Genomic DNA, 115,343 nt, shown 5'->3' with positions numbered 1-115,343 from the left:
GCGATGGAGGCAAAGCGATTTACAGACACTCGGGATCGAACATACTATTATGAATTTGGTTTTTCAAAAATGGACCATGGTTTCATTCTGTATTTTATCATCCTGCTGTTGGCCGGCTTTTACCTATCGATTCAATTCCCGTTAGTATCCATTTAATTTTATGAGATTGTAACTTTACTAGTTAGGGGTTCTTAGTATGAATGCACATGAATTGCATATTATTTCTACTGGGAAACAGCCAATTGAAAAGTTTGTGGAAATCGCCTCAAACATTCAGGAACATGTTGATTTCTTTTATCTAAGGGAAAAGCATATGAGTGCATCGGAACTCTATCGAGCAGTGACCCTATTACATGATAAAAAGATTCCGCTGTCTAAGATCATCATTAATGACAGGGTGGATGTAGCCTGGGTACACAAAGTATTTGGTGTTCAATTGGCTTTTCATAGTTTAGATGCGGGAGTCGTAAAAGGAGTTATTCCAGGGTTGAATGTTGGCTGTTCGATCCATTCCATGGATGAAGCGAAAGCCGCATTCAGCAAAGGGGCCAATTACGCGATTTATGGACATGTTTTTGAAACGGATTCAAAAATCGGCCTTCCTCCTAAGGGAGTTGAGGAGCTTCATGCAATCACAAGAAATATCAATCTACCAATAATTGCCATAGGTGGAATAACACCTTTCAATTGCCAAGTCGTGCTGGATGCGGGGGCACGTGGAATTGCCGTCATGTCAGGGGTGCTTGAAGCTAAAAATCCGATTAGAGCCGTTAAAGAATATTCGAAGGCTTTGGGAAAGGAGACATAAGATGAATTCCATATATGATGCAATCATTGTTGGGGGAGGAGTAATCGGTGGATCCATTGCTTTTCAATTAGCCAAACGAGGTAAAAAGGTCCTTTTATTGGAAAAAGATAGACTTGCCAGTAAAGCATCCAGTGCTGCAGCCGGGATGTTAGGGGCACAAGCCGAGTTAGATGCTGATAACCCGCTTTTTACATTGGCAAGCCGAAGCAGGGGGATGTTTCCTGCACTGTCGGAAGAATTAAAAGACATAAGTGGAATAGATATCGAATTAGTGAACAAGGGCATGTTTAAGGTGGCGCTAACGAATGATCAGGTAGCCGAGTTAAAGAACTTGACCAGAGTCCAGCAAGATGCGGGACTTGAGGCCGAATGGCTATCGACCGCCGAAATAAGGAAAACGGAACCGCTTCTATCGGATGAGATTAAGGGAGCCATGTACATTCCGAAGGATGGACAAGTTTCAGCCACTAGGCTGTCGCTCGCTTTTACTGAATCTGCAGCTGCCCTTGGTGTAGATATAAAGGAATTTGTTCATGTCTCCGATTTAGTTATGGAAAACGGATGTGTAACGGGAGTGCTTACGAACATAGGTAGATTTTCAAGTGAAAATGTCATCGTAGCAGGTGGGGCTTGGAGTACTTTCCTCCTTGAAAAATCAGGGATTAGACTCGACAGTTATCCTGTAAAGGGAGAGTGCTTTTCCGTCCTGACCGATCGTCCTTTGCTTGAAAAGACAATCTTCTCACATGGATGCTATCTTGTGCCCAAAGTTGGCGGAAGAATCATTGTCGGGGCAACGGTTAAAGCGAACACTTTCGATCAAAAGGTAAGTCTTGAAGGGATTTCTACGTTAATACAAAAGGCAACGCAATTGCTTCCGGCGATTAAAGGAACCGAATTGGAAAAGACATGGGCAGGTATACGCCCCCAAACTGGGGACGGCTTGCCGTACTTTGGTGAACATCCAGCATGCAAAGGACTTTTCATTGCAACGGGGCACTTCAGGAATGGCATCCTGCTTTCTCCGATTACAGGTGTACTTATAGCGGATATTGTAGAACGGAAGACAAATCCCGAATGGTCAGCTTTTCGGTTGGATCGTTCGATACAGACCCTTTTTTCTTAATGGAGGTGGATGAATTGGAATTGATTATTAACGGGGAAAAAATACAGATTCCTGCTGATGAATCAACAGTTACAGGGCTTTTGCAACACTTTAATTTACATCAAAAAGTAGTGATTGTTGAATTGAATGATGAAATATTAGCAAAAGAAAGTCTAAGTGAAACACTTTTGTCTAATGGAGACAAGGTAGAGATTGTACATTTTGTAGGAGGCGGATGATATGTTAAAGATTGGTTCTTATGAATTTTCTTCAAGATTATTATTAGGTACTGGAAAATATCCAAACTTCGATGTTCAGAAGCAATCAGTGGAGGTTTCGGAGACGGAAATATTAACATTTGCGGTCCGGAGAATGAACATTTTTGAAGCCAGTCAGCCCAATTTTTTAGAAAAGCTTGATTTGAAAAAATACACGCTCCTTCCCAATACAGCAGGAGCTAAAACAGCCAAAGAAGCAGTCCGCATAGCCCATCTTGCAAAGGCATCTGGCTTATGTGACATGATTAAGGTAGAAGTCATTGGCTGTCAAAAAACACTGCTGCCTGATCCGATTGAAACATTGAAGGCTGCTGAAGAATTAGTGAAACTGGGATTCACCGTATTACCCTATACTTCGGATGATGTGTTGCTCGCTAAACGCCTGGAAGAAGTGGGGTGCCATGCAATCATGCCTGGAGCTTCACCAATTGGCTCTGGTCAAGGCATTATAAACCCACTGAACTTACGATTCATCATGGAACAATCAGAGGTTCCAGTAATTGTTGATGCAGGGATTGGAACGCCCTCTGATGCGGCAATCGCCATGGAATTAGGGGCGGATGGCGTATTGCTTAACACTGCTGTTTCCGGAGCAAAAGACCCAGTCAAAATGGCGAGAGCAATGAAACTTGCCATTGAGGCAGGTCGATTAGGGTATGAAGCAGGGAGAATCGAAAAAAATGATTACGCGATAGCAAGCAGCCCAGTTGAAGGATTGAGCATTGGATGAATGAACGTTATTCACGTCAAGAACTTTTTGGCCCTATAGGGGAAGAAGGGCAATTGAAAATTCGCAAAAAACACGTTTTGGTGATTGGAGCGGGTGCTCTTGGTACGGGAAGTGCTGAAGGCCTTGTACGAGCAGGAATTGGGAAACTCACCATTGTGGACAGAGATTATGTAGAGTGGAGCAACCTTCAAAGACAACAACTGTATTGTGAAGAAGATGCACTAAAAAGAATACCGAAAGCAGTGGCAGCTAAGAATCGTTTGAATGCGCTAAATTCGGACGTTATCGTAAAATCGCATGTGGCGGATGTTTCGGTTGATGAACTGGCAAAGCTAGTTGAAGGCGTGGATTTAATATTGGATGCCACTGATAATTTCGATACCAGGATGCTTATTAATGATACTGCGCAAAAATATAAAATACCCTGGATTTACGGGGCCTGTGTTGGGAGTTATGGGATAAGTTACACGGTGATCCCAGAGGTGACCCCATGTTTGAATTGTTTGCTGGAAACAGTTCCAATGGGTGGACTGACATGTGATACGGCGGGAATCATCAGCCCTGCTGTTCAAACGGTCGTTGCCCATCAAATGGCGGAAGCATTAAAAATTCTTGTAGAAGATTATGAATCATTAAGAAACAAAATCGTTTCATTTGATCTTTGGAAAAATGAACATTCATCGATAAATGTAGCTCAATTAAAAAAAGATACTTGTTTGTCATGTGGGTCAAATCGAACGTATCCCCACCTCTCCTATTCAAATCGAACAAAGACAGCCGTTTTATGCGGAAGGGATTCTGTCCAGATTCGGCCGGCGTGGAATCTTGAAAGAGACTTAGCGGAGCTCGAAAACAATCTTCTCTCACAAGGTGGTAAGGTTGTTAGGAATCCTTATTTACTTTCATTTACTATCGGAACCCATCGGTTGGTCGTTTTTAAAGATGGGCGGGCGTTGATTCATGGAACAAAGGATATTGCAGAAGCAAAAACGTTATATCATCGATATTTTGGCTGAACTGTATTGAAAAATGGAATGGCACGGACTTGAAATGTTTAAACTCGTGAAAGAAGTGCCAAAAAAGATGCCCATATAATAGGAAGGTATCTAACATTCTTCATGTGACTTATTTGCTTTACAAATAAAAAACGAAAGCGGTGTCTGCCTTTTCAGGGCGGCACCGCTTTGTTGTGGAACGATTATTTAAGCAGCTTACATATCATGACTGCTATTATGCTTCTGACGGGAGTGCTGTCTGTTTTTCACCTTATGAGAACCGCTTAACGGTGCAGGTTGACCTGGATTATTTCCTTTAGGAGCATTTTTTCGAATATCTTTACCATCGTTTTTGTTCATGTGCGATCCCTCCTATCTCTTAAGATAATCAGTCCGTGAAATTTTATTCACATACATATATTTGCAAACCTCGTACATCCTATGGATGGACACTAATTAAGGAGCTGAACCCAAATGCAGGATAAACAAGATAAGCGAAGGACTTTCCAGGAAGCCCAGCAAAGTTATCAACAGGTATTTGATGTATACTCATCCATTGAAAAGAACGCACCGGATTACGGAACGGAATTGAAACATGTGAAGCAGGAAGTGAACGAGGCCTATCAGCAAATACAATCTGCTTTAATCACCGCTTCCGAACATCAGAAAGAACAATTGAAAAAATTCGAACAGGATATTCAGGCAATCGTCAATGAGGTCAATTCAGAGGACTATTGAGTGACAGTTCTATCGTGAATTCATGCGCTTTACTCGTGAGTTTTGCCCGTTTTACTTGTGCGTTCCTGATTTTAGAATGGAATAGGCTTTTTGAAAAATGCAGTACAACTGCCATTTCAAAAAGCCTATCCTATTTAACGCCTAGAAATGAGGGAAATCATTGGTTTTTCTTTCTTTTTTTATTATTTTGCCTTTGCATTTCAGATAATGGCGGCTCATTTCCCAGTTCATCATTGTAACCAGCTCCATTACCTTGCGCTTTTGCAGCATTCATACCTGGTATAACATGATTTGCCTTTTGTTTTGTCATTTCGACACCTCCACCCATAGAATGCGATAATGTCGAATGATTATGTATGAAGTACTAATATGTTTTGCTGGAATAATTTATCAGGCCGCAAATAGGGGTATTTTCAATAAAATGCATATCAGCAAGGCTTCCTAAATGCACTTTAATATGTGGGGATTTTTTTCTATAAGAGAAACTTATCAAAAACAATAACTTTCTTGTTATTTACTTATACTCATTTCTATATTAGTATTAAGTTGAAGGAAGAGTTAGGGTGGGAGAAGAGAGAGAAAATTCGACAAACTAACTTTTTTACTTATATTTATGGTAAACATGGTTTCAGTGAACCAGGTTTTACTTTTATGTGCAGAATATGTTCTGACAGTTTAATAGGGGGTAATATTCATGACGAAAAATGACGTATACCAAGCGCGTAAGTCCTTTGAAATTGAAGGGAAACGCTACAACTACTACAGCCTAGACGCTATTGAAAAAGCAGGGGACGGCCAAGTATCACGCCTTCCATATTCCATTAAAGTATTACTTGAAGCGGTACTTCGCCAAGTAGACGGAAGAGTCATCACAAAAGAACACGTTGCGAACCTTGCTAAATGGGGAACAAGCGAGCAACAAGATATAGATGTTCCGTTCAAGCCATCTCGTGTAATCCTACAAGATTTCACTGGTGTTCCAGTTGTTGTTGATTTAGCTTCTTTACGTAATGCTTTCGCAGCACTTGGTGGAGATCCTGACAAAATCAACCCGGAAATCCCGGTTGACCTTGTAATTGACCACTCTGTACAAGTTGATAAGGCAGGTACAATGGATTCCCTTGATGCCAATATGGATCTTGAATTCGAACGTAATGCAGAGCGTTACCAGTTCCTAAGCTGGGCTCAAAAATCATTCAACAACTATCGTGCAGTTCCACCGGCAACTGGTATCGTTCACCAAGTTAACCTAGAGTACCTTGCGAACGTGGTTCATGCAGTTGAAACTCCAAACGGCGACTTCGAAGTATTCCCTGATTCTGTTTTCGGTACAGATTCACATACTACAATGATCAACGGTATTGGTGTTCTTGGTTGGGGTGTCGGCGGTATCGAAGCAGAAGCAGGCATGCTTGGACAGCCTTCTTACTTCCCGGTTCCAAAAGTGGTTGGTGTTAAACTGACTGGCCAACTTCCTAAAGGTACAACAGCTACTGACCTTGCATTGAAAGTTACACAAGTTCTTCGTGCACACGGCGTAGTTGGAAAATTTGTTGAGTTCTACGGCCCAGGAGTAGGATACCTTCCACTTGCTGACCGTGCAACAATCGCTAACATGGCTCCTGAATACGGTGCTACAGTTGGTTTCTTCCCTGTTGATGCAGAAGCGATCGATTACATGCGCTTAACAGGCCGTGATGAAAATCAAATTAAAGTGGTTGAATCATACTGTAAAGAAAATGGACTGTTCTACTCTCCTGAAAACGAAGATCCAGCATACAATGATGTTGTGGAAATCGACCTTTCAGCAATTGAACCAAACCTTTCAGGCCCTAAACGCCCGCAAGATTTGATTCCACTTTCTCAAATGAAACAATCTTTCCATGATGCTATCAATGCACCTATGGGCAACCAAGGTTTTGGCATGGACAATTCTGAATTGGATAAAGAAGTAACTGTTAAATTTGCTGATGGTAAAGAAACGGTAATGAAAACAGGTGCGATTGCAATTGCTGCAATCACAAGCTGTACGAACACTTCTAACCCGTACGTAATGCTTGGAGCAGGTCTTATTGCTAAAAAAGCAGTTGAAAAAGGCTTGACTGTTCCGGATTATGTAAAAACATCATTGGCACCAGGTTCTAAAGTTGTTACTGGTTACCTTCGTGATGCAGGTCTTCAACCATACCTTGATCAATTAGGATTCAACGTAGTTGGTTACGGCTGTACAACATGTATCGGTAACTCAGGTCCATTAGCGGACGAAATCGAAGCAGCAGTTGCTGAAGCGGATCTTCTAGTAACTTCAGTACTTTCTGGTAACCGAAACTTTGAAGGTCGTATTCATCCACTAGTGAAAGCAAACTATCTTGCTTCTCCAACTTTGGTTGTTGCATATGCACTTGCTGGTACTGTGGACTTCGATCTTAACAATGATTCACTTGGTAAAGACAAAGATGGTAACGATGTATATCTTGCTGATATCTGGCCATCACAAGAAGAAGTTAACGCTGCTGTTAAAGCAACAGTTACACCGGAATTATTCCGTAAAGAATACGAAACAGTATTCAACGATAACAAACGTTGGAATGAAATCCAAACAAGCAACGAAGCAATTTATGCTTTCGATTCAAAATCAACATATATTCAAAATCCTCCATTCTTTGAAGGATTATCACCAGAACCAGGTTCAGTTAACCCACTTTCTGGTTTGCGCGTAGTAGGTAAATTCGGTGACTCAGTAACAACTGACCACATTTCTCCTGCAGGTGCAATCGGTAAAGATACACCAGCTGGTATCTACCTTCGTGAAAACGGTGTGAAACCGCGTGACTTTAACTCTTACGGTTCTCGTCGTGGTAACCATGAAGCCATGATGCGCGGAACGTTCGCAAACATCCGTATCCGTAACCAAGTTGCTCCAGGTACAGAAGGTGGATACACAACTTACTGGCCAACAGGCGATGTAATGGCTATCTATGATGCTTGTATGAAATACAAAGCTGATGGAACAGGTCTTGCAGTCATCGCTGGTAAAGACTATGGTATGGGAAGCTCTCGTGACTGGGCTGCAAAAGGTACTAACCTTCTTGGCATCAAAACAGTCATCGCTGAAAGCTTTGAACGTATTCACCGTTCTAACCTTGCATTAATGGGTGTTCTTCCACTTCAATTCAAAGAAGGCGAAAACGCTGAAACACTTGGATTGACTGGTAAAGAAGCGATCGCAGTTAAAATCGACGAAACAGTTAAACCGCGTGATATCGTAACAGTTACAGCTACTGACGAAGCTGGAAACGTAAAAGAATTTGATGTACTTGTTCGTTTCGATTCAGAAATCGAAATCGACTACTACCGTCACGGTGGTATCCTTCAAATGGTATTACGTAATAAATTAAAAGGCTAATTTCAGCTTTTAGGAAGCGGTAAACCTACTTGTCAGGTTTACCGCTTTTTTTTGTGTCAAGTTTATGAAACAAAGTGATATCATGATATGATTTAAAGGAAATACACTTTTCCGGAGGTCCTTTTATTGTTAAGATGGAATAGGGAAGTTGTTCTATTTCTGGAAATGGACTAATATTTTTATTGTAATGGGACTAGGAGGACGAGTATGCTTAAAAAAATTATTGCTTCGGTGGCCTTACTGTCACTTATTACAGTAGCGATCGTGCAGGCTATGGATAATGAATCAAAGAAAAATGACGAAAAAGATGCTTTAGGCGGATTGAAAATTGGAGCTAAAGCACCGAATTTCTCCCTGAAAACTTTGGATGGGAAACAAGTTGAATTATCTGATTATAAGGGTAAAAAGGTAATGCTGAATTTTTGGGCAACATGGTGTCCGCCTTGCAAGAAGGAAATGCCGGATATGGAAAAATATACACAGCAAGCGGGTGATGATGTCGTCGTACTTGCTGTCAATATTGACCCGGAAAATGATGTACAATCCTTTGTAGACGATAATGGAATTACTTTTACCATTCCGCTGGACAGTCAAAGTGCAGAAAATCCAGTGAATGAGCGCTACAAGATTCTTAGCATACCAACAACTTACTTCATTGACAAAGAAGGCATTATCAGGAATAAGGTAATTTCAGCCATGCAACTAAAAGATATGGAACGAAATATAAATAGTATGCAGTAGGGGAACCTTTATGAAGTTTCATCGGTATTGAAGAAATTCGCGACACTCCTGCCGAATAACTGGCTAGTCGAGACCCCGGAGACGCTTGCTTTGATGCGGCTTGGCAGACAGTCGGCGGAAAGGGAGTGGAGTTCTGAAAACAAACGGGAACGTATTTTTAGAACAAAAATTGTAGGTAAATTGACTTTTCTCCGAAATTTGACTACAGTCTGACGGAACCTTCATAAGGTTCCGTTTTATTGTATGTTAACAAAGTTGTCATAATTTAATGGAAAAATCAAAAAATTTAAAAAATTATGGTTAATGTTAATGAAAAAAGGGTTAAAGTATAGAGAGTGGAGTAATGTAATTTTATCAGGTTAAAAATCTGATAATTATGACAATTTTAGGAATGAACACCATATAGTCATAATTTTACGTTAATTTGGCAATACTGAATAGTATATTAAAAATAAGTAGGTGAAAAGCATGAAAAAAAGAAAAAGGACATTTGAAGAATTAATTAAAGAAAACAAAAAGGAATTATTGATGGACGTTAAACAAATGGAAAGACTTGAGGAACGTCTTGAAAAAAAACATATGCAAAAGGCTGAATAGGTTTTGCAAAGGATTTTTTCAAAAGAGCCAGTGCCATGAAGGTTCCTTCAAAGCGCTGGCTCTTTTTTCATGACTTTTTTCAAAAACTGGCATTCATGAATTTCGTCTTTTTTATCCATGATAAGAGGAGGAGGCGATAGAATGGGTAATCCCAAAAAAGATTCCAAACACTTTAGACCGAGCCATATAGGGACACAACCAATAGCAGCGGGTGGCAATAACGGGAAGAAAATGCAGGACAAATCAGGGAAACATCCTCAAGTCATTCAAACTAAAGGTGAGTAATCAAGGGATTTAATTAAGAAATCGTAATAATATTATGTAAACAAAATAACATGAGGTGAAATTAATGGGCTCATATAAACACAATCAGGATAACCGTTTGGATAATGTTGAAAAAATTCAGGATGCAATTCAAAATACAGAAGAAAACATAATCGCGGCAAATGAAACGTTATCATTCTCTTCAGGGGCGGAAAAAGAGGCAATTAAGGCCAAAAATGACCGAAGAAGAAAGAGCATTGATGGAATGAAGGAAGAAATGCAAGATGAGCAAGAAGCACGGGAAAGCGGTTATAGTAACGATAATATTTAACCAACTAGGTAAAGGGGAGAAAGAGGCGAGAAACTCTTTCTCCTTTTTTTTAGGGATCATGGCAGGGAAGCAGTCAATTAAGACAGCTTAAAGGAAATTTGCACAATTGATATGGTAAAATGTTTAATGCAATAGAAATGAAAGTGGGGAAACAAAATGTTCATAGCTGAAAATGAAATTGAAGTGCGGTATGCAGAGACAGATCAAATGGGAGTTGTATACCATGCGAATTATTTTATATGGATGGAACTAGGCAGGACAAAATTGATAAATGATTTAGGATTTTATTATGCGGATATGGAAGCGGATGGCATCCTTTCACCTGTTATGGATATTCAGGCTTCGTATAAAACCCCTGTTAGATATGGTGATAAGGTAAAAGTTAAAACCTGGATTGAAAAATATGACGGCTTACGGGTCGTTTATGGGTATGAAATCGTTAATGGAAAAAATGAAGTGGCGGCTACAGGTCATTCTTCCCACGTTTGCGTTAAAAAGGAGAGCTTCCGCCCGATATCCATTAAACGGATGTATCCTGAATGGCATGAGGCCTATGAGAAAAATAAAAAGCAGGATGAATTGGTTTAATTACAATCATTGAGGTGAATAAGAAATGGCTTTTGGTATTAAACGGCTAGACTTAGTAGCCTGGAAGCAGAAAATCGATCAAGGCCAAATAGCTTTTTTAACTCATTATTGGCTGGATGACCGATTTCCCGGTTGCAAGACGGTTACAAAAGTGGGGTGTAATGATTTACGGCGTTTATCGGAGTGGGGTAAGAAATACGGGCTTAAAAAAGAGTGGATTCATCACAGGAAGGATGGCTATTCTCATTTCGATCTTTTAGGGGATAAGCAAGCGGAAATTCTTAGGGCGGAAGATATTAAAGAGCGCCTGCTCGATTGAACAAGAAAAAACAGCAGTTTACACCGCTGCTGCATGGGTCAAGCACTCTTTTCGTAGTGAAATTCAGGTTCAGTCAGTTTTTCATTAAAAGTAATAAGTAAATCGTGACCATCAAAGTACCATAAATCCTTTTCTTCTACATAAAAAGTAATCTCATTCATAGTGGTTATGGCTGCTGCAGTTTCAGGTTCTTCTTGCATGATACCTAATGAAAAGCCGCTTTGGACGGTACTATGCCCGCCATATCTTACGTAAAAGCGCAAATGAGTGCCTTCTTGAAGCCCCAGCTCATCAATATACCACTTAGCTGCTTGATCGGAAATGGTCAGTTTCATACTAATGCTCCTTCCTAAAGGTTCGTTATTTAAGTATAAAGTAATTATGAAGTAGATGCGAATAATGTGCGTTTAAGAAAGGAAACAACCATGGATATTATATATAATATTTGTTTCATAACCCGAAAAAAATCCAACGAAAATGAAGTGTTGATGCTATTTCGCCAAAAGAATCCCAATAGGCATAAATGGAATGGAATAGGCGGGAAAATAGAACAAGGTGAAACCATCGATGAATCGATGGAACGCGAAAATATGGAAGAAACTGGATTGAAGGTAAAGGGGTTGGCCTTTCGAGGGATTGTGACATGGAATCAAACGGGTGGAAGGAATGTATGTTTACCGAGCTGAAGATGCAGGTGGCGTGCTTTCTTCCTGTGATGAAGGGGAACTTGCCTGGAAGCCATATCAATGGGTTATGGAGGCAAATGAAGTTGTGTCCAACATAAAGTATTATCTAAAAGATATATTACAGGATGAACCACCACTGGAATTTGCCTGTACCTATGAAAATGAACGTTTAATATCAGTCAAAAAGAAGCCGTTGCCTGATTTTGCAAAAGAATTGACTTTCACCAATTGAAAACCGCCCATGTGCGGTTTTTTTGCCTATTTTGATTCCTAAGCTAAATATTACAAAGCGGTAAAGAATATTCGGAATATTGGTACTTGATGGGGTAGGCAAGATTCTGAAAAATTATATATTATGATGATAAAACGAAATGCCATCTTATTTATTTCCTTAAAGAGGGGGATGCTGATTTGCGGAAAACGGAGCTGTTAAAAGGGAGTACGGAATGGTGTTGCTTTCATTATTGGCTCAAAAGGATAGGTATGGGTATGAGATGATCGAACGCTCAAACAGTTAAGTGATGGTTATTTACAAAGAAGGCATGTTATATCCAGCTTTAAAAAGGCTGGAAGAGAAAGAGTATTTAAATAGTTACTGGCAGGATTCCATAGAAGGGCCGAAAAGAAAATATTATTATGCGATAAAAGTGGGTATTGCTCAGTTTCAAGATCAATGGGAAGAATGGAACGCCTTTCAAGACGTAATCCGTAAGGTCGTTTCGCACACATATGAGCAAAAATAGCTGCAGATTCCTGCAGCTATTTTGTATTTTCTTTTTCTTTTGCTTCAGCCTCGGCAAGCTTTCTCAGCAAGACGGGTGTAGGCATATGCATGATTTGCTCTAAAGGCAAGTTTAGTGACTTGGATAACTTTAATGCGGTTTCCGGTGATATTTGCAATGGCTTCATGGAACTATCTCCTATCGATATTTAATAGCTAGTTCCAGTGTAGCCTCTGTACTCCAATTATTCAATCCTTACTTGACCATTTCTCCATTAAACTAAACCCATAATTTTCTTTTGAGTGGAAGGTAATGTAGATAGACATATTCTAGCGCCTTTTACCTTTACAAAAGAATTGCAATGAGGCCAAAATAAAAAATGATTAGTTCAAAAGAATCGTTTATTTTATATGGGGTCCGTATTATTTTCATAAATGGATATAAAGACTCATGACGAATTGATGGAATATCTTGGGTTCGTATTATCGTGAATACAAAATCAGGGAGAGTGGGAAATGGGGATTTTCATAAAAGCGAAGCAGGAAAAAGCAATCTGGTTACAAAAAGCAAATGAAACAGATGGCATATTGGATGTAAGCAGTGAACAGGTGAAACTTCAGGTGAATATCATCGATTTAACCGAATCGATGATTTAAAGATGATTCATGCTTTTAGAGAGGCTATCGAGCCTCAGGTACAATTCTGCAGGTTCCTGAATTGAAAGGGATAATCACGGAGCACAGCACAGTGGGAAAATTGAGGAAAACGTTAATTACTCATATGCTATCTTTATTCAATGGAGTGATTGACGATGATTTAGTTGAATTGCGGACGAAGGTGGCGAAGACTCATTATCGAATTGGATTTTACAGCCCTGGTGGTATTCATCCGGTTTTCATAATGTAGAGAATTACTTGCAAAGAATTGTCTTTGAACAAAGCAGGATCAAGAAGAGCAGAGGGCATTAATATCAGCGATAGGAAAAATACTCAATCTCGAACAGTTGTTAGTCCTTGAGGCATATGAATTGGAAAATTTAAAAGCTAGGGAAAATCATTATAAGGAAATAAAAGAGGAAGTGAGAAGGAAAATCTCGTTAATTAGTGAAGAATTCCTGAAATAAAGTGAAGAAACGGAGGCTTCCGTTAAGCAAATTATAGAATACGGGCAATATGTCAACACGCAGATCGCAACGCGCGCTGAACAATCACTTCGTTCAAAAACATTGGCTGAAGAGGGGCAGAATCTTATGCAAATCTTAACGGAAAAGATACAAAACCTTGTTATTTTCATGAAAAATGTTGATGAAAAGATTGTTTTATTAAAACCAATCCTTCTTTAGCATTACCGAGTTTGTTAAGCTTGTACAGGGAATAGCCGACCAGACAAAGTTACTATCATTGAACTCAGCCATCGATGCAGCACGTGCAGTGAACATGGTAATGGATTTGCGGTTGTTTCGAATGAGGTCAGGAAACTTGCTGAATAGACTAAAAAGTCGATAGCTGAAATGGATGCAATCGTGCAAACATCAAATGAATATATGAAAGATGTGGTTGATTCTGTCCTAAGGGTCAAGGAAGTGGTTCCAGCTGGCGAGAAAGAATCGGAGTTAACAGAAAACTCCTTTAATGGAATAATCAAAGTTATCAAAGGGAATATAACGGATTCTACAGAAATGGAAATGACAATTCAGGGATTAGTGTCAATCATCCAGGAAATCGGAGACGCTCCGAAAAGGTTTCGAGGCATGCAGGTATCCTGAATAACTCGGCAAATGAATTGTAGAATGGAAAAATAGGCCCATGCATTCGGGCCTACTTTCACTTGGATATGCGCATGTTCTTACAACCACTTTACTTTCGGTTCAGTTTTATCGATAATCCGCTTGATGTTTGCGCGATGCCGGTAAAAAATGAAGATAGTTAATATACCGATTACAATAATGAGCGGCAAATCACCAGTATGAAACACTAAACTATAGATGAGAGCAAGTAGACAAGCAATCATGGAAGAAAGCGAGACATATTTGGATATGTATAAGGATATGAAGAATATGATAACGGCAAAAACAAAAAATAATGGTTCATATGCAAGAATGACACCAGCAGAAGTTGCCACAGCTTTACCGCCCCGAAAGTTTGCGAAAATGGGAAACATATGACCGATGACCGCAAAAACTCCGGCTAGCAATAAATGCATTTCCACGCCTAGCATATACGGCAGAAAAGTTGCTAGGGTACCCTTAAGTATATCCATGATAGTAACGGTAAGCCCTGCCTTGACACCAAGTGTCCTGAAGGTATTTGTCCCGCCTAGGTTTTTACTGCCATGCTCCCGGATGTCGATTTTGTAAAAGGTTTTACCAATTATTAAACCGGAAGGAATCGAACCGATCAGGTAGGCAGCCAGTATAGTGATAAATGTAAGCATTCTATTACCCTTTCTTTAAAGAAAAATCTTTTTTTTTAACACGTTTAAGGGGCGATTGTTCCCTTTTTCAAAAATAAACGTGTAGAAATAGCTAAAAACAGCCTTAAAATACCTGTTTTGTTTCTCTTATTGTAACATTTTCGTGACAAAATGGTACGGCTGTCCAAAAAAAATCCACTGAAAAAATGAATTTTCCTTGATGAACTTGCATCTTTTGATATACGTTAAGTTCATGAAGGGTGAAAGGTTTAGGCTTCTTTATTTTCGTAAATATAAATGAAGGATGCCTCCTTGTATAAATTGTTCCAATACGTGGTAGTCTGTATGAACATAAAGGCAGTTAAGTGAGTCAGCCTTTTCGAAACTTATTCTTTCTTGTATAATGGTTTTTCTTAATCATGGTAATAAACAGCTATTCTCTGTAAAATACCCTTGTTAAGGAATACTCTTTATTCAAATATTACATTTTATTATAAAGGGGATTGAAAAGCATGATAGAAAATCCAACCAGAGAAGAAATGGGAAAGATGTTGAAAAAATCGAAGCGCATCGCTGTCGTTGGTTTATCTAATAACCCTGAACGCACTTCTTATATGGTATCTAAGGCCATGCAGGAAAGCGGTTATGAAATCATCCCGGTAAACCCTGCTGTATCTGAAGTGCTGGGTGTCAAGGCAGTTAAAGCCCTGAAAGATATTGAAGGGCACGTCGATATCGTCAATGTTTTCCGCCGTTCAGAGTTCCTTCCGGAGATAGCCAAGGAATTTGCAGAAATCGATGCAGATATCTTTTGGGCGCAGCTAGGGGTGGAAAATGAAGAAGCCTATAATTTTTTGAAAGAAAAAGGATATACTGTCATCATGAATCGATGCATAAAAGTCGAACACGCCCTTACTAAGTAAAATGAAGAGCGGAACTTCCGCTCTTTTTTTTAGGTATCGCTGTATCTCAACCCGGAGAAAAACTAAAATGCAGCCATAGCGGGGATTGAGCGGTCGGGCAAATTTAAGCCATTAAGGCATAATTTGATTAAAATAATAAAAGTATATTTGCCAAATGAAAATTTACCGCTACAATTAGAATGGTAGCTATGATACGTTTTCATGTTCCAATCAAAGGTGCTAACGCTAATAAAAGGGACGAAAAAAATAGAACACTTGTTCTTTGTTCGTGAAAGTATTATACTTTTTATATGATATTAACGTATGAATGTATTTGTTAAGCTAGTGAGTCATTTCATTGCAGTATGATTTGGCCCGGAAATTGTGTTTAGTAAGGAAAGGGGAATTTCTGTGGCAAAGAAAGTAAAAACAATCGAGTACAATGATGATGCAATTCAGGTACTGGAAGGACTCGAAGCGGTCAGAAAACGTCCCGGTATGTATATCGGCAGTACTGATGCACGCGGACTTCATCATTTAGTGTACGAGATTGTAGATAACTCCGTAGATGAGGCTTTGGCTGGATATGGAGACCAAATTAGTGTGAAAATACATAAAGATAACAGTGTAAGTGTGTCAGATAAAGGGCGTGGAATGCCTATTGGCATGCATAAATTGGGTAAACCGACGCCTGAAGTCATTTTGACGATTCTTCATGCTGGAGGTAAATTTGGACAAGGCGGATATAAAACGAGTGGAGGACTTCATGGAGTCGGTGCTTCGGTCGTTAACGCATTGTCTGAATGGCTTGTCGTGACGATAAAAAGGGACGGATTCATTTACGAACAACGTTTTTTCAATGGCGGAAAGCCAGAAACCACTCTGGAGAAAATCGGTAAAACCAATCAAGCTGGGACCAAAATCCACTTCAAGCCGGATCCGAAAATATTTTCGGTGACGACTTTTAATTATGATATCCTATGTGAGCGTCTTCGCGAATCAGCTTTTCTTTTAAAAGGCATGAAGATAGAATTGACGGATGAACGTAACGACCATAACGAAACTTTTCACTATGAAAATGGAATTGAAGCGTTTGTGGATTACTTGAATGAAGAAAAAGAGACCCTTCATAGTGTAGTCAGCTTGGAAGGGGAACAAAATGGGATAGAAGTAGATCTCGCCTTTCAATTCAATGATGGTTATTCAGAAAATATTTTAAGCTTTGTAAATAACGTTAGAACGAAAGACGGAGGCACCCATGAGATTGGCGCAAAAACGGCCATGACAAGGGCATTTAATGATTATGCCAGAAAAATGGGGCTATTGAAGGAAAAAGATAAAAACCTCGAAGGTACCGATATACGTGAAGGCTTGTCTTCAATCATTTCTGTACGTATCCCTGAAGAACTTCTTCAATTCGAAGGACAAACCAAGAGCAAGCTTGGAACCAGTGAAGCCCGTTCTGCAGTCGATTCCATCGTATCAGAGCACTTAGCCTACTTTTTTGAAGAAGACCCGACCACGAGTACGCTATTGGTTAAAAAAGCGATTAAAGCTTTCCAAGCAAGGGAAGCGGCGCGCAAAGCGCGTGAAGACGCAAGGAGCGGGAAGAAACGGAAAAAATCCGATGCCATACTTTCTGGGAAATTAACACCGGCTCAATCGAAAAATCCCGAACGGAATGAATTGTATCTTGTAGAAGGGGACTCTGCTGGGGGATCCGCTAAACAAGGGCGCGATCGCCGTTTCCAAGCAGTACTGCCATTACGGGGTAAAGTTATCAATACGGAAAAGGCAAAACTAGCGGATATTTTTAAAAACGAGGAAATAAATACGATCATCCATGCCATCGGCGGAGGTGTCGGGGCGGAGTTCAATACGCCGGACACAAACTATGATAAAGTGATTATCATGACAGATGCCGATACGGATGGGGCCCATATCCAAGTGCTGCTGCTGACTTTCTTTTATCGCTACATGAAGCCGTTAATAGAGTCAGGAAAGGTTTACATTGCCTTGCCCCCTTTATATAAAGTGAGTAAAGGGACCGGAAAGAAAGAAGTCATTGAATATGCTTGGAGCGACGAGGAACTTCAGGGAGCGATAGACAAGGTGGGGAAAGGCTATATGATTCAGCGCTATAAAGGGCTGGGTGAGATGAATGCCGATCAATTATGGGATACCACCATGAACCCGGAAACAAGGACATTGATACGTGTGAAGATCGATGACGGTGCCCGTGCGGAAAGACGTGTGACAACGTTGATGGGAGATAAGGTTGAACCACGTCGTAAGTGGATTGAAGCCAATGTCGCTTTTGGTCTCGAAGAGGAATCGAATATTTTAGATAATGAAAATATGTCGATTGAAGAGGAGGTCAATAACGATGGTATTTGAAGAAACATTTCGAGATTTGCCGCTTGAAGAGGTAATTGGTGACCGTTTCGGGCGTTATAGTAAATATATTATCCAAGATCGGGCACTACCCGATGCAAGGGACGGTTTAAAACCGGTACAGCGCAGGATATTGTATGCGATGCATGTCGAAGGAAATACTCAGGAAAAAGGATTTAGGAAATCCGCTAAAACTGTCGGTAATGTAATTGGTAACTATCACCCTCACGGAGATTCATCCGTTTATGAGGCAATGGTTCGGATGAGCCAAGACTGGAAACTGCGGAAGGTCATGGTCCAAATGCACGGAAACAATGGTAGTATTGATGGTGATCCGCCTGCTGCGATGCGTTATACGGAAGCAAGGCTTTCATCGATCGCCTCGGAGATGCTGAGGGATATTGAAAAAAGGACGGTCGATTTTGTACCGAACTTTGATGATACGTCAGAAGAACCCATTGTATTGCCTGCAATGTTCCCTAACCTGCTTGTAAACGGCTCTACAGGAATTTCAGCCGGCTATGCCACTGAGATCCCGCCACATCAACTAGGTGAAGTCATTGATGCTGCCATTATGCGAATCGATAAGCCGGAATCGTCAGTCGCTGATTTAATGACGGTCATTAAAGGGCCGGACTTTCCTACTGGCGGTATCATTCAAGGAATTGAAGGCATTCGTAAGGCCTATGAAACAGGTAAAGGGAAAATAATCATTCGCGGGTTGGCGGAAGTGGAAACGATTCGGGGCGGCAAACAGCAAATCGTCATCACTGAAATCCCATATGAAGTCAATAAAGCAAACCTTGTTAAGAAAATGGATGAGTTCCGCCTTGACCGGAAAGTGGAAGGTATCGCCGAAGTAAGGGATGAAACCGACCGGACAGGACTGCGCATTGTCATTGAACTGAAAAAAGAAGCAGATGCAAATGGAGTCCTGCATTATTTATACAAAAATTCCGATCTTCAAATTGCATACAATTTCAATATGGTCGCGATTTATAAAAAACGGCCAACATTGATGAGCCTGCCAAAAATGCTCGATGCATATATCGAACACCGTAAAGAGGTAATCGTGAACCGTTCACGTTATGAGCTGCAAAAAGCTCATGACAGGGCACATATCGTCGATGGTTTAGTGAAGGCTTTGTCCATATTAGATGAAGTCATCGCTGTCATCCGGGCATCTAAAGACAAACGGAATGCTAAAGATAACCTCATTGCTAATTTCGCTTTTACAGAAGCGCAAGCTGAAGCCATTGTCTCCTTGCAGTTATATAGGCTGACAAATACGGATATTACGGCACTTGAAGCAGAGGCAGCGGAATTGAAGAACAAAATTGAGGAATTGACAAAGATTCTTGGCAGTGAAAAAGTTCTTCTTCAAGTCATTAAAAAAGAACTTCGATTCATTAAAAAGGGCTTTGATGACGGACGCCGTTCCAAAATTGAAAAAGAAATTGAAGAAATCAAAATCAATCTTGAAGTCTTGATTGCGAGTGAAGATGTGATGGTGACCGTGACGAAAGAAGGCTATGTCAAACGGACATCGTTACGATCTTATGCTGCATCAGGCGGTCTTGATTTTGGCATGAAGGATTCCGATCGCCTGCTCCAGAGGCTGGAGATGAATACAACAGATGTCCTGTTGCTGTTCACATCCAAAGGGAACTACCTCTATTGTCCAGTTCATCAGCTTCCTGATATTCGCTGGAAGGAAACCGGTCAGCATATCGCGAACATCATTCCAATCGACAGGGAAGAACAAATCATAAAAGCGATTCCAATCAAAGATTTTACCATGCCTGAATTCTTAGTGTTCATCACGAAAAATGGTATGGTGAAAAAGACAGAATTAGCTTCCTATAAAGCCCAGCGTCATTCAAAACCGCTGGTTGGTGTAAATTTAAAAGGTGACGATGAACTGGTCGATGTCCATCAAACCGATGGACAGGTTGACCTTTTCCTAGTCACTCATAATGGATATGGTTTATGGTTTGATGAAGAAGAAGTAAGTGTTGTCGGTGTCCGGGCAGCAGGAGTCAAAGGGATTAATTTGAAAGAAGATGACTATGTCATTGGCGGAAAGGTTTTGGCCAAGGATAGTAAGGAGTCGATCTTTATCGTTACACAGCGCGGGGCCATAAAGAAAATGAAATTAACCGAGTTTGAAAAAACAAGCCGGGCAAAACGCGGTGTCGTGGTCTTGAGGGAATTGAAATCGAATCCTCATAGGGTCATTGGTTTCGATATTATTAACAAAACCGACAGTTTATTCATTCTTTCTGAAAAGGGAACCATTGAAACGATTCATGCCGCTTCATTAAAAAATCATGATCGATATACGAATGGATCATTTGTTTTTGATGAAACGGTTAGTGGAAAAGCGAAAGAATTATGGAAAATATCATTGGAAGATGACTCCGCCATAGAGCAGTGAATCATTTTTTGAACGGGATGCTGATCTTGATCAGCATCCCGTTTTATTTTTCTATAAATGACCAGTTATATCCTTCAAGAAAATAATCCCCACATGCCTCGAGCTACAAGTTGAGTCGTTTTACAAAAGCAATCTCTCAATTCAAAAATGACTTATTGAGTCAAATTTAAATCCTAGTATTATGAACCTAATATTATTAAGAGTACAGCAAATAATTCAATTTTGAATTTTACCATTAATTGAATCAACGTAATATAACGATTTATTTTTGGCACACTCCTTGCATATTGTTAGTATGACTTCTTTATTTTTTTGAATGAAGAAAGGGGAGGACCAATGGATAGACCTTGGAAAAAGCATATCCCGAAAGGAAATCCAATAGAGATTGATATTCCTGAAATGTCTTTGACAGAACTATTTTATCAATCAGTCGAACAATATTCGGATAAAACAGCGGTTACGTTCATGGAGCAAAGGTATACATATTCAGAGTTGGGGAAGTTAGTGAAAAGATGTGCCCGCTTGCTTGCTGATGAAGGTATCAGAAAGGGAGATCGTGTGGCTCTTATGCTTCCTAATTGTCCCCAATATCCAATTGGGTTTTTTGGAACTCTTTTGAATGGGGCCATTGTTGTTCAAATCAATCCAATGTATAAGGCGAACGAATTAATACATGTCCTGAAAGATTCAGGTGCAAGGCACATCATTGTGCTAGACGATTTATTGCCAATAGTCGAAGCCGTTATAGCTGAAACCGATGTTGAAAAGGTGTTGGGCGTGTCGCTGGAAAAGGGCAAATGTGAAATGACAAAAAAGCTGCTATCAGTAACAGAGGGAGATTTCACAGTGGAGATTGAACCTGCCGAAGATGTCGCCGTCCTCCAATATACAGGAGGAACGACAGGGCGTTCTAAAGGGGCGATGCTAACCCATCGTAATATCGTAGCCAATACGCTGCAAAGTGCAGCCACTTCAAGAATCAATACTCAAAAGGGGAAGGAAAGGGTACTTGGCGTTTCCCCATTATTTCATGTTTACGGCATGACTTCAGGGATGAACCTGACGTTTTATAATGGCGGGGAATTAATTCTTGTATCCCGGTTTGAAGTGACGGAGATCGTCGATTTAATCAATGATATTAAACCGACTATTTTTCCGGGGGTCCCGACGATGTATATTGCTTTATTACAATATTACCAGTCCCATCCATTTGATTTGCATACATTGAAATCTTGCGTTTCGGGTTCGTCACCATTGCCATTGAATGTATTGTCAAGGTTTAACGAATTGAGTGGAACAAAGATTGCAGAGGGCTATGGTCTGTCCGAGGCGTCACCAGTCACGCATCGGAATCCAGTTAGCGGCCTTCAAAAACCAGGAAGTATCGGTATTCCTATACAAAATACCGATGCCGCCATAATTGACAGTATTACAGGAGAGCCAGCCCTCTTGGTTGATACACCTGGTGAATTGGTCATAAAGGGTCCACAGGTAATGAAAGGTTATTGGGGCATGCCTGAAGAGACGCGGCAGACGATTCAAAACGGATGGCTGCATACCGGTGATATTGCCATGATGGATGAAGATGGCTTCTTTTACATTGTGGGACGGAAGAAAGAGATGATCATCGCAGGCGGATTCAATATTTATCCAATTGAAATTGAAGATATTCTATATAGCCATCCTAAGGTTCTGGAAGCTGCCGTCTTTGGCGTTCCCGATCATTATCGCGGAGAAACGGTACATGCAGCGGTAGTTCTAAAACCAAGTCAAAGGATAACTGAAAGCGAGTTGAAGGATTATTGCCGAAAGCAGCTTTCTGCCTTTAAAGTTCCAAAAGCAATCACATTTGAAAGTGAACTTCCGAAGACCGCGGTCGGTAAAATCTTAAAACGCAAGCTTCAAGAAAAACATATCGCTTATTCGGATAAAATATGAAAGCGTTAACAACCAATTCGCAGATAAAGGGGAATACAAATGGACTTTCGCTTAGATGAAGACATCCTGCTATTAAAAGAAAATATACGCCAGTTTATCGAAGAGCAAATCGATCCATTTTCCATGCAGATAGAGGATGAAGATCAAATCCCGGAATCCATTATAAATTTGTCGAAGGAAATCGGGCTATTCGGACTTAGTATCCCGGAAAGGTATGGCGGGCTCGGAATCGGGATGGTGGGAAAATGTGCTTTATATGAGGAAATCGGCAAAACACATAATGGATATACCACTCTGATTGGTGCTCACACCGGTATAGGGACGGTAGGGATAGTTGAAATGGGCAATGAAATGCAAAAGGAAAAGTATCTACCAGATATGGCAAGCGGTAATAGAATTGGCGCTTTTGCTTTAACTGAACCTGCAGCGGAGTCCCATGCTACGAATCTCAAAATGACGGCTGTGAAAAATGGCGATAAATATATTCTAAATGGGACTAAGCATTATATAACGAATGCAGATGTAGCAGATATTTTTACAGTTATGGCCGTAACGGACAAAGATAAAGGGGCGAAAGGAATCACCTCATTCATAGTAGAAAAGGATTTTCCGGGTTTTAAAGTTGGTAGCCTGGAAAGGAAAATGGGTCTTCGAGGCTCACATTCGGCCGAATTGGTTTTTGAAGATTGCGAAGTTCCGGCTGAAAATGTACTGGGGGACGTCGGCCAAGGGTATGTAAATGCTTTGAAGATACTTGCAAATGGCCGGGCAGGCCTTGCTGCACGTAATTTGGGGTCCTGTCAATATCTGCTCGAACTATCTACTAAATATGCCACAGAACGTGAACAATTCAATGTCCCGATCATTGATCATCAAGCCGTATCCCATATGATTGCCGAGATGGCAATGGAAATAGAAGCACTTCGTTCATTCACATACCGGGTTGCATGGATGGTCGATCAGAAAGAAAAAATCATTAAAGAAGCGGCAATGCTTAAGTTGTATGGTTCGGAAGTATATAATCGTGTCGCTGATAAGGCCGTTCAGATTCATGGCGGGATGGGATACATGAAGGATTATCCAGTTGAACGTTTCTATCGGGATGCCCGAATCACTAGAATATATGAAGGCACGTCAGAAATCCAAAAAAATATCATTACCGGACAATTGAAGAGAAAATATCAAAACTAGTCTAATTGGAAAGCGGAGGGGTTAAAATGGATTTACGACTATCAGATGAACAAAAAATGGTACAAAAAACAATACGCAAATTCGTGGAAAATGAATTGATTCCCTTGGAAAATGAAGTGCTTCGCAATGAAATGGAAGGAAAACCCAGTTTACCAGAGGGGACATTGAAAGATTTACAGGAAAAAGCAAAAAATGCTGGGTTTTGGGGCATCAATACTCCGGAGGAATTTGGCGGGGCAGACTTAGGGCAGCTTATGATGGCAATTGTCTTGATGGAAGTATCAAAAACGTTTGTACCTTTCAGCTTTGGAGGTTCGGCTGATAACATACTTTATTATGCAAATGAAGAACAGAAACAGAAATATCTGATCCCTACGATTAATGGTGAGAAAAAGTCCTGTTTTGCCATGACGGAGCCGGGGGCTGGGTCCGATACGAGAAATATTAAAATGACGGCAGTAAAAGAAGGAAACGAATGGGTGCTTAACGGTGAAAAAACTTTCATTACAGGAGGAAATGATGCCGATTTCGTCATGGTCATTGCTGTAACCGACAAAGAACGTCATCAAGCAACCGGAACGGAAGGGGTAACCTGTTTCATTGTCGACCGTGATATGGGCTGGAGATCAGAGTATATCAATACGATGGGAGAATGGGGACCGGCCGGTTTAGTTTTTGATAATGTCAGGGTACACGAAGAAAACATCTTAGGGGAAGTGCATGGCGGTTATAAACTAGGCTTGGAATGGATTGGTTTTGCAAGATGGATCGTGGGCGCACGCGCTGTCGGTTCTGCAGAAAGATTGCTGCAAATGGCTATAGAATACGCTAAAGAACGAGTCACATTCGGTAAACCGATCGCTGAGCGCCAGGCCATTCAATGGCAGATAGCTGATTCGGCTGTAGAGATCGAAGCTGCAAGATGGCTTGTATTGAATGCGGCCTTTACACTTGATAATGGAGAAGACAATCGCCATTTAGCTTCAATGGCTAAACTCTATGGAGCCAATATGGGGAATCGGGTCGTAGATCGCGTATTGCAGATACACGGTGGCATGGGCTATACGAAGGAGCTTCCCATCGAACGTTGGTACCGCGAGGCTAGGCTTTGGAGGATTTATGATGGTACGGATGAAATACAGCGTTTGATCATTTCCCGAAATTTGATTAAGGGGCATGTTAAATTAGGACAATTCTTATAATAGATTAGGAGGAAACGATTATGACAGGGAGATTTTCAGGAAAAACGGCTTTAGTTACAGGTGGAAGCAGAGGGATTGGCCGGGCGATCGTCGAACTATTTGCCAGTGAAGGCGCAAACGTAGCGATTATCGATATCAACGAAGAGGTTTTGACATCAACTGGAAATGAATTAAGGGATAAGGGTTATACCATTTTCACCAAAGTAGCCAATGTGGTCAATTCCGAAGAGGTGGAGGCATCCATAAAAGAAATAGCCGACACATTCGGATCGCTTGATATTCTCGTGAATAATGCTGGGGTCATCCGAGATAATCTGCTTTTTAAAATGACCGATTCAGATTGGCAGACGGTAATGGATGTGCATTTAAAAGGTACTTTCAATGCAGTACGTGCCGCCCAGAAGTATATGGTGGTAAATAAATACGGAAGAATCATCAATATATCATCCACTTCGGCTCTCGGGAACCGCGGGCAGGCTAATTATTCAGCCGCTAAAGCTGGGCTTCAAGGGTTAACAAAAACACTAGCGATTGAACTTGGAAAATATGGGATAACGGCTAATTCGGTCGCACCAGGTTTTATCGAAACCGAAATGACGAAAGAAACAGCTAGGCGGGTGGGAGTGAGTTTTGAGCAATTCATCCAGGATAGGGCAAACAGTATTCCTGTTGCCAGAAGCGGTTTGCCAAGTGATATTGCTCATGCTGTTGCATTCTTCGCCGAAGAAGCATCCTCATTCATTAGTGGGCAGGTTTTATATGTTGCGGGCGGTCCAAAAAATTAAGGGAAAAGGCGGGATGTTATGTTCAACGAAAGTATTGGAAAACGATCCACCCCCGTTAAAAATATAGTTGAACGGGGAGCCGTTAAAAAATTCGCATTATCGATTGGTGATCCCCACCCGATTTTCATTGATGAAGAAATAGGCAGGCAATCAAGGTACGGAACGAATATCGCTCCACCAACTTTTCCAAGGGTCTTTGATTTTGGGACGATTGAAAGCTTAAATCTCCCGAATAAAGGGTTGATTCACGGTGAGCAGATATATCGCTATAACAGGCCGCTGAAGGTAGGGGAACAAATCACCTGTTATACGGAAGTGAAAGACTATTATGAGAAAAAAGGGAAACAAGGGGAAATGGGATTTCTAGCCTTTAAAAATTATGGTACGGATGCAAATGGGGAACTTGTCTTCACTGCTGAACAGCTTGTCATTATAAATGAAACGATCAGAAGGATGGTGATGAGTAAGTGACGACATTAACCGAACTTCATATTGGTGACTCGTTACATTCAATCGAGCTTGCACCTGTAACGCGATTGGACCTCATTAAATATGCCGGCGCATCAGGTGATTTCAATCCCATTCATACGATTGATGAGGAAGCAAAAAATGCTGGTCTTCCCGGTATCATCGCACATGGAATGTGGACGATGGGAAACCTCGCGAAGCTTTTCAGTAATCTTTATGAAATTGGATTTATCGAAGAATACAAGATTCGTTTCAAAGGTATGGTTTTCTTGAATGATGTCATAACTCTTCATGCGGATCTAAAAGAAAAAACGGGGAATAGATATTTTTTCAATGTAGCGGCCACTAACCAGTCAGGTAAGGAAGCGATCAGTGGAGAGGTTATTTTTAAGACTTACTGATGGTCTCATCCCATGAACTGTTCTATGAAACCCTCACTAGATGAAGAAATTCGCGACACTCCTGCCGAATAATTGGCTAGCCAAGACCCCACAGACGCTTGCTTTGATGCGGATTGGCAGAAAGTCGGCGGAAAGGGAGCGGATTTCTGAAATCAACTCGAATTTTTTCAAGGAAAAAAACTGTAGGCAAACTGATCTTCTTTTAATTTGTCTAAAGTCTGTAGTGATGAAAATTATTTCATCACTACTTTTTTTAGGAGCGAAATTCGACAATTTTAAAGGAGTTTCGAAATTTATCCAGAATTGTACTTAAAAAGAATTCTTTTTGCGGCGGTGAATAGTAATGAATCAAGTGAAACAGGATTCTCAGATTAATTTGCTCAAAGAGTGGACCTTTCCTGCACTAGTCGTGGATTCTGCAAATCGGATAAAGGATTGGGGCAACTATTTTAATCAATTATTAAGTCAGAATGGTAATAATGCACTAACCGAACAATTCGATGAGTGGCAATTTCTCGATAATAAAAGGCTTGCTGCTGCAAGGCTGCATGATAAACGGTATTTATTTTTATTAATAAAACAAATGGATACTGACAATATTCTATATATAGGCAGTGAAACACAATTTTTGGACGATTTATTGATTGATGCTCATGAATCGGATAAATTGAATCGAGCACTGGATGCCATTATCGAAAATTCCTATGATGGGATATACATCACCGATCAAGATGGAATCACGCTTTATACCAATTCGGCAATAGAACGGATCACTGGCATACCAAAAGAGTATTATATCGGCAAATCGGTGGACCAATTGATTAAACGCGGCATCTTGAATGCTTCGGTGACGCATAAGGTAGTGAAGCTGAGACGAACGGTATCAGTCGTACAGGATAATTTTGCTGGAAAAGAAACATTGATTACAGGAAGTCCCGTTTTTAATGCAGAAGGGGAAATAGTGCAAGTCGTCACTAATATAAGGGATTTATCTGATTTAAATGAACTGATGCATGAGTTGACCAAAGTTAATGAACTGAATAATCAATATAAGCAGGAAATTGAAAAACTGCGGAAGATAACAAGCAAGGATGGAGTCGTATTTGTCAGCGATAAAATGAAAATGATTTATGAGATTGCTGAAAGAATATCGGATATTGATGCGACCGTACTCATTCTGGGAGAAACGGGTGTTGGAAAGGATGTGCTTGCCCGCAATATTTATAATCGGAGCATCCGATCTAAAAAAGGAGATTTCATCAAAATAAATTGTGGGGCAATTCCCGCTGATTTATTGGAATCCGAGCTCTTTGGATATGAAGGAGGGGCATTTACCGGAGCCAATCAAAAAGGCAAACCAGGGATGTTTGAGCTGGCAGAGAGTGGTATCTTATTCTTGGATGAAATCGGTGAGCTTCCCCTGCAACTTCAAGTGAAGCTGCTTCGGGCCCTTCAGGAAAGGGAGATTCAAAGAATCGGAGGGACAAAGCCAAAGAAAATCGATGTTCGCATAATAGCAGCCACAAACCGAAATCTATCGGAAATGGTCAAATCGGGTGATTTTCGTGAAGACCTCTTTTATAGGCTGAATGTCATTCCGATTACGATTCCTCCTCTAAGGGAAAGAAGAGAGGATATCTTGGCATTGACTGACTTATTTTTAACAAAGGCAAATGAACAATATAAATTTTCAAAAGAAATAGATTCGAGGTTAAAGGAATATTTTTATCAACATGATTGGCCAGGAAATGTCCGTGAATTGATTAATATAGTGGAAAGGCTCGTCGTGTTGACGGATAATCAAATATTATCGATTAATGACCTTCCGGAAGAATATCAGCCGGAAAATCGGAATCAGCCGAACCTCAATGCTACCCTAACTTTAAAAGAAGCGGTGGAAAGAGCCGAAAAGGAAATCTTGACGAAAGCGGCTCAAACATACCAAACTACATATGAAATCGCAGAAGCCCTTGATTCCAGTCAGGCAACAATAGTGAGGAAACTTAAAAAATATCGATTAAAGGTCAGTGGAAAAGAATAGGTAAGTAAGGGGGATTACCGTTTATTGGTGATCCCCCTTACTTTTGCTAATGTCTTTATTAGTCCATTGTAACTTATGTTAAATCAAATATTTTAATTAATTCAGAAATGATTTTTTCAGTCAAAAGTGAATGACGGACATTCCATATGGAACCCATTTTTATATTTTTTACAATTCAATAATGAATTCATCCTGCTGGAAAATAGGCGGTGGGACGGTGTGTTATTTGTGGCACGCCACTTGCATTCAATATAGGAAATAATGATTTTGTAGAAAGTGCGAGGTGAGAGGGTTGAAGGGAATATTCGGTTACCCAGGGATGAGCCGTTATACAGAAGATGGCTATCCCTAATCATGGTTTAAACAGAATTCTTAACGAGTGATTGCTTATCATCAATAGAAACAATATGTGGAAGAACTTGCAGCATCATGGTATAGGACTGGGGCAAGAAAAGAGGAACAAGATTGGTTCCCTGCTTGGTAAATCATCATACCAAACAACTCCTTTTGTACCGTATAGGAAATATGCAGGATCCTGGAAGTGTAGAAGAGTTTGGCTAGGTCATTAGAAATGAAAGCGCTAACAAAAAACCGGGGATTAAGACGCTACACCCAAGCCATATCTTTAGGCGGAGAATATAGGGACATAAAACAAACAGTTCTTATTTAATTGATCGACTAAATTACTGTTCCTCCCGAGAGGTTGAGCCTGTGAGGAAATAATTGAAAGTGTTTTTCGTCGCAGTTTCAAATATGGACAGGATTGTGAGCCAGGGAATAAACAGCAAAGTGAAGTTCAATAATTTTCAAGGAGGAAGTAAATGGAAATTTTGATCCAGCAGCTTTTTAATGGTTTGACGATTGGCAGCGTATATAGTCTTGTTGCCTTGGGATTGACGCTAGTATATGGAATTTTGCATATCCCGAACTTTGCCCACGGTGCCCTATATATGTTGGGCGGATATATCACGTTGTCAATGATGACATTATATGGGGTCAATTACTGGATTGCCATGTTCGTATCCATTATCGTTGTTGGTTTGTTGGGAGTCCTTTTGGAACGTTTCGTGTTCCGCCTGTTAAGGGAGGCACCTCCATTGCACGATAAGATCGCCGCAATCGGAATTCTCCTTTTTCTTGAAGCTTTTGCCCAATTTGTCTGGGGTGCCGACTTCCATACAATGACTTCTCCATACGGCCAAGTGGTCAATATCATGGGTCTGACGTTCACACTTCAGCGATTATTGATCATCGTGTCAGCTATCGCAGTGATGGTTTTACTTTACCTTTTCCTAAAGAAAACTTATACCGGTTCAACGATAATAGCGATGTCCCAAAGTCGTGAAGGTGCGTCATTAGTGGGAATCAACATTAATAAAGTAGCAATGCTTACCTTCATGATATCGGGTGGATTAGCTGCCATCGCTTCATCCCTTGCATCACCGATTAACCTTGTTTTTCCCGGCATGGGGCATTTAGTCATCCTAAAAGCATTCGTCATTATCATATTGGGCGGTATGGGGAGCATCCCGGGGGCGATCGTAGGCGGATATATTCTAGGTTTCAGTGAGAGCCTGGGCGCAACTTATATTTCAAATGATTATAAAGACATCATAGCATTCATTCTTTTAGTCGTAATATTAACAGTGAAACCAACAGGTCTTTTTGCCAAGGGGGAGAGGTAGCGTGAGGATATTTACGAAAAGAAATGCGATTATTGCTCTTATCATCTTTGCCTTTTCATTCCCCATTATCGCGCAAAACGACTATTATCTTCATATGCTGACACTTTCGTTCATCTGGGCGATAGCTGTTTATGGAATCAATTTATTATCAGGCTATACTGGATATCTTTCGCTTGCCCATGCTGGATTTTTTGCCATTGGAGCCTATTCACTTGGGCTGCTGACGGTAAAAGCGGGAATGAACTTTTGGCTGGCACTTGTATGTGCATGTTTAATCACATGTGCAATTGGGTTTTTAATCGGATTGATCGCGCTGAGGACAAAGGAACACTTTTTCGCGATTTATACCCTATGTGTGGGTTACATCATATATCTGGTCATCGATAAATGGGAGGGTCTTACAGAGGGGGTTAGGGGATTGATCGGTATCCCTGCTCCTGGGAATATAGGCCCGATCTCGTTCGATACGGCAGCATCCCAATATTATCTAGTCCTCCTTTTCCTGCTTGCAGTGATTTTAATCGTGTATCGAATTATCCGCTCATTGACCGGCAGGACGTATATGGCCATAAGAAACAGCGAGGACCTAGCACAAACGATAGGTATATCCACAATGAAGAATAAGTTAACAGCATTTGTCCTCTCTACATTTTTTGCAGGTCTGGCAGGTGCCTTGTATGCGTCATTCATACGTTTCATAGGACCTGATATCGGATCAACAGCCATAATGTTCGATCTATTGATGTATTTATTGGTTGGTGGAATCGGGACACTTTCAGGTCCGTTGGTTGGAACATTACTGTTAGTAATCCTTTCGCAGAATCTGCAATTCCTTCAAGAATATCGAATGTTGATATTTGGGCCATTGCTTACGGTGATCATCATCTTTTATCCGCGAGGAATCGCAGGGGCCTTCTTTGATTGGCAAAGAAAGCGAAAAGATAATGAGCTGTCCGGGATGAGAAACGAAATGCACATAAAAGCGGAGGAGGGATGACATTGCTTATCGAAACAAAGAATTTGACGAAGCGGTTTGGTGGATTGGCGGCCGTCAATAATGTGGATTTTACGATTGAAAAAGGTAGAATCAATGCAATTATCGGACCAAATGGTGCAGGGAAATCCACTTTTTTCAACTTGATCAGTGGCTTTCATCGACCAACTTCAGGGATGGTCCATTTTAAAGGGATTGATATCACCAAACTTCCTGCCAATGAAATAGCGGGGCTTGGAATTTCAAGAACTTTTCAAACGACAAGCCTTTTTGATCAATCGACCGTGTTGGATAATGTCATTGTCGGACATAGGCTGCGAACCAAATCCAATTTGGTGGATGCGATTTTAAGGACAAAACGTTTAAAACGCGAGGAAGTGGCATGCAGGGATAAGGCCATGGAGGTGCTTGAAATAGTTGGATTGACGCAATCGGCTGACAGAATGGTCTCCAGCATTTCGCAGGAGGAAAAGAAACGGACAGCCATTGCCATTGCCCTTGCAACGGAACCGGAAATTATCTTTCTTGATGAACCTGCTGCAGGAATCAACCCGGATGAAACGGAAGGCTTGACAGAACTGATTAAAAAATTAAATCGATCGGGACTGACCGTTTGTTTAATCGAACACAAAATGCATATGATCATGAACTTGGCGGATCACATCATGGTCCTCAATTACGGAGAAAAAATTGCCGAGGGCACACCTAAGGAAATCCGCGGAAATGAAGCGGTGATTAAAGCCTATTTGGGAGGTAGTGCCAGTGCTTAAGTTAACCGATGTCGCCGTGAATTATGGGAGTTTCACTGCGATAAAACATGTGAATATAGAAGTTGCCAAGGGAGAGATCGTTGTTTTGTTAGGAGCTAATGGGGCAGGAAAAAGCACGACTTTTCGTTCCATAAGCGGAATCAGTAAGCTGTCCAAGGGGGAAATTCATTTTCGGGGCATGCCCATAGGGGGCCGTGCCCCGGATAAGAATGTTCAGGAAGGAATAGTTCAGTGTGCCGAAGGACGTAAACTGTTTCCACAGATGACTGTCCTGGAAAATCTGAGGATGGGTGCTTATGTGCATCGAAAAAAGAAAGCGGAGATCAAGGATTCCTTGGAATACGTCTATCACTTATTCCCGATTTTAAAAGAAAAGCATCATGATGAAGCGGGAAGCCTGAGCGGCGGCCAACAGCAAATGCTCGCAATTGGAAGGGCCTTGATGTCGAAACCGAAATTATTGATGCTTGATGAGCCTTCGGTGGGACTCGCTCCACTTATTGTCGAACAAATGTTTCAAGTCATTGAAGAAATAAACCGCGAAGGAATCACGGTCCTGCTTGCTGAACAAAACGCGAATGCTGCCCTCAGCATTGCAGATAAAGGATATGTTTTTGAAAATGGGGAAATTGTCGTTCAAGGGAGAGCAAGTGAGTTATTAGCCAATGATGAAGTAAGGAAAGCTTATATTGGGGCCTGAAAAAATTGAATGGGGGATTTTTATGAAAAAACTGAAAGTAATAATTGTCTTTCTCCTGCTAATCATCACTGTTTTGACCGGGTGCAATAAAGGGGATAGCCCTGTGTCAAGCAGTGGCAGTAAAGGAAAAAGTGAAAATGTCGTTAACATCGGTTTTAGCGGTCCTTTAAGCGGGGCAGCAGCGTTATATGGGAAACGGACATTGAATGGTGTCGAAATGGCGGTCAATGAAATTAACGATGCTGGTGGGTTTGAAGTAGAAGGTAAGAAATACACGCTGAATTTAGTATCGTTGGATGATAAATACTTACCTAATGAAACAGGGTCGAATGCTAAACGATTAATTCAGGAGTATGATACGCCGATCATTTTCACTCCTCATAGCGGAGGTGTGCTGGCACTTCAGGTTTTTAATGAACAAGAGGAATTCATCATTGGTGCATATACGAGTGAACCGGCAGTGACCGAGAGCGGAAATTCATTAACCGTTCGAATTCCACCGAATTACGAGGGGTATATCGAACCTTTTACAACATATGCAATGGAACATTTCGGCAAGAAAATTGCCGCTTTGCCAACATCTTCGCAATACGGTAAAGACTGGACGGAAGCGGTGCTCCCACATTGGGAAAAGCAAGGCGGAAAAGTCGTTTATAATTCCTCGATTGATTTCGCCAAAGAAACCGATTTCTTTACGATTGTCACAAATGCCTTGAAAAAAGATCCTGATGTGCTATTTATCGGTGGTGCTTCGGAACCTACGGCAAAAGTAGCGAAGCAAGCTCGGGAGCTAGGATTTAAAGGCGGTTTCATCATCATGGATCAAGCAAAGCTGGATCAAATGAAGCCGATTGCAGGGTCATATGAAACATTGGAAGGCTCGATTGGCGTTCTGCCACTGATGGACTCAGATGAAGAAGCTGTGCCTGCTTTCGTTGAGAAATATCAAAAAAATTATAAGGAAGATCCAAGCTCCGAAGTAGGTTTGAATTATATCGCCATGTATGCGTTTGTGGAAGCGATGAAATCTGCAGGCAGCGTTGATGATGCCAAGGCCATCCGTAAACATATGAAAGATGGACTTTCAAATATAGGGCCAGATCAAAAAATATACGATATTCCCTCGATTGATGAAAATGGAGGATTTGCATCAACCATTGTCGTCGGTGCAGTAGAAAACGGGAAAGTGGTCCCTGTCCGTTAACTGGGTAAGGGTTACAGGTGTTCCGGGTCTGGCGTAGTATACTAGTTTTAGCATTTTGTTAAATTACTTGTTCGTGTATCGTTCCTAATCCTAGGTGACGGTACACGTTTTTTATTGTTGAAAAAATCTTGGGGTGCAAAATCACCAAAAATAGTAGGCTCCTTTGGGTTCTTTATTGGCACACGCAGAAAGTGGCTATGAATGCAAATTTTATTTAATTCCGGCATTGGGGTTTTGAGGAAAGAAAAATGCAATTAACAAGTTTTACAAAAATATCTTGTATCTGAGTAATGAAAACGCTATCATTGAATATAATATGAAATATAATTTCATTATTTTCTATAAAAAAATGAAATTATATTTAAGTGATTGATATAGGGGGATTTAAGTGTCTATGGAAGAACATTTGCGTTCATTAACGACTGAATTACGGAACGAAAAGACGATGAATATCGACAGTGTAAATACGATGGAAATCATTTCTGCAATCAATAAGGAAGATTTTAAAGTGGCAACAGCGGTTCAGGAGGTATTGCCAGAGATTGAAACGGTAGTTGAATGGGCATGCGAATCGTTAAAGAAAGGAGGGAGACTCATATACATCGGAGCAGGAACGAGCGGAAGACTCGGTGTTCTGGATGCCGTGGAATGTCCCCCGACTTTCAGCACATCACCTGATAGGGTGCTGGGAATAATCGCAGGAGGGGAAAAGGCGTTTGTTCGGGCAGTTGAAGGTGCAGAGGATAAAGAAGAGTTTGGGGAATGCGATTTAATTGATGTGGACCTTACAGCAAATGATACGGTTATTGGCATCGCGGCAAGCGGCCGTACCCCTTATGTGAGGGGCGCTTTACGTTATGCAAGGAAAGTTGGGGCTAAAGCCGTGGCTTTATCATGCAATAAAAACGCGAGCATCACGGAAGCAGCTGATATAGGGATTGAAGTGGTGGTCGGACCGGAAGTGTTAACAGGATCCACGAGAATGAAAGCGGCAACCGCACATAAAATGGTACTCAATATGATCTCAACGGCAACCATGATCCGGTTGGGAAAAGTCTATGAAAATCTGATGGTTGATGTAAATGTCAGTAATCAAAAACTGAAGGACCGTGCAATAAGCATCATAGAAACTGTAACGAATGCTGACTATGATCAAGCTTTGAATACGCTTGAAAAAGCAAATAATCAAGTTAAACCAGCGATTGTCATGATAAAAACGGCAACAGATTATGAAAAAGCAATGGAGTTACTGGAAAGTGCGGACGGAGATGTCAGAAAAGCCATCTCGATCCATGAAGATTAAGGAGGGAAGCAATGGCTACAGGAGGATTATCCATCATACAGACGATGTTGAGCAAGCTGCCGCAATCGGAACAAAAACTAGCAGAATATATTCTTCAGAATCCTCATGAAGTTGTGAACAGCACTGTACAGGAATTAAGTACGTCTGCCCAAACAAGCGGGGCTGCTGTTATTAGGTTGTGTAAATCACTTGGAATAAAAGGATTTCAAGATCTGAAAATAAGGATTGCTGGAGATTTGATGAAGACCGTTGAACAGGGCTACCGGGATATCGAGCCTTCCGAATCACTGTATCGGATTGTGGAAAAAACTACGAGTAATTCGATTCAGACCATCCGGGACACATCTGAAATTATTGATCACGATAATCTCAAACATGCAATAACGCTGATGCTGAATGCTAAAACCGTCCACTTTTGCGGTGTGGGTGCTTCGAATATAGTTGCTGCTGACGCTCAGCAAAAATTACTTCGCATCAATAAAGGGGCAACGGCTTTTACAGATATGCATTTAGTTGCAACCCTGATTGCAAATGCAGATGAAAATGACATCGTTTTTGCCATTTCATTCTCTGGGGAAACACCAGAAGTTGTCAATATTCTGAAGCTGGCAAAAGAACGTGGGGTCAAGACGATCGGGCTGACTCATTTTGGTCAAACAACGGTATCTTCTTTGTGTGACGCCACACTGTATACATCCTTTTCGAACGAAGCACCGTTTCGAAGTGCAGCAACATCCTCACGATTGGCGCAATTATATATGATTGACATTTTGTTTTTGGGGATGGCTTCAGAGCAATATGAAGAGACTGTCCAATATATTGATAACACCAGGTCTGCCATTAAATCGATGACAGATCGATATAAATAATTAATGCTAGATTTGACAAAGGGGGCTATTGAATGGGTAAGGGGGATAAGTACGCCAGTTTAGCAGAAGAGTTATTGGGGAAATTGGGTGGGGCATCTAATGTTGCCGATGCTGCACATTGTATGACCAGACTAAGGGTACTGCCAATCGATCGTTCGAAAGTAAAAATGGAAGATATAAAAAATACGGAAGGCGTTTTTGGCGTCATTGAAGAGGAAACGATACAAATCGTCCTCGGGCCAGGCGTGGTGAACAAGGTTCATACAGAATTTGAAAAGCTTCTGGAGGAATCTTCTGGCGAATTGAACCTAAAAGAAGTAGCCTCGAAGAATAAATCAGAGATCGATAGGAAAAACGCAAAACCGTTTAAACTTTTTTTACGCAGGATTGCAAGTATTTTCATCCCTTTAATTCCTGCCTTAGTGGCATCAGGTTTGATTACCGGTATTACAAAAGCAATCGTTCAAGCGGGCTGGCTTGCTGCAGAATCGCAATTAGCCATCATTTTAACCGTTATCGGATCGGGGCTGTTTGCCTACTTGGGGATTTTGGTTGGGACCAATGCAGCAAAAGAATACGGTGGATCACCTGCACTTGGTGCACTTGCAGGCATCTTGGTCATCAACCCGGCCGTCGGCGACATTTCATTGTTCGGTGAAAATTTGCTCCCTGGCCGCGGTGGGTTGATAGGAGTCCTCTTTGCAGCTATTTTCATAGCCTTGGTGGAAAAACAGGTCAGGAAATTCATTCCTCAATCACTGGATATCATTTTGACGCCAACCATCGCTTTACTCATTACTGGGATTGTCACTTACATTGTATTTATGCCGGTAGGAGGGTTTTTATCGGATGCCATTACGACTGGGTTATTGAATGTATTGGATTTCGGTGGTGTTGTAGCTGGATTCGTGCTTGGTGCGGCCTTCCTCCCTCTCGTCATTACTGGTTTACATCAAGGTTTAACGCCTGTCCATCTAGAATTGATCAATTCGATTGGTGATGATCCACTGCTTCCCATTTTGGCGATGGGTGGCGCAGGCCAAGTGGGAGCGGCATTTGCCATCTATATGAAAACGAAGAAAGCAAGTCTGAAGAGAGCTATCGGAGGAGGCCTTCCTTCCGGGATGCTTGGTATCGGTGAACCCCTTATATTTGGAGTGACGCTGCCATTGGGCCGGCCTTTCTTAACTGCATGTTTAGGTGCGGGAGTAGGTGGAGCATTCCAAGCTCAATTCGGAATCGCAACGTCGTCCATCGGCGTGTCCGGACTGCCGCTTACCTTTTTAGTTCATCCAAACCAAATCGGACTGTTCCTCGCTGGGTTGTTCATTTCCTATATAGCAGGATTTATTTTTACGTATTTGTTTGGATTCAAAGATGAAATGGCGGTTGAATTCAAGTGATTGGAATCTCTTTTTATCTACAAGACCCGCGTGCAGAAACACAAATCATCCATGCTGCTAACATGGGAGTGAAGAAAGCATTTACCTCGCTTCATATTCCTGAAGAAAAGGGTGATCTAGTGAGGGGGATGATCAGGCTTTTAAAGCTCTCAGAGGCCTATGGAATGGAAATCCATGCAGATGTCTCTTTAAATACGCTTGATCATTTGGGGATTAGCAAATTTACGGATTTATGGCCATTAGGTATTAAAGGTATTCGCCTTGATGATGGGTTTGATAAAGAAACGATCATATCTTTATCGAAGGTGTTTTCACTCTCACTAAATGCAAGTACGTTGAATGAAGATGAACTTTTAGCCGTGCTTGGGGGCGGTGTGGAACCGGAAAGGTTAATAGCTTGGCACAACTTTTATCCAAGGCTTGAAACGGGACTTGAGGAAGAATTCTTTCATGAACAAAATCGAATGTTCAAGAAATACGGCATACCGATCTTTGCTTTCATCCCGGGTGCAGGAAGTAAACGCGGTCCTCTTCATGAGGGTCTTCCAACGCTTGAAAAACACAGGTTGATGAATCCTTACGCTGCCGGTATTGAGCTGCTTCAGCATGTGGAAGGAGTTTACATTGGAGATCAAGGAACGGAGAATAATCTGCTTGAGAATCTGATCGCTTATAAAAATCTAAATATTCTAACTGTTAGAATGGAATCCAACCTCTTACAAAGCGGGCAGTATAAATTGAGGCCAGATGTTTCTCAAGATGTTTTCCGGCTGCAGAATACACGGGTTAAAGAAAATGTTGAGCCGAGTAATACAGTTGCACGAAGCCTTGGATCCATAACGATGGACAATGATGCTTTCGGAAGATATCGGGGAGAGGTTCAAATTTGCAAGAGGGACCTAGGTGCAAATCACCGAGTTAATGTGATAGGGAGAGTTATAGAAGAAGATATTCCCTTGCTGTCCCTTCTAAAGCCTGGCCAAACGATAAAACTTATAATTGAGTGACCAATTGGGCTCCATGAATCAATTATACAGGGATAATAAATGGATATATTTCATGAAGGCTTGAAAAAGAGGCGGCTTCTGGGATTCCCGATGCTGCCTTGATTTCTTTATAGGGTCTATATAGTTCATTTCCATTCATTTTTATCTCTTCATGGAAGTGGATATGGAATTGTTGCTTACAGAACTAAAAAGTATACAAGGGAGGAAGCCTAAATGATAAAAAGGATATGTGCCCCTGCTGGAATCGCATTATTCTTGGTTTTATCCATTCTGGGAGGAAATGCGACAGCAAAAGGATCAGAGAATGAAAAATCAGTATCGGATATTCAGGAAATCGTAGAGAACATGACAATCGATGAAAAAGTTGGTCAAATGCTCATGCCGGATTTTCGTAATTGGCAAAAACAAGGAGAAGCGAAAGCGACCGGGTTTATTGAAATGAACTCAGAAGTTGCAAGCATCATCAAAAAATATCATCTTGGCGGTGTGATTCTGTTTGCTGAGAATGTAGTCGATACCGAACAAACGGTTCGGCTCACCGATGGTTTGCAGATGGCAAGCCCGGAACTTCCGCTGTTCATAACGATTGATCAGGAAGGAGGAATCGTAACTCGCCTTCAAACTGGAACGAACCTTCCTGGTAATATGGCACTTGGTGCAGCCAGAAATGAGAGTTACGCTTATCAATCTGGAGAAATCATAGGCAAGGAACTGTCGTCACTTGGCATAAATGTCAATTTCGGGCCGTCTGTCGATGTCAATAATAATCCCGGAAATCCTGTCATTGGCGTTCGTTCCTTCAGTTCTGATCCGGAACTTGTATCAAAGCTTGGCATTCAGACGATAAAAGGATTGCAAAATCAGAACATGATAGCGACGACCAAGCATTTCCCAGGCCACGGAGATACAGCAGTCGATAGTCATTATGGTCTCCCCCTTGTTTCTCATGATAAAGAACGTTTGCGCTCCATCGAGTTGGTCCCTTTCCAAAGGGCCATCGATGCTGGAGTTGATATGATGATGACTGCACATGTTCAATTTCCTGCATTCGATGACACTACGTATATCAGTAAAAAAGACGGTCAAGAAATTATGGTTCCTGCAACGTTGTCACATAAGGTCATCACGGGTCTATTACGAGAAGAAATGGATTTTGACGGTGTTGTGGTTACAGATGCTTTGAATATGAAAGCCATCGCGGACAACTTCGGACAGGAAGAAGCTGTGGTACTTGCCCTGAAATCTGGTGTTGATATTGCATTGATGCCTGCACAGGTTAATTCGCTTCGAATGGAAAATAATATAACCTCTGTATTCAATGCAGTGAAGGCAGCAGTGGAAAGCGGGGAAATTCCTCTAGGTCAAGTCAATCAATCTGTAACGAGGATACTTGAACTGAAAGTGAAAAGAGGGATATTAAACCCTGATTATACTCCGATCGATAAAAAAATCGAAACTGCGCTTCAAGTGGTCGGGAATGAAGATCATTTGAAAAAAGAAAGGAAAATCGCGGAAGAAGCCATCACTCTATTGAAAAATGAAGACAAAACGTTGCCTTTCAAACCTAAGAAAAATGATAAAGTTTTAATTCTTGCTCCTTTTGATGACCAGGTTGAATCCATGTCCAGGAGCATCAGCGAACTAGCTGATAAAAAGAAAATAAAGAAAGTCCAGATAACGGGTATGAGTTTTTCAGGAAAGTCATTTACAGATCAAGTGGCCAGACTCATTGATGAATCGGACTTTGTCATAACTGGTTCCTATATTGTCAAAAACGATCCGGCTGTCAATGATGGAGTGATAGATGATAGCATTCAAGATTGGTCGAAGTGGGCAACCGCCTTCCCTAGGGCGGTCATGAATCATGCTAAGAAGAGAGATAAAGAATTTGTTTTAATGAGTTTAAGAAACCCTTATGATGTTGCAAACTTTGAAGAAGCGAAAGCGGTTCTTGCTGTTTACGGGTTCAAAGGGTATTCGAATGGGCGTTATAGACAGCCAAATATCCCGGCAGGCATCTCGACCATTTTTGGAGGATCAAAACCTAAAGGCACGTTGCCGGTCGATATACCATCAGTAACGAAGCCCAATGAAAGCCTTTATAGATTTGGATATGGATTAGATATTAAATCTGGAAGACCCATTAAAAAATAGGGAGGGAAGCAATTTGAAAAGAATGATGATCCTATTTACCATTTGTCTTTTGACTTTTGGAATCGTTTCCTCAAAAAGTGTAACCGCTGTTAAAGAGAAGAAAAAACAAAAGGTCAGTCCCGGTATTGAAGTTCTTTTAAAAGAAGAAAAGAACGTGTTAAGCGGAAAGAAAGTCGGCTTGATTACGAATCCAACTGGCATCGATTCAAAATTAACCAGCATCGTCGATTTACTTAATGATGATCCGGATATTAATTTGACAGCGTTATTTGGTCCTGAACATGGAGTGCGTGGAGACGCGCAAGCTGGTGCAAGCGTTGAATATTATATTGATGAAAAAACAGGGTTACCCGTTTATAGCTTATATGGCAAAACGAAAAAACCGACGCCAGAAATGTTAAAGGATGTTGAGGTCCTTGTTTTTGATATCCAGGATGTCGGAACACGTTATTACACTTATATCTACACGATGGCTTATGCAATGGAAGCAGCCAAAGAAAATGATATCCCCTTTATCGTGCTTGACCGGCCGAATCCACAAGGCGGGGAGTCGGTAGATGGGCCGGTACTTGAACCCGAATTCTCATCGTTTGTTGGTTTGTACCCAATACCGCTTAAGCATGGGATGACTGTTGGGGAACTAGCGACTTTGTTCAATAAGGAATTTAAAATTGGTGCAGATTTAAAGGTCATCAAGATGAAAGGCTGGAAGCGAGATATGGATTATGACGATACTGGCCTCCCTTTTGTCTTGCCGTCACCGAATATGCCGACAGTTTCCACTACGTTCGTATATCCGGCTACAGGCTTGATCGAGGGAACGAATGTCTCGGAAGGCAGAGGAACGACTAAACCATTCGAGTTGATTGGTGCTCCTTATATAAACAGTGATGAGCTTGCTGGGAAATTAAATGCGTTAAGGTTACCTGGTGTAAAATTCAGGGCAGCCTCCTTTACGCCTACATTCTCAAAACATGCAGGTAAACTTAGCCACGGAGTGGAAATTTATATAACTGATAGAGAGGAATTCAAGGCTGTCCCTACTGGACTTCATATCATCAAGACCATTCAGGATCTATATCCTGGTGATTTCGAATTCCTTGCAGCCAATAATTTCAATTTATTGATTGGCAATGGCTGGATAATGTCAAGAATCGAAGAAGGTTCATCAGTAAATGAAATCATGAAAGAATATCAAGTAAAGCAGGATGCTTTTAAAAAGCTTCGCAAAAATTACTTGCTCTATAAATAAGTGAAAAAAGAAAAGTCCGGTTGGACTTTTCTTTTCAGTTTGTAGACAAAAGGGGTTCGGAATTAAAAAATTCTGAACCCCTTTTGAAATTCCCTTTGAATTTTCTCCTAAAGTTAAGAGATTGGGGCTCTACGAGCCCACTATGTTAGGCCATTTTTGACCTCGCCATGTCCAATTGGCCATCTTCTTTAAATTAATGGCAGCGAAAGTAAGCATCGCCTGCATCGACAATTTTTTAAGTCCCCTTAAAGTAGTCCAACGCATACCATGCTTTTCTTTTGCATCTGCGAATACACGCTCAATCGTTTCTTTACGTTTTGCATATATAGGTTTTACATCTTGATGATGACGCAGATGATCTGCTTCTTCCACATGTGTTTGCCAGATATGCCGTGTCACCACTTTTTGACAGTCTTTGCTTTCTGTACACCGAGATAAAAATGAGCATGTTGTACAAATTTGTTTTGGCGATTTGTACTCGCGATAGCCCTCTTTATTTGTTGTTGAGTACTTTAAAGTTTCGCCCGAAGGGCAAAGGTAACAATCAAAATGTTCATCGTATACATAGTCCTGTTTGCGGAAAAATCCTTCTTTGGTGCGAGGACGTGTATAAGGTAAAGCCGGTATGATTTCTTTGTTAAATAGGTAGCTTGTAATCGCTGGTGTTTTATAAGCTGCATCTGCGGCAACGGCTTCCGGTTTTCCAACTTTCTCAATCACTTGTTCAACTAGTGGCTCTAAGATCTGACTGTCATGTGTATTTCCAGGTGTTACAATCGTTCCCAATACAAAACCGTTGCGGTCTGCGGCCGCGTGGAATGAATAGGCAAACTGTTTTGTTCGTTCATCTTTCACATAGTAGCCACTCTCAGAATCCGTTGTACTTTCTTTAATCTCTTTGGTCTCTTCTTTATCAAATTTATCTGGTGGAAAAGGCTTTTTTCCATGGTTTTCACGATCTTGATTTGAAGACGTCCTTGATACGCTCGTGTTTCTTTACGAACGATTTTCTTTTCAAATTTCCGTTTATTCGCACTGGCTTTCACATGTGTGGAATCCACGAAAACGTGTTCAGCACTTATTAACTTTTTTATAAGAAGCTGTCATTAAAATGCGATAGAAAATCTGTTCAAATAGGTCTGTATCTTTAAAGCGTCGCTCATAATTTTTCCCGAACGTAGAGAAATGAGGTACTTTATCATGGAAACCATAGCCTAAGAACCAACGGTAAGCCATATTGGTTTCAACTTCTTCAATCGTTTTACGCATGGAACGAATACCGAAGGTATATTGAATGAAAGTCAGTTTAACTAAAATAACTGGATCAATACTTGGGCGTCCTACCTCTGAATACATATCTTTCACCAAGTCATAAATGAAAGTGAAGTCAATGGCAGCCTCCATTTTACGAACCAAATGGTTCGGTGGCACCAGTTGATCTAAAGTAATCATTTCAAGTTGATCTCGCTGAATAGAATCATGTTTAGAAAGCATCCTCATCACTTCAAGTTTTAATACTTCTATTTTAAAACAAAAATGACTCCAGGCAAAAGTGTTCTATCTAAAAGGTAAGACAAAGTTGATTGGAACGGAAGGTACGAGACTCCTGCGGGAAAAGCGCGTCTAGGGGAGACCCCGCAGGCGAAAGCCGAGGAGGCTCCCCGACCGCCCGCGGAAAGCGAGTGCCTGGAGTGGAAATCAACGTCCAAATTGTACAAGCCATAAAAATAGACAAACTCGATTTTCATCGAGTTTGTCTACAGTCTGAAAAGAAAAGTCCGGTTGGACTTTTCTTTTTTTATGAACTTTCGAAGGAGGAGTAAATCGCTAAGACTTTATTCCAGAATATAGTCAAATTTATAAATGAAATGAAGTTCTAAAATGTAAGGAACCGTTGTCTAATAGAATATGGGGTTTGCCCTAAATCAGTAATTGTCAGGAGGAAAGCGGAATGAAAAAATATCTTCAAAAAATTGGACGTTCCTTGATGCTGCCAGTAGCCGTATTGCCGGCAGCCGCCATTTTAATGGGGATTGGTTATTGGATAGATCCAGCAGGATGGGGAGCGGGAAGTCCGTTAGCAGCTTTCTTAATAAAAGCGGGATCTTCGATCATTGACAATATGGCTATCTTGTTTGCTGTTGGAGTGGCGTTGGGGATGTCGAAAGGAAAAGATGGAGCCGCCGCTTTGAGCGGGCTGGTAGCCTATCTAGTCATAACGACATTGCTTTCCACGGACTCGGTAGCGATGCTGCAGGGGATTGATGCAAAAGATGTAAATCCAGCATTTGAGAAAATAGAAAATGCATTTGTGGGAATCCTCTCGGGTCTTCTAGCGGCAGCTATGTATAATCGGTTCAGTAAGGTCGAACTGCCGGATGCATTCGCTTTCTTTAGCGGTAAACGCCTTGTTCCGATCCTTACTGCGGTTGCCATGTTACTGGTTTCTCTTATATTATTCTTCGTATGGCCACTCATTTACTCCTGGTTAGTTATATTTGGGGAAGGAATAAGTGAACTAGGTGCTGCTGGAGCAGGACTCTACGGATTCTTCAATCGGCTTTTGATACCAACAGGTTTACATCATGCGTTAAACTCCGTATTCTGGTTCGATGTAATAGGACTTAACGATATCGGTAAATTCTGGGCTGGAACAGGAATAAAAGGAACCACAGGCATGTATCAAGCCGGATTCTTTCCCGTCATGATGTTCGGTTTACCGGCTGCGGCTCTTGCCATGTACCATTCGGCAAAATCACGGAAGAAAAAACAAGTGGCCTCACTAATGCTCGCAGCCGGTTTCGCTTCATTTTTCACAGGCGTTACTGAACCGTTGGAATTTGCTTTCATGTTTGTTGCACCAGCCCTATTTGTTGTGCATGCCTTATTAACGGGAATATCGTTAGCTATTGCTGCGACTTTCCAATGGACAGCAGGGTTTGGTTTTAGTGCAGGATTCATAGACTTTGTTTTAAGTTCAAGATTGCCATTGGCAAATGAACCTTATATGCTACTTCTTCAAGGACTGGCTTTTGCTGTCATCTACTATTTCTTATTCCGATTCTTGATAACAAGGTTTAATTTAATGACTCCCGGCAGAGAAGATGATACAGAAGATGAGCTTGATGGCGGAGGAGCGATTGCGGAAGCAGACAACAGTCAAGGCGGGAATAATGAGAGTAAATTCTTTGGAATGGCTTCCGTTATTTATGAGGGATTAGGCGGAGACGCCAACGTAACATCTGTAGATAACTGCGTAACCCGATTAAGGGTTGAGGTGGAGAATATGGGAGCTGTCGATCAGAATAAAATCAAATCAACAGGGGTTGCTGGAATCAATATCGTGGGTCCCCAAAGCATTCAAGTCATCGTAGGGACACAGGTACAATTCATAGCTGATGAAATTGAAAAGATCCGGCGGCAATAGGTCTGGATAAACTGCATTTTGCCTTTTTAATGCAACTGATACACTAAAAATCTACGATCAGAATTATATTTTCTGATCGTAAGATTTATATGATAAAGTACTGATTTTAAACGCGCAAAAGATTTATCTTTATAAACTCTGCTCTTAAAATAGAATAAAACGAATCAATGTTCTATAATATATAAGGGTATCGAATGAAGGATTTGCCATGAATCTTGGAGAATTAGTAATGAAGCTCGTCCGCCAATCATTTGAATAGTTAGGAATTCAGCGGTAATGAAGGCTGTATACATACACGTCAATCTAAAAACACGATCATATAGTGTACTAAGTTTTGAGCAAGGGATATCTTTTGCATTTTTCAAACTTTTAGTATGGGAGGTTCCGGTCATGTATAAACAAAAAACAAAAGAAACTGACAGTAGTGTCATTGAGTTCATTGAGAACGTCGATAATCCAAAAAAGCGTGAAGATGCATATGAATTATTGGATGTTTTCACCAAAACGACAGGTTATGAGGCAAAGATGTGGGGACCGAGCATCATTGGGTTCGGTATCTATCATTTTAAATATGAATCAGGTCACGAAGGCGATGCTCCTCTGGTAGGCTTTTCCCCTCGAAAAGCTAAAATCAGTTTATATTTCTCTCCAGGGGATAAAAAAAGGGAAGAATTGTTACAGGCATTTGGAAAACACACTTCCGGAAAAGGGTGTGTGTACATCAATAAAGTGGCAGATATCGATATTAATGTATTGAAAGAATTGATTAACCAGTCTGTCAAGTTTTTGAGAGATACGTACCGCGACAATGAAATATAGAACGTATGAGCAGTTTATAATTGTTTAAGAGGAAGAAGAAAGCGAGTGGGAACGAGAATGAGAAAAATTAAAGTGGGCATAGTTGGGTACGGATTGTCAGGAGCTACTTTTCACGCGCCATTACTAAGTGTTTTAGGGCAGTTTCAAATAGTGAAAGTTGTCAGCTCCAATAAGGAAAAAGTCCAAAAAGATTTGAAAGATGTGGAAGTGGTAGGTAGCATAGAGGAAGTTCTTGAAGACTCGTCCATTGATTTGGCTGTTATTACGACACCGAGTGGATTGCATTATGACATGGCCAAGCAAAGCTTGTTAGCAGGGAAGCATGTCATCCTCGAAAAGCCGATGGTAGTGGAAGCTTGGGAGGCAGAGGAACTCATTAAGATTGCCGAGGAAAAGAATCTTCTATTAAGTGTCTATCATAACCGGAGATGGGATAATGACTTTTTGACTGTGAAAAAACTTATGGTTGATGGAGTGCTTGGGGAAATCAATACATACCAGGTCCATTATGATCGTTACAGGCCTGTGGTCAGGGATAGATGGAGGGAAAAACCAGGCCCGGGATCAGGCATGCTTTATGATTTAGGATCACATCTCATCGATCAAGCACTGCATTTGTTTGGATTGCCGCAATTCGTTTGGGCAGATGTATTTTCCCAAAAAGAAAATGCAGAAACGGATGATTATTTCCATGTGATATTAGGATATGAAAAGCTAAGAGTTATCTTGCATTCAGGCTCAATCGTTCCGTATAATGGACCGCGGTATCAGGTGCATGGAAGTAAAGGGTCATTTATCAAATACGGTCTTGATTGCCAAGAGGCGGCCCTAAGTGAGGGTAAAAAACCGGTGAATGACTCTTGGGGTGCAGATGATCCCGAATTCTATGGAAAGCTGGTTACGGTTGAAGGAGAAAATGAGATACATGAAACCATTGAAACACTGCATGGATCTTATTTAACGTATTACCAGTCAGTTGCCGATAGTATATTGAGCGGGAAAAAGGCTCCAGTCACTGCCCAAGAGGGGTTATCGGTCATTAGAATCATTGATGCGGCTTTTGAAAGTAGTGAAGGGAAAAAAGCCGTTTATATTAAATGAAATTCATTTTCCCCTTTTAATAATATGAAATGAGAAAAACTGAATGATAAGCGGCCTTATTCTCAGAAATAAGGCCGCTTTTTATTTTGGTCAAATAAAATCATTAACTTAAGGAACAAATGGAGCAACTACTCGTGAATTCGAACATTACGCAAGGTTTTGTGTCATTTACACATGAATATGGAGCAAATACTCAAGAGTTTGAAGCGTTACTCGTGAGTTTGAGCCATTTACTCGTGAAATTGGAGCAAATACTCGTGAGAATCCTACATTTACTCGTGAATTTGAAGCGTTTACTCGTGAATTCGAATGTTACGCAAGATTTTGAACTGTTCTGCATGAATTTGAAGCATTTACTCGTGATTAAACTGTTTTGGAGGATCTCGATTACAAGAAGAAAGGAAATAAAAATCATAATGAAAACCCCCGAATAACGGCTGCTACTCGGGGGTTTCATCAAGGTATAAAACTTGAAATGCCTTTTTAAGCTCTAGGATAATGCCTTTGCATGAAGAGATCGCTTTTGCCAAGCCATGGTAATCATCAAAGTAATGAATAAGAGGAAAAGGCCCAACATGAACGGGTAGGTAATGTGGACATCATACATCATTCCGGCAAGTGTAGGTCCGAGCACATTTCCGATGCTCATATACGCATTATTCATACCCATTGCAAAGCCCTGCTCATTCCCTGCCATCTTGGAAATCAGTGTGTTAAGAACTGGACGTAAGATGGAGGTGGAAAGGAAGATGATCAGTGAAATTAAAAAGAAAATCAGGTAACTTGAAGCAAAAAGTGATAGGAGGAAACCGATGGCCGCAACACTGATAAAGATATTCAGTACATTCACTTCCCCGAAACGCTTTACAATCCGGTCGACGACAAACAGTTGTACTATTACACTGACGATACCGGTGGCTGTAACCATGACGGCGATGTCCTTAGGACTTGAATTGAATTGATTATCAAGATAAAGACCAATTACAGATTCATATGCCATTAAGCCAAAGCTCATTACAAGAGTAATGATGAGTGGGATGAAATAGGGCATTTTCACGGATAAAGCAATCTTCCGAACCATCGTTTCAGTTTTTGCATCCATGGAATGAGTAACCTTTGCCGTTTCGCTTTCTTTTAAAACAAAAATCGAAAATACCACAGCTGATAGGGATACCAGCGCAGAAATCAAAAAGGGAAACTTCAAGCCAAAGTCAGCTAAAAAACCTCCAATTCCTGGACCGACTACAATTCCCAGGGACATGGCGGCAGATACTAAACTATTGCCTTTTGCACGTTGATCAAATGTGGTGATATCGGCTACATAAGCAAAAATTGCGGGGATAAGCAATGCTGCCCCAATCCCACCAATGATACGTGAAGCATATAATAACCAAATGGAATTGACTGCATAAAAAATAAACATGGATAATGTCAAACCGACCAATCCATAAATAATCATTTTTCTGCGCCCGAATTGGTCAGTCCATTTTCCGGCAATTGGCGAAAAAATAAGTTGTGCACCTGCGAAAATGGCAATCATTAGGCCAGCGGCGGTTCCGCCTTGATTAATGGAGGCCAGGTATGCTGGTAAAATGGGAATGATGATACCGAAACTACCTATTGCTATAAACATATTGATCATAAGGATAATGATCTTTTTACGTTGTTCTGCTGACATGGACAGCCTCTCTCTCTCTTTAAAAATCAATAACCAATTTAGTTCGCATGGTTAATTTTTTGATACGTTAATTATGTTATAGTTTTAGATAGATAGTGTCAATAAGAAAGGATTGTCAAACATGAATTCAAGTGAATTGTATAATTTACATCTAGAAATCAGGGAACTAAGCAGTCTCTCACAGGAATTGGTGGAACCGTTATTGGTTAAATATGATTTAACTTCTGTACAGTTTCGCGCATTGCAATTAATAGTCTTGAATGAATCCATAGCAGTTAAAGATGTTTCGCATCATTTGAAGATCAAACCTGCAGCAGGAACTGCACTAATTGACCGGCTTGAACGGAAGAAAATGATTGAGAGGGTACACAGTGAGGATGATCGGCGGGTCGTTTTTATCCAATCCACCGAAAGTGGAAGGGAAGCCTACCATTCCATCAATAAGAGTTTTGCCAAAATCTTTCGTGACTATTATAGCGTCCTAAATGAAGAGGAAACGGAACGGCTTAAGCAAATCGTTGGGAAACTGACCGAACATGTGTCGTCACGTATAGAGAATAAAATATAGTCTTCCTGACGTATACGATTTCCATTATAATAGAAAGAAGAAGCTCTATTTATTAAAGCAGTGAATTCCACTGTTTTTAGGAGGTTAATTATCAGAATAATTAAAAAAATCAATATGCATTCCAAAGAGTATAAAGGTTAGGGGTCATTCAATGATTCTTTAAATGATGTAAGAAATCCATTAAAGAAGATATGACGTTTGGAAAATGAATATGTATCAAAAGGGTTAAGAAATTTTTTCTCAATGACTCATCATGACGAACCAGGCAGAGGAGTGTGCTGTAAGCAGAGAATCTCAAAAAAGGAGATGGTAAAAATGTTTTCCCCATTAACCCCAATGGATTGGAAGCGCAGGGCCGTAAAATATTATCCTCATAAAGTGGCAGTCATCGATGAAGAGAAAGAGTTTACATACAAGGAATTCGGGCAGCGGGCCGATCAACTTTCCAAAGCACTGTATTCTTCGGGAATTGAAAAAGGCGACCATATTGCAGTAATGTTGCCGAATACGCATTATATGTTGGAATGTTTTTATGGCATTTGTCAAATGGGAGCGGTAATGGTTCCTTTGAATTATAGGCTTGCTGCAGAGGATTTGGAATATATCATCAAGCATAGTGATTCAAAAATGTTGATAGTCGATGAAGAATTCACCGCTCCGATCGAAAAGATCATTACTAAACTTGCATTGGAAAAAATCATTATCGTGCCTGTTGAAGGACATGAAACCACTTTAGCTGGAATAGACTATGAGAATTTCATTTTGCATGCAATTGATGAAGGACTGCCAGAGGTTACCATCGATGAAAATCAACTTTTGACTATAAATTATACAAGTGGAACGACTTCAAAACCAAAAGGGGTAATGTTAACCCATCGCGGGAATTACATGAACGCGGCTAATTTCATTTATCATCTTGGAGTGAAGCATGACGATGTATACTTACATACCCTGCCAATGTTTCACGCTAATGGCTGGGGAGGTGTATGGTCGGTAACGGCTACTGGCGGGACTCATGTATGTTTAAGGAAAGTTGATCCCCCCCTTATCCTCAAATTATTCGCCCATCACAGTATTACATTGTTATGTGGAGCACCTACAGTCGTCAATATGCTAGTGAATGATCCTAAAGCAAAGGAAACGAATATCAAAGTGCGTCCAAGGATGGCAACAGCAGGAGCTCCTCCAGCAGCAGCGCTTATACAAAAGGCCCAAGAAATCCTTGGTTTGAATATGATTCACGTTTATGGATTAACAGAAACTTCCCCTTTCATCCTATATAACGAGTGGAAGGATGAGTTTGAAGCAAAATCGGCGGACGAACAAGCAATGATAAAGGCAAGACAAGGTATTGAATTGGTTTTCAATGGGGAAACGATGGTAGTCAATCAAGATGGGAAAGCAGTCGCTTGGAATGGAAAGGAACTGGGGGAAATCATTACTCGCGGTAATGTTGTAATGGAAGGATATTATAAGGATCCGGAAAAGACGGCCGAAGCAATTAGGGATGGCTGGTTTCATACTGGGGATCTGGCAGTGACCTATCCTGATGGATATATAGAAATACAGGACAGGGCTAAGGATTTAATCATTTCCGGGGGAGAAAATATTTCTTCAACAGAGGTGGAAGGGATATTGTATAAACATCCAGATGTTTTGGAGGCGGCGGTCATTGCCATCCCAGACGATAAATGGGGAGAAACGCCTAAGGCAATCATTGTGCTGCACCCCAAAGCGGAAGTGACAGAAAATGAGATCATTGCCTTTTGCCGCTCAAAAATGGCCCACTTTAAAGCACCGACAAAAGTTGAATTCGTAGAGTCTTTACCGAAAACGGCAACAGGTAAGCTACAAAAATACCGTTTGAGGGAAATCCATTGGAAAGGCTCGAAAAAGGTAAATTAAAATCTTTCATTATAGGAACGGGACATATATTATGGGGTTGCTATAAAAAGTTAAAAATAAAAGTACGGCAAATATAAAAACCAAGAATGCATTTAAATCAGCATTCTTGGTTTTTATAATTATGGAAAGCACCATTTCCTCTGTAATACGTTTGATTAATTAACGAGGGCTTCTAAAAGATAGATTTGACTTAGTGTAATATATATACGTTATTTTAGATAAACTTGGTTTTTTACCACAGGCATAGACTGATACATGGTAAGCGTGTTTTCCGGAATGATATGCTGCAATTAAACTATTAGGACTGCCAGCGAGTGCTGATGCCAGTGCAGTAGCTACTCCTGCTGGAGCAGTTGGTCCACCTGCAAACACAGGAGTACTTACGATGCTTAACCATGTTGTTCCCTTTTGATGAGCCTTTACCATCTTTCCTAATTGGGAATTTGTTAGTTTAGCTTGATGAGCAATTGGTTTGCTCATTTCAATGATGCTTGCCGTTGGTTGTATTTGTATAAAATCATCACTAATTAAACGGACTTCCACAATAGGGTTTACTTCTGTTGATGAAGATGTTGTTTCATTTTTCTCTTTAGCAAATGCATTTGGGACATGAGAGACTACTAATAAACTTATTTATTAGTATTGAAAACAAGGACTTTTTCCTCATTTTCATAACACTACCTTATGTTTTTTTGTGAATATTTGGTATTGTACCATACTATATGACTATAAAGGAGGTCGAGATAAATATGGAAACCAGGGAAAAAGTTTCAAAACAGTGATAATTGTACTTATTTCTATCTGTCTAGGTTTTATAATAAGGATGTTTTCAGTAATAATAGCTGATCGAAATTTATTTTCTATGTACAACATATGGTTGAATCAAAAGAAAAAGAGATTAGTTTTTCTTTAAAAGCATTATTTCTGGATAATTAGCGTAGAGACTTACATCAATGGTTATTTTGTAACAATTCGTAAAAAAATAAAAGGCGGGAGGAAAAACAGATTGTTTTTCCTCCCGCCTTTTATTTTAAGAATAGCCGCGTAAAATTTAAAAACCTAAATGAGATCACACTTTATGGAAGAAACTAATGAGCACATAGAAAAATAAGCGATGATCTATAAAAAATTCTGCAAATTCAAATCAAACATTATAACGTTATATTGATTAGTTCGGCAAAATATGATAATCTATTTTTGTAAAGAGAAATGAAATGAATTCTCACACAATTCAGTGTAACCGTATACAAAGTACTTGCAATCGATAGGATGTACCGAAAAGGATGAGGGAAATGACAGATACGTTAGTTCTGAAGAATGTAAAGATGTTAGAGGGAAATGCAGCGGATATCATACTGGAAAATGGGATGATTAAAGAAATCGCACTTCCGGGAACTGCAACAGGAGATAAGATAATAGATTATGATCAAAAAGTTTTTGTTTCGAGCGGATGGATTGATATGCATGTACATGCTTTCCCGGAATTCGATCCTTATGGTGATGAGGTTGATGAGATTGGATATAAAACTGGCGTAACGACGGTCATTGATGCGGGAAGCACGGGGGCAGATAGGATATCTGATCTGGTTAGCAGTTGTGAAAATTCCAAAACGAATGTTTTCGCCTTTCTGAATATTTCGCGGATTGGATTGAAAAGGATTGATGAGTTATCGGATATTTCATGGCTGGACGAAGGGGAATTAAGGAAGGCAATTTCCAAGTACGGGGAGTTTGTCGTTGGACTTAAAGCGAGAATAAGTAAAAGTGTAGTTGGTCCAAATGGTGTCGAGCCATTAAAAATCGCTAGGAAGTTCTCGGCCGAAACTGGTTTGCCATTAATGGTTCATATCGGTTCAGGGCCGCCTGATATTAAGGAAGTCCTTGATTTACTTGAGGAAAAGGACATTATTACACATTTCTTAAATGGTAAAGCGAATAATTTATTTGATGTAAGAGAAGAGCCACTGCCTGAGTTAAGTAAGGCGATTGAACGTGGTGTTCATTTGGATGTAGGTCATGGAACGGCAAGCTTTTCTTTTAAAACTGCCGAAATGGCGAAAAAGCGGGGAATCCGCTTCAATACGATCAGTACGGATATATATCGTAAAAACAGAGAGAATGGGCCAGTTTTTAATATGGCAAATGTGCTTACAAAATTTTTGTACCTCGGTTATCCATTAAAAGAAGTAATAGATGCCGTTACGGTCAATGCAGCAGCTTGGTTGCATAAACCAGAGCTAGGCAGGATTTCAACTGGGGATATTGCAAACTTAACCTTATTCTCGATTGAGGATGAGCAGACCCTCTTATTGGATTCCGATGGCGAAAAAAGGATGGCGGAAAAAAGGGTTGTTGTTAAAGGAGTGGTTATAAATGGAGAATTCATTGAATGCTAAATACGGTTTGAAAAGAGTCATTAATGCAAGTGGAAGAATGAGCATATTAGGGGTTTCTGCCCCTACTGACACAGTGATGGACGCGATGAAAAAAGGTGGGCAAAATTATGTGGAAATTTCTGATTTAGTCGATAAGGCAGGGCAGCACATAGCGAATTTGCTTCATTCTGAAGCAGCTGTGGTCGTAAACTCGGCATCAAGTGGAATTGCGCTTTCAGTAGCGGCGATCGTTACTGAAGGAAACAGAAGGAAAAGCGAAAGGATTCATCAAGATCTCATTCAAAAGAATGAAATCATCATGTTGAAAGGCCATAACGTTCAGTATGGTGCACCGGTTGAAACCATGATTTACCTTGGTGGCGGAAAATTGGTTGAAGTTGGGTATGCAAACGAGGGAAAGGCGGAACATATTGCGGATGCCATAAATGAAAATACTTCTGCCATTTTATATGTGAAATCGCATCATGCTGTTCAGAAAAATATGATATCGGTCGAAGAAGCATGGGAAGTGGCCAAAACGAATAATATCCCTCTGATTGTCGATGCAGCGGCGGAGGAGGACTTGGGGAAATATGTACAATTTTCTGACCTGGCGATTTATAGTGGATCAAAAGCCATTGAAGGACCCACATCCGGTATCGTTGCTGGAAGAATGAAATATATCGAATGGTTAAAGGTTCAATTGCACTGTATCGGAAGGAGCATGAAGGTCGGTAAGGAAACTACCTTTGGGCTGCTTCAGGCATTGGATGAGTATTTTGTCAAGACCGATAATAGCGAAAAAGAAAAAGCTAGTTTACAAGTTCTCACATCACTTGACTCCATTGATGGCGTAAAAGTAACGATAGTTCAGGATGAAGCCGGTCGTGCCATATATAGAGCACGTATTTCCATTGATCCTTTGATAACGGAAACAACGGCGAAAAATGTGAACGAGCAGCTCAGAAATGGGGATATTGCCATTTATACACGTGATTATGGGATACGGCAAGGCTTTTTCGATATAGATCCGCGTCCATTGCAAGGTGATGATATAAATGTCATTGAAGCTCAATTAAGAACCATATTAGGAGGAAAACAAGGATGACAAGCATAAACAAACGGTTATTGAATGATCGTGTAGCCTTAAATGTACTTGCAAATAGTGTAGAAAATGCAGTGGAAGTCTTTGAAGCAGCTGAAGGACATGTATTGGTTGGAGTACTTTCAAAGGATTATCCTACTGTGGAAGCTGGTGTTACAGCAATGAAAGAATACGGGGAAGCCATTGATGAGGCCGTTTCAATAGGATTGGGCGCGGGCGATAATAGACAGGCAGCAGTTGTCGCAGAAATAGCAAAATACTATCCAGGCAGTCATATTAACCAGGTTTTTCCGGCTGTTGGTGCTACGAGGGCCAATTTAGGTGAGAAGGATAGCTGGATAAATTCACTTGTTTCTCCAACTGGGAAAGTCGGTTATGTGAATATCTCCACTGGTCCAGTAAGTGCAGGTGCAAGTGAAACTGCCATTGTGCCTATCAAAGCTGCCATTGCGCTGGTTCGCGATATGGGAGGAAATGCATTGAAATACTTTCCGATGAAAGGCCTGAAGCATGAAGATGAATATCGTGCTGTGGCAAAAGCTTGTGGTGAAGAGGGATTTGCTTTGGAACCAACAGGTGGAATCGATTTAAATAATTTCGAGACCATTCTAGAAATCGCATTAGAAGCAAAAGTGCCTAAAGTTATTCCCCATGTATATTCTTCCATCATCGATGAAGAGACTGGAAAAACGAATGGGGAGGATGTACGGAAATTATTGGCCATAACAAAAAAAATGGTTGAAAAATATGCCTAAAAGGATTGTGGCATTCGGGGAAGTAATGATGCGTTTGCAGGTACCAGGGCATGAATTGCTATCACAGGCTAACACTTTGCAATACTCCTTTTCAGGCACGGGGGTAAACGTTGCTTCTGCGATGACAAAACTTGGACATGATGGGTATCTTGTGACAAAGTTACCGGATAACCCGCTTGGGGATTCAGCGATTTCTTCTTTGCAGCGCTTAGGAATAGGAAGGAACTTCATCTCTAGAGGTGGCAAATACATGGGGATGTACTTTTTGGAAAATGGTTTTGGACAGCGGGCTAGCCGTGTCACATATTCCAATCGACTGGAAAGCAGTTTTAATACAGCATCCTTTTCCGATTATGATCTGGGTATGATTTCGGAAAGTACGGATATCATCCATTTTTGCGGAATCACGCTTGCAATGGCGGAAAATGTCCGGGAAAGTATGAAGGTCCTGGCTAGAAAAGTCAATGAAAAAGGCGGTACGGTCTGTTTCGATTGCAATTACCGCCCCTCCTTATGGGAGGGAGGTTACGCTGACGCAAAGCCTCATTATGAAGAAATGCTTTCTTTGGCTGATATTGTCATGATGAATGAGAATGACGCCCTATATATTTTAGGAATGAAGTCGGAAGGCTCCACAAGGGAAGAGCAGCTTATTGAGTTGATCCCTGAAGTGTCCAAGAAATTCAATATTCAATCAATAGCAGGGACACATCGTTCAATCAACAGTGATAATAGCCATACGCTGAGGGGGTATATGTACAAGGAAGAAACATTTTACTTTTCCGATATCCTATCATTTTCCGTATATGATAGAATAGGTTCTGGCGATGCTTACACCAGCGGAATCTTACATGGCGAATTGCGGGGATATTCCCCTGAAAAGACAGTTCGGTTTGCGGCTGTATCAGGAATGCTGGCATGTACTGTCGTTGGAGATACTCCTTTGGCAACCGAAAAGGAGATACTCTCGGCAATGGAAGGTAAAATGGAAGATATTAAGAGATAAAAGGCAGGAGATTAGGAATGAATGTGAACAGAAAAAATGGACCGATGTATTTACAGATAAAAGAAATATTAAAGGATCGTATATTACATGGGGTTTATGCCATCGACACAAACATTCCCTCTGAGCCTCTTTTGGAAGAAGAATTCAACGTAAGTAAGGTCACGGTCCGTAATGCAATCAAAGAACTCGTGCAAGAGGGGTATGTTGAAAAGAAAAGCGGCAAAGGCACTAGAGTCATAGCTAATGGTTCGATTGTCAAACTTTCCAAAGGAAAGCGTTTCACAGAGCTGTTGGTGGAGGAAGGGCACTCCATTTTAAAAAAGGTGTTAAACATAAGTCATGTCGACCTTTCTTCAGACTCTAAGCTGAAATCTTTATTTGGTGACCACTGCATAAGTATCGAACGGATATATTTATTGGACAATGAACCTTATATTTACTTTACACATTATGTTTCACTTGATTTAAACCAAGAAGAGATAAAAGATGTCCAAATCAATTCTTTGTACCGCTTTTTGGAAGATCAAAACCTCAAACTTGAAACATTCAGAGATGAGTTTGCAGTTGCTATCGCTCCGGATCACATTTGCGAAACACTGAAAATCGAAAACAATAGTCCAGTACTAAAAAGGATTAGGATTTCCAGTGATGGGGACGGAAATGTTATGGAATACAGTGAAGGGTATTACAATACGGCAAAACAGAACTACATTGTGACATATAACGAGCCGGTACAATAATCCCATTTATTGTATTGGTTTGATTGTAAGCGATTTCTTAGGGATGGGGAGAACATATGGATCTATATTTATTAGGAATCACGCTGATAGCAATCGTAATTGTTATTTTGGGGGTATCATGGTGGAAATGGCATGCATTCATTAGTTTGACTGTAGCCAGTTTATTTTTAGCGGTTTTTTCTGGACTGCCAATGGAAAAGATTGTTGGAGCCTATGAAACGGGTGTCGGAGCGGTCCTTGGTCACCTTATTGGAATATTGGCCTTAGGGACCATCTTAGGAAAGATGATGTCCGACTCTGGAGCTGGTATGCAGGTTGCTGACTTTTTCATTATTAAATTTGGCGTGAAAAACCTGCCATGGGCCATGCTTTTATCTGGTTTCATCATCGGCATTCCGGTATTTTTCGAGGTTGGTTTAGTAATATTGCTGCCTTTGGTCATTTCCATTCGGAAATCAACAAAAGTGAACATCTTGTTAATTGGTATTCCAGTACTTGCTGGTTTATCGATCGTACATGGGCTGGTACCTCCGCATCCGGGAGCCATGACAGCTATTGGAATCTATAATGCTAACATGGGGCACGTACTTTTGTACTCATTGATCATCGCATTCCCGACTGCTGTAATTGCGGGACCCCTATTCGCAAAATGGATTCATAAACGGGTTATTCCTGTTGGAGAACCGGAATTGATCCGGGTGGAAACAAAGTCAAGTGGATTACCAAGCACTGGAGTTTCGTTCTTCATCATCCTTTTGCCTGTATTGTTGATGGTTTTAACTGTAGTGGCGCCTTATCTGCCGATACCGGGTTCCATTGAAAAATTCTTATTGTTTATCGGAAGTCCAGTGATCGCCCTATTAATCTCCTGTTTTGCAGCTTACTATTTCTTGGGCTACAGACAGGGAATGGATAAATCACTAATTAAAAAGTTAACGGAAGAATGCTTATTGCCATTAGCTTCCATAATCCTTATTATCGGTGCTGGCGGAGGATTCAAGCAAATTTTAATTGATAGTGGCGTAGGGACTGCAATTGCTTCCATGTCTCAAGAAATTTCTTTATCACCAATCGTTCTTGCATTCCTTGTGGCCGGATTGATTCGGATTGCCACAGGTTCTGCAACCGTAGCTTTGACCACAGCAGCAGGGATCGTTTCACCGGTCGTTGCAAATATGACGGGTGTTAATCTAGAATTGCTCGTTATTGCCACGGGCGCAGGGTCACTTATGTTTTCTCATGTTAATGACGCCGGTTTCTGGTTAGTAAAAGAATATATGGGCTTAACCGTTAAAGAAACATTCAAAACATGGACAGTCATGGAAACCTTACTTTCCTTCGTGGCATTCGGTTTGGTTTTAATTTTGGATATATTCATTTAGTAAATAAAGGGTCTAATAAGTGGCATTTACCTCCTTGATCTGTCTTGGGGTGACAGATCAAGGAGGCTTTTATTTAGTTATGATCATACTGGGGAGGGAGTAAATGACTGGCTTAGCTCTTAAGGGTAGGTCGATTGCGGAAATCAGAAACAAAAGTCATTCAGAATTGGTAGTAGTATGACTGTGACAAGGGTGCAGTTTCATCCAGAAGACGTTTGTTTTGCTCCTCGAAGATATAAGTCCTGACAGAGACTTCTATATTGAAAGATCGACAGCTTCCCGTTTACATATTCATTCTGAATATAATCCAGTAATTCATTGGCATGGTTAGGCTTTTGACGTTTTTCCTGAATATAATGGAGGATTAAAACTTCTATATTCACACACTCACCTTACTTGACAAGTATTTTTTTCCATTAACAATATAACATGGGTATTCAAAAAAATATCATTTTTTGAATATTTTAACTATCGACATATTTATACAAATAAAGGAATGTTTCGGGGTAGAGCTGGAAAGTTGACAAAAATGATATCAAGAAATGCAAAAAAAGAGCGATACCTACTGGTATGGGCTCTTTCTAACTTTTTTTCTACCGTCTTGTTTTTGCCGGCTCAAGAAAAAACCCTTGAAGTTCAAGGGTTGCAGACTGTAGACAAACTCGATGAAAATCGAGTTTGTCTATTTTTATGGCTTGTACAATTTGGACGTTGATTTCCACTCCAGGCACTCGCTTTCCGCGGGCGGTCGGGGAGCCTCCTCGGCTTTCGCCTGCGGGGTCTCCCCTAGACGCGCTTTTCCCGCAGGAGTCTCGTACCTTCCGTTCCAATCAACTTTGTCTTACCTTTTAGATAGAACACTTTTGCCTGGAGTCATTTTTGTTTTAAAATAGAAGTATTAAAACTTGAGGTGATGAGGATGCTTTCTAAACATGATTCTATTCAGCGAGATCAACTTGAAATGATTACTTTAGATCAACTGGTGCCACCGAACCATTTGGTTCGTAAAATGGAGGCTGCCATTGACTTCACTTTCATTTATGACTTGGTGAAAGATATGTATTCAGAGGTAGGACGCCCAAGTATTGATCCAGTTATTTTAGTTAAACTGACTTTCATTCAATATACCTTCGGTATTCGTTCCATGCGTAAAACGATTGAAGAAGTTGAAACCAATATGGCTTACCGTTGGTTCTTAGGCTATGGTTTCCATGATAAAGTACCTCATTTCTCTACGTTCGGGAAAAATTATGAGCGACGCTTTAAAGATACAGACCTGTTTGAACAGATTTTCTATCGCATTTTAATGACAGCTGCTAATAAAAAGTTAATAAGTGCTGAACACGTTTTCGTGGATTCCACACATGTGAAAGCCAGTGCGAATAAACGGAAATTTGAAAAGAAAATCGTTCGTAAAGAAACACGAGCGTATCAAGGACGTCTTCAAGAAGAAATCAATCAAGATCGTGAAAACCATGGAAAAAAGCCTTTTCCACCAGATAAATTTGATAAAGAAGAGACCAAAGAGATTAAAGAAAGTACAACGGATTCTGAGAGTGGCTACTATGTGAAAGATGAACGAACAAAACAGTTTGCCTATTCATTCCACGCGGCCGCAGACCGCAACGGTTTTGTATTGGGAACGATTGTAACACCTGGAAATACACATGACAGTCAGATCTTAGAGCCACTAGTTGAACAAGTGATTGAGAAAGTTGGAAAACCGGAAGCCGTTGCCGCAGATGCAGCTTATAAAACACCAGCGATTACAAGCTACCTATTTAACAAAGAAATCATACCGGCTTTACCTTATACACGTCCTCGCACCAAAGAAGGATTTTTCCGCAAACAGGACTATGTATACGATGAACATTTTGATTGTTACCTTTGCCCTTCGGGCGAAACTTTAAAGTACTCAACAACAAATAAAGAGGGCTATCGCGAGTACAAATCGCCAAAACAAATTTGTACAACATGCTCATTTTTATCTCGGTGTACAGAAAGCAAAGACTGTCAAAAAGTGGTGACACGGCATATCTGGCAAACACATGTGGAAGAAGCAGATCATCTGCGTCATCATCAAGATGTAAAACCTATATATGCAAAACGTAAAGAAACGATTGAGCGTGTATTCGCAGATGCAAAAGAAAAGCATGGTATGCGTTGGACTACTTAAAGGGGACTTAAAAAATTGTCGATGCAGGCGATGCTTACTTTCGCTGCCATTAATTTAAAGAAGATGGCCAATTGGACATGGCGAGGTCCAAAAATGGCCTAACATAGTGGGCTCGTAGAGCCCCAATCTCTTAACTTTAGGCGAAAATTCGAAGGGAATTTCAAAAGGGGTTCAGAATTTTTTAATTCCGAACCCCTTTTGTCTACAAACTGAAACCCTTGAAGTTCAAGGGTTGGATAGTTCATCAAAGTGATAAAAAAATGTTGGTCCTGATTTTACAAGGGGCTTCAGCTTCATACTTGTATCTTTTGTACAGGTATAGGTGATAAGCGCAGCTCTGCGGCTTCTCTCTTAATGGAGAATAAATAAGCTCCCAAACCTAAGGTGGCTGCAAAAATCAGCATGGCGATCGACGTACTGAAGTCCCCGCCAGACAGGTCACGAAGCCATCCCATGATATAGCTCGAAAAGCCGCCCATGATATTTGTGAATCCAATTAGACCAGCGGCTCGTCCTGCCGTTTCAGGTGTTGAGTATTTTACCATGAGCATATTACTTAGATGGAACACACCGCCTTGACATCCCATAGCCAGACCCATACATAGACCGGCCAAAATAGGATTGGGGATGAAGATCGCTACAGCCAGAAAGACAGCCGTCAATGAAAATAGAATCGTTGCCATCAAACTTGGACGTCTGGTTTTGTCAGCCAGAAAACCGCATGCCAAGACAAACCCTAAAGCGAATAGCCAGGAAAGTGAAGTAATGCTCGACATTCCTTCCTTTTCGAATCCTTTTGCTTCAATGAGGTAGGTAGGAAGCCAAATGCTGATCCCGAAAAATAAGAAGGAGCATACTAGCATGCCGAACCAAACAATCCAGAAACGATAATCTTGGGCGAAACTCTTATTCTCGGAGGGGGTGGTTTCTTTCACTTCATTATCCGTTTGGCGAATGAAAGCCAATTCCTCCTTACTTATACGGGGGTGCTCTTCTGGTGTATTCCGTGTCAAAAAGATGAACATCGGGATATTTATAAATAAGTTGAATGCTGCAAGCAAAAAGAAAGCTGCTTGCCAGTGGAGTAAAGATATCACGAGCACCAAAACTACCGCTCCCATAGCCGGACCTAAATAGTTTCCGGTAAGCCATGATGCCTGGGCCCTCCCCAATTCTCGTTTATTAAACCAGTTAGAAATGAATTTTCCGGAAACTGGAATCATCATCCCTTCACCAAAACCAAGAATTACCCTGCTTATTAAAAACATTTCATATGAATTTGCCAGGCCTGACGTAATCATCGTGAGTGTCCAAACGAATAAACCGGCGATGGCTGTTTTTCGGGCACCTAATTTATCAATGATGAAGCCCCAAAAAAGGTTTGAAATTCCATAAGCAATGGTGAATACAAAAGATAGAAGACCGATCTTTGCATTTTTGTCATCGCCTGTCATACCGAGTGCATGCAAGAATTCTGGATCTGTTTGAATGATGGAAATGCCAACCTTATCAATTTGTCCGAAAAACCAAAAGAAAAAAATTGGAACGGCAATATACAACCATCTTTTTTGCCCATTTAACATAATACCATCTCCTTGTCGCTTTTTAGCACTCCTTAAAACACTTACCATTGAGTATAAGTGTTTTAAGGTTATCCCTTTAGAAAGGTACTAGTTTTGATTTTTCATTTAAAAACTTCATCCCGCCTTTCTTTAAAATATTGATAGATAAAAAAGTAACGATAATGTTTTGTAAGGAAAACAAAGTTTCACTTTCTTAACGATAAATTAAAATAATTTGATTGTCAATTTAATATTTTGATAATTTTTTATTTTTTGAATAAACAAATTTATAAGCGCTTTCAGTTTGAAAATCGAACTCCGTTGCATCATTTGTACTTTTTTTGAGAAACATTTAATCAAATGAGTGGATGGACCTAACGGACTTAAAAATGGAAGTAGATTTAATCTTTTGTGTCAAAAAAACTAATTATTATCAAATTATTAAAGATTCTGACTTGTTGGTGTTGAATTTAAAATCAGGAAAATCTATAATTCATTTATATTGTTTTGTATATGAAATACTTAATATGGAAAAAACATGATTTGGCAGAAAATATCGATGTATTAAAATTCTTTATTTGTTTTTACTTGTAAAATGGTTATATTGGGCTTTTCTATCGATACGTCAATTAAGCTAGGTCTTCCAAATAGTTTTATATATGTAAATATGCTTTAATTGACATATATACAATATTCTATTTAAACAAGAGTAAGGGGTAGAAAGGGTTGCCAATTAGCCAATTAGAAGAATGCCCGATTCATTATCTGGAATAGGGATAAGGAAAAGTGCTTGTTATCCTGCATGGTTTGGAAAACAAGGAGACACCAGTTCGGTCAGATGAATGAAGAATTTAGAGTAATTGCATAGGGATGCACCAGGGTATGGTGAAAGTTCTGATCCAAAAGGAGAATTTCAGGATTTTTCTCAGTTTGCAGATATATTGAAAGAATTCCGTGAAAGTTTAGTCTGCAGTCGGTATACCTGCTCGGACATTCGATGGGCTCGGCAATTTCTCTCGATTCTACTAGCCGTATTCCGAAAGTGGTGAAGGCGTTGATCTTATCTGATGCGACTCGCGGGGCAGCTGTTGTTAGTATGGAAGAAAGTAAACGGAAACTTCTGTATAGATTACAATCCATCGAAACGTGAATCAGTTGAACATGCAAAGCAGAGGGCAGTGCGCTATCGGCGTCAAATGTTTCTGTCTGGAAGGAAGCGAAACGATCTTGCCGCAAGTGCTTCCCTCAGGATACCGGCCATTTATGTTATCAGCAGGATCCAGGGATGTTACGGATGCTAAAGACAACAGGTTTGCAACCATTAAAGTATCAAAAGGATTCACCAAAGGAACTTCAAGAAAAAAATGTACATATACGGCAAGTCCTTCTTTCAAGGTATGAAGAAAGCTTTACTGAATGTCAGGAGAAAATGAGATTTATTCACAACGGGGGGAATACTCGAATGGCAAGCGAAGAAAAAGAGAAAGAGAAATATAGTGCTAATTCATTGGTTAGAGGGTTGGAAATCATTAAGCTCTTTAATGAAGTACAGCCGAGTTTGTCTCTTTCAGAAATTGCAAAACAACTGGGAGTAAGCAGAACGGTACCATATCGTTTATTATTCACATTACAAAATATTGGTTATTTGTCTCAGGATGAACATACCAAACGTTATAGTTTAACGCCAAAGGTTCTTGAATTGGGATTCAGCTACTTGAATAGCTTGAAGTTCCAGGAAATTGTCCAACCTTATATGGAGACCTTGCGAGATGAAATCGGAGCCTCCTGCCATCTGTCCATTTTGGATGGACAGGAAGTCGTTTATGTTGGAAGTGCCCCAATCAGAGGTGTATCCGCTGTCAATGTGAACATAGGTTTGCGGCTGCCAGCACATGCTTTGGCCAATGGGAAATTACTTTTGGCTTATCAACCGAAAGAAATGCTAATGCAAATGTTCAAAATCTCAAACCTAACTCCTTATACAGACAAAACACTCACCGCGCCGGGTGAATTTCAAAAACAGCTGGAATCGATTCGGCAAAATGGTTATTCGATGACAAGCGGGGAATTCCACCCTGGCATCCGTTCTGTTGCCGCTCCGATTTTTGACAGGACTGGAAAAGTATTGGCTGCCTTGAATGTCGTGGCAACAGAGTCTGCTTACCAGGAAGATTTCATCGATAAAATTGCCTTACCGAAACTGTTGGAAGTTTCTCGGCAGTTATCCGTTTATATGGGATATAGTGGGGTAAAGCCGTATCAACACGAAGATGTCTGAACATGCTTGAGTGCCAATCTATTAATAAGTGAATAACCTCTTTCGAAAGTGTGGATTGCCCAATAGGGTATCCACACTTTTTTGTGTTAGGAAAAGCTAATCGTTACAAGAGTATCCCAAAGCGGTGAGCGTTCGGATTATAAAAATAGTTTTAAATATTCTAAAAACTCATTGACAATGAAGCGGTTTCATTTTAGACTTAATTCATAGACAAAACATTGTTTTGCTTATAAAACATTAAGTGATTAGAAACAACAAATAAGGGAGGAATTTTAAAATGACAAAAGAAGCTTTTTCAGTAAAGGAATTTGAAAAAAAATATGTTGCCCGATTGAAAGACCGTTCGCTTGATTGGGATGTCTTGAAGTTCCAAGAAGAAATCGATCCGGCTTATAGACGTGCACAGATGAGATATATCGGACGTGGCGCCACTGCCAATAACGATACGAATGTAATCGCAGGTGAACATTTCACTTTAAGTACAATGGTGCTTCCTCCAGGTTGTATCGGTCCTTTACACCTTCACGACGATGTTGAAGAAGTGTTTTTCATTCTTGAGGGTGAAGTCACTGCATTAATTCAAGAGGATAGCTACAGTGAAGTGCATGAAATTAAATTAAGTGCTAGAGACTGCATCAGCAGCCCACCAGGGGTTTATCGGGGAATTAGGAATGACGGGGATGTGGAGGCGCGCATGCTCGTGATGTTAGGGGCAGTGAAGCCTAACTTACCGACATATCCTGAAGGCAGTGACCTGGAAGAACTGCGTAAACAACGCGCTAAAGAAAGAGAAGCCATCATTAAAGACTGATCATTTAGCCGAAAAGGGCACCTGCATTATGAAAATTAATGAGGCGCCCTTTTCGATTAGATTGTTAAATATGGCCAAGGTAAATTATCTAAAGGGCAAAAATTATGGGAGGTATAAAAAATGCTTGGGATTACTCATTTACGACATATAAGCATGATAACTCCGAATTTCGACGATCAAGCAGAGTTTTATGAAAAGGTTTGGGGACTGGATAGAGTGGATGTTCCGGAAGAGGAGAATACGGTTTATTTCCGCGGGGCTGGACCGGAACATCATATTTTAAGCCTTCACAAGGGAGAAAAACGAGGTTTGCATCATATAGCTTTTGGCATGGTCGATAAAAATGCGGTGGATCGTGCCGCTGGGATATTACAATCGAAGGGCGTTCGAATTATTGAACCACCTGGATATTTGGATGAAGCAGGTGCCGGTTATGGCCTGCGGTTTATTGATCCGGAAAACCGCGTGATTGAGCTTTCGGCTTGGGTGGAAGTACAAACGAGTATTTGGAGCAAGAAAAATGTTGATCCAGTGAAACTGAATCATGTTGTAATGAACACGAAGAACTTAGATATGATCGTTGAGTTTTATACGAATGTACTTGGTTTTAAAGTTACTGATTGGAGTGAGCACCAAATGTCATTCCTGCGGTGCAACAGGAAGCATCACTCCATTGCCTTCAATCAAGATGAGCATGCGTCAGTCAATCATATCGCATACGAAGTCGATTCGGTGGATGAACTGATGCGAGGAATAAGCAATGTGCGAAAAGCGGGCTTGTCAGAACTTTGGGGGCCTGGACGTCATGGGCCTGGAGACAATATTTTCTGTTATTTTCAAGACCCAGGCGGTTTTGTTATGGAGTATACATGTTACCTGGAAACGATCGAAGATGAATCTGAGTGGAGAGCACGTGTATGGAAACGGGTCCCGCATTTAATGGATCAGTGGGGGATTGCAGGGCCGCCGAAACCTGAAGCCCGCAAAGCAATGGGAGGAGATCCTGATCCGGGCTGGTTTGATTCTCAAATAGATGATTCAGTCATGGCGGAAAAATGAGGGGGATTCCTCCCATTATTCTTGCGCGTAGTTAGCTTCTTGTATAAAGGACAGCGTTTAAGGAAAATGGCTTTGAAAAGGAGTGACGAGAGTGGATTTAGGATTGCAAGGAAAAGTTGCTGTCATTATGGGCGGCACGTCGGGCGTGGGATTAAAAACAGCAGAGATGTTTTTAGCTGAAGGAGCGAAAGTGGCTATATGCGGCAGAAGTACAGAGCGTATGGAAAGTGCCCAAAGTCAATTGCTCTCATTTGGTGATAAGTCAGATATTTTTGCATCAACATGTGATGTCACCTCAAAATCGGATGTGGATTCATTCATTAATGGTACCGCTGAGAGGTTTGGCGGAATTGATATATTGGTGAATGCAGCCGGTCAAAGCGTGATGGGGCACTTTTTTGACATAACGGATGAGCAGTGGGAAGAACAGATTCAGTTAAAGTTTTTTGCGATCATATATGCCGTTCGTGCTTCGCATCCTCATATGGTGAAAAGGGGAGGAGGGCGGATTATTAATATTAATGCAACGCTTGCTAAAGAACCTGAACGTCATATGGTAGCGACTGCAGCAGCAAGGGCAGGTCTCCTTAATTTAAGCAAAACCTTGTCCCAGGAATTGGCCTTTGACAATATATTGGTTAATTCAGTGAGTCTTGGATTGATCCGGACCGATCAATGGGAGCGAAGAAGATTGAAAAATGCGCCTGATATGGACCCTGAAGAGTATTATGGAGACCTTGCAAAAAAACGGAATATCCCTCTCGGCCGCGTAGGGGAAGCGGAAGAAGTGGCCAGTGTCATTGTTTTCCTTGCTTCAGACAAAGCAAGTTATGTAGCGGGTTCGACGATTGAGACGGCAGGAGCGATCGGAAAGGCACTTTAAATTTATTAAAAAGGTAGGATAACGCGATGAAAATACATGAAGAAATAGAGTTTACGACCGCCGATTCCATCGTAAAGGAGCTGGTTCAAGCAGGAGTGGAAGCTGCTTTCGGGATTGTCAGTATTCACAATATGCCCATCTATGATGCAATTCTTAGAGAAGGTAGCATCAAACTCATTTGTTCACGCGGTGAGAGCGGTGCCGTCAATATGGCTGATGGATATGCCCGCGCCACTGGGAAATTGGGTGTAGTGATTACCAGTACCGGAACAGGGGCAGGAAATGCTGCTGGTTCACTAGTGGAAGCTTGGGCAGCTGGTGTCCCCCTTCTTCATCTTACCGGTGAGGTGGCTTCTTCTTACCTTGGTACAGGCAAAGGATACATACATGAGTGTAAAGACCAGCTTTCAATGATGAGCGGAGCGTGTAAAAATGCAATGAGGCTTAGAAACCCTGAGCAATCTGCAGCAGTAGTAAGGAAGGCGATTCAAGAAGCTTTAACTGCACCAACGGGTCCGGTTACATTGGAAATTCCCATTGACTATCAATCGGCGATCATAGAAGATCTTTCACTCGAAGGGCTAAGAGCTTCAACATCTGAAACAAATCCATTGCCATTTATTCCTGTACAAGCCGTGCAAAAAATGATTGGCGCAAGCCGTCCTGTAATATGGGCCGGTGGTGGGGTCATCAGTGCCAATGCTTCTCATGAATTGCAAAAATTGGCGGAAATCCTTGGTGCAGCGGTTATAACCAGTCAGTCAGGAAAAGGTTCGATCCCAGAAAACCATGAACAATGCATAGGACATTTTGCAGCATATGAAACAACAAAAGAGTTTTTAAGAAATGCAGATTTATTGATTAGCGTAGGTGTAAGGTTTAGGGGGAATGAAACATCCAACTGGAAAGTGCCGGTGCCGGAAGAACATATAGCGATCGATGCGGATTGGCAGGCCATTAACCGGAACTATAAAGCCACAATAGGTTTGGTTGGCGATGCAAAAGATATGCTAGCTGCCATCATTCAAAAGCTCGAAGAACATTCAGTTCATGCGGAGCCTTCTTATTTACAAGAAGTTCTTTCGCTTAGAAATGAAGTGCGCGCCCAACTCAGGGAAACGCTTGGACCTTATGAGCAATTTGTAGATGGCATGAGGGAGATATTGCCGGACGATACCATTCTGGTTCGTGATGTAACCGTACAGGCAAACGTTTGGGGCAGCCGTTTATTTGAAATCTATGAACCAAGAACATCCATTCATGCATCAGGCGGCGGAATTGGTCAAGGTCTTCCAACAGCGATCGGTGCCCAAATGGGGTGTCAAGATAAAACCGTCGTGCTTATGGCTGGAGACGGTGGGTTTATGGTGAATGTCGGGGAAATGGTCACGGCAGCCGAAGAAAACTTACCAGTTATCATCGTTTTGTTCGATGACTCAGGCTATGGGGTCCTTCGTAATATTCAAACTGCCGCATATGGCCGGCAGGTAGCCGTGGATTTATTGAGTCCTGATTTTGTGAAACTGGCTGAGTCCATGCATTTTGATGCAGTCCGTATTGGTTCTGGAGATGAATTCATATCCGAGCTGAAGAAGGCAAAGGAAAGACATAAACCTTCAATGATCGTTGTTGATATGGAAGCTGTGGGGCCAATGGCCAAGCCATTTGGCGGACCGCCAGGAGCTGCAGAAGCATTCAAGCCCAAAAAACTATAAGGAGGATTGAAAATGATTTCGACTTACCCATTGGTTTCAGGAAAATACCTAGTTAATGGAGAATGGATTGAATCGACGGAAAAAGTCGATGTAGTAAATCCGGCAAATACATCGGAAGTAGTTGGACAGGTGGCAAAATGCTCTGAAGAAATTGTGAATGACGCGATTGAAGCGGCAGAAAATGCTTTTGAAACGTGGTCTCGCTCTGACATCGAGGAACGGGCTAACCGGATGAACACTGCGGCAGAAGAACTTTCAAAAATAATCGAGGAAAATGTTACAGTGTTTGTACGTGAAAATGGCAAAACACTTGTTGAAGCTAAAAAGGATTTACTGCGCTGCGTTGAAGTCATGAAGGGCTGTGCAGCAGAGTTACTTGATTGGTGGAAGCCTGAAGTGCTCCCAGGAAATCAAAAAGTCCAAATCCGAAGAAGGGCAAGAGGTATCACGGCAATTATCACACCGTGGAATTCTCCGATGATATTAACATTTAAGAGGGTCATACCTGCTGTTTTGGCAGGCAATGCCGTTGTCGTAAAACCTGCAACGAACTGTCCTTTAACGATAATGACCTGTCTAAAAGTAGTTGCTGAACATTTTCCTCCTGGAGTCATCAATATAGTCTCAGGTTCAGGAAAAGCAATCGGCGACACGCTATGTTCCGATTCACGTGTACGGACATTGGCGTTTGTCGGAAGTACGGAAACCGGAAAAGATATCATGCAGAAATCAGCTGGAAATCTGCAAAAAGTATATATGGAACTTGGCGGCAATGATCCTGCCATCATTTTGGAAGATGCCAATATGGATGAAGCGGCTATCAAACGTTTGAGGATGGGGATTTTACGAGCAGCGGGTCAGGTCTGTTCTGCTGTAAAACGGGTGTACGTCCAAGAATCACGTTTTGATGAGGTTGTGGAAAAGCTTACCAAAGAGTTTAGCCGGATGGTAATTGGCGATGGCATTCAGCCTGATGTTACTATGGGTCCATTGAATAATAAAGCACAATTTGACTTTGTGAATGGCTTGATCGAACGTACCGCTAAGTCAGGAGGAAATATAATCACGACCGGCATTCAGCTGAATCCGGAAACTTGGGATGAAGGTTATTATATGCTTCCTTCCATTATTACTGGCGTCGATCAGCAGAGCGAATTGGTTCGGGTAGAACAATTCGGACCCATCATTCCAATTTTACCTTTCAATGATATTGATGAAGCTGTAAAATTAGCGAATGATAGTCAGTTTGCCCTGCGTGCATCTGTTTGGACCGAGAATGAAGATATCGCTGTCAAAATGGCAGATCGCCTTGAAGCTGGTGCGGTTTTCCATAATAATCATACCGTTTTCAGCGACTTGGCTCTGGATTTCCCTGGCTTAAAAGAAAGTGGTGTTTCCCGGGAAACAAGACATTGCGGGCTGGAATTCTTTGCGGACTCATACGGGTTTGCTGATTGAGGAAGGATGAAACTACATGAAGTTAGGTTTAATCGGATGCGGTAATATCGGGAAATTTCTGCTTCAGGCAATTAATAACGACGGGCTTCTTCCAGGTGGGAAAATCGTTGCGATTTATGCCCGCCGTGAAGAAGTCGCGGCACAACTAGCTGAAGAATTCAGGACTCAGCCATATTGTGATGTCGACGAACTACTTAAATCCGATGTAGATTTAGTCATAGAGGCTGCAACGATTGAAGCAGCTGAAGAATATGCATTGAAAGTGCTTAAAAGCGGGAAGGATCTCTTGTTAAGCAGCATAGGCGTGATGGCGAATTCTGCCTTTGAAGAACATTCAAACCGGATTTGCAAAATGAATAACGTGAATATTCTCCTTCCGTCTGGTGCGATTGGAGGTCTAGATGTACTTAAATCGGCAAAAGCGGTGAATGGCCTTGACTCTGTTTGCATCACCACAAGAAAACCGCCTAACGCTTTGCCAGCAGGTTCTTCAGTGACAGAAGAAACGGTATTATTTGAAGGATCTGCTGCAGAAGCGATCAAACAGTTTCCGAGAAACATTAATGTGGCGATTGTACTGTCCATGGCTGGTCTTGGATCTGAAAAGACGAAAGTGAAAATCATTGCCGATCCAAAAGTGTTAAAAAACATTCACCTGATAGAAGCGTCAGGTTCGTTCGGGAAACTAAAACTGGAAGTGGAAAATGATCCGATGCCAAATAATCCGAAAACGAGTTATCTAGCGGCATTAAGTGTTTTGGCTACTCTGCAAAATAAGGAAAGGAGCGTTCAAATCGGGTAAACCCAATTATGATGTAAAGTTTGGAAGGAGAGAAAAAGTATGCTTGAAACTGAAAAATCCTTAGAAGAAATGTCTAAACAGCAAGTTGTTAACCATTTGAACGAAACGGTTAAACCAGAGGAAGGCGTTATACCTGCATACCTCCTTGGAGACCCAAAGGTTTATGATATTGAACATGAAAAAGTGTTTTTGAAAACATGGGTTTTTATCGGTCATGAATCTGAGGTACCCAACAAAGGAGACTTCATGACCCGTGAACTAGCTGGCTACTCGCTCATCATTACTCGTGATGGTGAAGGGGAAATCAGGGCGTTTTATAATATGTGCACCCATCGCGGAATGAAACTATGCCGTGCAGATAAAGGGAACAAGTCATTATTTACGTGTCCCTACCATGGATTTAATTTTAAAAACACTGGTGAGCTCGTTGGGGTCCCATTACAAAAGGATATATATGGGGGCAACCTTGACCGGTCGGAAATGGGCCTTCACAAAGTGAAGCTTGAGTCCTATAAAGGTCTTTTATTTGGAACTTGGAATGAAGATGCAGAGCCGCTTGAAGAGTTTCTTGGAGACATTAAATGGTATTTGGATATACTCGTGGGACGTGCAGAAATGGAAGTCATCGGGGTCCCGCAAAGATTCGTTGTTAATTCCAACTGGAAAGTTGGTTCCGATAACTTTGTCGGTGATTCCTATCACACGATGGTCACACACGGATCCATTGCAAAACTGGGCATGGTGCCCAATGCTACCTATTCAAAGCGTGGTTTTCAAATCCATACGGAAAACGGGCATGGACTAAACTTAGGGACACCTAACCCTGACTTCGCTTTCCCGGAAGAATTGAAAGATGAATTTAAAAATAATTTGTCTGAAGAACAATATGAAGTGTTATCAAACTTAAAGAATATGATTGGGAATGTTTTCCCCAACTTATCATTTTTAATATCCCATACAAAAATCAAAGACCAATTCATCTCCAACACTTCAATTAGAATGTGGCGGCCAATCGGTCACAATAAAATGGAAGTGATCGCTTGGATGCTCGTGGAAAAGAACGCCTCCCAAGATTGGAAAGATAGATCAAGAGATTCATTTATCTTGACATTTAGCCCATCCGGTATTTTCGAACAGGATGATACGGAAGTATTTACGGATATTACTGAAACAGCCCAAGGCCCAATGCCTTTCCTAAAGAATCTGACCTACAATTATACAATGGGTCTTCATCGTGAACCAGTTGATTTTATAGGACCTGGTGTGGCTTACGATGATAAATTCACTGAAGCGAGCCAGCGGAATTTTTACAAGTACTGGCTGGAATTAATGACGAAATGATAAGCGGGAGGGGGAACGCGGAAATGAATGTGGAGAAAATGTTGCTCAAATGTGAATTTGAACAGTGGTTGTATGATGAAGCTCAATTACTGGATGATATTGAATTTGATGATTGGTTCGATTTGATGCACCCGAGCTTGCGTTACCAAATGCCTGTACGTGTTAATAAAGAAGGGGTGGAACGCCCGGATTATTCAACGGACATGTTTACATTTAATGATGATATTGAGCTGCTGAGATTGCGCGTGGATCGTTTGAAAACGGATTATGCTTGGGCGGAAATACCGCCATCAAGAACACGGCGTTTTGTCTCCAATGTACGCGTTAAAGACTATGTTGAAGGTGAAAAGGCTGTCGTTAAGAGCTATTTGCTTATCTATCGAAGCCGCAGCACGGATATTCAACATGATTTGATTTCGGGGGAACGAAATGATGAATTCATTTTCGAAGAAGGTAAATGGAAGCTTTCCAAACGGATATTCATTGTTGATCAATCAACGATAAATACCAGAAATCTTGCTATCTTCGTATAATATTGACTTGGATAAATAAAATGAGATAACAAGGAGGCTGGTTTCAATGGCAATGGCGTTAAAGGATAAAGTAGTGTTGATTACCGGAGGCAATTCAGGTATCGGAGAGGCTGTCACAAGACGTTTTATACAAGAAGGGGCAAAAGTCAGCATTATCGGCCGCTCGATAGAAACGCTAAAGAAAATGAAAGAGGAATTTGGTGAAGGGATTCTCATTAACCAGGGCGATGTAAGCAAATATGAAGACAATGATAGGGCTGTCCAGGCCACTGTCAAGCAATTTGGAAAGCTGGATGTTTTCGTTGCCAATGCAGGAGTCTTTGATGGATTTGCTAAATTTGCCGACGTAACTCCCGATGCACTTTCCGAAGCATATGATTTTCTGATCGATATTAACGTTAAAGGATCTTTCTTCGGTGCTAAAGCCGCTCTTGAAGAATTGCAAAAATCGAATGGCAATATTATTTTCACCGTATCCGGTGCTAGTTTTTATCCGGATGGCGGCGGGGTGTGGTACACAGCAAGCAAGCATGCCCAAATAGGGTTGATGCGCCAACTTGCCTTTGAACTTGCTCCTAACATTAGGGTGAATGCTGTAGCGCCCGGTGGCACTCTGACAGCATTATCGGTCATTCCTCCCCTACGTCCATTCGTTAAAATAGTGGATAATGAAACGAAGGCAAATAGCATTAAAAAAAGAAACCCTCTTCAGCTTGCACAGATGCCCGAAGATCATGTAGCTGCATATGTCCTGTTAGCATCGGACGCGGCGCGTGCAATTACCGGCGAAGTCATCTCCAGTGATGGAGGATTGTCAGTTCGCGGACTGGGTTGAGTTCATAACAAAATAAACTATGGGAAGAAGGTTTATAAGTATGGCTGAATCGCTATTGGGAAATAGGAATATAAATCAACTCGCATTTGTTGTAAAAGATATTGAAGCCGCTAATCTTGCTTTCACAAGACTGCTAGGCATTAAGAAGGCAGAACCATTCCTAACTGGTGACAATTCTGTTTCGAAAGTCACTTTTAGAGGTGTACCAACGGAATCGCAATCCAAACTGGCTTTTCTGAATACACCAACTGTCCAATTTGAACTAATAGAACCCGATAAAAATCCAGGAACGATGCGTGAGTTCCTGGATGAAGTAGGTGAAGGGATCCACCATATAGCTTTTGATGTAGACTCTATCCAAAAGAGGCTGCCAATCATGGAGAAAAGTGGATACCCGGCTTTGCAAACGGGTGAATTCACTTCAAGTGACGGCCGGTATGTATATGTGGATACACTAGATGATCACAAAATGTTAGTTGAACTGCTTGAAAGTGCAGAGCCAAGAAAAACGGAATGGGACAGACCAGAAGATGCAAGCGTTCAGCCGCTATTAGGGACTAACAAAGTGGAACAGCTTGCGTTAGTAGTAAAAGACCTGGATGCGGTTGCAGATGCATATTGTAAGTTGTTGGGTATTGAAAAACCTCCAATCATACATTCTGGTTCAACCGAAATCACAAACGTGATTTACAAAGGGAAGCCCACCGAAGGAAAATCAAAATATATGTTCATCGATACTCCGTTAATTCAAATTGAATTGATCGAGCCGGGCGAATCACTCAGTACGTGGAAAGATCATCTTGAAACCTATGGTGAGGGTGTTCACCATATCTCTTTTGTCGTTAAAGACATGGAGGCTAAAGTGAAGATGTTAGAAGAAATGGGCTATCCGGTCATACAGACGGGTAACTTTTTTAACGGAAAAGGGCGATATGCCTATATGGATACAACATCGACCTATAAAGTGATTATTGAATTGCTAGAACGTTTTGATGAGTAAAATGTGTATCAATTGATCATCAAGAAGTGTTCCTGCAATTATGTGAGCATTTTACACTTACATAATTAGGGATTATTAAGCCCTGCAATGATTAAATCGGAAACCTAGCCATTTTCCCACCTAAACAGCTAATTAAAGTGATTACCGTACTAAGCATATACAAGGCAATGGGCAGGAAGGGGACTTCAACCATGGCCTTGAACGGTTGGAATAATAGTGAAATATTTATTGACGAATGATTCAGAATATTAATATTATTAAAAAGCACAAATAGGCACCTTTTATGTTAATTGGATTCGGATACACGTTTTATCTTTATTGCTTTTCTGCATCTTTGTCACGAATGGCATGGATTACCTGTAAGTGCTCGTTGTTTCGTTCCTCATACCAAGATTTATCAACCATTGTAACATCTTCATTACGGGCCGATAAAAAGGAAATTCGAAAAGAAAGCCATAATGAATCCGTAGTCTTTTGGAGAAAGGTATTTCTCGATAGGAATATAATAAGCGGTGAAACTCAATATTTGCACGACTTGCGGCTATACGGTCATTATTATTTATGGCATGTTGCAGTTTATCCGTTGCCCATTCCAGTTTTTTTAATTCCTCTTCCGTAATTCCTTCACAAGCTTTTTGTAAAGAATAGTTTTCGAGCATTTTCCTGATTTCCAATTCTTGCTGCAAAAGTTCAATATCCACATTGGATATGACCATCCCTATACCAGGCTTCACCTGAAGCAAATTTTCCTGTTCCAATTTCCTCAAAGCTTCACGAACCGGTGTACGGCTACAATTGAATTGTTGGGCGATATCATCTTCCGTTAAACGGTCTCCGGCAAAAATATCCCTTCAAAGATCGCATTTTTAATAACAAAAAATATAGCTTCCCTTAAGGGCTTAGAAGAATGTTCTATTTGTTCTGTAATATATTGATAGTGATTTGTTTCCATGGTGCTCCTTTCCAAAATCCAATTATATACATGTATATTTATTTTATCTTAAAAAACGATTGAAGTCATTCTCTGCTTCAGACTTTTGATTGTTTATATACTTTAATGGTGCGAGTCCGCTTATGTTTCGGCAGAACTAATGATTTAACTTCATATAAAAAAGTAGTTTATATAATCTATGAAACAATTATAACCAAAGATGCTTACAAGGTTATTGGCAAGGTAAAAAATTCAGGGAAGCCCCAAACATTCAGGGAAGCCCCAAACATCCTGAAACTGGGGAACTGCCTGATAATATTGGGGAAAACAAGGGCGTAGGCGTTTGTATTTTTTATTTTCTAATGTAACGAGAACGTCAGATTGATATTTTTTTCTATAAGTTACAACAGAGGATACATGAGGAGTTTTAAAATGAATTTAGCACAGTTTCCCAGGAAGCGATATACACCAACATATACACCCATTGAGAGATTAGATCATTTTTCTGAAGTACTTGGGGGCCCATCCATTTATGTTAAACGAGATGATATGCTTGGTCTGACGGCTGGGGGAAATAAAACAAGAAAGCTGGAATTCCTTGTTGCCGATGCGTTGGAAATAGGCGCGGATACGTTGATTACATGTGGAGGCATTCAATCAAATCATTGCCGCTTGACACTAGCTGCTGCCGTAAAAGAGAAAATGAAATGCATCCTTGTTTTGGAAGAGGGACTTTCAAAAAAATCAGAACCGGATTTTAACGGTAACTATCTCTACCATTTATTGGGCGCTGACCAAATTATTGTTGTACCTAATGGATCGGACTTAATGCAAGAAATGCAGAAAGTGGCTAAAGAGGTGACAGAGAAAGGACATCGACCTTATATCATACCTGTTGGGGGATCCAATATCATTGGTGCAACGGGATATGTTGCATGCGCTCAGGAGATTTTAGCACAGTCCTTTGAACAAGGGATTGATTTGAAAGCAGTTATTTGTGTAAGCGGCAGTGGGGGAATGAATGCTGGTTTGGTGGCAGGATTCCATGGAAATCAAAGTGGAATATCAGTAATTGGCATAAATGTAAGCAGAGGAAAAGCTGAACGAGAAGAGAAAGTTTTTCAGCTTGTTAGAGAAACTTTAACACACATCGGCATACAAAATTCATTTCCTCGTGAGGATGTTACGTGTTTGGATGAGTATGTCGGACCGGCTTATGCTTTGCCTACACCTGAAATGGTGGAAGCAGTCAAGCTAATGGCAAGAACAGAAGGGATTTTGCTGGATCCGGTATATACGGGTAAAGCGGCAGCGGGACTCATTGATTTAATCCAAAAAGGCACCTTTAAGCCGGAGGGTAACATCCTATTTGTTCACTCTGGTGGTGCTTCATCGTTATATGCCAATACTTCGCTCTTTAATTGACATGTCATTATATAATAAATTCTAATGTTAAAGTGGAGAAAAGCTGGCTCATTTGCATAGCTCAAATGCCAAGACAACAGAAGCAGTGAGGGTAATCTAAATGATTCATTCTATACATAATATGCAGGTTGCCTAAATTCCACTTTTTTAATAAAGTAGAAATGGTTATTAAGCGAAAAACCTATTTATCGAATTATAATCCAAACAAGCGTTCATGTATGTAGCCGGTTCCGAAATATGCTAACGTATTGGTAGCGGAAAAGCTTATTGCCCATGTACAAAGGAGGATTCTACAGTTGTAGAATCCTCCTTTAATGTTACTTTTCGATTAAAGACGTCGTATGATCAAAAACAACTTTACCATCAACGATCGTTAGCCTTACCTTTGTATTGGGGATTTCTTCTACTGGTATTTCAAAGAGATTTCGTTCTAATACTATGATATCTGCAAGTTTTCCTACTTCTAGTGTACCTAATTCCTCATCTCTAAATGTACCGTAAGCGGATCCGGCTGTATAAGCTTTCAATGCTTCGGCAAGTGTGATGCGCTCATGTGGATGCCATACCGTTTTTCCGCTGCTGTCGATTCGCGTTACTGCACGATAGATTTGTAGAAGCGGATTAAGGATATCAATTGGGAAGTCCGTTCCAAATGCCAAATTCGCTCCGGCTTTTTGCAATGTATTAATCGAGAAAACATGCTTTTCGCGTTCAGTACCAATTCGCTCGGTGTAAACTCCTCTTTCTGACATCGCAAAGTGATCCGGCTGCATTGAAGCAGTGACGCCTAGCTCTTTGAAACGATGAACATCATCCGGGTGGATCACTTCAATATGTTCAACAGAATGACGCGAATCTCGTTTGCCGTTTGTCTTTTGGGCTTCTTCATAGGCATCTAAAGCAAGGCGAATCGCTCCGTCGCCAATGGCATGAAACCGAATGCTAAAGCCTTCTTTATCTGCATCAACTACCCATTTTTTGATCGTTTCAGGAGGGAGCGATGATTCACCGCGTGTTTTCGGTTGATCAGCATAAGGTTCAAGTAAATAAGCGGTTCGGGCGGTAATGACGCCATCGATAAATTGTTTAAGTCCTGAAACACGAAGTTTATCCGATTGATACGTACCTCGTAATTGTTTGGCACGTTCAAGATTGCCATTTAAAGCTGGCCATAAATGAATGGGCCGTTAATTCTCCATTGTCTTCAAATTCTTTGAAAACATCATAATCATTAAGCATTTCCAATGCTTCTATTGCGAATAAGTCGTGGACGGATGTTACTCCTAAACTAGCCGCATGAGCGAGGAAATTCGTGAAAAGTACCCGCTTTTGTTCTTTTGTAAAATCATAGGCATGGAGGATAACTGCGTCCATTGCTTTTTCGTATAAAAGACCATTAGGTTCTCCAGTTTCGTCTTTTCCAATAATTCCATACGAAGGGTTTTCCGTATGAAGGGTAATATTAGCGATTTCAAGTGCTTTTGAATTTACCCATGCGTAATGACCTTCGGCGTGAAACATGAGCACCGGACGATCGGGGAGAATACGATCCAATGAATGCCGATTCGGTAATTGCTGTGTATCCCAATATCCTGCATCCCATGAAGAGCCGATTATCCATGGATCTTCCGGGCGTGATTCGGCAAATTCACGAATCATTTCTAGCGCTTCTTCTTCTGAACGGGCTGAGAATAAATTGGCACTATTCATCGAAACAGCCCCATCCATCATGTGAAGGTGGAAATCATGAAAACCCGGTATAATTAATTGGTCATTAAATTGATAGATTTTCGTATTCTCGCCTGAATAAGATTTAACCTCCTCCCCAGAACCAATCGAAATGATTTTGTTGTCCTTAATCGCAATTGACGCGGGCTCCGGTTGATCATAAAGACCTGTAAATACAGCATTACTTGAAATAATTACATCAGCTAGTTGTTGATTCATCATCAATCATTCCTTTCAATCCTATAGAGTAGCTTCCTTATTATTAAGCTTGTTCAATGGCAAGCTCAGGAGGGGGTTGTCTAAACATTTTCGTAAGATTTAGAAGGTACACAAATCCGATCCCAAACCAAGTTCCCCCTAGTATTAGCGAATAGATGTCTAACTTTATCCAAAAGAAACCTGTAAGAGAAGCACCAATTAACGGAATAATAAGGTACTTGATTGTTCCCATTAAGGAACGCTGTTTTTTTCGGAAATAATAGTGAGCGATAACCGAAAGATTAACGAAAGTAAAAGCGAATAATGCTCCAAAATTTATAAGAGATACGGCAGTCGTAAGACTTAAGAATAGAGCGCTTAAAGCTACGCTTCCTATAATTAATAAGTTGAAGACGGGTGTACGATATTTAGGAGAAAGATATCCAAATATTTTGGCAGGAAGTACATGTTCACGTCCCATCGCATATAAAATGCGTGAAGCACTTGTTCCTGACGCAATAGCTGATGAAAAACTTGACATGATTCCTTCAGCAAGCATATAACTTATCAAAAAGTTCCCCCCGATATACATTGCAATTTCCATATAGGCAGATTCCGGGGCTTTAAATGATTGGTAGTCTGGCCAGGCAAGCTGTAAAAAATAAGAACCGATAAAATAATATAATCCACCAATGATTGTTACAAGATAAATAGCCCTAGGTATAGATTTTCGAGGGTTTTTCGTTTCTTCAGAAAGAGTGGTTACTGCATCAAATCCTAAAAAGGAAAAGCATAAAATAGGGATCATGGACATGAAGCCCGGCATATTTATATTTGAATCAATAAACGGAAGGATCGAAAAAAGCGTTCCAGCTCCTTGACCATTTAAAAGACCCTTTATTGAAAAAATGGTGAACAACGCAAGTGTTCCGAATTGCAAGAATAGAAGCCCCATATTAAGCTTAGCCGCTATCTTAATACCAAGAATATTAATAATCGTAACCGTGACGATAAAGAGAATAATCCAAATGTACATAGGAATCAAAGGGAAATAGGCCTTCATTGCAATTCCTAACAATAGAGCACTAATCATTGGACTGAACATATAATCAAGTATGATTGTCCAACCTACGAGAAAACCAATGTGAGGACTTAGGGATTTTTGCGTAAACGTATAGGCAGCACCCGCATTTGGAAAGGCTTTTACCATTTGAGCATAGCTGTAGGCTGTAAATAACATTACGATCAAGGCAACGATATAAGCAGTAGTGATCATCCCGTTCGTGCTATGAACAGCTACTCCATAAGTTGAAAACAAAGTAGTTGGAGCCATAAAGGCCAAACCAAAAAACACAACATATTTTAATGGAAGTGAACGTTTAAGACTTGGTGAGTTTGAATTATTCATATATCAGTCCCCCTTATTAAATGGCTACATCGATATAAAGTAAACATTAGATGATAAAGATGCTCCTTGTGGTAGGCCTCTTAATTTAAAGCCGTTTATTAATGCCCCAGAATATCATAAACTACTTTTCCATCCACGATCGTTAACAGTCCCTTTATATCTGGTATTTCTTCCACGGGTACTTCAAAGAGATTTCGCTCCAAGACTACAATATCTGCAAGCTTGCCTACTTCCAATGTCCCCAATTCCTGCTCTCTAAATGTACCGTAGGCTGGTCCACTTGTATAAGCTTTCAATGCTTCGGCTAGTGTGATGCACTCATGTGGATGCCATACCGTTTTTCCGCTGTTGTCGATTCTCGTTACCGCACGATAGACTTGTATAAGCGGATTAAGGATATCAATTGGGAAGTCCGTTCCAAAAGCCAGTTTCGCGCCGGATTTTTGCAAAGTATTAATCGAGAAGACATACTTTTCCCGTTCAGCACCAATTTGTTCGGTGTAAACACCTCTTTCAGACATCGCTAAGTGATCTGGCTGCATCGAGGCCGTAACACCCAGCTCATTAAAACGATGAATATCATCTGGATGAATCACTTCAATGTGTTCGACGGAATGTCGTGAATCTCGTTTACCATTTGCCTTTTGCGCTTCCTCATAGGCATCTAAAGCAAGACGAATCGCTCCATCTCCAATCGCATGAAAACGAATGCTGAAGCCCTCTTTATCTGCATCAACGACCCATTTTTTGATCGTTTCAGGAGGGAAAGACGTCTCACCACGTGTTTCTGGTTGATCCGCATAAGGCTCGAGTAAATAAGCTGTGCGAGCGGTAATGACGCCATCGATGAATTGTTTCAGTCCTGACACACGGAGTTTATCTGATTGATAGTTCTCTCGCAATTGTTTGGAGCGCTCAAGATCGCCATTTAAAGCAGGCCATAAATGAATACGCGTTGTTAATTTACCCTTTTCTTCAAATTCTTTGAAAACATCAAGAGATTCTATTGTTTTTAAACCATGTAAGTCATGGACAGAAGTTACCCCTAAGCTTGATGCGTGTTCCAAGAAATTAGAGAAGATTTCATTCTTATGTGCATTTGAAAAATTAAATGCATGACGGATAACAGCATCCATTGCTTTTTCATATAAAATACCATTGGCTTCACCATTTTCATCTCTACCAATAATGCCATAAGAAGGATTTTCCGTATTAAGAGTAATATTTGCAATCTCCAATGCTTTCGTATTCACCCATGCATAATGGCCTTCAGCGTGAAACATGAGCGCTGGACGGTCAGGAAGAATACGATCCAATGAATGGCGAGTCGGTAATTGCTGTGTATCCCAATAACCTGCATCCCATGTAAATCCGATTACCCATTGATTTTCCGGTTTTGACTCAGCGAATTCGTGAATCATATCTAGCGCTTCATTTTCTGAACGAGCTGCGAACAGGTTGACACTGTTGAGGGCTACGGCACCTTGCATAATATGAAGATGGAAATCATGGAATCCCGGCATTATTAATTAGTCTTTAAACTGATAGATTTTCGTGTGCTCACCTGCGTAGTGTTTAATCTTTTCCTCAGAACCAATCGCAACAATTTTGTTATCCTTTATCGCAATGGAAGCGGGTTCAGGTTGGTCGGAAAGACCTGTAAATACAGTATTACCTGAAATAATTACATCAGCTAGTTGTTGACTCATCATCAATCATTCCCTTCTTTAATAGCTCTATTATTAAGCTTCTTCAAAGGCAAGCTCAGGAGGCGGTTGTCTAAACATTTTTGTTAAGTTTAATAGATAAATAAACCCGATAAGAAGCCAAGTTCCACCTAGTATTAGTGAATGTTCATCTAGTTTAATAAAAAACAATCCAATTAGTGCTGCACCAGTAAGCGGGATAATCAAATATTGAATCGTTCCTTTAAAAGACCTCTGTTTCTTTTGGAAAAAATAGTAAGAAACAACCGAAAAAAGATTCACAAAGAAAAAGGCAAATAACGCTCCAAAACTAATAAGCGATACGGCTGTCGTTAGATTTAAGAAAAGAGCACTCAATGCAACGACACCAATGAGTAAAATATTGAACACTGGTGTCCGGTATTTTGGGGATAGATAGCCGAAGATTTTTTTCGGCAATACATTTTCCCTTCCCATCGCATATAAAATACGAGAGGCGCTAGTTCCCGATGCAACGGCTGATGCAGTGGTGGATGTTAGCCCTACTGCTACAAAGAAGCTCACAAAAATGTTTCCGCCGATATACATCGCGATCTCTAAATAGGCGGATTCAGGGTTATTGAAAGAATGAAACTCCGGAAAAATTAGTTGTGCAAAATAAGAAGCTGTGATAAATAAAAATCCGCCAATCATCGTGATGAAATAAATCGCTTTTGGCAACGTTCTCGTAGGATTCTTCGTCTCTTCTGACAATGTAGTTACTGCATCAAAGCCTAAAAAGCTAAAACATAGAATAGGGATAACAGATAGAAGAGTAGGTACGCTAATTTCAGAATCATAAAAGGGAACGGTTGAAAATAATGTCCCTGTTCCTTTTCCTGCAAGAAGCCCTTTAATGGACAAAATAAAAAATAGTACAAACAATAAAAATTGCAAGAAAAGCATATACATATTAAGTTTCGCTGCTAGTTTAATGCCAAGGATGTTGACAGTAGTAATAATCAGAATAAATAAAATGATCCAAACAAACATCGGAATGGATGGAAAATAAGCTTTCAGTGAAATTCCTACGATTAGGGCGCTGATCATCGGGCTTAATATATAATCAATGATGATCGTCCAACCAACGATAAACCCAATATGTGGACTTATTGATTTTTGCGTAAACGTATACGCTGCCCCCGCGTTCGGAAACGCTTTCACTAATTGAACATAGCTATAAGCTGTAAATAACATGACAACTAAAGCAATGGCATAAGCCGTTGGCATCATCCCGTTGGTGCCGTGTACAGCAACTCCATATGTTGAGAAGAACGTTTTTGGAGCCATGAAAGCCAATCCGAAAAAGACGACATACTTCAAAGTAAGAGTACGTTTTAGTGTGGGGGAATTCGTATTTTCCATTAATCAATCCTCCTTGTGATTTTATGACTAACGATTGGTAGTTAAAATTCATTAATGCGCACTTGGTGAATAACTGAACCATTCTGAATATTCAATTTTGGAATCCCGTATATATTCATGTAATGGAAAAGTTATGATTTTTGTTTTTAAGGATAACCAACATAAAAAGTATCGACTTGTGAACGGAAACAGTTTCAGCTATGACTGGGTGCAGTTAAGCGTTTTCATAATTCCTCTTTAGTGCCTGTCCTCTAATTGGCCGCATAGAGGAATTGGTAATGAAGAGTATGAAAATGCTGGGAACAACATTGTAATGGCCTTGTCTTTTTTTGATTTTAAACTTTTTAATAAATGGCATCACTCCTTAGATCATAATGATGTTTTTAAATAATGCCTTGCTGTTTCCATTTAGGAAAGCATCACTCCATTCAGTATGTATAAATCCATTATAAAGTCTCGTCTAACACCAGAGTAAACAGTTACCATACAAAAAAACAGCCCTGAAATGATAATACTCGAGGCTGTTTACCAGTTTACTTTTTATCTTGAATCGGAATTTGTATTTCATAATAAGCTTCATCATATTGATCAGTCAGTGAAACGTCAACCTGCATAATTCGAAAGGCGTCACCGATAATAACATAGCCATGAGTATCGCAATAATGGAGTAGCTTCTTTAGCTGGGTTAGCATTTTCTCCCTTGTGAGTCCTCCATAGTAGGAACATAAAAATAGCCCTTTTTCAATTTTTTTGGTTGGTTGCTCTGACTCTTCATCCTGAACAAGAATGAATAATTGAGATTGATAGTCACTTAGGTTACCGGAAAAGTCAGATGATTGACGAATTTTATCAAAGTACTCTTTCTTGATAAAATCTCCAAATTTATTGCTGGCCAATGCAGGAATGATTCCACCAATCCTATTTTCGAGCTCCAAGAATCCCATATAAAGATTTTCTGTATCCCCCCAACTTACCGATCTGGCTAGTTGGATGTATTCCCGTTCTTCAAATTGTTTTATCACAATATCCGAATTCCTATAACTGTTTGTGAAATGTTCAATATTGTATAATCGGGTCATCAAAATATTATGGATATCTTGCAATTTCTTAATTTCTTCCTGTATATTGGCCATTGATTTTTGAAGTGATTGAACAGACTTTTTGACATTGCGATTCGTAAGAAATTGCTTGATTTCCCCTAAGGAAAACCCGATTCTTCTTAATTCTTTTATCGTTCCGAGAACTTCATACTGGGAAATGGAGTAATAACGATAGCCAGTTTCGGGGTCAATATGATAAGGCTTTAGTAATCCAATTTTATCGTAATGACGCAATGTATCTACCGTTACGCTTCGCAACTTCGCCATTTCTCCTATACTCAGCATATTTTGCATGGCTTTTTCTCCTAACCAACACTGAATTTATATATATTAATAACATGATTACCACTTATTATAAAGTAGTGATTCTTGTTGTGTATAGCTAGTAGCAGGATAATTCGTAGAGCATTGCGCTTCCAGGTTTAAGTCGGATACTGGACGGAAAGTTTGCGCAATTTTAGGGACATGGAACTTCCATTTCAACAGTTTTTCCTGCTCTAAGCTATGAAAATGGCTTTTTTTCAAACTATCATTAACACATGTTAGTCGAAATCCATATCTCATGATTAAAATAAGATGGTGGTTAGCTATATGTAAAGTGTATTCCTAACCGACTATTTCGGGTCAAGACTGTATTCTCTCTTCTTACAGTGCTGAATAGGAAACTCCTGCTGAACATGATCGAAACAGTATGTAAAAGAAGTAACTTAATGGACAAATACTATGACGAAAACATTATCCGGGCATGTTGTTTAATGATACTTCCAGGAGGCACAGGACAAAGTAAAAAGCAAATGAAATTTCTGAATGGTTTGCCAATTGGACAAAAGTGTTTTAACAACAATTTATATATAAAGTCAATGACGGTCATGAAGACTAAAAGTTTAGTTTCAAAATCAACAAGGTTATAAAGGAAATTATTTATTTCAACTAGTTGCATTGCAAGTATAATAAGGAATTTGTAATGAGGGAACATATGTTTTATAATGGTTTTTGAGTAAGTGATTGTCTAACGAAATAGGGGAGGTATTTATGTATATTACAATTTCAGATTTTATTAAAGAATGGAATAAGGAAGCCATACTGACTCAAAATGTTTTGGATAGTTTGACTGATGATTCATTAGAACAACAGGTTTATCCTGAAGGTCGCACTTTAGGAAGAATTGCTTGGCATTTCACCACGACCATTCCAGATTATCTAGCTCATTTCGGGTTAAAGATAGACCGGATAGAAAGTTCGGAAAACGTTCCATCTTCAGCCCAGGAAATTGCTATCACTTTTAAAAATGTAAGTTCTCACGCAGCCGAAATTATTGAACATCAATGGACTGACGAATCCCTAGAGCAAATACAAGAAGCGTTTGGAAGACTGGAAACAAATGCTTCCATCCTTATGGGGCTAATCAAGCATATTGTTCATCATCGCGGACAAGTTACGGTTCTGATGCGTCAAGCAGGAATAAAACCTTCTGGAGTTTATGGACCGCCAAAAGAAGATTGGATTCATTTAGGTGTGGAAAATCCACCACTTTAATACGATGCTATTTTAAATGAAGTTGAAGAAAAGACGGGCGCTAAGTTTAATTAATATATCCCGATCTCTCAATTTTATCACTGAGTTTATAGTATGTTGAAGCATCCTTTGCAGGGTGCCTTTTTATTTTGCCAAAGAAGGTGTTCAAATGTAAAAGTAAAAGATGCGATAGATCAACAAGCCTTATACGATGACCGTTTATTCCGTCTTTTCTTTTGTTAGGCTATGTTAAACCATTAGTGCAGAACAGTTCTTTATTATTTATAATTATCCCTATTATTCAGCCGCCATATCCCTGACCCCCACCATAATGGCCATCCCCACCGGCACAACTAATTCCGTCAATGATTAGGAGTTAAACAAAACGACTATAAAGACGAAATCTTCACCAAATCAATTAAAGCTGACTGAAAGTGTATAGTTATAGAGCAGGACATATAAATATCAGTATTTTGTAGAAAAATGTCGTTATTTGCGAATATCATTATTGTCATTTCTGAGATATTATAATATTGAATGTACTTTAACACATTGAAGTGATAATGCAACCTTTATGTCGGGACTCAACATAGTGAGTGGGGGAAAATAAATGAGTGTAATCATCGAGAAGAAACTAGTGGAAAACTATACTCATATGGAAGATGTAATGTTGGTAGGAAAAATCCATAATGGTGATGTAGACGCACTGGACTTTTTAATCAAAAAATACAGATGTGTCGTGCAATCAAATGCTTTGAAGTATTTTTTAACGGGTGGAGATAAGGAAGATGTATTTCAGGAAGGGATGATTGGACTATATAAGGCCATTCGAGACTACAAGAATTGCAAAAAGTCGTCTTTCAGATCATTTGCGGAACTGTGCATTACAAGGCAAATCATAACCGCTGTTAAAGCGGCTATTTGCCAAAAGCATTCTCCCTTAAATAATTATGTTTCATTGTATACGCCTATCTATCAAGGGGAATCGGAACAGGCCCTAATTGATCTAATCCCTGAACTGAGACAAAATGACCCAGTCACGATCTTAATAAAATCAGAAGAAATTTGCGATATTGAGCTTGTTTTAACGGAAGTCCTTAGTGAGTTGGAAAGTAGTGTTGTGGACTTGTACCTGCAAGGAAAAACTTATATTGAAATATCAAAGGAACTGAATGTTCAAAAAAAGACGATCGATAATGCCCTTCAGCGGGTAAAAAGGAAGTTGGAGAGGTACTTCGAGTCCAGGAGGTTGGAAGAATAATAACTATAATCATTAAACATAAAGAATCTATTCAATTCTGAATGGGTTCTTTTATTTTACTTTCATAATTTAGTCTGCTTAAATTTTCAAATGTATCCTTATCAATTCATCAACAATAAATTTTATTCAAGAAAAAGGAGCGATTCTTGATAAGATTCGCTACTTAATTTTCTGATAAGGGGAATAGAATATATCCGTCAGTATAGTAAGTAAAGTGTTTAATAACATTGATTTTCGAGATAGAGAGTCCTAGTTTAAAAAAGTAATACTTGGCTCACTATGGTTTGGAACTTACACCCTCCAAATGAGAAAATTTAGTTCATTGACTCAAACCCAGTCAAAAACATATAAAATTTAGAAGCAAAAATAAACAAAAGTCAAATTAAACCTTGTTGAATCGACAAAAAAACCATATTCAAAAGAAGGGGATTCATAAATTTCATCACTTTTTTCACGGTCCTGTCGAACAAGGTACACAACATTAACAGTGACTTCACCTCGATGGTTGGTATGAATTTGTATAAGTAAAAAAATAATGTGATATTATAAATAGATGCAAACAATAGACTGTCAGATTAATAGAAATGAAGCAGCTTAAATGGAGCTGCTTCATTTTTTTTGTGCTTTTTCGATGGTTAATAAGTCCACACTCTGCACAAATGACATAATATTTTTAAAATTTGCACAAGTGGTATTTTTTTGTTGACGTAGCTATTTTTGTAAGCGTATACTAAACTTAATGAAGCACAAATGATTATGTTTGCACAAATGTGCATATATAAAAAGGGTGAGGGACTAAATGGATAAAAGAGAAGAAAAAAGACTCTTGGTTAAAATTGCGCAAATGTATTATGAAGAAGATATGACTCAAGGTGCCATTTCAAAAGAATTAGGTATATACCGAACTTCCGTCAGCAGACTTTTAAAAAAAGCAAGGGAAGATGGAGTAGTTAAAATTACTGTTAGTAGCGATATTGATGGAGCTTTTGAATTGGAACGTCGAATGGAAAAGTTGTTTGGCTTAAAAGAAGTAATTATTCTTCCGGAAAAGAGAGAAAGTACACAACTGGATAAAAAGAAAGTGGTAGCAATAGCGGGGGCTGAATTACTAAAACGAATTATTAAAGACGGCGATGTCATAGGCTGTGCCTGGGGAAGCACAATGGCCAGTATGATCGGTGAATTTACCAACGCCGGAAAAAAAGACGCTCATTTTGTCCCTTTAGTAGGTGGCCCTGGACCAATGGATACGAAGCATCACGTCAATAGAATTGTTTATAATATTGCAGAAGATTTTGGAGGAACTTCTTATTTTATTGATGCTGCGGCAGTAGTAGAAAAAAAAGAGACAAAGGATGACATTGTTCAATCTCACTACTTCACTAAAATAACGGAGCTTTGGGACAACTTAACAATTGCAGTAGTAGGGATTGGGAATCCAAACCAATCATCTAATTTAGTCTGGGCTGGCTTTTGTGGCAATAGAGAAATTGAAGATTTAAATCGACAAGGTGCCATAGGTGATATCTGCTCACGATTTTATGATATAGATGGAAACCTGATTCAATCTGACTTATCCGATCGAACAATAGCCATCGAGTTGGAAAAACTAAAAAATATTCCATACTCAATCGGTATTGCAGAGTCTGTTGAAAAAGCTCCTTCTATTATTGGCGGATTAAGAGGAGGTTACATTAACACTTTGATCACCACTGAGGAAACGGCAAATGCCATCATTGAAATTATAGAAAAAGGAACTGCCTTATCTTAGGAAGTATAGATTAATTTTAACCAAGTCATCTGATTGTAAACGGAAAAGATGTAGGATTCAGTTCATATGAAAAGAGGATATGAAAATGCTATGGTATGTCATTATATTAATTGGTTTTTCTTGGATCCTTCAAAGCATTTTTGGATTTTTGCAAATTAAGCATTTCAATAAAAAGTATGCAGAGATGAGAAAGCTTGGAAGGGTCGCGATTGGGAAAAAAACGGGACATATTAAATCAGGCACTGTTGTAATGTTTGCAATTGACCGAAAAAACAACATTTTGAAAGCCACCAAAATGCAGGGAGTAACCGTACTTTCAAGAGTACGGAACTTAAATGGATTTGAGGGGAAAAATCTCTTACACCTCGGTGAAGAAGATTTTTATAAAGTAAATAAGTTAACAAGGTTAGCTATTGAGGATGCACTGAACAGCTATCATATTATTTCTAAAGGGGGTGAATTGAAGGTTAAGAAAGGCTGGATTGATTTACTCTTATCAAAAAAATAGGAATTATATGAGGTGAATTGAATGGATTGGCTTACAAATGCAGCAGATGGCTTTATGAATTTATTTAGAGCAGGTGCCGAAACTTTTGTCGATTTAGTAACAGGTATTGTTCCACTTCTTATCATGCTTTTAGTTGCAATGAATGCCCTTATACGCTTGGTTGGAGAAGAAAGAGTGGAACGGATCGCGAAGAAATCTAGTAAGAACCCACTTACAAGATATTTTGTTCTACCTGTAATTGGAACGTTCGCTTTGGCAAATCCAATGACATTGTCACTTGGGAAATTTTTGCCGGAAAAATACAAACCGAGTTATTATGCTGCTGCTTCTTATTCCTGCCACACGCATAACGGACTTTTTCCACACGTTAATCCAGGAGAGTTGTTCGTATTCTTGGGAATTGCTGCAGGAATTACAACACTGGGATTTGAAACAACAGAACTAGCCCTTCGTTACTTCTTGGTGGGCATTTTCACAAACTTTTTAAGAGGCTGGGTAACAGATTTAACAACCTATTATGTATCTAAACAGCAAGGGGTTAATTTGAAGGAAACAGTGGATCTCTAAGGAGGGGAAAGCGATGACTCAAACGGTTACGAAGTACAACTCAATTATCGTCAATGCAGGGCAAGGCGGATTTGGTGGGCCGTTAATGATTTCACCGACAGAAGAAAAAAATAAAGTGGTTTATGTAACGGGCGGAACAAGACCGGATATTGCAGACACCATTGCAGAATTAACAGGCTGTGAATTAGTCGACGGTTTTAAAACGAGTGTACCTGAGAATGAAATGGCGTGTGTCATTATTGATTGTGGTGGAACGCTCCGATGTGGCTTATACCCCAAAAAAAGAATCATGACGATCAATATCATGCCTACTGGACAAAGTGGCCCGTTAGCAATGCACATTACCGAGGACATTTACGTCTCTGGAGTAAAGCCTCAAAACATTGAATTGTATGAAGGTGCTGCAACACCTCCAACATCCAATGTGAACAATGCTAACGGACAAGTTGAGAAACCAATTTCTAAACCTAAGTATAGCGCAGATAAAAAAATTAGTGAACAAAGAAAGCCTAAAGGTGTCATCGCACGCATTGGGATGGCGATGGGTTCCATCGTCAATGTCTTTTATCAGGCTGGCCGTGACACGATAGATACTGTCATTAAAACCATTTTACCGTTTATGGCTTTTGTCGCCATGTTAATCGGGGTGATTAAAGCATCTGGTATTGGCGATGTGTTCGCACAATATTTATCACCATTTGCAGGATCTTTGCCGGGCTTGCTCTTAATCTCTTTAATATGCTCATTCCCATTATTATCACCGTTCTTGGGACCGGGAGCTGTTATTTCACAGGTCATTGGGACATTAATTGGAGTGGAAATCGGGAAAGGAAATATCCCTCCGCACCTTGCATTGCCAGCTCTTTTCGCGATTAACTCACAGGCTGCAGCTGATTTTGTTCCAGTTGGGCTAGGTTTAGCTGAGGCAGAAGTGGAAACCATTGAAGTCGGAGTTCCTTCCGTATTGTACGGACGTTTTTTAACTGGGGCACCAACGGTTTTTATTGCTTGGCTCGCTAGCTTCGGTTTGTATGAATAATTACTAGAATAGATTCTGATAGATTATTTAAAGCAAAGAATTGGAGGAGTTTCTTAATGCAGACAGTTTATCAAACTCAAATTAACCAACTTGGTCCATCTGTCTCTGATTTTCTTGGAGAAAAAATGTTCATTCTATTCGGAGCTGATGCTCCGAGTGAATTAGCGGATTATTGCTTATTAATTGATGTAAATGAAATTAATGGTGATATCGAAAAGGGCGACATTCTCGTCTTAGGCAATCATCAATATACCATTACCTCTGTAGGTGACGTGGTGAAAAAGAATTTAGGTTCACTTGGACATATCACGTTAAAATTCAATGGTTCTGAAACGGCAGAATTACCAGGCACTTTACATCTTGAAGAAAGAGATATTCAAATGCCGTCAGCAGGAACAACTCTTCAAATCTTGAAAAAATAAGCTTGTCAAAGGTTTATATAGAATAATTGAATGCAAGAAGAGGGATGTTTCCTCGAAAGAGCTAAACCTTCCCTGAAAATTGCATAAGTACGAGTTAACACAGCTAAACAATTTAGAGTTTGTTACTTATTTTTAAATTCACCTATGATCCTTGGCTCTATCTATAATAAGGAGGAAAAAGAATGAATGAATCATGGCATCAATTAGAAAATAAAGTGGCAATTGTTACGGGTGGTGCTTCTGGAATTGGCTCAAAAATTACAGCACATTTAGTAAAGAACGGTACAAAGGTGATTGTTTCCGATCTAAATGTAAATACTGGCGAACAAACTGATGGAACTTATCATATCCAATGCGACGTTACCAATAAAAAAAGCGTTGAAAATATGGTCACCAAAGCCACAGAGTTATATGGAACTGTAGATATCTTAGTTAATAATGCGGGTGTAAACTTACCACGTTTACTCGTTGATTTCCGTGGTGAAAAGCCAGAGTATGAGTTAAGTGAAAAGGATTTTGATTTCATGGTTGCCGTCAATCAAAAAGGACCTTACCTTTGTGCTCAGGCAGTTGCGAGAGTAATGGTGAAAAATAAAAAAGGCGTTATCATTAATATTTCTTCTGAGGCAGGTATGGAAGGATCTTCTGGACAAAGTGTTTATTCGGCAACAAAAGGTGCTGTCAATGGCTTTACCCGTTCTTGGGCAAAAGAACTAGGGAAATTCAACATCCGCGTAGTTGGTGTTGCGCCAGGGATTAATGAGCAAACAGGTTTAACAACAGATGCTTATAATGAAGCATTGGCATACACACGTGGAGTGACAGTAGAGGGCCTAGGGTCAGATTACAGCAAAACGATACCACTTGGACGACCTGGTAAATTGGATGAAATTGGTGAATTGGTCACTTATCTAGCTTCAGACCGTTCTAGCTATATCACAGGTACAACCGTTAATATTTCAGGTGGAAAATCCCGCGGATAAATAATGGCATCAACCATAAGTCCTTATTCATATTATGAATAAATCCCAGTATGCTGGGTGGTTTTAAAATTCAACATAGAAGCGTTGTATGTTCTATCATTTAACTTTAAAGTAAGTCTTAAATCAACAAACAGGTGCTTTAATTCGTTAACAGGGTTGCTGCGGCAGCCTTTTTTTATGGAACTAACGGGACAGGTTTGTTTAACAAGAAACTAGAGTCTTTCTTTTATTTATTGGGTTTGAAAAAGTATGAAATTTATTAGGGGTGTGTCTTAATGCATTTACAATATATATAAATTTTTATTTGTAATTCTTAACATCTCGTATTAAGAAAACAGGACAGAAAAGAGTGGATTTTGGCTGGAATTATCGTTTCAGAGTTAAGTCCTTTGATTTTCTTTGCCCCCTTAACGATTTTAGGAGAAATAGGTAGGTGGATTTTCAAGAATTAGGAGGAATACTTTTTTTCGTTTACTGTATGTTTGAATGAAATTATAATCCTAATAATTGGTTTGTTTACAAAGGGGAAAAATGGGATTGAAAAAAATAATCAAATTAACAAGTGAGTTGCCTAATGGTAGTGCAGTGCCAACCATGGGAAAATAAATATCCCTCTAGGTAAATGCCGAAGATACATTCTCTGGGTATAAACACAAAAAGCCCAACTGAAACAAAAGGGCTTTTTACAATGTTCATTTTTTTAATTCACTCTATTCAACTGCAGATTATATCTCAATGTTTCTTCGTCTGAATATAATTTGTATCCAAGTCCATCACTGTAGTTAAGAAATACTTTATCCGGAAGATGCTTTTTAGACTCACTTGATATTAATATGGGGACCCCACCAATAATGAATCTCTCATCATCTTCGTTCTTATTATCAATTTTCAATTCGTGTTCCACATAAATCGAACAGCTCCCAACATAAATGGCTTCGATACGAACACCTTCATTCTCTTTATAATCCACTTTTAATAGTTGTTCAATCGCTGCTTCTTTAATCTCAATATTATTCATATAACCCGCTCCCATACAAAAATTGATATTATTTTTATCTATACAAGGAAAACAAAAATCAAACTATGAAGAATCCTCTATTTATTCGTATACCCAATTGTTTATAAGTTAATGTGTTAGACCTTTCCTAGCGATATAATAGAGTTTCAAAAAAGGGGCTTTCCCAAAATAAATAAGCTCCAAATAATCGATCGATGGAATTTAGAACATAGCGGTTCCTTTTTGGGAGGAATCCCCTTTTTTAATCATTGATAAGATTGAGGTAATAGATTTAAGGTCATTCTTTGGAGAAACTATGGCTTTATTTCCGAACAAGAAAAAACAGGAGCCTTCCAAATAATAATTACTTCTATAATTCAAATGGGGGGAGCAAAGAAATCGAGTGTTATCATTTGGTGTTTAATTTAGGATACTAAAGCCAGTGGTTTAGTAAAGTCGGTAATTACGACATAAAGCGTATGTTTTTCAACCTCTTCCTACAAGTCGAGTAAAGGGTGATTTTGTATCTAAGACTTACGGTGTCCAGTAAGGGCCTAATTCAGAAGAAGTTTACCCGAAAGAGGGTGTTAGTGCATAAGTAGATATAAATAAGTCGATTCGTTAATGTTGAACTGCACCTCCAATTTTTAGTTGTGTCTTACAATTGAGGTGCAGTTCATGTATAGTGGATCGACTTTTTTGGTAGGAACTCTCTTGCCGTTTAATATATGCGTATTGCTGTCAGGCAAAAGGGTTTCCAGCATTAATGAGACTGCGTCCTCCTGAATGATCATACCTTAGGCTTTGCTTTCATAGGCCATTTTTTGTTTAATTCAGTTATAAAAGTCTTGACATTTTTTTTATCGTTCATAATTGGGGAATAGACATACGAAAGTGTTCTGTTAAAGGATTCATTTTTTACCTGAATAATAGAAAGGATTTTATTTTGTACGTCCCTTTCAATGACACTTTGGGAAAGCAGAGCCAGCCCTGCGCCGTTTTTTATAAGTGTTTCTTTAATTCCTTGATTACTGCTTATTGTAAGTAGCGATTTAATTTTCAATCCATTTGAACGTATGACGTGGTTAAGGTATTCACGTGTACCAGATCCAACTTCCCTGGTTACCCATGCTTGGTCATGTAAATCAGTAATCTCCACTTCCTCTTTATTAGCGAGTTCATGATTGTTAGAAGACACAATGAATAGCTCATCTTGCATGAATGGGTGAACAGAAAGCTCCTTTTCATTAGTTTGACCTTCGATTAAACCAATATCCACTTTGTATAGCCGAACGGCTTGAACGATTTCTTCCGTGTTTCCAATTACGACTTGAAGTTCAAGTTCAGGATAGTCCTCTTGAAGGTCTATGAGTAAAGAAGGAAGGATATACTCTCCTATTGTAAAACTTGCCCCTATTTTTAATTCGCCCTTGATGGACCTATCGTGTTCCTGAATGTCTTGTCTGGTCTGTTCATATATTGTGATCATTTGCTTGGCCCGGTCGTAAAGAATTTCTCCCGTTAAGGTGACTTTTAGGAATTTAGGAGAACGGAGAAATAATTTGGTTTGGAACTCTTCTTCTAATTTTTTTATATGTAAACTAACACTTGGTTGCGACATAAGAAGTATTTCTGCTGTTTTTGTAAAATTCTTGACTTCCACAAGGGTCACAAATGTTTTTAGAGCATCATAGTACATAGAAATTTCCCCTTATTATTAATATTCTTAATAGTTATAATAAATTATATATATTTTACTAATGATGTGTCTTCCAGTAAAGTTTTAATGAGAAACTTATTTTAGGAAGAGTATAGGCTGGGGAAAGCTATTGTCCTTTATAACCTTATTTTTTTATTTGTTGCGTGCTATGAACCTATATGACTGTATTTTAAATTTTTTTGCAATTAAAACCGACTTGGTCTATAGGAGTAAACGAGTTAATTTATGGATGGAAATAAAAATGTTTAAACCCACTCGTTGTACATAATAGTCAACTAAGATAAGTTAATATCCCTTTGTGAGGTGGAAATCGTGCAACTTCAGGTAAGTAACAGTCCCTTTAATAAAGAGCAGGCAGAGCTCGTAAACAGCCTACTGCCTAGCTTGACAGAAACACAAAAAATTTGGTTGAGCGGTTATCTGACTGCATCTTTGTCAGTTTCGAATAGCAGTACAGCCGACACCCCGGTATTGGAAGCTCAAAGCGGCGGGAAGACAATATCAAAAGAGGTGACCATTCTTTATGGTTCACAGACGGGCAATGCTCAAGGGCTGGCAGAAAATGCAGCGAGTAAGCTTGAGGGGAATGGCTTTCAGGTTACCATTTCATCCATGAGTGACTTTAAAGTCAACAATTTGAAAAAAATCGAAAATCTTCTGATTGCCGTTAGCACGCATGGAGAAGGTGATCCGCCGGATAATACATTGTCTTTCCATGAGTACCTTCATGGCAGAAGGGCACCAAGCCTTGAAGGTCTCCGCTTTTCGGTATTGGCGATTGGTGACAGTTCATATGAGTTTTTCTGTGAAACGGGAAAACAATTCGATAAACGCCTGGAGGAACTTGGCGGGACACGGTTATTTCCGAGAATGGACTGTGACCTTGATTATGATGAGCCTGCTGGAGAATGGCTGGAAGGAGTCATTTCTAGTTTAAATGAAGGGCAAGGCAGTTCTGTTGCTGCAGTTCCCGCAGCGATGGCTTCAGTAGGTGAACAATCGTATTCGAGAACAAATCCGTTTAAAGCGGAAGTACTGGAAAATATAAATTTGAACGGCCGTGGTTCCAATAAAGAGACACATCATCTTGAGTTATCTCTTGAGGGCTCAGGTCTTACATTCGAACCTGGTGACAGCCTTGGTATTTATCCGAAAAACGATTCGGATTTAGTGGATATGCTTCTTATGGAACTCAATTGGGACCCTGAAGAAACCGTGAAGGTCAATAAGCAGGGAGAACTTCGTCAGCTTAGGGAATCGCTCATCTCCGATTTTGAAATTACGGTTTTGACAAAATCGCTCATTGAACAAGCGGCCCAGCTTTCAGGTAACGAGGATTTAAAGGAACTTTTAGTGCCAGGTAATGAAGAAAGATTAAAAGAATATCGTGAAGGCCGTGATTTGCTTGATTTTGTCCGTGATTTTGGTTCATGGGGTGAATCGGCGCAAGAGTTCGTATCAATACTCAGGAAAATGCCAGCCCGTTTATATTCGATTGCGAGTAGCTTATCCGCATATCCGGATGAAGTGCATTTGACAATCGGAGCTGTCCGGTATGAAAGTCACGGTCGAGAAAGAAAAGGTGTCTGCTCCATTTTATGTGCGGACAGATTACAGCCAGGGGACTTGCTGCCCATTTACATTCAGCATAACCAGAACTTCAAGCAGCCTAAGAACCCAGATACTCCAATTATCATGGTTGGACCGGGAACGGGCATTGCTCCGTTTAGATCCTTTATCCAGGATCGCGAAGAATCGAAAGCGAAAGGGAAAACGTGGCTCTTTTTCGGCGATCAGCATTTCGTTACGGATTTCCTTTACCAGACTGAATGGCAAAAGTGGTTAAAAACAGGTGTACTTACGAAAATGGATGTTGCCTTTTCACGTGATACTGATGAAAAAGTGTATGTTCAAAACCGGCTGCGCGAGCACAGCGGGGAATTATACGAATGGCTTCAACAAGGGGCAGCTCTATACATTTGCGGTGACGAGAAAAACATGGCACATGACGTCCATAATACGCTTATTGAAATCATTGAAAAAGAAGGAAATATGAGCCATGCTAATGCGCAAGCTTATCTTGAAGAAATGCAACAGAATAAACGCTATCAACGTGATGTGTACTGAAATTTGGACGAAAAGGAGATAACAACATGGTGAACCCACTATTGAAAGCACCAGAAGGCCCGCCTAGTGATGTTGAGCAAATTAAAGAAAAAAGCGATTATTTGCGAGGTACACTTGGAAAAGTGATGCAGGATCGGATCAGCGCCGGTATTCCGGATGATGACAATCGACTAATGAAACATCACGGCAGCTATTTGCAGGATGATCGGGATCTACGCAATGAGCGTCAAAAACAAAAACTGGAGCCTGCCTATCAGTTTATGTTGCGTGTCCGCATGGCCGGCGGGGTTGCACAGCCTTCTCAATGGCTTGTTATGGATGACCTTGCCCAGAAATACGGGAACGGAACCTTGAAATTGACAACAAGGCAGACGTTTCAAATGCATGGTATTTTAAAATGGAATATGAAAAAAACCATTCAGGAAATCCATGCTTCCATGTTGGATACAATCGCTGCATGCGGAGATGTAAACCGGAACGTAATGTGCAATTCGATTCCATTTCAATCCGAAATCCATTCCGAAGTATATGAATGGTCGAAAAAATTGAGTGATTATCTATTGCCGCGTACAAGGGCGTACCATGAAATCTGGCTGGATGAAGAAAAAGTGGTCGGTACTCCTGAATTGGAGGAAGTCGAACCAATGTACGGAAAGCTTTATTTGCCAAGGAAATTTAAAATAGGCATTGCCGTCCCTCCATCCAATGACATTGATGTTTACTCCCAAGATCTTGGCTTCATAGCAATTGTTGAAAATGGAAAACTCGTTGGTTTTAATGTGGCGATCGGCGGCGGTATGGGAATGACCCACGGTGACAAGGCGACTTATCCCCAACTAGCCAAGGTAATCGGATTTTGCCAGCCAGACAAAATACTGGATGTGGCTGAAAAAGTCATTACGGTTCAGCGGGATTACGGAAACCGATCCGTACGGAAAAATGCACGGTTCAAGTATACGGTTGACAGGCTTGGGCTCGAACCTGTAAAGGCTGAACTGGAAAATCGTTTAGGATGGAAGCTAGAGGAAGCGAGAACTTATCATTTTGATAATAATGGTGACCGCTATGGATGGGTAAAAGGCATGCAAGGGAAATGGCATTTTACACTATTTGTAGAGGGAGGCCGTATTGCCGATATCAATGATTACAAGCTGATGACCGGTTTGCGCGAAATCGCAAAGATCCATACGGGTGATTTCCGTTTGACGGCCAATCAAAACCTGATCATTGCAGATGTGTCAAGTCAGAAAAAGAAAAAGATCATAGAATTGCTTGAAACATACGGTTTGACGGATGGTGCACATCATTCGGCTATCCGACGCAGCTCGATTACATGCGTCGCGCTTCCAACATGCGGGTTGGCAATGGCCGAAGCAGAGCGTTATTTGCCGGTTCTGCTTGATAAAGTCGAGACCATCGTTGATGAAAACGGGCTGAGGAACGAAGAAATCACGATTCGCATGACCGGTTGTCCGAATGGATGTGCCCGGCATGCACTCGGGGAAATTGGTTTTATCGGTAAGGCACCTGGCAAATATAATATGTATCTCGGTGCTGCATTCGACGGAAGCCGATTAAGCAAAATGTACCGTGAAAACATCGGTGAAGAAGAGATATTAAAAGAGCTGCGTGTACTTCTTTCCCGTTATGCGAAAGAACGAAAGCAAGGTGAGCATTTCGGTGACTTTGTCATAAATGCTGGCATTGTCAAAGAAGTGACGGATGGAACGAATTTTCATGATTGATTAACAAACGAGAGACAGGAATTTATTCCTGTCTCTGTTTGTATTCAAGGTGTTTAAGTAGAAAAGTTTTCGGGCGGCTTTGTATTTTTCAAAACCTTTTCCTTTATGATTGTAGGAACCTTGGAGGCGGAAATATAGAGTTTCACTATAGCACTTTGATAATCACACTGTAACTTGGTTGACTAGCCTCTGCTTATAAACAACCTTGGAGAAATGATGACACTCAGTTCGTAAAGAACAAGTAAAGGAATGATGACCAGGATATCCGGGATGAAATCAGGAGGAGTTGTCAGAATTGATACGACAATGAGGACAAAATAAGAGAGTTTTTTCTCGCTCTGGCCCACCTCACAGGAATGAGAATCCCTAGTCTCGTTAAAAACATTTCGACCAACGGCATCTCAAATAAAAAGCCGAACGGTTAAATCAGGTTAATAAGGAAACGGAAGTATTTATCTGCGGTAAACATCGTTTAAAACTGCCTCGCTATAAAACGGTCGATAACTCAGGTTTTTTCTCTTCCTCTTTATCCTCATCAACGAACCCCTTGGTTGTACTTTTAGTTTAGATAAAGTTCGTCCGATTTCAGGTGATTTTTTTAGGTCCAAAAATCACAAGTGCCATGATAAGAATGATAACCAAGCCCGGAACACCGGTATTTTGAAACATATCATTCACTTCAATCGTCTAACTTCTTATTTTAACTTACCTTTATTTTTATAGGCTACTTCTGCTTCAATTTCAATCAGATAATCCGGAGAAACCAGACTTTGCACACCTACTGTTGAACGAGCTGTTTTCACTGGATTTTCTTTTGTGTTAAAGAACAGAGCGTAGGCATTAAACCAACCTTGATAGTCCGGTGTATCATCTTTATTTGGATCTGGCGCGACATACACACGCAGATAGGTTACATCAGCGAGGGAAAGTCCTTTTGTTTTCAAATCTGCTTTTAATTTCTCTAAGATTCCAATTGCCTGCCTTTCTGTATTGCCATATCTCTCATAAATAGTCTTTCCTTCTTTTTTTAAAAGAGGAGCCACTGTTCCACTAAACGCTAACCGGCTATAATCTTGAGGTACAGCAACTGAACTGGAAATCGCAGAAGTTGGGGACCCGAAGAACGTCACTTTATCTGATTTCAATTCATCTTTTTCGCTACCGGCGGAAGCAAAAGAGAATCCCAAGATTACACTTATGCCTATTACAGAAGTAGCGATGATTGATTTCAAAGTTTTTTTCATAAAGTCAGCTCCTTTTATTTAATAAAACATCGATAGGTTAATAACTCTGTTTCTTGAGAAGTGACCTTACCTTCTTTTATACTTTCTGGCTGATTCAAAAAGCATCTGCATCCGAGTTAAATAACTGAGATGTTCACCAGCATGATGAATTCCACCTTGTAGCATATTTAATATATGGTAGTAGTTTTTACGATTGGCTGAAGAATATTCAGCCCCATCCGCCTTCATTTAAAGTGCGCGAACGAGTAGTTCGCACAGGTAGAAACACACAAGCTCCGATGTCCTTTCGCAGGAGCATACCTCCGGTGTCCAATGAATTTAAAGATTGGTTTTCACCTGACACTTTACAAATCAAGCGCGAAAGCCCAGATATTAAGTGGTGATTCTTGTATTTGGATGACTCGAATCGCTCGTTCCAGTCGCTTTTCGGATGGATTCCAGATAAGTAACCACTGAACATCATTTTGAAAAGAATAAGTGTCCTAATTAAGGCCTTCCATACCCACCGGAGTAATTGGGCGAACCTAAAGGATAAAGTAAAAGTCTATATGAATATCAATTTTTCGGTGAAGTTGGTTATGAGGGACAAGGTCAACGATTAAAACAAATTCCAATACGTTTTGTGTGTTGTCAAATGTATTAAACATTAGGATCACTAACCTTGTTATAATACGTGAAAAATACTATATTAACGCTGTGGTTTATCGGAGAGAATTGAAGTTATTAAAGGCTGTCGAGGGTTTCTCAACAGCCTGGGAGAGGGATGCTTTCCTGGAAATTCAAGAAGATGGGGGAACCTATGTTTAGAGATATGTTCAGTGGTATGGTTACTTACTGATAGCATATAAGGAGTATTCCTATTAATTAAAATTATTCTGAGACCCCGGTTTGGATGATGTTAACTGTAGTTTCTATATTAATGTCCATCTTCGGATAAATCTTTTTCCAATGTCCATAGGTCATTTTTTTATTTTTGGCGTGATATTTTTCCTTCAGGCCAATCGGGTCAAGGTTTTTTTTCTGAAAATCCTTAATAAGCCGGTTTGCTTGCTTGGTTAAATCATCTTCCATTTCCCTTTCAATTTTTTTTATCATCTTTCTATTGGTAAGGTTGTCACTTCGCATGGATTCCTTGATTTGTCCTTTAATTTTGATCTTAATCGTGATCGAGGGACTACTCTCTGATTGGGATACTTCATAACTTGAACCGCTTCGGATACTTTCCACTACGATATCGCTTTTTTTCTTGTCTTTTAATTTGAATTTGTATACTCCCCGCCTATGATGTTGAACTAATGTCTTAAAAAGGAACATATCATCCGTTCGAACTTTCGTGACCATCTTATTTTCATGAAATAGGGCGACTCCAGAAACCGCAACTTCATTATTAATTAATTTAATTAAAGGAAGATACGAATCACCGCCAGCTTCTAGAGCGTTTCTTAAAAAAAGATGGAGATTAGTATCCGGTCCGTTCCCTGTTTCATTCTGTTGATTAATCAAATCCGATAAAAAGATTCCAATATTCACATTCGTATTTGGTGGTTTCGTATTTATTACATCCTTGACCTTTCCTTCAACGACAGCCAAAAGTACCCTGTTTCCAAGTTGTGGCTCACGGTAGAGATAATCGGTGAGTTCTGTTATTCCGATTTCACGAACCATTTTTTCGCTAAATAAAACGATGCGTGTCTGTCCTAGCAATACCGGCTTATCAGCTTTTTTGGAAACGACAGCCTGGACATCACTCGTTGTAGTCGATGTTCCACTTAAAATTTGATATTTACCCATCTTATCCTGTTGGAAGATAGGGATGACGAACATTCCTTCGACATTATCATTCTTTAGTATATCGTAGCCAATGGCTTGGGACATATTGACTTCGTCAACCACCCTTGGCTGGGCACAGCTACAAAGGAGGGGAAAAGCCAAGATAATAAAAAATAATTTTCTCATAAACGTTTCCTCAATTTCTTTATATAAATGACGACCAAAAGAAGAGGCAAGTATAAAACAAGGAAGAGTACGCCATATGGATTGACTATTTTATACAATATATATAGTGTATCAACATCAAAAACAAATATATTGATAAGCAGGATGATAATGGACATCCCCCATAATGGATACTTTTGCTGAACATTGAATAAACGCTTGAAACCTCGGCTTGCAGCCCACAAGGCGATGGTCATGTTGGGTATGATGACGATGGCCCACCAAGAAACGTCTATATATTCAAATCGTTGTATAAAGGCAATTCGACAATGCTGGTCATTGTCAGCGTCGGCCATACAGTCATTTCCAACTGTTTTTGTGAATAAAAAACAAGTGAAACCAAATAAACGAATATGGTTATTAAAGTTGTTGTTAAGGCCCCTCCATGAGCATATTTTTGTGAAGTTTTAGCATCTTTGATGAACGGATAAAACATCAGGGTTCAAAACCAAGCATCGTTAATGAAGTGCTTCTGGTTCCTTTCAATATATCCAATAGAGTGTGATGGAAAACAGGAAGCAAATTGGTGAATTCAGAGTATTTCATGGCATAGAATAGGACAAATAAAAGCCAGTATGTCAAAATGGAGCCTAAAAAGGCAATACCCGTAATTGTACGGAACCCTCCCGTTTTTATATAATAAATCAGGATCAGGAAAACCAAGGAAAACGCCCAGGAACCTACCTCTTCAAACATCCATACATGTATGACATTTATATAGCTGATCATGATAGTCATCCCTAGGATCAAAAAGTAAAGAATGAATAATAGATTGAAGAAATTCCCGATCCATTTTCCGAATGCATGATTATTGGCCGAAATGATATCACCAGGGACGATACTGAAGATTTTATATATGACCCAAATCATTATATGAACGATCAGGCCGGCTAATAGTATCGAAATCCAGCCATCCGTTCCCGATGTCTTCGCTAAGACTCTTTGAAAACTTAAAACGCCTATTCCCGTTTGCATGGAATGCACTAAAAAAACACATAGAACGGTGACACTTTATACTTTTCATTAACTCCAGCTTGGTTCATATGGGACCCTCATTTAAATCATTCATTAAAATCATTTTTTTTGATTCTTGCTTTTTTTGGCTGTGATTGTCTGGAAATATCATCAGGCTGCAAATTTACAGGTCGCGACTTGAATAGATTAAAGGGAAGCCGGACAAAGCTATCTTTCCAATCTTGCATGCGAAATGGGTATATCGGTTCAAGGTAGGGGTGTCCCATCGACGTTAATTTGATAAGGTGGGTCATCAAAAACACGGCCGCTATCGTAATGCCGAGCAGTCCCCAAATTTGGGCGCCGATTAAAAAGGGGAACCGCAGCAGCCGAATGGCATTCCCCATTTTGTAAATAGGCGTAACAAATGATGCCAATGCCGAGAGGGCAACGATGATCAATAAGATATTACTGGTCAAACCAGCTACAACAGCGGCTTGACCGATAACGATACCGCCGACGATACCTAATGTCTGACCTACCTTTGTTGGCAGCCTGGCAGCCGCTTCACGTAATAACTCAATGGAAATCTCCAAGAATAATGCTTCGATCAATGGCTGAAAAGGAATCAAGTTCCTTGAAGTGACGATCGTTTCCAAAAGATCTTTAGGAATCAGTTCATAATGATAGGTCAGCACGGCTACATAAATGGGAGTGGCAAATATCGAAAAAGCAACCGCGAATATCCTTAATAAACGGAATGCGGATGCCGGAACCCACGGCATATTATAATCTTCCATGGTGATAAAGTATTCCAACAAAATGGTTGGAGTAATAAGTGCAGAGGACGACCTATCGATTAACAGGGCTACTTTACCTTCAGCCAATGCACTTGCGATGCGATCAGGCCTTTCCGTATTTAGAAAAAGGGGAAACAAGGTATTTGAATTATCATATAGCATTTGCGCGAGATAGGACCCGTCCAAAATTTCATCAAACTCAACGTCATTGATCCTTTGGATAACATTATCGACATTTTCCTGATCAACGATTCCTTCTATAGATAAAACCGCCACTTTCGTTTTAGACAGCGACCCCACAGTCAGTTCACTTACCTGCAATCCAGGGATAGGCAGCCTTTTTCTGACTAGATTCAGATTGATATCAATATCCTCGACAAAAGCTTCTTGAGCACTTATGATTCCAAATTCAAGTTCAGGTTTCTCAACTTGCCTTCCTTGTTGGCCCGCAACATTGATCAATAGGCATTCATCAAGATTCCCATCCAAACGAATGGCAATTTCGCCTCTCATGATCCTTTCTTCGATTACAACCTTGGTATTGGTGATAAGTGTATTTTCTATAGGAACGTTTTCTTTGATTTTCTCCAAATTTATCGCTTCCAGAGTCGGGATGACAGAAAGAACACTTTTATGAAGTTCCTGTGCATCAATTAAAGAGCGATAAAAAGATACCCAATAGCCTACACCATTATATGTTCCTTGATGGTTTATGAAATCATTGGATGAAGAAAGGGTATTGAATAGATCCCTTACATCCGAAACTTTATTTAATTCATCATTTTTATCGTTTGGTTCATTAGGTTTTTTTTTGAAATTTCTGCGGTTAAACAATGCTGTCACCTCTAAACTAAAGCTTGTTATCCTAGCATTTGCATTTTAATTACATATTAACCATTTTGGATTGTTAAGGATGCCCGTTTAGGAACGGGAATACATGATAAGGATCCTTAAAAGCGTCACCATTTCCTGTTCGAATAAAAAAATTGAAAATAGAGGAAACTGTTACAATAAAACGCATATAACCAAAGGAGTTCACCATGGAAAGTAAACCCTTGCATATTAGATTGGATCAAAAGCAGGAAATATTGAAATCTGAATTGGATATGCAGGATGATGTAGTTTTTAAACGGATATTCATTCCCGGTTATGAAGTTTCAGGATTATTTGTTTTTGTCAATGGAACGATGGATTACCCAGCATTCAATGATATAGTCCTGGATTTATCGGCTGCGCAGGTCGAATCAAGGCACCCGGTTTCCATCGAGAAGCTGGTCATTTCCAAAATTTGTTCAGTCAGGGAACAAATTTTGGAACTTATGAAAAAGCCAAAGAGCATATTTTTGACGGGAAAACGCTTTTATTTATAGATGGAATGGCAAATGGTTATGTCTTGAATCTGGAAAAGGAAAAAGCTCGCACACTGGGTGAACCTTCGACAGAGAGGGTTGTCCGTGGACCGAAGCTTGGGTTTATAGAAAGTCTCCAGGAAAATATCGGCTTGATAAGGCAATATTCAAACCATCCCAAGCTAATCGTCAAACAACTGAAGTTCGGGACGATGGAAAAACGGGAAGTTGCATTGATCTATTATGAAGGAAAAGCAAGCGATTCTTTGCTAAAAGAAGTGAATAAACGGATAAATGAAGTGAAAGCTACCGATCTCCAAGACTCGGGGATGCTTGAGGAATTAATTGAAGATACAGCGTTAACCCCTTTCCCGCAAATCCAGAATACGGAGCGTCCGGATAAAGTGTTGGCTGCATTGCAGGAGGGCAGGGTGGTCATCATGGTTGACGGCTCGCCATTTGCGCTTATGGCACCTACGACAATGACGATGCTGCTGCAGTCACCGGATGATTATTATGAAAGATGGGTCGCAGGATCTTTTTTGCGTGTACTTCGCTACTTTTCCTTATTTATCACCGTATTCCTTTCAGGGATTTATATTTCCTTGGTCTCGTTCAACCCTGGATTGCTTCCGACAGAGCTGGCTATGTCAATAGCAGGTACAAGGGAGAACGTTCCCTTTCCTCCATTTGTAGAAGCAATCATCATGGAATTGACGATAGAACTGCTACGGGAAGCAGGCATTCGGCTCCCGGCACCCATTGGGCAAACGGTTGGATTGGTTGGTGGAGTCATTATTGGACAAGCTGCCGTTCAAGCGAATATTGTGAGTTCCCTGATGGTCATAATCGTTGCGATCACGACAATTACCTCTTTTACGGTACCACAATATAGCTTTGGACTGGCGTTTAGGGCATTAAGGTTCGGCGCGATGATTTTTGCCGCCGTTTTAGGTCTTTACGGAACCACATTATTCTTTATCATCATTATCAGCCATTTGTCGAAATTGACCAGTTTTCAAGAACCTTATTTTCAACCAATGGATTTTATCGGTAAAAAGACTTGGAAGGACGCGTTCCTCCGGTTACCGAAGCGGAAAAAAGGGGGGGATTCTCTTGAGCCAATCCGACGGCAAAATTCTTAGTGGCGAATTGGCAGCGATCATTTCATGCGCCATGTTAGGAGTTGGGATGCTTACGCTTCCAAGGACGATAACGGAAAAAATCCATTCGTCCGATGGATGGATCGTTTTGATTATTAATGGGATCGCTATTACCCTTTTCATATGCTTATTGGTTGTACTGTTAAAAAAACATAAGGTGGCTAACTATTACAAATACATGGAGGAGGCCTATGGAAAGTGGCTATCCAAACTTATTGGATTGCTCGTGGTGGTGTACTTTATAGGCGTGGCCAGCTTTGAAGTTCTTGCGATGAGTGAAATGGTCCGATTTTATTTGTTGGAGGAAACTCCGGTTGAGATCGTGATACTTACCATGATTTTAGCGAGTGTGCATCTTTTGACAGGTAAAATTAAAGCCATAGCAAAGGCGAGTGTCTTCTTTCTTCCTTTGACTATTTTTATCGTTTTATTCATTTACTTGTTTAGTCTGAGGGTAGTCGATCTTAAAAACATGCAGCCTGTGCTTGCGAAAGGATTTCTCCCTGTCTTGAAAGGAATGGGCTCCGGAACTTTGTCTTTTTTCGGAATTGAACTTTTCATCTTTTTGTTTGGCGTCGTTAAAAATCAAAACAAGATAAAAAGTGGCGTTTTAATAGGTTTTTTCATACCGCTGATTTTATATGTAATTACATATGTTCTGGTAGTGGCTACACTGACTGTACCGGAAGTCAAAGCGGTTACTTGGCCAACCATTTCTTTTATTCAGTCCTATGAAGTAACAGGGATATTTTTAGAACGTATGGAGCTATTTCTCTTAATCACCTGGATTCTTCAGTTTTTTTTAACACATGCGATTTACTATTACTTCGCAGCAGAAGGAATGACGAGGATTTTCAACAATTCATATACAACGAACCTAATTGTTTTGGTTCCAATCGTTTTTTTTCTGGCCAAAATCCCTAAAAATACAATCGAGATTTTTAAAATGAGTGATATGCTGGGATATGTATTTCCCGTAATATTGATTGGCTTGCCAATTATTACATTCGCAATCGTTCATGTGAAAAGGAGTAGAAGAAGCGGATGAAAAGATTATGGTTAATCTTGCTTATTCCTTTGCTTACAGGCTGTTGGGACAGTAAAAATATAGAAGAGTTATCCCTTGTGGTTGGAATAGGAATCGATAAAAGCAAAAAGAAAGGCGAAATCATGTTAACCCAGCAAATTCTAGTGCCTCCAGCAAATAGTGTTCAAGAGAATCAGGCCCGACTAAAATATAAGAATGTTACCGTCAGTGCCAAAACAATTCATGAAGCAATTAGGGATTCTTTGCTCATAACCAATACGGTTTTAACCAATCATCAGCGTATCATACTCATTAATGAGGATGTATTAAGGAAGATCCCGATGGAAGCGATCATCAATCAGTCCATACGCGATAACAATACAAGGAGAAGTTGCCTTGTTTATTTAACAAAGAGTCCGACAAAAGAAATTTTGGGACTAGCCGACGATGGGGAGATCCCTTCGAATGTAATTTATGAATTGAAAGATAATGTGGAGCGAACGAATAAAATCCTTCCGCCATTAACAATGGGCAAAGCTTCCTCAAGTTTGCAATCAGATGAAAGCTTTGCCATTCAGGCCGTTGATATTAGGAGAGGGAAATTAATTTTGGAAGGTGCAGGGGTGATCAACAACTCAAAGTTGGTCGGAGTCATGAATACTGAGGATATAGCGGCATTAAATTGGTTGAACGGAAAGGTGAAGGGAGGAATAATCGAAGCTGTCCATCACGGTAAGCCTTTAAGTGTTGAATTGATCAATAGGACAAGGAGGAAAATCACGACGGAATTGAACGGGGATCATTTGTCGATAAATGTTAAGGTCGGATACACAGGAAGACTTTCGGAAGATTGGTATGGTAAGGAAAATTCATTTGAAGGAGCCTATTTAAAGAAGATTGAGCGTATTGCCGAGGATGAAGTTAAGAAGGATGTCGAGAAAATCGTATACAAATTGCAGCATGAATATAAAACAGGGGTAGCAGGATTTTATCGTTATGTGGAAAATCAGCATCCGAAGTTTTGGGAGAAAAATAAGAAGAAATGGGACGAAGTTTTCAGTAAAGCTGATATTAATTATGAAGTGGACATAAGGATCGTAGACTTCGGTTCAAAAGGAGGGATAAAGTGACTGGTCATAAGAAAAAAAACCTTCCGAATGGGAAGGTTTTTGTCAAAGCTCTTTATTTATTGATATCTTAATAGCCATTTAAAAGGTCCCATCATTTTAAAAAGGCTCTTCGAATGTTCTAGGCAGATCCGTTACTTCATGTGCAACCCTGATGCCGGATTGAATGGCTCCTTCAATCCAAGCAGGTACGGTTGATGTATGCTCACCAGCGAAGTGGACCCTTCCTTCAGGAGTTGGGATGTATGGAAACAAGTCCGTTTCCTGGCCAGGTTTAAACATGGAGAAAGCGCCGTATGCATACTGATTCAGTGTCCAGCTATAAGAAGCTCCTGATAAAAAATGATCATATACTTGTTTTCCATGGACCACTTCCAAATTTTTTAACGCGTGTAGTAAACGATCTCTTTCCGGAAGTATATCCCATAAAGTGGCATCATCTTCCCATGTATAACTTGCTAAGATGATGCCTGATTCGCTCTGGTTACTCGTTTGGCTGGGGTAATAAGCAAATCTAATGGGTAAATCGGTCGTCAGTTTACCGCCGAAGATTCCTTCCTTTTCCCAAAATCTATGTGTGAACTGAAGTCCAATTTTTGTAGAAGCAGCATAATGGAGTTCTCTTATTGCCTTCCACTTATTATGGGAAAAGGAATTCCGGGGTTCAATATCTATAAATTGCAGCAATTGAAGAGGGATAGTCACGATGGCAAGGTCACCGGTGACCGTTAGGGATCTTTTGCTTTGAGTATGTTTGGAATGGATGGTTACTTGATTATCATGTTGAACGATCTTTGTCACTTCATATCTGAAGTTTAGATTATCCTTCAATTCCGGTAGAAAAGCATAAGGAAGCCGGTCGTTTCCGCCTTCGATTGCAAAAAAATTTATGTCTGGATTAAAAAGCGGCATAAGCTCCCGAAGAATGGCCGGAAAAGAAAGTTCAGGGAATCCTTCTAAACCCATTAGGACTTTGATGCTTTCAATAGCCCCCGTGGATAGACTCATCCCTACAGGATTGTATCGCAAAAAGAAGCTCATGGAGTATTTATCGAATTCTTTAATGACTATTTCCCAATTTCTACGTGGGTTTTGAGTGATGAAGTCAGTCACAGGCTTAATTGCCATGTTGAGTAATTCTTCAGCTGTTTTACCTCTTTCATGGGGAGCTACAGGGTACCTCAGTATATCCGGGTTCCGTTGATATATGGCAGCAGTCGTCTTGATCCCATTGGCATAAATGGGATCATTAGGAGTCGCGTTCACAAAAGTGTTGACTCGTAAACGATACTTCTTAATGTATTCCGCAACTAAGTAATGATAATTCGGGATGCGCATGGCACCGGCTTCAAGGTAGGAACCATTTGAAAATGGCTCCCGTATGGTCAAAACACGCCCTCCGACCCTCCCGGATGCTTCCAATATCGTTACATCGTGCCCCGCTTGTTTTAAAAGGGATGCTGCAACCAACCCAGACATGCCGGCACCAATGATTATGATTTTTTTGGGGATTTGGGAAGGTCCCAGGCCATTTCTGATCACAGCGAGCATTTGATCTTGTGATAGCGGATCTTTGAAAAAGGACAAAGTGTTTTTCTCCTCTCTTGTTACACTTTCTATATGGGATTTACGCTATCTTATTCCAATTGGGTCACCATTTATGAAGGATCTTCAATAATTTGTCATGGTTGATTATTGCTATCATATTCCACTAGGTTTATCCTTTATGTGGAATACTCAATTATTAGATCATTTAAAAATGCAGAAGATGAAAAAGCTGCTGATTTGTTGAAAGATGATGCCTTTCTTTCGGCAGCTAGCAATCTTAAGACTACTATTCATGAGGGAGCCGAAATTAATTTAGAAAGTTAGGGAAGCTGTGGTCAGCCTTTTTGAACAATGGGATGAAATAACGAAGAATGCTATTCGCAACCTTATTAAAATATTGGAAAAATCGAACCAATCAAATATAAATAAAAGTTGTTCAAGCAATAAAGAAAGTGGATATAAAATAACTGCGGCATAGACGTGGCTAGGTTCAAAATGATTTACTTCATCATTTAGAATTTCAGGAATTTATTTTCGTTCCTTGTCTGTTGAAGCCATACGTTAATTTACATAACAATTGGAGTTAGTCCAGTCATATTTTTAGTGAATGTACATAAAACAGTGTTAATTAAGTTACAAGGTTGATTTATTATCACAAGAAGAGAATGAAACATTCAAAAGGTATTTAGGCTCCTGATACTCTATGGGGTATTTCGCTATTATTATCATTCGTAAAAGTGCTAATTCCTGAACAAATAATAAAAAAACTCTATTCATAGTATCCCGTATTTCTTTTACAGGAATTCAATCGTTAGAAACATAGAGTGAAGTTTATATTATAATAAAGTTATTAGTTTTTATTTAAACATATTTGTTTTATGATTGTTAGAAGATGATACTGTATAAATGATTATACTTTCTCATAAAATATATAATAAAAGGGGTTTATTATGTTTAAAATGGAACAAATTAACCTAGACAACTCCTTCACTATAGTGAAACCCTATACATCTATAATTGATATAAAGAACAAATTTTCAAAGTGTGATTTTGTGATTATTTCAGCGGAAGAACACTACTACGTTGTTACAAAGAATGATTGCAGTTTCTTGGCAGCAGTGGATGATTCACTGTCTGTAATCGAGTGGATTGAAAAGGTAAAGTGGACTCCTTGCACCATTTCTACAATCGCTGAACTTTCTATGTTACAAACTGATTGGAGCAGGCCCGTTCTAATCAAAGATCCAGAAAAAGAAGAAATTATTGGAATTATAACTGCAAACCAATGGGTTAAACAACTGGAATTGAAAAATGAGGAGCTATCCGCTTACTTTTCTACATTGGCGGAAACCATTAATGACGCAGTCACAGCTGTTGATCAAGAGGGGAAAGTTATCTGTTGGAATTCCGTTGCTGAGGGAACATACAGCATTAAACGTGAAAATATCCTTGGTCAAAAGATTGGAGAGCACTTTCAATCAGAGTCTATTATATTACATCGTATATTAAATGAGGGACGTCCCGTTCGTGGCGCTTATCATCGCCCTAATAAAAATAATCACGTATTAGTAAATGCCTCTCCAGTCATAAAGGGGAATACAGTTATTGGAGGCATTGCAACAGAACATGATATTACTCAAATTGTTCGTTTAAACGAGGAACTTGATTCTTCTTTACCGTTACTTATTCATCAGGACAACCCTTTTTCCTCTATCATTGGAGTTAATGTAGAAATTCAAAAAGCAGTGAAGATAGCGCAAAAAGTTGCCTACGCAGACATTCCTGTCCTGTTAACCGGAGAACCCGGTTCAGGAAAAGAGATGTTGGCACAAGCTATTCATTACGGCGGTTCAAAGCGTACCGGTCCTTTTGTAACGATTAATTGTTCAGCCATTCCTTCCTCTCTTTTAGAGATTGAATTATTTGGATATCAAAAGGGAGTTTTTACAGCTGATAAGAAGACTGGAAAAAACGGAAAAATTGAGCAATCACATAATGGAACATTATTTATTGAAGAAATTGATAAAATGCCATTAGACATTCAAGAAAAATTTCTACATTACTTAGAACATGGTTCATTTTATCGTGTAGGTACAACGGAATTATTGACGACACATACTCGTGTTATTGCTTCTGCTTCTCAGGCATTAGAAGCAATGGTAAAGGAAGGGAAGTTCAACGAAAATCTTTATTATCGCTTAACTGTAATTAACATTGATATTCCTCCTTTACGTGAAAGGCCAGAGGATATTGTTAAATTAGTTGAACAGTTTGTGCAAGAGTTCAGTTCTAAGTATAAGAAACCAGTTCCAAAAATTGCATCAGAAGTTATAACTATATTGGTTAACTATGAATGGCCAGGAAATGTCCGCGAGCTTAGGAATGTCGTGGAACGTGTTATTCTTCTGAATGATGAAAATACTATTAAAAGCAATCATCTTCAAAAAAATATAACTAGTAACCATTATGTACATAATAGAGATATCTCAGGCCCACATGAAACATCATTACAGGAAGAGGAAAAAGAAGAGTTATTCATGATTCAAGAAGCCTTAAGCAAGACATATGGAAACAAAAGTGCGGCTGCCAAATTACTCGGTATGTCTAGAGGAACACTCTACAATAAGATTAAAGAATATGGATTAAACTGATTTATTTGGTTGAATTATTGAAGAATAAGTTAGGCTCTTTATTAAAAAACAACATGGTATCGAAACTTTTGTTACGGCCAATAACAAATTAAAACGAGAGCTAGTTTTTGAAGACCGTTCAAAAGACTGCTTTGATATTATCCCCTTAAGGTAGACAGTGTAAAAAGACCACAAACAATCGTGGATGTTACACTACTACCTTGAGGGGATTTTATTATGGCTAAAAAAGGGTAAGGGTTCGAGAAATATTCAATAAGAAAAGAAAGTGAAAGCTGTACATATGTATTTGAATGGGGGGCAGCTATGAAATGAAACAATTACGATGAACGTAGGCCTTCATGTAGTACTCATTCGAAAGCAAGAGTAAAGAAGTATAAAAAGGATGGAGAATTTGAAGATTTACAATGGTCTACTGATAATCGAGGCGAGAATCTAGCTTGGAATTAAAGGAAACGACCATGATAATGTCTAAGTGGAAATGTTCTTTAATCAGAGATGTTATATCTAAATCATTTAAAAAACAGAACAAGAATTGATTCAAGACGTGGACGAATATCAAATTTATTACAACTGCAAACGATTCCAAAAACGACTCAGCCACCGACCTCCGATTGAATATCGAATCTCGATGACTGTAGTCTTTTTATGACCATCTACTTGACAGGATAAACCAAATGCCTAATGTGAGTTCGTTTTTTTTATTGCGCCTGCCGTGCCTAAGTTCTATTGGAATAGAGTCCATTGTTTATGGCATATTGCCTTTTGTTTGTAATTAAGAGGCATTTTTTTCTTTGTTGGTTGATGATAAATCTGATGGTTTATTTTTCTTTAAGACAAAGAAAGAACCGACAATCAAAATAGTGATAAGTAGTGTTAAAAAGAATTGTAAACGTAAGGAATCAATAAATGTCATCGCGATAAAAATACTAGTGATCGTAATAATCGTGGCATATGTTAAATAAGGAAATAACCACATTCTGATCTTAAGTGCTCCAGGATTTTCTTTTTCGTATTTTCTTCGCATACGTAACTGAGAGAAGGCAATCACTAGATAAACAAGAAGTGCTACACCTCCGGAAGCATTAACTAAAAACAGAAATACTTTATCTGGAGAGAAGTAATTGAACCCAATACTAATATAAGCAATAACGGTACATCCTAAAATCGCATTCATTGGTATCCCCTTCTTATTTACCGTTAAAAACATTCGGGGAGCATCTCCATTTTTCGCCATCGAAAATAACATACGGGAGCTCGTGTAAATACCGGAATTTAAACAAGAAAGTACTGCCGTCAAAAGAATGAGGTTCATGATTTGAGCTGCAGCTGGTATATTTAAAAGTTCAAGGACAGAAACAAAAGGACTTTTCATCAAACTAGAAGAGTCCCATGGAAGAACTGTTATGATTATTAAAATTGAACCTAGATAAAAAGTTAAGATACGGTAGATAACCGTATTTGTAGCAATCTTCATGGCTTTTTCAGGATGTGATGTTTCCCCTGCTGCAGTCGCCACAATTTCACTCCCCATGAAAGAGAACATAACCAGGGCAACTCCTATAAAGACAGAACTTATTCCAGATGGCAGGAATCCGCCCCTATGTAGAAGGTTTGAGGTTCCAGGTGATTCTATACCTGGTATGAAACCGAATATAATGGCCCCTCCAAGAATTAAAAAGAGAACAATACTGACAACTTTGATCATTGAAAGCCAATACTCAAACTCACCAAATGATTTAACAGAATATATGTTAGTTAGGGTTAATAAAAAAGTAAGCATAAGACTGACTGCCCAAGAAGGCCAAGACGGGAACCAA

The 115,343-nt window shown here is 40.0% G+C and carries 106 protein-coding genes and 6 pseudogenes (2 of these 112 cut by a window edge); 84 read left to right on the top strand and 28 right to left on the bottom strand.

Annotated elements, in window-relative coordinates; translation table 11 throughout:
• The 6 genes in view from QFZ73_RS26440 to QFZ73_RS26415 are tightly spaced (at most 40 nt apart) and all read left to right on the top strand, a layout consistent with a single transcriptional unit that may run on beyond the window.
• Positions 1-156, top strand: partial view of an energy-coupling factor transporter transmembrane component T family protein gene (locus QFZ73_RS26440; protein WP_063233538.1) — the final stretch only. Its footprint begins 621 nt before the window's first position; 156 of the gene's 777 nt are visible here — the last part of the coding sequence; its start codon lies off the left edge, out of view; the stop codon is at positions 154-156.
• Positions 157-196: 40 nt separating this feature from the next.
• Positions 197-808, top strand: coding sequence for a thiamine phosphate synthase (locus tag QFZ73_RS26435; RefSeq protein ID WP_307272447.1), 612 nt, complete (start codon positions 197-199; stop codon positions 806-808).
• Between the two features lies 1 nt (position 809).
• Positions 810-1,934 carry a glycine oxidase ThiO gene (gene thiO, locus QFZ73_RS26430; protein ID WP_307272445.1) on the top strand — a complete coding sequence of 375 codons (1,125 nt, stop codon included), beginning with the start codon at positions 810-812 and terminating at the stop codon, positions 1,932-1,934.
• Positions 1,935-1,948: 14 nt separating this feature from the next.
• Complete coding sequence (gene thiS / locus QFZ73_RS26425; RefSeq protein WP_251431756.1) at positions 1,949-2,152, top strand: sulfur carrier protein ThiS; 204 nt, start codon at positions 1,949-1,951, stop codon at positions 2,150-2,152.
• A gap of 1 nt (position 2,153) precedes the next feature.
• Entirely contained in the window at positions 2,154-2,921 is a 768-nt protein-coding gene (locus QFZ73_RS26420; protein ID WP_307272443.1) for a thiazole synthase, read from the top strand.
• On the top strand, positions 2,918-3,937 hold the full coding sequence (locus QFZ73_RS26415) for a thiazole biosynthesis adenylyltransferase ThiF (protein WP_307272441.1): 1,020 nt from the start codon (positions 2,918-2,920) through the stop codon (positions 3,935-3,937). The genes QFZ73_RS26420 and QFZ73_RS26415 overlap by 4 nt, the downstream gene beginning before the upstream one ends.
• A gap of 195 nt (positions 3,938-4,132) precedes the next feature.
• Here the strand turns inward: QFZ73_RS26415 and QFZ73_RS26410 are convergent, their stop codons facing one another.
• Positions 4,133-4,276 carry a small acid-soluble spore protein P gene (locus QFZ73_RS26410; protein WP_083450736.1) on the bottom strand — a complete coding sequence of 48 codons (144 nt, stop codon included), beginning with the start codon at positions 4,274-4,276 and terminating at the stop codon, positions 4,133-4,135.
• A 114-nt stretch (positions 4,277-4,390) separates the two neighbouring features.
• Between QFZ73_RS26410 and QFZ73_RS26405 the strand changes: the two genes are divergently transcribed.
• A complete protein-coding gene (locus QFZ73_RS26405) occupies positions 4,391-4,654 on the top strand; it encodes a hypothetical protein (protein WP_251431747.1) in 264 nt (87 codons plus the stop codon).
• 157 nt (positions 4,655-4,811) lie between these two features.
• Here the strand turns inward: QFZ73_RS26405 and sspO are convergent, their stop codons facing one another.
• Positions 4,812-4,964, bottom strand: coding sequence for a small acid-soluble spore protein O (sspO, locus tag QFZ73_RS26400; RefSeq protein ID WP_034312428.1), 153 nt, complete (start codon positions 4,962-4,964; stop codon positions 4,812-4,814).
• A gap of 384 nt (positions 4,965-5,348) precedes the next feature.
• Here sspO and acnA point away from each other — a divergent pair, with 384 nt between their 5' ends.
• From acnA to QFZ73_RS26365, 7 genes are all read left to right on the top strand, one after another.
• On the top strand, positions 5,349-8,060 hold the full coding sequence (gene acnA, locus QFZ73_RS26395; protein WP_098371886.1) for an aconitate hydratase AcnA: 2,712 nt from the start codon (positions 5,349-5,351) through the stop codon (positions 8,058-8,060).
• A gap of 207 nt (positions 8,061-8,267) precedes the next feature.
• Positions 8,268-8,801 carry a redoxin domain-containing protein gene (locus tag QFZ73_RS26390; protein WP_307272430.1) on the top strand — a complete coding sequence of 178 codons (534 nt, stop codon included), beginning with the start codon at positions 8,268-8,270 and terminating at the stop codon, positions 8,799-8,801.
• 468 nt (positions 8,802-9,269) lie between these two features.
• Positions 9,270-9,398 carry an FbpB family small basic protein gene (locus QFZ73_RS26385; RefSeq protein ID WP_081108788.1) on the top strand — a complete coding sequence of 43 codons (129 nt, stop codon included), beginning with the start codon at positions 9,270-9,272 and terminating at the stop codon, positions 9,396-9,398.
• A 141-nt stretch (positions 9,399-9,539) separates the two neighbouring features.
• On the top strand, positions 9,540-9,683 hold the full coding sequence (locus tag QFZ73_RS26380) for an acid-soluble spore protein N (protein WP_251431738.1): 144 nt from the start codon (positions 9,540-9,542) through the stop codon (positions 9,681-9,683).
• Positions 9,684-9,747: 64 nt separating this feature from the next.
• Complete coding sequence (gene tlp, locus QFZ73_RS26375) at positions 9,748-9,993, top strand: small acid-soluble spore protein Tlp (protein ID WP_230160703.1); 246 nt, start codon at positions 9,748-9,750, stop codon at positions 9,991-9,993.
• A gap of 156 nt (positions 9,994-10,149) precedes the next feature.
• The gene (locus QFZ73_RS26370; RefSeq protein ID WP_251431735.1) at positions 10,150-10,581 is read left to right on the top strand and encodes an acyl-CoA thioesterase; all 432 of its coding nucleotides are present in this window, start codon (positions 10,150-10,152) and stop codon (positions 10,579-10,581) included.
• 25 nt (positions 10,582-10,606) lie between these two features.
• Complete coding sequence (locus tag QFZ73_RS26365; RefSeq protein ID WP_251431732.1) at positions 10,607-10,900, top strand: hypothetical protein; 294 nt, start codon at positions 10,607-10,609, stop codon at positions 10,898-10,900.
• A 38-nt stretch (positions 10,901-10,938) separates the two neighbouring features.
• Here the strand turns inward: QFZ73_RS26365 and QFZ73_RS26360 are convergent, their stop codons facing one another.
• Entirely contained in the window at positions 10,939-11,235 is a 297-nt protein-coding gene (locus QFZ73_RS26360) for a HesB/YadR/YfhF family protein (RefSeq protein ID WP_307272422.1), read from the bottom strand.
• A gap of 90 nt (positions 11,236-11,325) precedes the next feature.
• Here QFZ73_RS26360 and QFZ73_RS26355 point away from each other — a divergent pair, with 90 nt between their 5' ends.
• The 3 genes from QFZ73_RS26355 to QFZ73_RS26345 all read left to right on the top strand — a co-directional run bounded on the left by QFZ73_RS26355 (position 11,326) and on the right by QFZ73_RS26345 (position 12,329).
• A complete protein-coding gene (locus QFZ73_RS26355) occupies positions 11,326-11,586 on the top strand; it encodes an NUDIX domain-containing protein (protein WP_307272420.1) in 261 nt (86 codons plus the stop codon).
• Positions 11,567-11,818, top strand: a complete 252-nt coding sequence (locus QFZ73_RS26350; protein ID WP_307272418.1) for an NUDIX hydrolase — start codon at positions 11,567-11,569, stop codon at positions 11,816-11,818. Before QFZ73_RS26355 ends, QFZ73_RS26350 begins: the two co-directional genes overlap by 20 nt.
• A 289-nt stretch (positions 11,819-12,107) precedes the next feature.
• Positions 12,108-12,329 (top strand): PadR family transcriptional regulator, encoded by a 222-nt coding sequence (locus QFZ73_RS26345; RefSeq protein WP_307272416.1) that lies wholly within the window; start codon positions 12,108-12,110, stop codon positions 12,327-12,329.
• A gap of 16 nt (positions 12,330-12,345) precedes the next feature.
• On the opposite strand, the gene QFZ73_RS26340 is transcribed toward QFZ73_RS26345, so the two are convergent.
• Positions 12,346-12,495 carry a YycC family protein gene (locus QFZ73_RS26340; RefSeq protein ID WP_069981711.1) on the bottom strand — a complete coding sequence of 50 codons (150 nt, stop codon included), beginning with the start codon at positions 12,493-12,495 and terminating at the stop codon, positions 12,346-12,348.
• Positions 12,496-12,823: 328 nt separating this feature from the next.
• Here QFZ73_RS26340 and QFZ73_RS26335 point away from each other — a divergent pair, with 328 nt between their 5' ends.
• From QFZ73_RS26335 to QFZ73_RS26325, 4 genes and pseudogenes are all read left to right on the top strand, one after another.
• Positions 12,824-12,964 carry a hypothetical protein gene (locus tag QFZ73_RS26335; protein ID WP_307272412.1) on the top strand — a complete coding sequence of 47 codons (141 nt, stop codon included), beginning with the start codon at positions 12,824-12,826 and terminating at the stop codon, positions 12,962-12,964.
• A 43-nt stretch (positions 12,965-13,007) separates the two neighbouring features.
• Positions 13,008-13,214, top strand: a complete 207-nt coding sequence (locus QFZ73_RS26330; RefSeq protein ID WP_307273098.1) for a protoglobin domain-containing protein — start codon at positions 13,008-13,010, stop codon at positions 13,212-13,214.
• A gap of 458 nt (positions 13,215-13,672) precedes the next feature.
• A pseudogene (locus QFZ73_RS29080) lies at positions 13,673-13,794 on the top strand (methyl-accepting chemotaxis protein); the annotation flags it as partial.
• A 36-nt stretch (positions 13,795-13,830) separates the two neighbouring features.
• Complete coding sequence (locus QFZ73_RS26325) at positions 13,831-14,073, top strand: hypothetical protein (RefSeq protein WP_307272410.1); 243 nt, start codon at positions 13,831-13,833, stop codon at positions 14,071-14,073.
• A gap of 80 nt (positions 14,074-14,153) precedes the next feature.
• Here the strand turns inward: QFZ73_RS26325 and plsY are convergent, their stop codons facing one another.
• Positions 14,154-14,741 (bottom strand): glycerol-3-phosphate 1-O-acyltransferase PlsY, encoded by a 588-nt coding sequence (plsY, locus tag QFZ73_RS26320; protein WP_251431706.1) that lies wholly within the window; start codon positions 14,739-14,741, stop codon positions 14,154-14,156.
• A 491-nt stretch (positions 14,742-15,232) separates the two neighbouring features.
• Between plsY and QFZ73_RS26315 the strand changes: the two genes are divergently transcribed.
• The 21 genes from QFZ73_RS26315 to QFZ73_RS26215 all read left to right on the top strand — a co-directional run bounded on the left by QFZ73_RS26315 (position 15,233) and on the right by QFZ73_RS26215 (position 41,820).
• Positions 15,233-15,643 (top strand): CoA-binding protein, encoded by a 411-nt coding sequence (locus QFZ73_RS26315; protein WP_307272407.1) that lies wholly within the window; start codon positions 15,233-15,235, stop codon positions 15,641-15,643.
• A 390-nt stretch (positions 15,644-16,033) separates the two neighbouring features.
• On the top strand, positions 16,034-18,019 hold the full coding sequence (gene parE / locus QFZ73_RS26310) for a DNA topoisomerase IV subunit B (protein ID WP_063233557.1): 1,986 nt from the start codon (positions 16,034-16,036) through the stop codon (positions 18,017-18,019).
• Positions 18,009-20,453, top strand: a complete 2,445-nt coding sequence (gene parC / locus QFZ73_RS26305) for a DNA topoisomerase IV subunit A (protein WP_307272404.1) — start codon at positions 18,009-18,011, stop codon at positions 20,451-20,453. The genes parE and parC overlap by 11 nt, the downstream gene beginning before the upstream one ends.
• Positions 20,454-20,789: 336 nt before the next feature.
• Positions 20,790-22,391 carry a long-chain-fatty-acid--CoA ligase gene (locus tag QFZ73_RS26300; protein ID WP_307272402.1) on the top strand — a complete coding sequence of 534 codons (1,602 nt, stop codon included), beginning with the start codon at positions 20,790-20,792 and terminating at the stop codon, positions 22,389-22,391.
• Positions 22,392-22,430: 39 nt separating this feature from the next.
• Entirely contained in the window at positions 22,431-23,582 is a 1,152-nt protein-coding gene (locus tag QFZ73_RS26295) for an acyl-CoA dehydrogenase family protein (RefSeq protein ID WP_307272400.1), read from the top strand.
• 26 nt (positions 23,583-23,608) lie between these two features.
• Positions 23,609-24,784, top strand: a complete 1,176-nt coding sequence (locus QFZ73_RS26290; protein WP_307272398.1) for an acyl-CoA dehydrogenase family protein — start codon at positions 23,609-23,611, stop codon at positions 24,782-24,784.
• A gap of 20 nt (positions 24,785-24,804) precedes the next feature.
• Positions 24,805-25,569, top strand: coding sequence for an SDR family oxidoreductase (locus QFZ73_RS26285; protein ID WP_307272396.1), 765 nt, complete (start codon positions 24,805-24,807; stop codon positions 25,567-25,569).
• A gap of 18 nt (positions 25,570-25,587) precedes the next feature.
• Entirely contained in the window at positions 25,588-26,040 is a 453-nt protein-coding gene (locus QFZ73_RS26280; RefSeq protein WP_251431691.1) for a MaoC family dehydratase N-terminal domain-containing protein, read from the top strand.
• A complete protein-coding gene (locus tag QFZ73_RS26275) occupies positions 26,037-26,438 on the top strand; it encodes a MaoC/PaaZ C-terminal domain-containing protein (protein WP_251431688.1) in 402 nt (133 codons plus the stop codon). The genes QFZ73_RS26280 and QFZ73_RS26275 overlap by 4 nt, the downstream gene beginning before the upstream one ends.
• A 343-nt stretch (positions 26,439-26,781) precedes the next feature.
• Positions 26,782-28,479, top strand: a complete 1,698-nt coding sequence (locus QFZ73_RS26270; protein WP_307272392.1) for a sigma-54 interaction domain-containing protein — start codon at positions 26,782-26,784, stop codon at positions 28,477-28,479.
• A gap of 821 nt (positions 28,480-29,300) precedes the next feature.
• Complete coding sequence (locus QFZ73_RS26265; RefSeq protein WP_063233567.1) at positions 29,301-30,164, top strand: branched-chain amino acid ABC transporter permease; 864 nt, start codon at positions 29,301-29,303, stop codon at positions 30,162-30,164.
• A gap of 1 nt (position 30,165) precedes the next feature.
• Positions 30,166-31,161: a branched-chain amino acid ABC transporter permease gene (locus QFZ73_RS26260; RefSeq protein ID WP_307272390.1), complete on the top strand. Its 996-nt coding sequence runs from the start codon at positions 30,166-30,168 to the stop codon at positions 31,159-31,161.
• 2 nt (positions 31,162-31,163) lie between these two features.
• A complete protein-coding gene (locus tag QFZ73_RS26255) occupies positions 31,164-31,928 on the top strand; it encodes an ABC transporter ATP-binding protein (protein WP_307272388.1) in 765 nt (254 codons plus the stop codon).
• The gene (locus QFZ73_RS26250; RefSeq protein ID WP_307272386.1) at positions 31,921-32,628 is read left to right on the top strand and encodes an ABC transporter ATP-binding protein; all 708 of its coding nucleotides are present in this window, start codon (positions 31,921-31,923) and stop codon (positions 32,626-32,628) included. Before QFZ73_RS26255 ends, QFZ73_RS26250 begins: the two co-directional genes overlap by 8 nt.
• 22 nt (positions 32,629-32,650) lie before the next feature.
• Positions 32,651-33,832 carry an ABC transporter substrate-binding protein gene (locus tag QFZ73_RS26245; protein WP_307272384.1) on the top strand — a complete coding sequence of 394 codons (1,182 nt, stop codon included), beginning with the start codon at positions 32,651-32,653 and terminating at the stop codon, positions 33,830-33,832.
• Between the two features lie 394 nt (positions 33,833-34,226).
• Entirely contained in the window at positions 34,227-35,135 is a 909-nt protein-coding gene (murQ, locus tag QFZ73_RS26240) for an N-acetylmuramic acid 6-phosphate etherase (RefSeq protein ID WP_307273094.1), read from the top strand.
• Between the two features lie 11 nt (positions 35,136-35,146).
• Positions 35,147-36,004 carry a MurR/RpiR family transcriptional regulator gene (locus QFZ73_RS26235; protein ID WP_307272382.1) on the top strand — a complete coding sequence of 286 codons (858 nt, stop codon included), beginning with the start codon at positions 35,147-35,149 and terminating at the stop codon, positions 36,002-36,004.
• Between the two features lie 32 nt (positions 36,005-36,036).
• Entirely contained in the window at positions 36,037-37,407 is a 1,371-nt protein-coding gene (locus QFZ73_RS26230; protein ID WP_251431667.1) for a PTS transporter subunit EIIC, read from the top strand.
• Complete coding sequence (locus tag QFZ73_RS26225; RefSeq protein ID WP_307272379.1) at positions 37,404-38,414, top strand: MupG family TIM beta-alpha barrel fold protein; 1,011 nt, start codon at positions 37,404-37,406, stop codon at positions 38,412-38,414. Before QFZ73_RS26230 ends, QFZ73_RS26225 begins: the two co-directional genes overlap by 4 nt.
• 213 nt (positions 38,415-38,627) lie before the next feature.
• A complete protein-coding gene (locus QFZ73_RS26220) occupies positions 38,628-40,568 on the top strand; it encodes a glycoside hydrolase family 3 protein (protein WP_307272377.1) in 1,941 nt (646 codons plus the stop codon).
• 13 nt (positions 40,569-40,581) lie between these two features.
• Positions 40,582-41,820 carry an exo-beta-N-acetylmuramidase NamZ family protein gene (locus QFZ73_RS26215; RefSeq protein ID WP_373458982.1) on the top strand — a complete coding sequence of 413 codons (1,239 nt, stop codon included), beginning with the start codon at positions 40,582-40,584 and terminating at the stop codon, positions 41,818-41,820.
• Between the two features lie 129 nt (positions 41,821-41,949).
• Here QFZ73_RS26215 and QFZ73_RS26210 read toward each other — a convergent pair.
• Positions 41,950-43,314, bottom strand: a pseudogene (locus QFZ73_RS26210) (IS1182 family transposase).
• A 457-nt stretch (positions 43,315-43,771) separates the two neighbouring features.
• Here QFZ73_RS26210 and nagE point away from each other — a divergent pair.
• From nagE to QFZ73_RS26190, 4 genes are all read left to right on the top strand, one after another.
• A complete protein-coding gene (gene nagE / locus QFZ73_RS26205) occupies positions 43,772-45,247 on the top strand; it encodes an N-acetylglucosamine-specific PTS transporter subunit IIBC (protein ID WP_307272375.1) in 1,476 nt (491 codons plus the stop codon).
• A gap of 390 nt (positions 45,248-45,637) precedes the next feature.
• Complete coding sequence (locus tag QFZ73_RS26200) at positions 45,638-46,066, top strand: DUF1801 domain-containing protein (RefSeq protein ID WP_251434615.1); 429 nt, start codon at positions 45,638-45,640, stop codon at positions 46,064-46,066.
• A gap of 57 nt (positions 46,067-46,123) precedes the next feature.
• Positions 46,124-47,167 (top strand): oxidoreductase, encoded by a 1,044-nt coding sequence (locus QFZ73_RS26195; protein WP_307272373.1) that lies wholly within the window; start codon positions 46,124-46,126, stop codon positions 47,165-47,167.
• A gap of 134 nt (positions 47,168-47,301) precedes the next feature.
• Positions 47,302-47,601, top strand: coding sequence for a hypothetical protein (locus QFZ73_RS26190; protein ID WP_251434609.1), 300 nt, complete (start codon positions 47,302-47,304; stop codon positions 47,599-47,601).
• 56 nt (positions 47,602-47,657) lie between these two features.
• Here QFZ73_RS26190 and QFZ73_RS26185 read toward each other — a convergent pair whose 3' ends face one another.
• Positions 47,658-48,845 (bottom strand): MFS transporter, encoded by a 1,188-nt coding sequence (locus QFZ73_RS26185; protein WP_251434606.1) that lies wholly within the window; start codon positions 48,843-48,845, stop codon positions 47,658-47,660.
• A 121-nt stretch (positions 48,846-48,966) separates the two neighbouring features.
• Here QFZ73_RS26185 and QFZ73_RS26180 point away from each other — a divergent pair, with 121 nt between their 5' ends.
• Positions 48,967-49,413 (top strand): MarR family winged helix-turn-helix transcriptional regulator, encoded by a 447-nt coding sequence (locus QFZ73_RS26180; protein ID WP_251434603.1) that lies wholly within the window; start codon positions 48,967-48,969, stop codon positions 49,411-49,413.
• A 315-nt stretch (positions 49,414-49,728) separates the two neighbouring features.
• On the top strand, positions 49,729-51,318 hold the full coding sequence (locus QFZ73_RS26175; RefSeq protein ID WP_307272368.1) for a long-chain-fatty-acid--CoA ligase: 1,590 nt from the start codon (positions 49,729-49,731) through the stop codon (positions 51,316-51,318).
• 159 nt (positions 51,319-51,477) lie between these two features.
• Here QFZ73_RS26175 and QFZ73_RS26170 read toward each other — a convergent pair whose 3' ends face one another.
• On the bottom strand, positions 51,478-51,861 hold the full coding sequence (locus QFZ73_RS26170) for a hypothetical protein (RefSeq protein ID WP_307272366.1): 384 nt from the start codon (positions 51,859-51,861) through the stop codon (positions 51,478-51,480).
• Between the two features lie 749 nt (positions 51,862-52,610).
• Here QFZ73_RS26170 and QFZ73_RS26165 point away from each other — a divergent pair.
• Genes QFZ73_RS26165 through QFZ73_RS26140 form a run of 6 tightly spaced genes read left to right on the top strand, consistent with a single transcriptional unit; the run spans position 52,611 to position 58,681 of the window.
• A complete protein-coding gene (locus tag QFZ73_RS26165; protein WP_251434594.1) occupies positions 52,611-53,714 on the top strand; it encodes an amidohydrolase/deacetylase family metallohydrolase in 1,104 nt (367 codons plus the stop codon).
• A complete protein-coding gene (locus QFZ73_RS26160; RefSeq protein WP_307272363.1) occupies positions 53,692-54,801 on the top strand; it encodes a DgaE family pyridoxal phosphate-dependent ammonia lyase in 1,110 nt (369 codons plus the stop codon). Before QFZ73_RS26165 ends, QFZ73_RS26160 begins: the two co-directional genes overlap by 23 nt.
• Positions 54,798-55,553: a 2-dehydro-3-deoxy-phosphogluconate aldolase gene (gene dagF / locus QFZ73_RS26155; protein ID WP_251434588.1), complete on the top strand. Its 756-nt coding sequence runs from the start codon at positions 54,798-54,800 to the stop codon at positions 55,551-55,553. Before QFZ73_RS26160 ends, dagF begins: the two co-directional genes overlap by 4 nt.
• Entirely contained in the window at positions 55,546-56,559 is a 1,014-nt protein-coding gene (locus tag QFZ73_RS26150; RefSeq protein WP_307272360.1) for a sugar kinase, read from the top strand. Before dagF ends, QFZ73_RS26150 begins: the two co-directional genes overlap by 8 nt.
• Positions 56,560-56,576: 17 nt before the next feature.
• Positions 56,577-57,299, top strand: a complete 723-nt coding sequence (locus QFZ73_RS26145) for a GntR family transcriptional regulator (protein WP_307272358.1) — start codon at positions 56,577-56,579, stop codon at positions 57,297-57,299.
• A 56-nt stretch (positions 57,300-57,355) separates the two neighbouring features.
• The gene (locus QFZ73_RS26140; protein WP_251434579.1) at positions 57,356-58,681 is read left to right on the top strand and encodes a GntT/GntP/DsdX family permease; all 1,326 of its coding nucleotides are present in this window, start codon (positions 57,356-57,358) and stop codon (positions 58,679-58,681) included.
• 200 nt (positions 58,682-58,881) lie between these two features.
• Here QFZ73_RS26140 and yppF read toward each other — a convergent pair whose 3' ends face one another.
• Positions 58,882-59,064, bottom strand: a complete 183-nt coding sequence (gene yppF, locus QFZ73_RS26135; RefSeq protein ID WP_081112928.1) for a YppF family protein — start codon at positions 59,062-59,064, stop codon at positions 58,882-58,884.
• 536 nt (positions 59,065-59,600) lie between these two features.
• Here yppF and QFZ73_RS26130 point away from each other — a divergent pair.
• Positions 59,601-60,959, top strand: a pseudogene (locus QFZ73_RS26130) (IS1182 family transposase).
• A gap of 191 nt (positions 60,960-61,150) precedes the next feature.
• On the opposite strand, the gene QFZ73_RS26125 reads toward QFZ73_RS26130, so the two are convergent.
• A complete protein-coding gene (locus QFZ73_RS26125; RefSeq protein WP_307272354.1) occupies positions 61,151-62,440 on the bottom strand; it encodes an MFS transporter in 1,290 nt (429 codons plus the stop codon).
• A gap of 946 nt (positions 62,441-63,386) precedes the next feature.
• Between QFZ73_RS26125 and QFZ73_RS29075 the strand changes: the two genes are divergently transcribed.
• The 12 genes from QFZ73_RS29075 to QFZ73_RS26070 all read left to right on the top strand — a co-directional run bounded on the left by QFZ73_RS29075 (position 63,387) and on the right by QFZ73_RS26070 (position 75,134).
• On the top strand, positions 63,387-63,569 hold the full coding sequence (locus QFZ73_RS29075; protein WP_285847323.1) for a hypothetical protein: 183 nt from the start codon (positions 63,387-63,389) through the stop codon (positions 63,567-63,569).
• 312 nt (positions 63,570-63,881) lie between these two features.
• Positions 63,882-64,697, top strand: coding sequence for an IclR family transcriptional regulator (locus QFZ73_RS26120; protein ID WP_137020733.1), 816 nt, complete (start codon positions 63,882-63,884; stop codon positions 64,695-64,697).
• A 277-nt stretch (positions 64,698-64,974) separates the two neighbouring features.
• Positions 64,975-65,508: a cupin domain-containing protein gene (locus QFZ73_RS26115; protein WP_251434574.1), complete on the top strand. Its 534-nt coding sequence runs from the start codon at positions 64,975-64,977 to the stop codon at positions 65,506-65,508.
• A 120-nt stretch (positions 65,509-65,628) separates the two neighbouring features.
• Positions 65,629-66,567, top strand: coding sequence for a VOC family protein (locus QFZ73_RS26110; RefSeq protein WP_307272352.1), 939 nt, complete (start codon positions 65,629-65,631; stop codon positions 66,565-66,567).
• Positions 66,568-66,658: 91 nt separating this feature from the next.
• A complete protein-coding gene (locus tag QFZ73_RS26105) occupies positions 66,659-67,450 on the top strand; it encodes an SDR family oxidoreductase (protein WP_307272351.1) in 792 nt (263 codons plus the stop codon).
• A gap of 26 nt (positions 67,451-67,476) precedes the next feature.
• Complete coding sequence (locus tag QFZ73_RS26100) at positions 67,477-69,165, top strand: thiamine pyrophosphate-binding protein (RefSeq protein WP_307272350.1); 1,689 nt, start codon at positions 67,477-67,479, stop codon at positions 69,163-69,165.
• Between the two features lie 12 nt (positions 69,166-69,177).
• Positions 69,178-70,623 carry an aldehyde dehydrogenase family protein gene (locus tag QFZ73_RS26095; RefSeq protein WP_251434560.1) on the top strand — a complete coding sequence of 482 codons (1,446 nt, stop codon included), beginning with the start codon at positions 69,178-69,180 and terminating at the stop codon, positions 70,621-70,623.
• Between the two features lie 16 nt (positions 70,624-70,639).
• Positions 70,640-71,425 (top strand): aspartate dehydrogenase, encoded by a 786-nt coding sequence (nadX, locus tag QFZ73_RS26090; RefSeq protein ID WP_307272349.1) that lies wholly within the window; start codon positions 70,640-70,642, stop codon positions 71,423-71,425.
• Positions 71,426-71,464: 39 nt separating this feature from the next.
• A complete protein-coding gene (locus QFZ73_RS26085; protein ID WP_251434553.1) occupies positions 71,465-72,766 on the top strand; it encodes an aromatic ring-hydroxylating oxygenase subunit alpha in 1,302 nt (433 codons plus the stop codon).
• A gap of 23 nt (positions 72,767-72,789) precedes the next feature.
• The gene (locus tag QFZ73_RS26080) at positions 72,790-73,299 is read left to right on the top strand and encodes an aromatic-ring-hydroxylating dioxygenase subunit beta (protein ID WP_063233598.1); all 510 of its coding nucleotides are present in this window, start codon (positions 72,790-72,792) and stop codon (positions 73,297-73,299) included.
• Between the two features lie 46 nt (positions 73,300-73,345).
• On the top strand, positions 73,346-74,134 hold the full coding sequence (locus QFZ73_RS26075) for an SDR family NAD(P)-dependent oxidoreductase (protein ID WP_307272347.1): 789 nt from the start codon (positions 73,346-73,348) through the stop codon (positions 74,132-74,134).
• Positions 74,135-74,174: 40 nt separating this feature from the next.
• On the top strand, positions 74,175-75,134 hold the full coding sequence (locus tag QFZ73_RS26070; protein ID WP_307272345.1) for a VOC family protein: 960 nt from the start codon (positions 74,175-74,177) through the stop codon (positions 75,132-75,134).
• Positions 75,135-75,487: 353 nt separating this feature from the next.
• Here QFZ73_RS26070 and QFZ73_RS26065 read toward each other — a convergent pair whose 3' ends face one another.
• The gene (locus QFZ73_RS26065) at positions 75,488-75,979 is read right to left on the bottom strand and encodes a GntR family transcriptional regulator (protein ID WP_307273086.1); all 492 of its coding nucleotides are present in this window, start codon (positions 75,977-75,979) and stop codon (positions 75,488-75,490) included.
• Positions 75,980-76,497: 518 nt separating this feature from the next.
• On the opposite strand from QFZ73_RS26065, the gene cuyA reads away from it, so the two are divergent.
• Positions 76,498-77,490, top strand: coding sequence for a D-cysteate sulfo-lyase (gene cuyA / locus QFZ73_RS26060; protein ID WP_307272343.1), 993 nt, complete (start codon positions 76,498-76,500; stop codon positions 77,488-77,490).
• Between the two features lie 317 nt (positions 77,491-77,807).
• On the opposite strand, the pseudogene QFZ73_RS26055 reads toward cuyA, so the two are convergent.
• The 5 genes and pseudogenes from QFZ73_RS26055 to QFZ73_RS26035 form a co-directional block, all read right to left on the bottom strand.
• Positions 77,808-79,437 (bottom strand): annotated as a pseudogene (locus QFZ73_RS26055) (amidohydrolase).
• A gap of 43 nt (positions 79,438-79,480) precedes the next feature.
• Positions 79,481-80,824: an APC family permease gene (locus QFZ73_RS26050; RefSeq protein ID WP_307272341.1), complete on the bottom strand. Its 1,344-nt coding sequence runs from the start codon at positions 80,822-80,824 to the stop codon at positions 79,481-79,483.
• 98 nt (positions 80,825-80,922) lie between these two features.
• Positions 80,923-82,533 (bottom strand): annotated as a pseudogene (locus QFZ73_RS26045) (amidohydrolase).
• A 33-nt stretch (positions 82,534-82,566) separates the two neighbouring features.
• Entirely contained in the window at positions 82,567-83,913 is a 1,347-nt protein-coding gene (locus QFZ73_RS26040; protein ID WP_307272339.1) for an APC family permease, read from the bottom strand.
• 533 nt (positions 83,914-84,446) lie between these two features.
• The gene (locus QFZ73_RS26035; RefSeq protein ID WP_307272337.1) at positions 84,447-85,307 is read right to left on the bottom strand and encodes a MerR family transcriptional regulator; all 861 of its coding nucleotides are present in this window, start codon (positions 85,305-85,307) and stop codon (positions 84,447-84,449) included.
• Positions 85,308-86,045: 738 nt separating this feature from the next.
• On the opposite strand from QFZ73_RS26035, the gene QFZ73_RS26030 reads away from it, so the two are divergent.
• From QFZ73_RS26030 to QFZ73_RS25995, 8 genes are all read left to right on the top strand, one after another.
• A complete protein-coding gene (locus QFZ73_RS26030; RefSeq protein WP_307272335.1) occupies positions 86,046-86,549 on the top strand; it encodes a DinB family protein in 504 nt (167 codons plus the stop codon).
• Positions 86,550-87,138: 589 nt separating this feature from the next.
• Complete coding sequence (gene sigH / locus QFZ73_RS26025; protein ID WP_307272333.1) at positions 87,139-87,789, top strand: RNA polymerase sporulation sigma factor SigH; 651 nt, start codon at positions 87,139-87,141, stop codon at positions 87,787-87,789.
• Positions 87,790-88,588: 799 nt separating this feature from the next.
• Entirely contained in the window at positions 88,589-89,560 is a 972-nt protein-coding gene (locus QFZ73_RS26020) for a sugar-binding transcriptional regulator (RefSeq protein ID WP_307272330.1), read from the top strand.
• A 79-nt stretch (positions 89,561-89,639) separates the two neighbouring features.
• Positions 89,640-90,068: a transcriptional regulator GutM gene (locus QFZ73_RS26015; protein ID WP_307272328.1), complete on the top strand. Its 429-nt coding sequence runs from the start codon at positions 89,640-89,642 to the stop codon at positions 90,066-90,068.
• A 21-nt stretch (positions 90,069-90,089) separates the two neighbouring features.
• Entirely contained in the window at positions 90,090-90,635 is a 546-nt protein-coding gene (srlA, locus tag QFZ73_RS26010; RefSeq protein WP_307272325.1) for a PTS glucitol/sorbitol transporter subunit IIC, read from the top strand.
• A gap of 13 nt (positions 90,636-90,648) precedes the next feature.
• Entirely contained in the window at positions 90,649-91,674 is a 1,026-nt protein-coding gene (gene srlE / locus QFZ73_RS26005; RefSeq protein ID WP_307272323.1) for a PTS glucitol/sorbitol transporter subunit IIB, read from the top strand.
• Between the two features lie 56 nt (positions 91,675-91,730).
• Positions 91,731-92,096, top strand: coding sequence for a PTS glucitol/sorbitol transporter subunit IIA (locus QFZ73_RS26000; RefSeq protein WP_307272321.1), 366 nt, complete (start codon positions 91,731-91,733; stop codon positions 92,094-92,096).
• 182 nt (positions 92,097-92,278) lie between these two features.
• Positions 92,279-93,079 carry an SDR family oxidoreductase gene (locus QFZ73_RS25995; RefSeq protein WP_307272319.1) on the top strand — a complete coding sequence of 267 codons (801 nt, stop codon included), beginning with the start codon at positions 92,279-92,281 and terminating at the stop codon, positions 93,077-93,079.
• Between the two features lie 700 nt (positions 93,080-93,779).
• Here QFZ73_RS25995 and QFZ73_RS25990 read toward each other — a convergent pair.
• Positions 93,780-94,097, bottom strand: coding sequence for an iron-sulfur cluster biosynthesis family protein (locus QFZ73_RS25990; protein ID WP_251434518.1), 318 nt, complete (start codon positions 94,095-94,097; stop codon positions 93,780-93,782).
• Positions 94,098-94,866: 769 nt separating this feature from the next.
• Positions 94,867-95,775, bottom strand: coding sequence for a LysR family transcriptional regulator (locus QFZ73_RS25985; protein ID WP_251434515.1), 909 nt, complete (start codon positions 95,773-95,775; stop codon positions 94,867-94,869).
• 333 nt (positions 95,776-96,108) lie between these two features.
• Here QFZ73_RS25985 and QFZ73_RS25980 point away from each other — a divergent pair, with 333 nt between their 5' ends.
• Together QFZ73_RS25980 and cysI are read left to right on the top strand one after the other, a co-directional pair.
• Positions 96,109-97,923, top strand: a complete 1,815-nt coding sequence (locus QFZ73_RS25980) for an assimilatory sulfite reductase (NADPH) flavoprotein subunit (protein ID WP_307272314.1) — start codon at positions 96,109-96,111, stop codon at positions 97,921-97,923.
• Positions 97,924-97,949: 26 nt separating this feature from the next.
• On the top strand, positions 97,950-99,668 hold the full coding sequence (gene cysI, locus QFZ73_RS25975; protein ID WP_307272312.1) for an assimilatory sulfite reductase (NADPH) hemoprotein subunit: 1,719 nt from the start codon (positions 97,950-97,952) through the stop codon (positions 99,666-99,668).
• A gap of 182 nt (positions 99,669-99,850) precedes the next feature.
• Here the strand turns inward: cysI and QFZ73_RS25970 are convergent.
• The 8 genes and pseudogenes from QFZ73_RS25970 to QFZ73_RS25940 all read right to left on the bottom strand — a co-directional run.
• A pseudogene (locus QFZ73_RS25970) lies at positions 99,851-100,140 on the bottom strand (twin-arginine translocase subunit TatC); the annotation flags it as partial.
• Between the two features lie 113 nt (positions 100,141-100,253).
• Complete coding sequence (locus QFZ73_RS25965) at positions 100,254-100,337, bottom strand: twin-arginine translocase TatA/TatE family subunit (RefSeq protein WP_251434629.1); 84 nt, start codon at positions 100,335-100,337, stop codon at positions 100,254-100,256.
• Positions 100,338-100,363: 26 nt separating this feature from the next.
• On the bottom strand, positions 100,364-100,912 hold the full coding sequence (locus tag QFZ73_RS25960; RefSeq protein WP_307272309.1) for a Rid family hydrolase: 549 nt from the start codon (positions 100,910-100,912) through the stop codon (positions 100,364-100,366).
• A gap of 870 nt (positions 100,913-101,782) precedes the next feature.
• The gene (locus QFZ73_RS25955) at positions 101,783-102,868 is read right to left on the bottom strand and encodes a Ger(x)C family spore germination protein (protein WP_307272307.1); all 1,086 of its coding nucleotides are present in this window, start codon (positions 102,866-102,868) and stop codon (positions 101,783-101,785) included.
• The gene (locus QFZ73_RS25950) at positions 102,865-103,203 is read right to left on the bottom strand and encodes a GerAB/ArcD/ProY family transporter (RefSeq protein ID WP_307272305.1); all 339 of its coding nucleotides are present in this window, start codon (positions 103,201-103,203) and stop codon (positions 102,865-102,867) included. Before QFZ73_RS25950 ends, QFZ73_RS25955 begins: the two co-directional genes overlap by 4 nt.
• A complete protein-coding gene (locus tag QFZ73_RS29070; protein WP_373458981.1) occupies positions 103,140-103,343 on the bottom strand; it encodes a GerAB/ArcD/ProY family transporter in 204 nt (67 codons plus the stop codon). The genes QFZ73_RS25950 and QFZ73_RS29070 overlap by 64 nt, the downstream gene beginning before the upstream one ends.
• Complete coding sequence (locus QFZ73_RS25945; RefSeq protein ID WP_307272303.1) at positions 103,343-103,891, bottom strand: GerAB/ArcD/ProY family transporter; 549 nt, start codon at positions 103,889-103,891, stop codon at positions 103,343-103,345. Before QFZ73_RS25945 ends, QFZ73_RS29070 begins: the two co-directional genes overlap by 1 nt.
• 77 nt (positions 103,892-103,968) lie before the next feature.
• Positions 103,969-105,495 (bottom strand): spore germination protein, encoded by a 1,527-nt coding sequence (locus tag QFZ73_RS25940; protein ID WP_307272301.1) that lies wholly within the window; start codon positions 105,493-105,495, stop codon positions 103,969-103,971.
• A gap of 206 nt (positions 105,496-105,701) precedes the next feature.
• On the opposite strand from QFZ73_RS25940, the gene QFZ73_RS25935 reads away from it, so the two are divergent.
• Genes QFZ73_RS25935 through QFZ73_RS25920 form a run of 4 tightly spaced genes read left to right on the top strand, consistent with a single transcriptional unit; the run spans position 105,702 to position 109,330 of the window.
• A complete protein-coding gene (locus tag QFZ73_RS25935) occupies positions 105,702-106,031 on the top strand; it encodes a hypothetical protein (RefSeq protein WP_307272299.1) in 330 nt (109 codons plus the stop codon).
• On the top strand, positions 105,950-107,155 hold the full coding sequence (locus QFZ73_RS25930; RefSeq protein WP_307272297.1) for a spore germination protein: 1,206 nt from the start codon (positions 105,950-105,952) through the stop codon (positions 107,153-107,155). Before QFZ73_RS25935 ends, QFZ73_RS25930 begins: the two co-directional genes overlap by 82 nt.
• On the top strand, positions 107,127-108,221 hold the full coding sequence (locus QFZ73_RS25925) for a GerAB/ArcD/ProY family transporter (RefSeq protein ID WP_307272295.1): 1,095 nt from the start codon (positions 107,127-107,129) through the stop codon (positions 108,219-108,221). Before QFZ73_RS25930 ends, QFZ73_RS25925 begins: the two co-directional genes overlap by 29 nt.
• A complete protein-coding gene (locus QFZ73_RS25920) occupies positions 108,218-109,330 on the top strand; it encodes a Ger(x)C family spore germination protein (RefSeq protein WP_307272293.1) in 1,113 nt (370 codons plus the stop codon). The genes QFZ73_RS25925 and QFZ73_RS25920 overlap by 4 nt, the downstream gene beginning before the upstream one ends.
• 96 nt (positions 109,331-109,426) lie before the next feature.
• On the opposite strand, the gene QFZ73_RS25915 is transcribed toward QFZ73_RS25920, so the two are convergent.
• Positions 109,427-110,878 carry a flavin monoamine oxidase family protein gene (locus QFZ73_RS25915; RefSeq protein WP_251434624.1) on the bottom strand — a complete coding sequence of 484 codons (1,452 nt, stop codon included), beginning with the start codon at positions 110,876-110,878 and terminating at the stop codon, positions 109,427-109,429.
• Between the two features lie 177 nt (positions 110,879-111,055).
• Between QFZ73_RS25915 and QFZ73_RS25910 the strand changes: the two genes are divergently transcribed.
• Together QFZ73_RS25910 and QFZ73_RS25905 are read left to right on the top strand one after the other, a co-directional pair.
• Positions 111,056-111,199, top strand: coding sequence for a hypothetical protein (locus tag QFZ73_RS25910; RefSeq protein ID WP_307272291.1), 144 nt, complete (start codon positions 111,056-111,058; stop codon positions 111,197-111,199).
• A gap of 626 nt (positions 111,200-111,825) precedes the next feature.
• Positions 111,826-113,526, top strand: coding sequence for a sigma-54 interaction domain-containing protein (locus QFZ73_RS25905; protein WP_307272289.1), 1,701 nt, complete (start codon positions 111,826-111,828; stop codon positions 113,524-113,526).
• A gap of 772 nt (positions 113,527-114,298) precedes the next feature.
• Here the strand turns inward: QFZ73_RS25905 and QFZ73_RS25900 are convergent.
• Positions 114,299-115,343 carry the 3' portion of an amino acid permease gene (locus QFZ73_RS25900; RefSeq protein ID WP_307272287.1) on the bottom strand. It continues 350 nt past the right edge of the window, so 1,045 of the gene's 1,395 nt are visible here — the last part of the coding sequence; its start codon lies beyond the right edge, outside the window — the gene reads right to left on this strand; the stop codon is at positions 114,299-114,301.

It is taken from the genome of Peribacillus sp. V2I11 (genome assembly GCF_030817135.1).
Classification (GTDB): domain Bacteria; phylum Bacillota; class Bacilli; order Bacillales; family DSM-1321; genus Peribacillus; species Peribacillus simplex.
The sequence above is the reverse complement of the archived record's forward strand: the minus strand, read 5'-3'. Positions and strand labels throughout refer to the sequence as shown.

Coding starts and splice junctions, on each gene's coding strand:
- QFZ73_RS26420 (WP_307272443.1), top strand. CDS start 2,154: ATGTTAAAGATTGGTTCTTATGAATTTTCTTCAAGATTATTATTAGGT.
- QFZ73_RS25965 (WP_251434629.1), bottom strand. CDS start 100,337: ATGTTTCAAAATACCGGTGTTCCGGGCTTGGTTATCATTCTTATCATG.
- QFZ73_RS26095 (WP_251434560.1), top strand. CDS start 69,178: ATGATTTCGACTTACCCATTGGTTTCAGGAAAATACCTAGTTAATGGA.
- QFZ73_RS25935 (WP_307272299.1), top strand. CDS start 105,702: ATGGAAAGTAAACCCTTGCATATTAGATTGGATCAAAAGCAGGAAATA.
- QFZ73_RS26140 (WP_251434579.1), top strand. CDS start 57,356: ATGGATCTATATTTATTAGGAATCACGCTGATAGCAATCGTAATTGTT.
- sigH (WP_307272333.1), top strand. CDS start 87,139: ATGAGTGTAATCATCGAGAAGAAACTAGTGGAAAACTATACTCATATG.
- QFZ73_RS29070 (WP_373458981.1), bottom strand. CDS start 103,343: ATGTTTTATCCGTTCATCAAAGATGCTAAAACTTCACAAAAATATGCT.
- srlA (WP_307272325.1), top strand. CDS start 90,090: ATGGATTGGCTTACAAATGCAGCAGATGGCTTTATGAATTTATTTAGA.
- QFZ73_RS26175 (WP_307272368.1), top strand. CDS start 49,729: ATGTTTTCCCCATTAACCCCAATGGATTGGAAGCGCAGGGCCGTAAAA.
- QFZ73_RS26410 (WP_083450736.1), bottom strand. CDS start 4,276: ATGAACAAAAACGATGGTAAAGATATTCGAAAAAATGCTCCTAAAGGA.
- QFZ73_RS26335 (WP_307272412.1), top strand. CDS start 12,824: ATGGGGATTTTCATAAAAGCGAAGCAGGAAAAAGCAATCTGGTTACAA.
- QFZ73_RS26185 (WP_251434606.1), bottom strand. CDS start 48,845: ATGTCAGCAGAACAACGTAAAAAGATCATTATCCTTATGATCAATATG.
- QFZ73_RS26380 (WP_251431738.1), top strand. CDS start 9,540: ATGGGTAATCCCAAAAAAGATTCCAAACACTTTAGACCGAGCCATATA.
- QFZ73_RS26300 (WP_307272402.1), top strand. CDS start 20,790: ATGGATAGACCTTGGAAAAAGCATATCCCGAAAGGAAATCCAATAGAG.
- QFZ73_RS26350 (WP_307272418.1), top strand. CDS start 11,567: ATGTATGTTTACCGAGCTGAAGATGCAGGTGGCGTGCTTTCTTCCTGT.
- QFZ73_RS26340 (WP_069981711.1), bottom strand. CDS start 12,495: ATGAAGCCATTGCAAATATCACCGGAAACCGCATTAAAGTTATCCAAG.
- QFZ73_RS26285 (WP_307272396.1), top strand. CDS start 24,805: ATGACAGGGAGATTTTCAGGAAAAACGGCTTTAGTTACAGGTGGAAGC.
- QFZ73_RS26355 (WP_307272420.1), top strand. CDS start 11,326: ATGGATATTATATATAATATTTGTTTCATAACCCGAAAAAAATCCAAC.
- QFZ73_RS26085 (WP_251434553.1), top strand. CDS start 71,465: ATGCTTGAAACTGAAAAATCCTTAGAAGAAATGTCTAAACAGCAAGTT.
- QFZ73_RS26280 (WP_251431691.1), top strand. CDS start 25,588: ATGTTCAACGAAAGTATTGGAAAACGATCCACCCCCGTTAAAAATATA.
- QFZ73_RS26230 (WP_251431667.1), top strand. CDS start 36,037: ATGGGTAAGGGGGATAAGTACGCCAGTTTAGCAGAAGAGTTATTGGGG.
- QFZ73_RS26120 (WP_137020733.1), top strand. CDS start 63,882: ATGGCAAGCGAAGAAAAAGAGAAAGAGAAATATAGTGCTAATTCATTG.
- QFZ73_RS26180 (WP_251434603.1), top strand. CDS start 48,967: ATGAATTCAAGTGAATTGTATAATTTACATCTAGAAATCAGGGAACTA.
- cysI (WP_307272312.1), top strand. CDS start 97,950: ATGGTGAACCCACTATTGAAAGCACCAGAAGGCCCGCCTAGTGATGTT.
- QFZ73_RS26020 (WP_307272330.1), top strand. CDS start 88,589: ATGGATAAAAGAGAAGAAAAAAGACTCTTGGTTAAAATTGCGCAAATG.
- acnA (WP_098371886.1), top strand. CDS start 5,349: ATGACGAAAAATGACGTATACCAAGCGCGTAAGTCCTTTGAAATTGAA.
- QFZ73_RS25905 (WP_307272289.1), top strand. CDS start 111,826: ATGTTTAAAATGGAACAAATTAACCTAGACAACTCCTTCACTATAGTG.
- QFZ73_RS26080 (WP_063233598.1), top strand. CDS start 72,790: ATGAATGTGGAGAAAATGTTGCTCAAATGTGAATTTGAACAGTGGTTG.
- QFZ73_RS26270 (WP_307272392.1), top strand. CDS start 26,782: ATGAATCAAGTGAAACAGGATTCTCAGATTAATTTGCTCAAAGAGTGG.
- QFZ73_RS26245 (WP_307272384.1), top strand. CDS start 32,651: ATGAAAAAACTGAAAGTAATAATTGTCTTTCTCCTGCTAATCATCACT.
- QFZ73_RS26405 (WP_251431747.1), top strand. CDS start 4,391: ATGCAGGATAAACAAGATAAGCGAAGGACTTTCCAGGAAGCCCAGCAA.
- QFZ73_RS26360 (WP_307272422.1), bottom strand. CDS start 11,235: ATGAAACTGACCATTTCCGATCAAGCAGCTAAGTGGTATATTGATGAG.
- parC (WP_307272404.1), top strand. CDS start 18,009: ATGGTATTTGAAGAAACATTTCGAGATTTGCCGCTTGAAGAGGTAATT.
- QFZ73_RS25985 (WP_251434515.1), bottom strand. CDS start 95,775: ATGTACTATGATGCTCTAAAAACATTTGTGACCCTTGTGGAAGTCAAG.
- QFZ73_RS25955 (WP_307272307.1), bottom strand. CDS start 102,868: ATGAGAAAATTATTTTTTATTATCTTGGCTTTTCCCCTCCTTTGTAGC.
- QFZ73_RS26000 (WP_307272321.1), top strand. CDS start 91,731: ATGCAGACAGTTTATCAAACTCAAATTAACCAACTTGGTCCATCTGTC.
- QFZ73_RS26075 (WP_307272347.1), top strand. CDS start 73,346: ATGGCAATGGCGTTAAAGGATAAAGTAGTGTTGATTACCGGAGGCAAT.
- QFZ73_RS26345 (WP_307272416.1), top strand. CDS start 12,108: ATGGTTATTTACAAAGAAGGCATGTTATATCCAGCTTTAAAAAGGCTG.
- QFZ73_RS26265 (WP_063233567.1), top strand. CDS start 29,301: ATGGAAATTTTGATCCAGCAGCTTTTTAATGGTTTGACGATTGGCAGC.
- QFZ73_RS26315 (WP_307272407.1), top strand. CDS start 15,233: ATGATAGAAAATCCAACCAGAGAAGAAATGGGAAAGATGTTGAAAAAA.
- murQ (WP_307273094.1), top strand. CDS start 34,227: ATGGAAGAACATTTGCGTTCATTAACGACTGAATTACGGAACGAAAAG.
- QFZ73_RS26235 (WP_307272382.1), top strand. CDS start 35,147: ATGGCTACAGGAGGATTATCCATCATACAGACGATGTTGAGCAAGCTG.
- QFZ73_RS26165 (WP_251434594.1), top strand. CDS start 52,611: ATGACAGATACGTTAGTTCTGAAGAATGTAAAGATGTTAGAGGGAAAT.
- QFZ73_RS25960 (WP_307272309.1), bottom strand. CDS start 100,912: ATGAAAAAAACTTTGAAATCAATCATCGCTACTTCTGTAATAGGCATA.
- QFZ73_RS25995 (WP_307272319.1), top strand. CDS start 92,279: ATGAATGAATCATGGCATCAATTAGAAAATAAAGTGGCAATTGTTACG.
- QFZ73_RS26415 (WP_307272441.1), top strand. CDS start 2,918: ATGAATGAACGTTATTCACGTCAAGAACTTTTTGGCCCTATAGGGGAA.
- QFZ73_RS26145 (WP_307272358.1), top strand. CDS start 56,577: ATGAATGTGAACAGAAAAAATGGACCGATGTATTTACAGATAAAAGAA.
- tlp (WP_230160703.1), top strand. CDS start 9,748: ATGGGCTCATATAAACACAATCAGGATAACCGTTTGGATAATGTTGAA.
- QFZ73_RS25915 (WP_251434624.1), bottom strand. CDS start 110,878: ATGCTCGCTGTGATCAGAAATGGCCTGGGACCTTCCCAAATCCCCAAA.
- QFZ73_RS26365 (WP_251431732.1), top strand. CDS start 10,607: ATGGCTTTTGGTATTAAACGGCTAGACTTAGTAGCCTGGAAGCAGAAA.
- srlE (WP_307272323.1), top strand. CDS start 90,649: ATGACTCAAACGGTTACGAAGTACAACTCAATTATCGTCAATGCAGGG.
- plsY (WP_251431706.1), bottom strand. CDS start 14,741: ATGCTTACATTTATCACTATACTGGCTGCCTACCTGATCGGTTCGATT.
- QFZ73_RS26390 (WP_307272430.1), top strand. CDS start 8,268: ATGCTTAAAAAAATTATTGCTTCGGTGGCCTTACTGTCACTTATTACA.
- QFZ73_RS26290 (WP_307272398.1), top strand. CDS start 23,609: ATGGATTTACGACTATCAGATGAACAAAAAATGGTACAAAAAACAATA.
- QFZ73_RS26220 (WP_307272377.1), top strand. CDS start 38,628: ATGATAAAAAGGATATGTGCCCCTGCTGGAATCGCATTATTCTTGGTT.
- sspO (WP_034312428.1), bottom strand. CDS start 4,964: ATGACAAAACAAAAGGCAAATCATGTTATACCAGGTATGAATGCTGCA.
- QFZ73_RS26435 (WP_307272447.1), top strand. CDS start 197: ATGAATGCACATGAATTGCATATTATTTCTACTGGGAAACAGCCAATT.
- QFZ73_RS26035 (WP_307272337.1), bottom strand. CDS start 85,307: ATGCAAAATATGCTGAGTATAGGAGAAATGGCGAAGTTGCGAAGCGTA.
- QFZ73_RS26100 (WP_307272350.1), top strand. CDS start 67,477: ATGAAAATACATGAAGAAATAGAGTTTACGACCGCCGATTCCATCGTA.
- QFZ73_RS25990 (WP_251434518.1), bottom strand. CDS start 94,097: ATGAATAATATTGAGATTAAAGAAGCAGCGATTGAACAACTATTAAAA.
- thiO (WP_307272445.1), top strand. CDS start 810: ATGAATTCCATATATGATGCAATCATTGTTGGGGGAGGAGTAATCGGT.
- nagE (WP_307272375.1), top strand. CDS start 43,772: ATGAAAAAATATCTTCAAAAAATTGGACGTTCCTTGATGCTGCCAGTA.
- QFZ73_RS26015 (WP_307272328.1), top strand. CDS start 89,640: ATGAAAATGCTATGGTATGTCATTATATTAATTGGTTTTTCTTGGATC.
- QFZ73_RS26070 (WP_307272345.1), top strand. CDS start 74,175: ATGGCTGAATCGCTATTGGGAAATAGGAATATAAATCAACTCGCATTT.
- QFZ73_RS26295 (WP_307272400.1), top strand. CDS start 22,431: ATGGACTTTCGCTTAGATGAAGACATCCTGCTATTAAAAGAAAATATA.
- QFZ73_RS26195 (WP_307272373.1), top strand. CDS start 46,124: ATGAGAAAAATTAAAGTGGGCATAGTTGGGTACGGATTGTCAGGAGCT.
- QFZ73_RS26115 (WP_251434574.1), top strand. CDS start 64,975: ATGACAAAAGAAGCTTTTTCAGTAAAGGAATTTGAAAAAAAATATGTT.
- nadX (WP_307272349.1), top strand. CDS start 70,640: ATGAAGTTAGGTTTAATCGGATGCGGTAATATCGGGAAATTTCTGCTT.
- QFZ73_RS26200 (WP_251434615.1), top strand. CDS start 45,638: ATGTATAAACAAAAAACAAAAGAAACTGACAGTAGTGTCATTGAGTTC.
- dagF (WP_251434588.1), top strand. CDS start 54,798: ATGACAAGCATAAACAAACGGTTATTGAATGATCGTGTAGCCTTAAAT.
- QFZ73_RS26150 (WP_307272360.1), top strand. CDS start 55,546: ATGCCTAAAAGGATTGTGGCATTCGGGGAAGTAATGATGCGTTTGCAG.
- cuyA (WP_307272343.1), top strand. CDS start 76,498: ATGAATTTAGCACAGTTTCCCAGGAAGCGATATACACCAACATATACA.
- QFZ73_RS25950 (WP_307272305.1), bottom strand. CDS start 103,203: ATGGCCGACGCTGACAATGACCAGCATTGTCGAATTGCCTTTATACAA.
- QFZ73_RS26030 (WP_307272335.1), top strand. CDS start 86,046: ATGTATATTACAATTTCAGATTTTATTAAAGAATGGAATAAGGAAGCC.
- QFZ73_RS26160 (WP_307272363.1), top strand. CDS start 53,692: ATGGAGAATTCATTGAATGCTAAATACGGTTTGAAAAGAGTCATTAAT.
- QFZ73_RS25920 (WP_307272293.1), top strand. CDS start 108,218: ATGAAAAGATTATGGTTAATCTTGCTTATTCCTTTGCTTACAGGCTGT.
- QFZ73_RS26040 (WP_307272339.1), bottom strand. CDS start 83,913: ATGGAAAATACGAATTCCCCCACACTAAAACGTACTCTTACTTTGAAG.
- QFZ73_RS26050 (WP_307272341.1), bottom strand. CDS start 80,824: ATGAATAATTCAAACTCACCAAGTCTTAAACGTTCACTTCCATTAAAA.
- QFZ73_RS26370 (WP_251431735.1), top strand. CDS start 10,150: ATGTTCATAGCTGAAAATGAAATTGAAGTGCGGTATGCAGAGACAGAT.
- QFZ73_RS26110 (WP_307272352.1), top strand. CDS start 65,629: ATGCTTGGGATTACTCATTTACGACATATAAGCATGATAACTCCGAAT.
- QFZ73_RS26385 (WP_081108788.1), top strand. CDS start 9,270: ATGAAAAAAAGAAAAAGGACATTTGAAGAATTAATTAAAGAAAACAAA.
- QFZ73_RS26125 (WP_307272354.1), bottom strand. CDS start 62,440: ATGTTAAATGGGCAAAAAAGATGGTTGTATATTGCCGTTCCAATTTTT.